Source organism: Streptomyces kaniharaensis, from assembly GCF_009569385.1.
Classification (GTDB): domain Bacteria; phylum Actinomycetota; class Actinomycetes; order Streptomycetales; family Streptomycetaceae; genus Kitasatospora; species Kitasatospora kaniharaensis.
The window spans coordinates 5,864,014-5,978,522 of the sequence record NZ_WBOF01000001.1 but is presented as its reverse complement, the minus strand read 5'-3'; the positions used below and the strand labels follow the sequence as shown (position 1 = coordinate 5,978,522).

At 70.9% G+C, this 114,509-nt stretch carries 94 protein-coding genes, 3 rRNA genes, 5 pseudogenes and 1 riboswitch (2 of these 103 only partly in view); of the genes and pseudogenes, 48 read left to right on the top strand and 54 right to left on the bottom strand.

The annotated features are described in order from the left end of the window. The 5 genes from F7Q99_RS26750 to F7Q99_RS26730 form a co-directional block, all read right to left on the bottom strand. On the bottom strand, window positions 1-765 hold the 5' portion of the coding sequence (locus F7Q99_RS26750; RefSeq protein ID WP_153465460.1) for a carbohydrate ABC transporter permease. Its footprint begins 150 nt before the window's first position; the window shows 765 of its 915 coding nt (coding positions 1-765); the start codon lies at window positions 763-765; its stop codon lies beyond the left edge, outside the window. After that, on the bottom strand, window positions 762-2,075 hold the full coding sequence (locus tag F7Q99_RS26745; protein WP_153465458.1) for a carbohydrate ABC transporter permease: 1,314 nt from the start codon (window positions 2,073-2,075) through the stop codon (window positions 762-764). The genes F7Q99_RS26750 and F7Q99_RS26745 overlap by 4 nt, the downstream gene beginning before the upstream one ends. 6 nt (window positions 2,076-2,081) lie before the next feature. Further along, window positions 2,082-3,407: an ABC transporter substrate-binding protein gene (locus F7Q99_RS26740; protein WP_153465456.1), complete on the bottom strand. Its 1,326-nt coding sequence runs from the start codon at window positions 3,405-3,407 to the stop codon at window positions 2,082-2,084. 63 nt (window positions 3,408-3,470) lie between these two features. Then, a complete protein-coding gene (locus tag F7Q99_RS26735) occupies window positions 3,471-5,171 on the bottom strand; it encodes a glycoside hydrolase family 13 protein (protein ID WP_153465454.1) in 1,701 nt (566 codons plus the stop codon). Window positions 5,172-5,333: 162 nt separating this feature from the next. Then, window positions 5,334-6,638 (bottom strand): ABC transporter substrate-binding protein, encoded by a 1,305-nt coding sequence (locus F7Q99_RS26730; protein ID WP_230210327.1) that lies wholly within the window; start codon window positions 6,636-6,638, stop codon window positions 5,334-5,336. 143 nt (window positions 6,639-6,781) lie between these two features. Between F7Q99_RS26730 and F7Q99_RS26725 the strand changes: the two genes are divergently transcribed. From F7Q99_RS26725 to F7Q99_RS41520, 3 genes are read left to right on the top strand one after another with little or no spacing between them, the layout of a single operon-like run. Next, window positions 6,782-7,285: a PadR family transcriptional regulator gene (locus F7Q99_RS26725; RefSeq protein ID WP_326847139.1), complete on the top strand. Its 504-nt coding sequence runs from the start codon at window positions 6,782-6,784 to the stop codon at window positions 7,283-7,285. Continuing rightward, the gene (locus F7Q99_RS26720) at window positions 7,282-8,049 is read left to right on the top strand and encodes an ABC transporter ATP-binding protein (protein ID WP_153465452.1); all 768 of its coding nucleotides are present in this window, start codon (window positions 7,282-7,284) and stop codon (window positions 8,047-8,049) included. The genes F7Q99_RS26725 and F7Q99_RS26720 overlap by 4 nt, the downstream gene beginning before the upstream one ends. A gap of 4 nt (window positions 8,050-8,053) precedes the next feature. Continuing rightward, on the top strand, window positions 8,054-10,444 hold the full coding sequence (locus tag F7Q99_RS41520; protein WP_153465450.1) for an FtsX-like permease family protein: 2,391 nt from the start codon (window positions 8,054-8,056) through the stop codon (window positions 10,442-10,444). Here the strand turns inward: F7Q99_RS41520 and F7Q99_RS26710 are convergent. Continuing rightward, window positions 10,431-11,144 carry a DUF4232 domain-containing protein gene (locus tag F7Q99_RS26710; RefSeq protein WP_153465448.1) on the bottom strand — a complete coding sequence of 238 codons (714 nt, stop codon included), beginning with the start codon at window positions 11,142-11,144 and terminating at the stop codon, window positions 10,431-10,433. The genes F7Q99_RS41520 and F7Q99_RS26710 overlap by 14 nt on opposite strands. Before the next feature lie 533 nt (window positions 11,145-11,677). Here F7Q99_RS26710 and F7Q99_RS26705 point away from each other — a divergent pair. The 6 genes from F7Q99_RS26705 (at window position 11,678) to F7Q99_RS43295 (ending at window position 20,702) form a co-directional block, all read left to right on the top strand. After that, window positions 11,678-12,940: a phenylacetate--CoA ligase family protein gene (locus F7Q99_RS26705; RefSeq protein ID WP_153465446.1), complete on the top strand. Its 1,263-nt coding sequence runs from the start codon at window positions 11,678-11,680 to the stop codon at window positions 12,938-12,940. Continuing rightward, window positions 12,937-14,232 carry an MFS transporter gene (locus F7Q99_RS26700; RefSeq protein ID WP_326847138.1) on the top strand — a complete coding sequence of 432 codons (1,296 nt, stop codon included), beginning with the start codon at window positions 12,937-12,939 and terminating at the stop codon, window positions 14,230-14,232. The genes F7Q99_RS26705 and F7Q99_RS26700 overlap by 4 nt, the downstream gene beginning before the upstream one ends. Then, window positions 14,229-15,374: a GNAT family N-acetyltransferase gene (locus F7Q99_RS26695; RefSeq protein WP_153465444.1), complete on the top strand. Its 1,146-nt coding sequence runs from the start codon at window positions 14,229-14,231 to the stop codon at window positions 15,372-15,374. Before F7Q99_RS26700 ends, F7Q99_RS26695 begins: the two co-directional genes overlap by 4 nt. Continuing rightward, the gene (locus tag F7Q99_RS26690; RefSeq protein WP_326847137.1) at window positions 15,371-16,537 is read left to right on the top strand and encodes a LuxE/PaaK family acyltransferase; all 1,167 of its coding nucleotides are present in this window, start codon (window positions 15,371-15,373) and stop codon (window positions 16,535-16,537) included. The genes F7Q99_RS26695 and F7Q99_RS26690 overlap by 4 nt, the downstream gene beginning before the upstream one ends. Next, window positions 16,534-19,086: an acyl-CoA reductase gene (locus F7Q99_RS26685; RefSeq protein WP_326847136.1), complete on the top strand. Its 2,553-nt coding sequence runs from the start codon at window positions 16,534-16,536 to the stop codon at window positions 19,084-19,086. The genes F7Q99_RS26690 and F7Q99_RS26685 overlap by 4 nt, the downstream gene beginning before the upstream one ends. 392 nt (window positions 19,087-19,478) lie before the next feature. Next, on the top strand, window positions 19,479-20,702 hold the full coding sequence (locus F7Q99_RS43295) for a globin domain-containing protein (protein WP_326847135.1): 1,224 nt from the start codon (window positions 19,479-19,481) through the stop codon (window positions 20,700-20,702). Between the two features lie 39 nt (window positions 20,703-20,741). Here the strand turns inward: F7Q99_RS43295 and F7Q99_RS43735 are convergent, their stop codons facing one another. From F7Q99_RS43735 to F7Q99_RS26635, 9 genes are all read right to left on the bottom strand, one after another. After that, window positions 20,742-22,565 carry a SpoIIE family protein phosphatase gene (locus F7Q99_RS43735; RefSeq protein WP_153465442.1) on the bottom strand — a complete coding sequence of 608 codons (1,824 nt, stop codon included), beginning with the start codon at window positions 22,563-22,565 and terminating at the stop codon, window positions 20,742-20,744. A 26-nt stretch (window positions 22,566-22,591) separates the two neighbouring features. Continuing rightward, window positions 22,592-24,721, bottom strand: coding sequence for a SpoIIE family protein phosphatase (locus F7Q99_RS26670; protein ID WP_230210326.1), 2,130 nt, complete (start codon window positions 24,719-24,721; stop codon window positions 22,592-22,594). 167 nt (window positions 24,722-24,888) lie between these two features. Further along, a complete protein-coding gene (locus F7Q99_RS26665) occupies window positions 24,889-25,791 on the bottom strand; it encodes a phosphotransferase (RefSeq protein ID WP_326847134.1) in 903 nt (300 codons plus the stop codon). Beyond that, entirely contained in the window at window positions 25,788-26,492 is a 705-nt protein-coding gene (locus F7Q99_RS26660) for an HAD family hydrolase (RefSeq protein WP_153465438.1), read from the bottom strand. Before F7Q99_RS26660 ends, F7Q99_RS26665 begins: the two co-directional genes overlap by 4 nt. A gap of 29 nt (window positions 26,493-26,521) precedes the next feature. Beyond that, window positions 26,522-27,523 carry an MDR/zinc-dependent alcohol dehydrogenase-like family protein gene (locus tag F7Q99_RS26655; protein WP_153465436.1) on the bottom strand — a complete coding sequence of 334 codons (1,002 nt, stop codon included), beginning with the start codon at window positions 27,521-27,523 and terminating at the stop codon, window positions 26,522-26,524. After that, a complete protein-coding gene (locus F7Q99_RS26650; RefSeq protein ID WP_153465434.1) occupies window positions 27,523-28,788 on the bottom strand; it encodes an aspartate aminotransferase family protein in 1,266 nt (421 codons plus the stop codon). Before F7Q99_RS26650 ends, F7Q99_RS26655 begins: the two co-directional genes overlap by 1 nt. Further along, window positions 28,781-30,226 carry a trehalose-6-phosphate synthase gene (locus F7Q99_RS26645; protein WP_153465432.1) on the bottom strand — a complete coding sequence of 482 codons (1,446 nt, stop codon included), beginning with the start codon at window positions 30,224-30,226 and terminating at the stop codon, window positions 28,781-28,783. Before F7Q99_RS26645 ends, F7Q99_RS26650 begins: the two co-directional genes overlap by 8 nt. After that, on the bottom strand, window positions 30,223-31,134 hold the full coding sequence (locus F7Q99_RS26640) for an SDR family oxidoreductase (RefSeq protein WP_153465430.1): 912 nt from the start codon (window positions 31,132-31,134) through the stop codon (window positions 30,223-30,225). The genes F7Q99_RS26645 and F7Q99_RS26640 overlap by 4 nt, the downstream gene beginning before the upstream one ends. Next, window positions 31,131-32,285 (bottom strand): MFS transporter, encoded by a 1,155-nt coding sequence (locus tag F7Q99_RS26635; RefSeq protein WP_153465428.1) that lies wholly within the window; start codon window positions 32,283-32,285, stop codon window positions 31,131-31,133. The genes F7Q99_RS26640 and F7Q99_RS26635 overlap by 4 nt, the downstream gene beginning before the upstream one ends. Window positions 32,286-32,398: 113 nt before the next feature. Here F7Q99_RS26635 and F7Q99_RS26630 point away from each other — a divergent pair, with 113 nt between their 5' ends. Genes F7Q99_RS26630 through F7Q99_RS26620 form a run of 3 tightly spaced genes read left to right on the top strand, consistent with a single transcriptional unit; the run spans window position 32,399 to window position 35,450 of the window. Then, window positions 32,399-33,361 (top strand): BadF/BadG/BcrA/BcrD ATPase family protein, encoded by a 963-nt coding sequence (locus F7Q99_RS26630; RefSeq protein ID WP_153465426.1) that lies wholly within the window; start codon window positions 32,399-32,401, stop codon window positions 33,359-33,361. 17 nt (window positions 33,362-33,378) lie between these two features. After that, window positions 33,379-34,320: a sugar phosphate isomerase/epimerase family protein gene (locus tag F7Q99_RS26625; RefSeq protein WP_326847133.1), complete on the top strand. Its 942-nt coding sequence runs from the start codon at window positions 33,379-33,381 to the stop codon at window positions 34,318-34,320. Between the two features lie 2 nt (window positions 34,321-34,322). After that, window positions 34,323-35,450, top strand: coding sequence for a sugar phosphate nucleotidyltransferase (locus F7Q99_RS26620; protein ID WP_153465422.1), 1,128 nt, complete (start codon window positions 34,323-34,325; stop codon window positions 35,448-35,450). Here F7Q99_RS26620 and F7Q99_RS26615 read toward each other — a convergent pair. Together F7Q99_RS26615 and aroB are read right to left on the bottom strand one after the other, a co-directional pair. Beyond that, a complete protein-coding gene (locus F7Q99_RS26615; protein WP_153465420.1) occupies window positions 35,407-36,312 on the bottom strand; it encodes a carbohydrate kinase family protein in 906 nt (301 codons plus the stop codon). The two genes, F7Q99_RS26620 and F7Q99_RS26615, sit on opposite strands and share 44 nt — an antisense overlap. Beyond that, complete coding sequence (aroB, locus tag F7Q99_RS26610; RefSeq protein WP_230210325.1) at window positions 36,305-37,426, bottom strand: 3-dehydroquinate synthase; 1,122 nt, start codon at window positions 37,424-37,426, stop codon at window positions 36,305-36,307. The genes F7Q99_RS26615 and aroB overlap by 8 nt, the downstream gene beginning before the upstream one ends. A 411-nt stretch (window positions 37,427-37,837) precedes the next feature. On the opposite strand from aroB, the gene F7Q99_RS26605 reads away from it, so the two are divergent. The 5 genes from F7Q99_RS26605 (at window position 37,838) to F7Q99_RS26585 (ending at window position 41,870) form a co-directional block, all read left to right on the top strand. Next, window positions 37,838-38,626, top strand: a complete 789-nt coding sequence (locus tag F7Q99_RS26605; RefSeq protein WP_153465416.1) for an amino acid ABC transporter ATP-binding protein — start codon at window positions 37,838-37,840, stop codon at window positions 38,624-38,626. 30 nt (window positions 38,627-38,656) lie between these two features. Beyond that, window positions 38,657-39,493, top strand: coding sequence for a glutamate ABC transporter substrate-binding protein (locus F7Q99_RS26600; protein ID WP_153465414.1), 837 nt, complete (start codon window positions 38,657-38,659; stop codon window positions 39,491-39,493). Between the two features lie 92 nt (window positions 39,494-39,585). Further along, window positions 39,586-40,251 (top strand): amino acid ABC transporter permease, encoded by a 666-nt coding sequence (locus tag F7Q99_RS26595; protein ID WP_326847263.1) that lies wholly within the window; start codon window positions 39,586-39,588, stop codon window positions 40,249-40,251. After that, complete coding sequence (locus F7Q99_RS26590; protein WP_153465410.1) at window positions 40,248-41,180, top strand: amino acid ABC transporter permease; 933 nt, start codon at window positions 40,248-40,250, stop codon at window positions 41,178-41,180. Before F7Q99_RS26595 ends, F7Q99_RS26590 begins: the two co-directional genes overlap by 4 nt. Before the next feature lie 108 nt (window positions 41,181-41,288). Continuing rightward, on the top strand, window positions 41,289-41,870 hold the full coding sequence (locus F7Q99_RS26585; RefSeq protein WP_153465408.1) for an NADPH-dependent FMN reductase: 582 nt from the start codon (window positions 41,289-41,291) through the stop codon (window positions 41,868-41,870). 101 nt (window positions 41,871-41,971) lie between these two features. On the opposite strand, the gene F7Q99_RS26580 is transcribed toward F7Q99_RS26585, so the two are convergent. Beyond that, window positions 41,972-42,598 carry a hypothetical protein gene (locus tag F7Q99_RS26580; protein ID WP_153465406.1) on the bottom strand — a complete coding sequence of 209 codons (627 nt, stop codon included), beginning with the start codon at window positions 42,596-42,598 and terminating at the stop codon, window positions 41,972-41,974. Between the two features lie 325 nt (window positions 42,599-42,923). On the opposite strand from F7Q99_RS26580, the gene F7Q99_RS26575 reads away from it, so the two are divergent. The 5 genes from F7Q99_RS26575 (at window position 42,924) to F7Q99_RS26555 (ending at window position 51,092) form a co-directional block, all read left to right on the top strand. Next, window positions 42,924-44,801 (top strand): hypothetical protein, encoded by a 1,878-nt coding sequence (locus F7Q99_RS26575; RefSeq protein WP_153465404.1) that lies wholly within the window; start codon window positions 42,924-42,926, stop codon window positions 44,799-44,801. A 56-nt stretch (window positions 44,802-44,857) separates the two neighbouring features. Beyond that, entirely contained in the window at window positions 44,858-45,817 is a 960-nt protein-coding gene (gene pip / locus F7Q99_RS26570; RefSeq protein WP_153465402.1) for a prolyl aminopeptidase, read from the top strand. A 129-nt stretch (window positions 45,818-45,946) separates the two neighbouring features. Next, window positions 45,947-46,130: riboswitch (cobalamin riboswitch) on the top strand. A gap of 151 nt (window positions 46,131-46,281) precedes the next feature. Then, window positions 46,282-48,621 carry a 5-methyltetrahydropteroyltriglutamate--homocysteine S-methyltransferase gene (gene metE, locus F7Q99_RS26565; RefSeq protein ID WP_326847132.1) on the top strand — a complete coding sequence of 780 codons (2,340 nt, stop codon included), beginning with the start codon at window positions 46,282-46,284 and terminating at the stop codon, window positions 48,619-48,621. 390 nt (window positions 48,622-49,011) lie between these two features. After that, window positions 49,012-49,578, top strand: coding sequence for a LemA family protein (locus F7Q99_RS26560; RefSeq protein ID WP_326847131.1), 567 nt, complete (start codon window positions 49,012-49,014; stop codon window positions 49,576-49,578). Further along, window positions 49,575-51,092, top strand: a complete 1,518-nt coding sequence (locus F7Q99_RS26555; protein ID WP_153465401.1) for a DUF2207 family protein — start codon at window positions 49,575-49,577, stop codon at window positions 51,090-51,092. Before F7Q99_RS26560 ends, F7Q99_RS26555 begins: the two co-directional genes overlap by 4 nt. Before the next feature lie 83 nt (window positions 51,093-51,175). Here the strand turns inward: F7Q99_RS26555 and F7Q99_RS42720 are convergent, their stop codons facing one another. The 6 genes from F7Q99_RS42720 to F7Q99_RS26525 form a co-directional block, all read right to left on the bottom strand. Then, window positions 51,176-51,304, bottom strand: coding sequence for a hypothetical protein (locus F7Q99_RS42720; protein ID WP_268267560.1), 129 nt, complete (start codon window positions 51,302-51,304; stop codon window positions 51,176-51,178). 104 nt (window positions 51,305-51,408) lie between these two features. Beyond that, window positions 51,409-51,525 (bottom strand): 5S ribosomal RNA (rrf, locus tag F7Q99_RS26545). 72 nt (window positions 51,526-51,597) lie between these two features. Continuing rightward, a 23S ribosomal RNA gene (locus tag F7Q99_RS26540) occupies window positions 51,598-54,717 on the bottom strand. 277 nt (window positions 54,718-54,994) lie between these two features. After that, window positions 54,995-56,518: ribosomal RNA gene (locus tag F7Q99_RS26535) — 16S ribosomal RNA — on the bottom strand. The 16S, 23S and 5S rRNA genes sit together here, the layout of an rRNA operon. 687 nt (window positions 56,519-57,205) lie before the next feature. Further along, window positions 57,206-57,556: an RICIN domain-containing protein gene (locus F7Q99_RS26530; RefSeq protein ID WP_153465397.1), complete on the bottom strand. Its 351-nt coding sequence runs from the start codon at window positions 57,554-57,556 to the stop codon at window positions 57,206-57,208. Beyond that, the gene (locus F7Q99_RS26525) at window positions 57,553-58,113 is read right to left on the bottom strand and encodes an RNA polymerase sigma factor (RefSeq protein WP_153465395.1); all 561 of its coding nucleotides are present in this window, start codon (window positions 58,111-58,113) and stop codon (window positions 57,553-57,555) included. The genes F7Q99_RS26530 and F7Q99_RS26525 overlap by 4 nt, the downstream gene beginning before the upstream one ends. Before the next feature lie 116 nt (window positions 58,114-58,229). Between F7Q99_RS26525 and F7Q99_RS26520 the strand changes: the two genes are divergently transcribed. Further along, on the top strand, window positions 58,230-59,201 hold the full coding sequence (locus F7Q99_RS26520) for an NAD(P)-dependent alcohol dehydrogenase (RefSeq protein WP_153465394.1): 972 nt from the start codon (window positions 58,230-58,232) through the stop codon (window positions 59,199-59,201). Window positions 59,202-59,292: 91 nt separating this feature from the next. Then, window positions 59,293-59,907: a YdeI/OmpD-associated family protein gene (locus F7Q99_RS26515; protein WP_153465392.1), complete on the top strand. Its 615-nt coding sequence runs from the start codon at window positions 59,293-59,295 to the stop codon at window positions 59,905-59,907. 27 nt (window positions 59,908-59,934) lie between these two features. On the opposite strand, the gene F7Q99_RS26510 is transcribed toward F7Q99_RS26515, so the two are convergent. The 4 genes from F7Q99_RS26510 to F7Q99_RS26495 form a co-directional block, all read right to left on the bottom strand. Beyond that, window positions 59,935-61,059, bottom strand: a complete 1,125-nt coding sequence (locus tag F7Q99_RS26510) for an SPFH domain-containing protein (protein WP_153465390.1) — start codon at window positions 61,057-61,059, stop codon at window positions 59,935-59,937. A gap of 13 nt (window positions 61,060-61,072) precedes the next feature. Then, the gene (locus F7Q99_RS26505; protein WP_153465388.1) at window positions 61,073-61,327 is read right to left on the bottom strand and encodes a hypothetical protein; all 255 of its coding nucleotides are present in this window, start codon (window positions 61,325-61,327) and stop codon (window positions 61,073-61,075) included. A gap of 188 nt (window positions 61,328-61,515) precedes the next feature. Next, on the bottom strand, window positions 61,516-62,505 hold the full coding sequence (locus tag F7Q99_RS26500) for a PI-PLC domain-containing protein (RefSeq protein ID WP_153465386.1): 990 nt from the start codon (window positions 62,503-62,505) through the stop codon (window positions 61,516-61,518). 387 nt (window positions 62,506-62,892) lie between these two features. Continuing rightward, window positions 62,893-64,095, bottom strand: coding sequence for an IS110 family RNA-guided transposase (locus F7Q99_RS26495; RefSeq protein WP_153459813.1), 1,203 nt, complete (start codon window positions 64,093-64,095; stop codon window positions 62,893-62,895). 209 nt (window positions 64,096-64,304) lie between these two features. On the opposite strand from F7Q99_RS26495, the gene F7Q99_RS26490 reads away from it, so the two are divergent. After that, window positions 64,305-66,413 (top strand): flavin monoamine oxidase family protein, encoded by a 2,109-nt coding sequence (locus F7Q99_RS26490; protein WP_153465384.1) that lies wholly within the window; start codon window positions 64,305-64,307, stop codon window positions 66,411-66,413. Continuing rightward, a complete protein-coding gene (locus F7Q99_RS26485; RefSeq protein ID WP_153465383.1) occupies window positions 66,410-68,242 on the top strand; it encodes an alpha-keto acid decarboxylase family protein in 1,833 nt (610 codons plus the stop codon). Before F7Q99_RS26490 ends, F7Q99_RS26485 begins: the two co-directional genes overlap by 4 nt. Window positions 68,243-68,526: 284 nt before the next feature. On the opposite strand, the pseudogene F7Q99_RS26480 reads toward F7Q99_RS26485, so the two are convergent. Together F7Q99_RS26480 and F7Q99_RS42715 are read right to left on the bottom strand one after the other, a co-directional pair. Beyond that, window positions 68,527-68,646: pseudogene (locus F7Q99_RS26480) on the bottom strand (family 1 glycosylhydrolase); the annotation flags it as partial. A 24-nt stretch (window positions 68,647-68,670) separates the two neighbouring features. Next, window positions 68,671-68,805 (bottom strand): hypothetical protein, encoded by a 135-nt coding sequence (locus F7Q99_RS42715; RefSeq protein WP_268267559.1) that lies wholly within the window; start codon window positions 68,803-68,805, stop codon window positions 68,671-68,673. Between the two features lie 138 nt (window positions 68,806-68,943). On the opposite strand from F7Q99_RS42715, the gene F7Q99_RS26475 reads away from it, so the two are divergent. Both F7Q99_RS26475 and F7Q99_RS26470 read left to right on the top strand, forming a co-directional pair. Beyond that, window positions 68,944-69,762 carry a 3'(2'),5'-bisphosphate nucleotidase CysQ gene (locus F7Q99_RS26475; protein ID WP_153465381.1) on the top strand — a complete coding sequence of 273 codons (819 nt, stop codon included), beginning with the start codon at window positions 68,944-68,946 and terminating at the stop codon, window positions 69,760-69,762. A gap of 40 nt (window positions 69,763-69,802) precedes the next feature. Next, window positions 69,803-70,435 carry an NADPH-dependent F420 reductase gene (locus F7Q99_RS26470; RefSeq protein ID WP_230210324.1) on the top strand — a complete coding sequence of 211 codons (633 nt, stop codon included), beginning with the start codon at window positions 69,803-69,805 and terminating at the stop codon, window positions 70,433-70,435. On the opposite strand, the gene F7Q99_RS26465 is transcribed toward F7Q99_RS26470, so the two are convergent. After that, the gene (locus F7Q99_RS26465; RefSeq protein ID WP_153465379.1) at window positions 70,348-71,346 is read right to left on the bottom strand and encodes an NADP-dependent oxidoreductase; all 999 of its coding nucleotides are present in this window, start codon (window positions 71,344-71,346) and stop codon (window positions 70,348-70,350) included. The genes F7Q99_RS26470 and F7Q99_RS26465 overlap by 88 nt on opposite strands. Before the next feature lie 122 nt (window positions 71,347-71,468). Between F7Q99_RS26465 and F7Q99_RS26460 the strand changes: the two genes are divergently transcribed. After that, window positions 71,469-72,344 carry a LysR family transcriptional regulator gene (locus F7Q99_RS26460; RefSeq protein WP_326847130.1) on the top strand — a complete coding sequence of 292 codons (876 nt, stop codon included), beginning with the start codon at window positions 71,469-71,471 and terminating at the stop codon, window positions 72,342-72,344. Between the two features lie 123 nt (window positions 72,345-72,467). On the opposite strand, the gene F7Q99_RS26455 is transcribed toward F7Q99_RS26460, so the two are convergent. After that, the gene (locus F7Q99_RS26455) at window positions 72,468-73,175 is read right to left on the bottom strand and encodes an SDR family oxidoreductase (protein WP_153465376.1); all 708 of its coding nucleotides are present in this window, start codon (window positions 73,173-73,175) and stop codon (window positions 72,468-72,470) included. 100 nt (window positions 73,176-73,275) lie between these two features. Here F7Q99_RS26455 and F7Q99_RS26450 point away from each other — a divergent pair, with 100 nt between their 5' ends. Continuing rightward, window positions 73,276-74,127: a helix-turn-helix transcriptional regulator gene (locus tag F7Q99_RS26450; protein WP_153465374.1), complete on the top strand. Its 852-nt coding sequence runs from the start codon at window positions 73,276-73,278 to the stop codon at window positions 74,125-74,127. Window positions 74,128-74,147: 20 nt separating this feature from the next. Here the strand turns inward: F7Q99_RS26450 and F7Q99_RS41505 are convergent. The 3 genes and pseudogenes from F7Q99_RS41505 to F7Q99_RS26440 form a co-directional block, all read right to left on the bottom strand. Beyond that, a pseudogene (locus F7Q99_RS41505) lies at window positions 74,148-74,348 on the bottom strand (peptide deformylase); the annotation flags it as partial. Window positions 74,349-74,535: 187 nt separating this feature from the next. Beyond that, a complete protein-coding gene (locus F7Q99_RS41500) occupies window positions 74,536-75,033 on the bottom strand; it encodes a hypothetical protein (protein WP_230210323.1) in 498 nt (165 codons plus the stop codon). 187 nt (window positions 75,034-75,220) lie between these two features. Beyond that, window positions 75,221-75,430: a PDDEXK family nuclease gene (locus F7Q99_RS26440; RefSeq protein WP_268267652.1), complete on the bottom strand. Its 210-nt coding sequence runs from the start codon at window positions 75,428-75,430 to the stop codon at window positions 75,221-75,223. Window positions 75,431-75,865: 435 nt separating this feature from the next. Here F7Q99_RS26440 and F7Q99_RS26435 point away from each other — a divergent pair, with 435 nt between their 5' ends. Next, entirely contained in the window at window positions 75,866-76,915 is a 1,050-nt protein-coding gene (locus tag F7Q99_RS26435) for a hypothetical protein (protein WP_153465369.1), read from the top strand. A 9-nt stretch (window positions 76,916-76,924) separates the two neighbouring features. On the opposite strand, the gene F7Q99_RS26430 is transcribed toward F7Q99_RS26435, so the two are convergent. The 4 genes from F7Q99_RS26430 to F7Q99_RS26415 all read right to left on the bottom strand — a co-directional run bounded on the left by F7Q99_RS26430 (window position 76,925) and on the right by F7Q99_RS26415 (window position 80,586). Next, entirely contained in the window at window positions 76,925-77,500 is a 576-nt protein-coding gene (locus F7Q99_RS26430; protein ID WP_153465367.1) for a hypothetical protein, read from the bottom strand. A gap of 257 nt (window positions 77,501-77,757) precedes the next feature. Beyond that, complete coding sequence (locus F7Q99_RS26425) at window positions 77,758-78,540, bottom strand: oxidoreductase (protein ID WP_153465366.1); 783 nt, start codon at window positions 78,538-78,540, stop codon at window positions 77,758-77,760. 84 nt (window positions 78,541-78,624) lie between these two features. After that, the gene (locus tag F7Q99_RS26420; protein WP_153465364.1) at window positions 78,625-79,068 is read right to left on the bottom strand and encodes an SRPBCC family protein; all 444 of its coding nucleotides are present in this window, start codon (window positions 79,066-79,068) and stop codon (window positions 78,625-78,627) included. A 177-nt stretch (window positions 79,069-79,245) separates the two neighbouring features. Further along, window positions 79,246-80,586, bottom strand: coding sequence for a GH1 family beta-glucosidase (locus F7Q99_RS26415; protein ID WP_153465362.1), 1,341 nt, complete (start codon window positions 80,584-80,586; stop codon window positions 79,246-79,248). 546 nt (window positions 80,587-81,132) lie between these two features. Here F7Q99_RS26415 and F7Q99_RS43730 point away from each other — a divergent pair. The 7 genes and pseudogenes from F7Q99_RS43730 to F7Q99_RS26385 all read left to right on the top strand — a co-directional run. Continuing rightward, a pseudogene (locus F7Q99_RS43730) lies at window positions 81,133-81,270 on the top strand (NUDIX domain-containing protein); the annotation flags it as partial. Window positions 81,271-81,326: 56 nt separating this feature from the next. Next, window positions 81,327-81,590, top strand: coding sequence for a P-loop NTPase family protein (locus tag F7Q99_RS41495; RefSeq protein WP_407697878.1), 264 nt, complete (start codon window positions 81,327-81,329; stop codon window positions 81,588-81,590). A gap of 66 nt (window positions 81,591-81,656) precedes the next feature. Continuing rightward, window positions 81,657-82,145, top strand: a complete 489-nt coding sequence (locus F7Q99_RS26405) for an NUDIX domain-containing protein (protein ID WP_153465360.1) — start codon at window positions 81,657-81,659, stop codon at window positions 82,143-82,145. A gap of 158 nt (window positions 82,146-82,303) precedes the next feature. Continuing rightward, complete coding sequence (locus tag F7Q99_RS43290; protein WP_153465358.1) at window positions 82,304-84,298, top strand: ABC transporter ATP-binding protein; 1,995 nt, start codon at window positions 82,304-82,306, stop codon at window positions 84,296-84,298. A 171-nt stretch (window positions 84,299-84,469) separates the two neighbouring features. Further along, the gene (locus tag F7Q99_RS26395; RefSeq protein WP_153465356.1) at window positions 84,470-85,222 is read left to right on the top strand and encodes a DUF72 domain-containing protein; all 753 of its coding nucleotides are present in this window, start codon (window positions 84,470-84,472) and stop codon (window positions 85,220-85,222) included. A gap of 10 nt (window positions 85,223-85,232) precedes the next feature. After that, window positions 85,233-85,517, top strand: coding sequence for an acylphosphatase (locus tag F7Q99_RS26390; protein WP_153465354.1), 285 nt, complete (start codon window positions 85,233-85,235; stop codon window positions 85,515-85,517). A 233-nt stretch (window positions 85,518-85,750) separates the two neighbouring features. Continuing rightward, entirely contained in the window at window positions 85,751-86,506 is a 756-nt protein-coding gene (locus F7Q99_RS26385) for a hypothetical protein (protein WP_153465352.1), read from the top strand. Here F7Q99_RS26385 and F7Q99_RS26380 read toward each other — a convergent pair. Both F7Q99_RS26380 and F7Q99_RS26375 read right to left on the bottom strand, forming a co-directional pair. Further along, the gene (locus tag F7Q99_RS26380; protein ID WP_153465350.1) at window positions 86,487-86,900 is read right to left on the bottom strand and encodes a DUF3052 domain-containing protein; all 414 of its coding nucleotides are present in this window, start codon (window positions 86,898-86,900) and stop codon (window positions 86,487-86,489) included. The genes F7Q99_RS26385 and F7Q99_RS26380 overlap by 20 nt on opposite strands. Window positions 86,901-87,331: 431 nt before the next feature. Next, window positions 87,332-87,919 carry a GNAT family N-acetyltransferase gene (locus F7Q99_RS26375; RefSeq protein ID WP_153465349.1) on the bottom strand — a complete coding sequence of 196 codons (588 nt, stop codon included), beginning with the start codon at window positions 87,917-87,919 and terminating at the stop codon, window positions 87,332-87,334. Between the two features lie 183 nt (window positions 87,920-88,102). Here F7Q99_RS26375 and F7Q99_RS26370 point away from each other — a divergent pair, with 183 nt between their 5' ends. Continuing rightward, complete coding sequence (locus tag F7Q99_RS26370) at window positions 88,103-88,645, top strand: thioredoxin family protein (protein ID WP_153465347.1); 543 nt, start codon at window positions 88,103-88,105, stop codon at window positions 88,643-88,645. A 102-nt stretch (window positions 88,646-88,747) separates the two neighbouring features. On the opposite strand, the gene F7Q99_RS26365 is transcribed toward F7Q99_RS26370, so the two are convergent. The 7 genes from F7Q99_RS26365 to F7Q99_RS26335 are packed head-to-tail and all read right to left on the bottom strand — an operon-like array spanning window position 88,748 to window position 94,267. Further along, entirely contained in the window at window positions 88,748-89,683 is a 936-nt protein-coding gene (locus tag F7Q99_RS26365) for an urease accessory protein UreD (RefSeq protein WP_326847129.1), read from the bottom strand. Further along, window positions 89,680-90,300 carry an urease accessory protein UreG gene (gene ureG / locus F7Q99_RS26360; protein WP_153465345.1) on the bottom strand — a complete coding sequence of 207 codons (621 nt, stop codon included), beginning with the start codon at window positions 90,298-90,300 and terminating at the stop codon, window positions 89,680-89,682. The genes F7Q99_RS26365 and ureG overlap by 4 nt, the downstream gene beginning before the upstream one ends. 54 nt (window positions 90,301-90,354) lie before the next feature. Then, the gene (locus F7Q99_RS26355) at window positions 90,355-91,047 is read right to left on the bottom strand and encodes an urease accessory protein UreF (RefSeq protein ID WP_153465343.1); all 693 of its coding nucleotides are present in this window, start codon (window positions 91,045-91,047) and stop codon (window positions 90,355-90,357) included. Beyond that, the gene (gene ureC / locus F7Q99_RS26350; protein WP_153465341.1) at window positions 91,044-92,768 is read right to left on the bottom strand and encodes an urease subunit alpha; all 1,725 of its coding nucleotides are present in this window, start codon (window positions 92,766-92,768) and stop codon (window positions 91,044-91,046) included. Before ureC ends, F7Q99_RS26355 begins: the two co-directional genes overlap by 4 nt. Beyond that, a complete protein-coding gene (locus tag F7Q99_RS26345; protein ID WP_153465339.1) occupies window positions 92,768-93,202 on the bottom strand; it encodes an urease subunit beta in 435 nt (144 codons plus the stop codon). Before F7Q99_RS26345 ends, ureC begins: the two co-directional genes overlap by 1 nt. A gap of 45 nt (window positions 93,203-93,247) precedes the next feature. Beyond that, window positions 93,248-93,958, bottom strand: a complete 711-nt coding sequence (locus F7Q99_RS26340; RefSeq protein ID WP_153465337.1) for a sirohydrochlorin chelatase — start codon at window positions 93,956-93,958, stop codon at window positions 93,248-93,250. Window positions 93,959-93,961: 3 nt separating this feature from the next. Continuing rightward, on the bottom strand, window positions 93,962-94,267 hold the full coding sequence (locus F7Q99_RS26335) for an urease subunit gamma (RefSeq protein ID WP_153465335.1): 306 nt from the start codon (window positions 94,265-94,267) through the stop codon (window positions 93,962-93,964). 1,133 nt (window positions 94,268-95,400) lie between these two features. Here F7Q99_RS26335 and F7Q99_RS26330 point away from each other — a divergent pair. The 4 genes and pseudogenes from F7Q99_RS26330 (at window position 95,401) to F7Q99_RS26315 (ending at window position 99,304) form a co-directional block, all read left to right on the top strand. Beyond that, window positions 95,401-96,360 carry an ABC transporter ATP-binding protein gene (locus tag F7Q99_RS26330; protein ID WP_153465333.1) on the top strand — a complete coding sequence of 320 codons (960 nt, stop codon included), beginning with the start codon at window positions 95,401-95,403 and terminating at the stop codon, window positions 96,358-96,360. Then, window positions 96,357-97,205, top strand: a complete 849-nt coding sequence (locus tag F7Q99_RS26325) for an ABC transporter permease (protein WP_153465331.1) — start codon at window positions 96,357-96,359, stop codon at window positions 97,203-97,205. The genes F7Q99_RS26330 and F7Q99_RS26325 overlap by 4 nt, the downstream gene beginning before the upstream one ends. Before the next feature lie 103 nt (window positions 97,206-97,308). Then, window positions 97,309-98,630, top strand: a pseudogene (locus F7Q99_RS26320) (sensor histidine kinase). After that, window positions 98,627-99,304 (top strand): response regulator transcription factor, encoded by a 678-nt coding sequence (locus F7Q99_RS26315; protein ID WP_326847128.1) that lies wholly within the window; start codon window positions 98,627-98,629, stop codon window positions 99,302-99,304. The pseudogene F7Q99_RS26320 and the gene F7Q99_RS26315 overlap by 4 nt, the downstream one beginning before the upstream one ends. A 113-nt stretch (window positions 99,305-99,417) precedes the next feature. Here the strand turns inward: F7Q99_RS26315 and F7Q99_RS26310 are convergent. Then, a pseudogene (locus F7Q99_RS26310) lies at window positions 99,418-99,820 on the bottom strand (ergot alkaloid biosynthesis protein); the annotation flags it as partial. 235 nt (window positions 99,821-100,055) lie between these two features. Between F7Q99_RS26310 and F7Q99_RS26305 the strand changes: the two are divergent. Next, entirely contained in the window at window positions 100,056-100,415 is a 360-nt protein-coding gene (locus F7Q99_RS26305; RefSeq protein ID WP_153465327.1) for a nuclear transport factor 2 family protein, read from the top strand. Between the two features lie 13 nt (window positions 100,416-100,428). After that, window positions 100,429-101,514, top strand: a complete 1,086-nt coding sequence (locus tag F7Q99_RS26300; RefSeq protein WP_153465325.1) for a fascin domain-containing protein — start codon at window positions 100,429-100,431, stop codon at window positions 101,512-101,514. A 59-nt stretch (window positions 101,515-101,573) separates the two neighbouring features. Here F7Q99_RS26300 and F7Q99_RS26295 read toward each other — a convergent pair whose 3' ends face one another. Beyond that, window positions 101,574-104,669: an ATP-binding protein gene (locus tag F7Q99_RS26295; RefSeq protein ID WP_195911177.1), complete on the bottom strand. Its 3,096-nt coding sequence runs from the start codon at window positions 104,667-104,669 to the stop codon at window positions 101,574-101,576. Window positions 104,670-105,281: 612 nt separating this feature from the next. On the opposite strand from F7Q99_RS26295, the gene F7Q99_RS26290 reads away from it, so the two are divergent. Beyond that, window positions 105,282-105,758 carry a VOC family protein gene (locus F7Q99_RS26290; protein WP_326847127.1) on the top strand — a complete coding sequence of 159 codons (477 nt, stop codon included), beginning with the start codon at window positions 105,282-105,284 and terminating at the stop codon, window positions 105,756-105,758. A gap of 91 nt (window positions 105,759-105,849) precedes the next feature. Here F7Q99_RS26290 and F7Q99_RS26285 read toward each other — a convergent pair whose 3' ends face one another. The 3 genes from F7Q99_RS26285 to F7Q99_RS26275 form a co-directional block, all read right to left on the bottom strand. After that, window positions 105,850-107,910, bottom strand: coding sequence for a phosphocholine-specific phospholipase C (locus tag F7Q99_RS26285; RefSeq protein WP_153465321.1), 2,061 nt, complete (start codon window positions 107,908-107,910; stop codon window positions 105,850-105,852). A 183-nt stretch (window positions 107,911-108,093) separates the two neighbouring features. Next, window positions 108,094-108,978 (bottom strand): aldo/keto reductase, encoded by an 885-nt coding sequence (locus F7Q99_RS26280; protein ID WP_153465319.1) that lies wholly within the window; start codon window positions 108,976-108,978, stop codon window positions 108,094-108,096. Between the two features lie 16 nt (window positions 108,979-108,994). After that, complete coding sequence (locus F7Q99_RS26275; protein ID WP_153465317.1) at window positions 108,995-109,858, bottom strand: NAD-dependent epimerase/dehydratase family protein; 864 nt, start codon at window positions 109,856-109,858, stop codon at window positions 108,995-108,997. Window positions 109,859-109,903: 45 nt separating this feature from the next. Between F7Q99_RS26275 and F7Q99_RS26270 the strand changes: the two genes are divergently transcribed. Then, on the top strand, window positions 109,904-110,431 hold the full coding sequence (locus F7Q99_RS26270) for an Lrp/AsnC family transcriptional regulator (protein WP_153465316.1): 528 nt from the start codon (window positions 109,904-109,906) through the stop codon (window positions 110,429-110,431). A 27-nt stretch (window positions 110,432-110,458) separates the two neighbouring features. Here the strand turns inward: F7Q99_RS26270 and F7Q99_RS26265 are convergent, their stop codons facing one another. Then, a complete protein-coding gene (locus F7Q99_RS26265; RefSeq protein WP_153465314.1) occupies window positions 110,459-111,844 on the bottom strand; it encodes a flavin monoamine oxidase family protein in 1,386 nt (461 codons plus the stop codon). A gap of 347 nt (window positions 111,845-112,191) precedes the next feature. Between F7Q99_RS26265 and F7Q99_RS26260 the strand changes: the two genes are divergently transcribed. Continuing rightward, a protein-coding gene (locus F7Q99_RS26260; protein WP_153465312.1) for a putative bifunctional diguanylate cyclase/phosphodiesterase crosses the window boundary here: on the top strand, window positions 112,192-114,509 show its 5' portion. It continues 37 nt past the right edge of the window; 2,318 of the gene's 2,355 nt are visible here — the first part of the coding sequence; it begins with the start codon at window positions 112,192-112,194; the stop codon falls past the right edge of the window.

The window sequence follows — 114,509 nt, the reverse complement described above, 5'->3', positions numbered from 1 at the left end:
GGTCAGCGGTTGCGAGTCGTTGCCGGCGAAGATCAGGGCGACCAGCATGTCGTTCCAGACCCAGAGGAACTGGAAGATGCACAGCGAGGCGACGGCCGGCGCGGCGAGCGGCAGGGCGAGGGTGCGGAAGATCCGCCACTCCCCGCAGCCGTCCATCCGCGCCGCCTCCAGGAGTTCGGCCGGGATCTCCAGGAAGTGGTTGCGCATCAGGAACACCGCGAACGGCAGCCCGTAGCCGACGTGAAACAGCACCACGCCGGGGATGGTGCCGAACAGCCCGACGGCGCCTTCGAGTCTGGCGACCGGGATGAGGCCGACCTGGACGGGCACCACCAGCAGCCCGACCACCACGACGAAGACGGCGTCCCGGCCGGGGAAGCGCATCCAGGCGAAGGCGTACCCGGCGGTCGCGGCGAGGGCGACGGTCAGCAGGGTCGCGGGGACGCTGATGAGCACGGTGTTCCACAGCGCCCTGGGAACGTCGCCGCCGTCCAGCAGGGCGGTGTAGTTCTGCAGGGTGAGCTGGGCGGGCCTGGTCAGCGCCGTCCACCAGCCGCCGGTGGCGGCGGCCTGCTTCGGCCGCAGCGAGGAGACCAGCAGGCCGACGGTGGGCGTCAGCCAGGCCACGGCCGCCACGATCAGCACGGCCTGGACCAGACCGCTGCGGGTGAGGGTGGCGAGCCGGGTCGTGAACGGTACTCGGAGCCGGCCGGGCGGAGCCGGCGCCGTGGTCCGCGCGGCCGGGGCCGGTTGCGTCGTGGTCATGATCGGCTCCCTCGGAAGCGTCGGACGTTGAGGAGCATCACCGGGACGACCAGGAGCAGCAGCAGGACGCTGAGCGCGCTGCCGAGGCCCTGGTCGTTGCCGCCGCCGAAGGAGACCAGGTAGAGCCGGAGCGCCAGTACGTCGGCGTCCTGCTGCACCGGCCCGGGCGCGATGATGTAGACGAGGTCGAAGATCTTCATCACGTTGATGACCATGGTGATGAACACGACGCCGAGGACCGGGGCGAGTTGGGGCACGGTGATGCGGCGGAAGATCTGCCATTCGTTCGCGCCGTCGATCCGGGCCGCCTCGATCGTCTCGCGCGGCAGGTTGGCCAGGCCGCCGGCGATGATGACCATCGCGAAGCCGGCCCAGATCCAGGTGTAGGCGCCGATGATCGCCGGGGTGACGAACGCGGGCCCGAGCCAGTCGACGCCGCGGTAGGGGGCGGCGAAGTCGGCTGCCGGCAGGACCACCGAGCTCGTGGCCGACGGAGCCGCGGAGAACCGGAAGGTGCCGTCGTCGCCCGTGGTCGTGGTGGCGATCGTCCGGTCGCCGTCCCGGAGTTGGACCTCGATTCCGGGCAGGCCCTTCTTTCCGGCGTCCAGCTGCCCGGGGTGACCGCCGCCGCCCGGGACGAAGTCCAGGAACACCGTGCCGCTGACCCCGTCACCGCCGGCCGGCTCCTGGGCCGTCCGGGCGGCGGCCGGGATCGCGCCGGGCTGCACGCCGACCAGCGGCAGCAGCACCACGCGCGTGGCGGCAGGCGCCCTGACGTCGCCGCCCTCGGCCTGGTCGAGCCCGACGCCGGGGCGCGGCCGGGCGCCCGGGTAGGACGGCTGGTCGGTGAAGGTGTCGTGGACGGCGACGGCAGCGGCGTTGAGCACACCGCGGTGCGGGTCCGCGTCGTACACCAGGCGGAAGATGATCCCGGCGGCGAGGAAGGAGATCGCCATCGGCATGAAGACGAGCAGCTTGAACGCGGTGGCCCAGCGGATCTTCTCGGTCAGCACCGCGAACACCAGGCCGACCGCGGTCACCAGCGCCGGGGCGACGGCGACCCAGATCGCGTTGTTGCGCACGGCGGTGAGGGTGGCGTGGTCGGTGAAGGCCGCGCCGTAGTTGTCCAGCCCGACGAAGCGGTGGCCGGAGGCGTCGAAGAGGCTGCGCCCCACGGAGAAGCCGATGGGGTAGACGACGAGGGCGCCGAGCAGCAGCAGGGTGGGCAGGACCAGGAGCAGGGCGAGGCCCCGGTGGCGCCGGAGCGCGCCACCGGAGGCCCGGTCCCTGCGGGTTGAGCGCAGAGACATGGTGGATCAGCCCTTGTACGCCTTGGCCGCGTCGGCTTCGAGCTTCGCCGCCGCGCCCTGGACGTCGGAGGGGTTGGCGAGGAAGTCCTGGAGGTCCTTCCACTCGCCCTGGCCCGCCGTGCCGCCGAACGCGGCGGGGGCCTGGTCCGACAGGTCGAAGCGGAAGGCGTCGCCGGCGTCGATCACCGACTTGGCGAACTGCCGGGTGGTGTCGTCCGGGTAGACGGACGGGTCGACCGCCTTGTTCGGCGAGATGAAGCCGCCGGCCTTGGCCCAGACGGCCGCGGCCTCGGGGCCGGCCAGGAACTCGACGAACTTCTGCGCGGCCTCGGGGTGCTTGGAGCCCTTGAGGACGACCGCCGCGTCGCCCGCGCCCATCACCGGGGCCTTGCCGCCATCAACGGCGGGGAAGGGGAACACCTTGGCGTCCGTGCCGACCTGCTTCTTCAGCTCGGAGGCTATGACACCGCCGACGAAGTCGCCCTCGTAGGTCATGGCGGCCTTGGGCTGCGATCCGAAGACCTGCTGGACGGAGGTGGGGAAGTCGGTCTGCAGCGCGCCCTGCCCGCCGCCCAGGACGAGCTGCCGGTCGCCGAAGATCTTGCCGAGGGTGGTCAGGGCCTTGAGGACCGACGGGTCGGTCCACGGGATCTCGTGCCGGGTGAGCTTGTCGTAGAGCTCGGGTCCGGCCTGGGAGAGGTAGACGTTCTCGAACCAGTCGGTGAGGGTCCAGCCGGCCTGGCCGCCGATCGTGAAGGCCGGGGTGCCGGAGTCGGAGAGCGTCCGGCCGGCCTTGAGCAGGTCGTCGAAGGTGGCCGGGGGCTGGACGCCGGCGTTCTGGAAGGCGGTCGGGCTGTACCAGACGGTCGACTTGTCGGCGGCCTTGAAGTAAAGGCCGTACTGCGTGCCTCCGACGGTGCCGAGGCTGGACCAGATGCCGGCGTAGTTCTTCTTCGCCGCGTCGGTGATCGCGGGCGAGAGCGGCGCCAGCCAGCCCTTGTCGGCGAACTGCTTGATCACGCCGGGCTGGGCGACCATGACCACGTCCATCGGGTCGCCGCCCTCGATCTTGCTGCCGACCACGGTGGAGAGGTTGTCACCGGTGGAGGTGTAGGTGACGGTGGCACCGGTCTTCGCGGTGAAGGCGTCCAGCACCTTCTTGAAGTTCTCCTGCTCGGCGCCGCTCCACACGGCGGCGACGGTCAGGCTCTGTCCCTTGAGTTCCTGGGTGGCCGAGTCGGCCGCGCCGCCGCCGCTGCTGCCGCAGGCGGTTGCGGTGGCGGCCAGGACGACGGAGGCGGCCAGGGCGGGAAGGGTGCGGCGGATTCTCATCGTCGAGTCCTCTTTCATGGGGCGGGTGGGGTGCATGAGAGGTGCCTGATAGGTGTCTGATCGTCAGATCAGGTCGATGGAAAGCGAGTTGATCCACCAGGCGGCGGTGGCGGGCGGCAGGACGCCGTCGCCGCACGGACCGCTGGCCAGCAGCGGCGGACCGGCGACCGGGGCCGGCGCGGGGGTGTCACCGAAGTTGACGGCGCACACCAGGCCCTCGCCGCGGACGAACGCGAGGACCCCGGGCGGGGTCTCCAGCCACCGCAGCGTGCCCTCGCCGAGTTGCGGGAGTTCACGGCGCAGCTGCAGGGCGGTGCGGTACAGGTGGAAGACGGACGCGGCGTCGGCGCGCTGCCGCTCGACCGTGTGGGCGGCGAACGAGGCCGGCTGCGGCAGCCACGGGCCGGACTGGCTGTCCGGCGGGCTGAATCCGAACGGGGCCGCGGTGCCCGACCAGGGCAGCGGTATCCGGCAGCCGTCGCGGATCCCGACCCGGCTGCCGGTGCGGCGGAAGATCGGGTCGGTGACCAACTCGTCCGGCAGGTCGAGGACTTCGGGCAGTCCGAGTTCCTCGCCCTGGTAGATGTAGGCGGCTCCGGGCAGGGCCAGCATCAGCAGGGCCGCCGCCGTGGCCCGGGCGGGGCCGCTGGCGGGGTCCGCGCCCGCGAACCGGCTCACGGTGCGGACCTGGTCGTGGTTGTTGAGCACCCAGGTGACCGTCGAGCCGGTGGCGGTGATGTCCCGCACGGCGTCGTCGATGACTCTGTGGAAGTGCGCGAGGTCCCACGGCGCGTGCAGCAGGTGGAAGAAGAAGGCCTGGTGCAGTTCGTCGGGGCGTACGTACAGCGCCTGTTCGGCCGGCGTGGGCACGGAGGCCTCGCCGACGAGCAGCCGCTCGTGACCGTCACGGGCGGTGTACTCCTCGCAGATCGCCCGCCACCGGCGCCAGACCTCGTGCACCTCCGGCTGGTTCCAGGCCAGCGGGTTGACCGAGTCGCGGGTGCGCTCGTCCGCGGCCGGATCGGGCGAGTCCGGCAGCTCGGGGTGCTTGAACAGCCCGGCCGCCACGTCGATCCGGAACCCGTCGACGCCGCGGTCCAGCCAGAACCGCAGCACCTCCTCGAAGTGGGCGGCGACGTCGGGGTGGCGCCAGTTGAAGTCCGGCTGCTCCGGGGTGAACAGGTGGAGGTACCACTGGCCGGGCCGGCCGTCGGCCTCGAGGACCCGGCTCCAGGCCGGGCCGCCGAACATGGCCCGCCAGTTGTTGGGCGGCAGTTCGCCGTCCTCGCCGCGGCCGTCGGCGAAGTGGAACCGCGCCCGCTCGGGGCTGCCCGGGCCGTTGGCCAGCGCCTTGCGGAACCACGGGTGTCGGCTGGAGCAGTGGTTCGGGACGACGTCCAGGACCAGCTTCAGGCCGAGCATCCGGCAGTCCGTCACCAGGCGGTCGAACTCGGCGAGGTCACCGTACTCCGGGTCGACGGCGCAGTGGTCGGCGATGTCGTAGCCGTGGTCGTGCTGGGGCGAGACGTAGAACGGGTTGAGCCAGACGCCGTCCGCGCCCAGCTGCCGCACGTGCGGCAGCTGTTCCCGGACTCCGGCGAGGTCGCCGATGCCGTCGCCGTCGGTGTCGCGGAAGCTGCGCACGTAGATCTGGTAGATCACGGCGTCGCGCCACCAGGCACGGGCGGCGGGGGTGGTGGGGGCGTGCGATCGAGCGCGCGGCAGGGTGACCGCGGCGCCGTCGGGGAGGGTGGAAGTGGGCATCTCGCTACTCCAACGGTTATGCATTCGCGTTAGGTATAGCAGGCAGAGATGCCCCCTGTTAAGACCTTCTTTCGCTGGAGTTTCGCAGAGGCAAGGAGGGGATGCCCGGATCAGGCATAGATACGTGTTAGGTAAGCGCCTGGAAGCCGCGTGAGATTCGGCTCAGCCGACGACGGCGCGCAGGTCGGCGGCCAGGCGGGGCAGCGCCGCCTCCGCGGTCCGGCGGCCCGACACGACCTCGAACGCCGCCTCGCTGAACGCGAGGCTCAGCTGCTGGTACTGCGGAACGCCGGGGCGCGCCCCGGCCGCGAGGATGGCCGTGCGCAGCACGGGAAGGTACGGGAACCGGGCCGTCAGGTCCGGATCCGCGTAGAGGTCCGCCCACACCGGCGGCAGCCCGCCGTCGGTCAGGACGCGGTACTGCGCCCGACGGCTCGTCAGGTAGGCGATCAGCGCCCGTGCGGTGCGCTGCCGCCGGGAGAACCGGCTGACCGCCAGCCCCGACCCGCCCAGCACACCGCTGCCGGGCCCGTGCGGACCGGGCAGCGGCACCACGCCGAACCGCCCCGCGACCGGCGAACCGGCCGCACCGGCCGCGTGGTACACGTACGGCCAGTTCCGCAGGAAGAGCACACCGCCCCGGCCGAACGCCTCGCGGGACTCCTCCTCGCGGTAGCCGAGCACCTCGGGCGCGATCCAGCCGTCGCGCACGCCCTCGGCCAGGAACTCCAGCCCGGCCCGGGCCTGCGGGCTGTCGACCACCACCGATCCGTCGCCGGCCAGCAGGTCCCCGCCGGCCGAGCGGATGGCCTCCAGGGCGTTGACGGCGAGCCCCTCGTACGGGCTGAGCTGGCCCGCGTACCCGGACAGCCCGTGGGCGGGGGCCAGCGTCCTCGCCTGCCGCGCCAGGTCGGCCCACGTGGTGGGCGGCTGCTCGCCGGCCTCGGCCAGCACGTCACTGCGGTAGTACAGCAGGGCGGCGTTGGCGACGAACGGCACCGCGTACAGTCGGCCGTCGTAGCGGCCGGTCCGGACGACCGGCGGCAGGAAGCGGTCCAGCGCGAAGTCCGACTCGTCCAGCGGCACGGTCCAGCGCCTGGCTGCGAACTCTGCCGTCCACACCACGTCGAGGTTGAGGACGTCGAACCGGCTGCCGCCGGCCGACAGCTCCCCGGCGAGCTGCGCGTGCACCTCGTCCGCCGCCTCGGGCAGCTCGACCAGCTCGGCCGGCTGGTCCGGGTGCTCGGCGTTCCAGTCGGCGAGCAGCCCGCGCAGGTAGCGCGTGGTGTCCCGGCCGGTGGCCAGCGTGACCGGCCCGACGCCGTCCGGGTCGCCCGCCGCCCGCGTCCGGCCGGCCAGGCCGTACCAGGCGGACCCGCCCCCGGCCGCGAGCACCGTCCCGCCCACCAGCGCGCGCGTCACGCGCCGACGGCCCATATCGGGCCCGGTGGGCGGCCGGCTGTCCATGGAACTCCTTCGTTCCGTCGGCGCGGGTGGGCGCCGACGCACGTCCCTTTATACGGCCTCCCTGCTCGGGGGTGCCCACCTGCCCGTACTGTGTGACCGAGGTGTAACCAGCCCAAACGCATGAGAGGAAGAGGTGACGCCCGGTGCGCCATCAGCTGCTGGCGCTGCTGGCCCGGCAGCCCGCCTACGGGTACGAGCTCAAGCAGGGCCTTGAGCAGACCTTCGGCGCGGCGTACCCTCAGCCGAACATCGGCCAGATCTACGTGACCCTGAGCCGGCTGGAGAAGTCCGGCCTGATCCGGGGCACCGAGGTGACGCAGGAAGGCAGACCGGACAAGAAGGTCTACGAGATCACCGAGAAGGGCGTCGAGGAACTCGCCGGCTGGTTCGGGGCACCCACCGAGGGGCCCAGGGTCAGGGACGAGTTCTTCATGAAGCTCATCCTCGCCGAAGGCACCGACCTCGCCGACCGGCTGACGCTGATCAACAACCAGCGCCGGCACTGCATCAACATGATGCGGGGACTCAACAAGCTGGCCGCCACCGAGCGCGGCAACCGGACCTCACTGCTGCTGATCGAGGGAGCGGTCCTGCACCTGCAGGCCGACCTCGACTGGCTGGAACGCTGCCAGGAGGAGCTCACATGACCGGCGCGGAGCCGACCTCGCCGCCGCTGCTGGCCGCCGACGCGCTGGTGCGCTCGCACCTGAGCGGCGCGACCCTGATACCCGCCGTCCGCGGCATCAGCCTGCGCGTCGACCATGGCGAGTTCGTCGCCGTCACCGGCCCCTCGGGCGCCGGCAAGTCCACCCTGCTGCACCTCCTCGGCGGTCTGCTCCGGCCCGACGAGGGCGAGCTGTGGCTCGACGGCCGCCGGGTCGACCGGCTCCGGGAGGCCGCGTGGGCCCGGCTGCGCCGCCGCCGCTACGGCATCGTCTTCCAGAGCGGCAACCTGCTCTCCGACTTCTCCGTCGCCGACAACATCGAACTGACCGCGGTCCTCGCGGGCATGTCCGGCCGCACCGCCCGCGAACGCCGCGAGGAACTCCTGGACGACCTCGGCCTCGCGCACAAGGCCGGCGCCGGGCCCGGGGAGCTCTCCGGCGGTGAGCGCCAGCGGGTCGCCCTCGCCCGAGCACTGGTGAACCGGCCGCAGCTGCTCCTCGCCGACGAGCCGACCGGAAACCTCGACAGCCGCAGCACCCGCGACGTCCTCGCCCTGCTCAGCCGCTACCACGAACAGGGCACCACCATCGTGCTGGTCACCCACGACGCCCGGGCGGCGAGCACCGCCGACCGGGTCGTCAGCCTCTTCGACGGCCGGATCGCCGACGACGCCCGGGTGGAGGAGCCCCCGGCCGCGTGGCGCAGTGCCAACGGGGTCCGCGACGTCATCGACTTCGGCGGGTGATCCGGTGCGCGCCTTCCTCCGCTGGGTCCGGGCCGACCTGCGCTCGCACCGCGTCCACGCCCTGCTGATCGTCCTCGCCACCGGCGGCACCGTCGCCGCCCTGCTGCTCGCCGGCACGCTGCTCGGAGCCGCCGCCGACCCGTGGCAGCAGCAGTTCCGGGCCGCCGGTTCACCCGACGTCAGGATCGACCTGCGCCCGTCCGCGGGGAACGCGGGCACCACCGGCAGCGCCGCCGACGAGCCGTCGATCGCCGTCCTCGGCCGGGAACCCGGGGTGCTCGCGGTCTCACCGCCACAGCACACGGCCGAGACCACCCTGGTCGGCCGGCGCGCCGACGGCGCCGCCGCACCCACCGGCGCTGCGGACCGCACCGACCGCACCACGCTCGTGCTGCGCGGCGACACCCCGGGCGCGGCTCGACCGCTGCTGCGGTCCGGCACCTGGCTCGACCCCGCCGACGTCCACGGCATCGTGCTCGAACAGTCGGCGGCCGACGCCGCCTGGGCCCGCCCCGGGGACCGCCTGACCGTCCTCGACGGCCACGGCGCGGCGGTCGAGCTGCGGGTCCTCGGCATCGCGGACAGCCCCGACCAGCTCCCCAGCCAGGCCGCGGGCTACGACCTCGGCTGGACCCTGCCCGCCACGCTCGACCTGGTCCAGCCGGACCAGGCGGCACACGGCCTCACCCTCGGGCTCCGGCTGGCCCGGCCCTCCGACGCCGGGTACACGGCCCAGCGGGTGGTTAGCGTCATGGGAGCCGAGCGGGTGTCCCGGATCACCACGTGGCTGGACGCGCGGGCCGCACGGCAGCAGGACAATCGGCTCGCCGGCCTGCTGCTCGGGCTCAGCGGCCTGGGCGCGCTGCTGTCGGCCGCCCTCGCGGTGGCCGGCGCGGCCGGCGGGCGGATCAGGGCGAGGACCGGTGACATCGCCCTGCTCAAGGCGCTCGGCTTCACCGCCGGCCAGGTCGCCTGGATGTTCATCGCCGAACAGCTGTTGCTGGCCGGCGCCGGGGTCCTGCTCGGCGCCGGCGGCGCCGCGATCGCCGCGCATGCCGTCCCGGCCCTCGGCGGCGGGGCCGACGCGCTCCACCGGCTCGTTCCCGGCGGTACGGCAACCACCGGCGCCGTCACCGCCGCCGCCCTCGTGGCCATCGGGGCCGCCGCCGCACTGCCCGCCCTGCGCGCCGCCCGGGTCGCCCCCGTGCCCCCGACGGACGGCACCCGGCCACCGGCCATGACGGCTCGGCCGGTCCGGCTCGGCGTGCTGCGGCGGCTGCCACCGGCCCTCGTGCTCGGACTCGGCGGCGTCCTGCGCCGGCGCTCGGGCCTGCTCGTGAGCGCCGTCCGGCTGACCGTCCCGGTCGTCGCGGCCACCCTGGCCCTGAGTACCTGGACCACGCTCGACGCCGTCACCCGGCCCGACGGCGGCGTCACGGCCCCGTCCGTCACGGTCCGCCGGACCGCCGCCCAGCCGACTCCCGGCGACGGGCAGCTCACCGGCGCCCTGGCCGCCGACTCCGCCGTGCAGGGTGTCTATCCGGGCACCGAGATCCAGGCCCTCGCGCCGGGACAGTCCGCCACCTTCACCCTGCGCGCCGTGGGGACCACCGACGCGCCGTACCCGTACACCGTCGTCGAGGGCCGGGCGATCCGCGCGACCGACGAGGCCGTCGCCGGTCAGGGCGCCCTCGATCTGCTCGGCGCCCGGGTCGGCCAGTGGATCCGGGTCACCACCGGCGGCACCCCGCGCATCCTGCACATCGTCGGGCGCGACCTCGAACCGGAACACGGCGGGCGCGTCCTGTCCACCGGCTTCGACACCCTCGACCGGCCCGGCGACCCCACGCACCCGGACTTCTGGCGCCTGGTCCTGCGCTCCGGCCACGACCCGGCCGAGGTCCAGCGCGACCTCCCGGCCCGCGCCGGCCTCGCCGGGCAGGTGGAGATCCGCCTCCCGAGCGGACCGGTCACCCGGCCCGGCGCGCTGCGGGCCTGCGTGGTCGGCCTGCTGGTCCTGCTCGCGCTCATCTGCCTGGTCGACCTGCTCACCACGGCCGCCGCCGGCTTCCTCGACCGCCGCCGGGATCTCGGGCTGCTCCGGGCGATCGGCCTGACACCGGCCCAGTCCGCCGTCGTGATGGCCACCCGGGGGACGGCCATCGCCCTGGCCACGGTCGCCGCGGGCTCGGCCCTCGGCATCCCGCTCGTCCGCTGGGTCATCGACCGGCAGGGCGAGCTGGGCGGCATCGGCGCGGGCATCGCCCACGGGCCGTCCGGCTGGACGGTCCTCGCGATGGCCGCCGCCGGCGCCGCCGCGGCGGCCGCGCTCTCGGCGCTTCCGGTGCTGCGGCTCGCCCCGTCGACGGTCGGCACGGGCGTCAGGAAGGACTGACCGCCAGCACTGCGGTGGTGGTCACCTTGTTGTCGCACTCCGCGAAGAGGCCTTCGTCCAGGCCCACTTGGTGCGATCCCGCCTCCGGCAGGCCCAGCACGAGCGAGGGGAAGGCGACGGGCGTGGCTCCGGAGACGCAGTAGCCGTCGGCCTCGCCCTGGACCTGGACGAAGGTGAGCTTTACCCACGCCTTCCCGCCCGGTGCCAGCTTGACCGCTGCTTCGGACCCGGTGTGGGTCACCGTCAGCGGCATGTTGTGGCCCGGGCCGCCGTTGCCCGCTCCGGCCACCGTCGGAAAGCCCTTCAGGGTGCACGCGTGGCCGGAGGTGTTGGCGAACCCGATGATCGCCGCTCCGATCCCCGTGCCATCGGGCCGCTCCTTCGCCTGGTGCGCGTCGGCCTTCAGATCGCCCGCCGCACAAGCCGGCGCCGCACCGGCCGAGGCCCCCGTCGAAGCCCCCTTGGACGGCCCGGTGGACGGCGCGGCGGGCGATCCCTTCGCGGCCGGTGACGACGTGCTCCCCGGGGCGGGTGCGGAGGAGCCGGCGCTCGCACCGGCCGCGGACGTCGGCGCCGCCGTGGCCGCCGTGGCCGCTCCGGTCTCGGCGTCCCCCGGCCCGCACGCGGTGGCCAGCACAGTCGTCGCCGCGGCCGCGACGATCGCGACGGCCGCTCTTCGGATGCTTCTCGTGTACTGCATGGCGCCTCCCGGACGAACGAGCGGAGCCGACCCGGCGTCGGCATCCGCCCGGTTACACAGGCGCCGCTCCCATGCCGGTTCCCCGGCCGTCCAGGCGTGACACAACGGTGACGAAACCCGGAAAACCCCCCGGACGGCGGAGCCGCCATCCCCCCTGAACGGCGGGTGGCAATTCCGGCATCCGGGCGTCAATCCGGCAGCCGCACATGAAATGTCTCGCATTCAACTACAAAGCAGCGGGAATCGCTTCGTCCCGCTGCGGTGCGGCCCCGATCGAACCTTCCGTGAGATGTACCTCACCATTTCGTTCGCCCTCTCCAGGCAAAAACCGTTGACGAGGCCTCAGATAGCTCTCCTGCCGCACTGACGACAGTTCAGGCTGCAATCCGAAGGCACATCAAGGTGCTAGCCTTTCTTCTCGCGAGTGGAAGGCCAAGCACTCCTGACTTCCTATCAGTGTCGACCGAATGACCTGCGCACACCCGAACCCCTGGTGCCGCGCGCTCGGTCCGTTCTCCTCAGAGCAGGAATTGATGCCCGTTCAACCGATAGCGGAACTCGTACGCTTCGCGCGCCGCAATTCACCCTTCTATGCGGAGCTGTACGCCGGTCTACCCGACCGGACAGCGAAGTTGACCGATCTCCCGGTGGTCCCGCAGACCGAGTTCTGGCAGGCGAACACGCCCCGCGGCAACCGGCTGCTGACCGGTCCGCTGGAGGAGGCGGTGGTCTTCAAGAGCGGTGGCACCACCGGCTCGCCCAAGTTCTCCTTCTACAGCCGCGAGGAGTGGAGGGAGTTCACCACCTCGTTCGGCGCCGGCCTGGTCGACGCCGGGCTGCGTCCGGGGCACCGGGTCGCCGACCTCTTCTACGCGGGCGACCTGTACGCCAGCTACACCTTCATCCTCGACGCGCTGCAGCATTCCCCCGTCGCCAACGTCCGCCTGCCGATCGGCGGAGCGGCGCCGCTGGAGTCGACCGCCCAGACCCTGGAGCAGTTCGAGGTCGAGGTGGTGGCCGGCACCCCGACCACGCTGTGCGGGCTGGCCGACCACCTTCTGGCCTCCGGCCGCGAACTCCCGCACGTGGAGCTGCTGTTGTTCGGCGGCGAAGGCCTCTACCAGGACCAGCAGCCGCTGCTCGGCAAGGTGTTCCCCAACGCCCGTATCTCGTCGATCGGTTACGCCGCCGTCGACGCCGGACTGCTCGGCCGGCCGGTCCCCGGACCGGACACCCGGGTGCACCGGACGTTCGCCCCGGAGACCGTGGTGGAGATCCTCGACGACCACACCGGCGAGCCGATCACCCGCGAGGGAGTGCCGGGCCGGGTCGTGGTGACCGACCTGCGGCGACAGCTGATGCCGGTGCTGCGCTACCCCGTCGGCGACCGCGGCGAGTGGACCGACGCCGCCGCCGGGCAGTTCCGCATCCTCGGCCGGGCCCAGGAGGGCGTCCGGGTGGGGCCGGTGTCGCTGTACACCCAGGACGTGCTCGACCTCGTCCGGTCCGCCGATCCGGCCGGCCGGGTCACCGGCGTCCAGCTGGTGGTGCGCCGCTGGGACGCCCGGGACGGTCTCGTGCTGCGCCTGGCCTGCGACGGGAACCCCGCCGGGCTCCCCGAACTGGCCGCCGCCGTCGAGTCCGCGATCCACGCGGCGCGCCCGCTGTACCCGGAGGCGGTCGCCGCCGGCTACGTGCACCCGCTGTCCGTCACCTGGGTCCGCCAGCACGAACTCACTGTCAACGCCCGGACCGGCAAGCTGATCCGCGTCCTCGACGAACGGCCGCACTCGTGACCGCCACCGTGTCCGACCCGGGACCGGCCACCCGCCGCCTGCCGCTCGTCCTGCGCAACCGTCGCTTCGGCGCCGTGTGGGCCGCCCAGGTCCTCACCCAGGCCGCCGGACGGATGTTCCAGGTCGGCGCCGTGTGGTGGCTGGTGGGCTACGCCGCCGGCGCCGACCGCGGCCTCGCCTCCGGCGCGTTCCTCGCCGTCAGCACCCTGCCCGCGGTCGCCCTGGTGCCGCTGGTGGCCGCGCTCATCGCTCGCTGCCCGCACCGCACGGTGCTGGGCGGCTCGGCCGCCGTCGCCGGTCTGGTCGCCCTCGGCACCGCCGGGTGGACGTACGCCGCGACGCCGCCGATGGCCGTCGCGTACGGTGCCGCGCTGCTGCTTGCGGGCTGCCAGGCGGTCTTCGACCCCTGCCTGACCACGTCCGTACCCGAGCTGGTCGAGGACGCCGACATCGAGGCCGCGACCGGCTTCGAGCTCAGCACCCAGTCGCTGGCCGGGCTCGCCGGCGGGCTGCTGGGCCCGCTGGTGGTCGACGCCGCGGGCCTGGCCGGCATCGTCGCCGGGTGCGCCGGCGCCTACCTGCTGGCGGCCGCGCTGATCGGCGCGACCCGGTTCCCCGGCGCCCCGGACTCCCCGGCCACTGACGGCGGCGCACCCGCCGCACGGCGCCCGCTGCGCCGCATCCTGGCCGAACTGCCCTTCGTCCGCCGGGTGTTGCTCTGCTTCACCGCGGCGAACGTGTTCACCACGGCGGTGTTCGTGGTGATGCCGCTGTACACCCGGACGGTGCTGCACGCCGACGGCTCGACCGTCGCCGCCCTGGAGGCTGCCCTCGGCGCCGGCACGCTGGTGGGCTCGTTCACCGGCGGCCGCCTGCCGGGCACGCCCACCGTGGTCGGCGCCGGCTGCCTGGGCCTGATGGCCGCCGCGCTCGCCCTGCCCGGAGTGGCCGCCGCCCAGGCCGCGGCCGTCGCCTCGATGGCGGTCGCCGGCTGGTGCGTGGGAGTGATCGGCGTACGGTTCGTGGCGCTGTTCCAGCGGCTGGTGCCGGCCGAGGACCGGCCCGGCTTCTTCGCCGTGATGCAGGCCCTGCTGGGGGCGACCTTCCCGGTGTCCTCGCTGGTCTTCGGCCTGCTCGGCGACCACCTCTCGCCGCGCACGCTGTGCCTGGTCCAGGCCATCGGCGTGCTGCCGGTCGCCGCGGCGCTGTGGTGGACCGGTCGGCGCGAACCGGCCGTCCCGGAGCCCGAAGCGGCCCCGGAACCCGAAGCGACGATCGAGAGTGCCCGATGACCGTGACGATCGCCCCCGCGACCCCGCAGGACGTCGCGCAGCTGCGGCAGCTCTACTTCGACGTCTACGGCCACGGCTACCCCGTCGCCCTCGGCAGCGACCCCGAGGAGATGCGCCGCCTCATCGCCGACCCGCACACCCACTGGCTCACCGCGCGCGAGGAGGGCGCCGGCCACCTGGCCGGGTCGGTGGCGGTGCAGACCGACCCCGGCAGCCGGATCGGCAAGCTGGTGGGCCTGGCGGTCCACCCCGAGCAACGGGGCGGCGGGCTGGCCGGACGGCTGACCGCCGCGGTCTGCGCGGACGCGTTCGCGACCGGCACCCCGGACTCGATCTACGCGACCGTCCGGGTCGTCACCCCCGGCCCGCAGCAGGTCTTCGCCCGCAACGGCTTCCGGGCCCTCGGCCTGATGCCGAACGCCGTCGAGGTCGCCGGGTGCGAGAGCCTCGCGCTGTTCGCCCGGCACGCCGACGGCGTCCTCGCCCGGCGGGAGAGCGTCGACCAGGTGCCGGGCGCCCTCGTCCCGCTCCTGGAGGCCGCCCGGCGGAGCACCGGCCTCGGCTACGGCGACCCGCAGGTGACGGACGGCCCCACTGTGCCTGCCGGGCGGACCGCACCGGTGACCGCACCGATGGAGCTGATCACCGCGCCCGGCTTCGTCCGCCGCCGCTTCCTGGAGCTCTTCCCCGACCCGGCGGAACGGTTCTTCCCGCTGCACGTCCCGAACGCCGTCCTCACCCCGCCGGACGGCGCGTTCGAGGCGTACGCCGACCTGGACCCGGTCGCCGCGAGCTGCTCGCTGGTGGCGGTGCACCCGTCCCCGGCGGCCGTCACCGGGGCGCTGGAGCCTCTGATGGCCGCCGTCTCCCGGGCAGGCGCCGACTACGTGGAGACGCTGCTGCCGCTGGCCGACACCGCCGGACTGAGCGCCTTCCTGGCCGCCGGGTTCGTCCCGAGCGCCGTCTACCCGGCGATGCGTCGCCTCGGCGACCGCTTCCACGACTACGTGGTGCTCTCCCGCACCAGCCGCCAGATCGACTTCAGGACCACGGCCGTCAGCGGCCCGCTCCAGCCGTACCTGCTGGCCTACCTGACCGCCTGGACCTCGACCTACCTACCACTTCCCGAGGTTGCCCCGTGAACATCCATCTCGCGCCGGTCGAGGTCCCCGACCCCGCCGCGCTCCCGCACGTCCAGCAGCTGTGCGACCTGACCGCCCCGTACGCCGCCGGACCGGAGACCGACGCCCTGTTCGCCGCCGCGATGGCTGAGACCAACGCCTGGCACGCGCAGCGCTCCCCGTTCTACCGCTCCCTGCTGGACGGCCCGGCCGAGACCGCCGCGCCGACCGTCGGCGAGGGCGTCCGCACGCCCCTGGTGCACGCCAACTTCTTCAAGCGGCACGAGGTCCTCTCCATCCCGCGGGACGACGTCTTCCTCCACCTCACCTCCTCCGGCACCACCGGCCAGAAGTCGCAGATGTTCTTCGACACCTGGACGATCCGCTCCGCGCAGCGCATGGTCGCCCGGATCTTCGACCACTACGGCTGGATCACCCCCGAGCAGCCCGTCAACTACCTGCTCTACAGCTACGAGCCCGCCCCTCAGCTGAAGCTCGGCACCTCGTTCACCGACAACTACCTCTGCGACTTCGCCCCGGCCAACCACACCACGCACGCACTGCGGCACACCGGCAGCGGCCACGAGTTCGACGTCCACGGGTGCATCGAGGCGCTCCGGAGGTACGCCGAGGACGGCCTGCCGGTACGGATCCTGGGCTTCCCCGCCTTCCTGCACTTCACCCTGGAGCGGATGCGGGCGCTCGGCCTGCCGCCGCTCCAGCTGCCGGCCGGCTCCCTGGTGCTGCTCGGCGGCGGCTGGAAGGGGCACACGGACCGCCAGATCGGCAAGGACGAGTTCTACGCCGAGGTCACGGAGCAGCTGGGCATCCCCTCCGAGCGGATCCGCGACACCTTCGGGTCGGTCGAGCACTGCGTGCCGTACATCGAGTGCGGGCACCACCGGCTGCACGTTCCGGTCTGGTCGCGGGCGGCCGTACGCGACACCCGCACCCTGCGGCCGCTGCCGTACGGCGAACGCGGCTTCCTCCACCTCGTCTCCCCGTACATCACCTCGGTGCCGGCGCAGAGCGTCGTCATGGGCGACCTCGCCTCGCTGCACCCCGCGCAGGAGTGCCCCTGCCCGCTGCCCACGCCGTGGTTCACGATCCACGGCCGCGCCGGGGTCAGCCGCAACCGCAACTGCGCGGCGGCCGCCGCCGAACTCCTGAAGGGACTGTCGTGACCACCGCATCCGCGACCGCCGTACCCGTGACCGCCGAACCCCACTTCTGGCAGGGCTCGTTCATCGGCGACGAGGAGGCCGCCGGACGGCTCGCCGAACTGCCGGAGCTCGCCGCCCGCACCCTCGCCGAACCCCTGCCCACCGAACTGGTCCTGAGCGCCTGCCAGCAGCTGGCCGACGCCCTCGGCACGCCGGACGGCCCCGTCCGCGCCCGCCTGCTCGGCGTGCTCACCGACGGCACCGACCCGGAGGAGGCGTCGGCGACCCTCTCCGAGATCGCCGAGGCGATCGCCCGCCCCGCGCTGGAGCGCAAGCTCCGGCGCGAACTCGGCGGCCTGCGCCCCGAGCGCCTCACCCGGCCCGACGCCCGCGAGACCACCTTCGAGGCCTGGGCGCCGGTCGGGCTGCTGGTTCACATCGCCCCCGGCAACGCCGCCGCCGTCGCACCGCTGAGCGTCATCGAGGGCCTGCTCACCGGAAATCTCAACGTCCTGAAGACCAGCAGCGGCGACACCCTGCTCGCCCAGCACCTGCTCGCCGAGCTCGCCGCCGCCGACCCGACCGGTGCCCTGGCCCGCCGCATCGTCGTGCTCCGCTTCTCCTCCGCCCGCACCGAGTGGCTGCGGCTGCTGTGCGAGCCCGCCGACGCGGTGGCGGTCTGGGGCGGCGAGGACGCCGTACGCTCGGTCGCCGGGCTGGTCCCGGCCGGCTGCCGGCTGGTCGAGTGGGGGCACCGGATCTCCTTCGCCTACCTGACCCGTGACGCCTGGTCGGACGAGGCCACCCTGGACGCGCTCGCCGCCGACGTCTGCCGCTTCGAGCAGCAGGCCTGCTCAAGCCCCCAGGTGATCTACCTCGACACCGAGGAGGACGGCGACGTCTTCGGCTTCGCCGAGCGCTTCGCGGCCCACCTCGCCGACGCCTCCGCCAAGCTGCCCCGGCCCGAGCTCGAACCGGCCGAGCACGCCGAGATCACCACCACCGAACTGATCGCCCGGCTGGAGGAACACCTCGGTCTCACCCGGGTCGTCGCCGCCGAGGACAGGTCCTGGCGCGTCCTCGCCGACACCCGCCCCGCCCTGGCGGCCTCGCCGCTCAACCGCAGCGTCTGGGTCAAGCCGCTGCCCCGCACCTCCGTCATGACCGTGCTGCGCCCGATGCGCCGCTACCTGCAGACCGCCGCGATCGGCGGCAGCCGCGCCGACGTCGCCCGGCTGTCGCAGGCGATGGTCGCCGCCGGCGTGCTGCGGGTCACCCCGGTCGGGGGGATGCTCGACAGCTACCACGGCGAGCCCCACGACGGCGTCTACGCGCTCCAGCGCTACAGCCGCCGGGTGGCCGTCCGCGCGGGCGAGGCCTTCGCCACCACCGCCTGCCTGGACGACCTGGCGGCCCCCGCCGCCGTCCCCGCAGCGCCGAGCGGCCCGCTGCTGGACAAGGCCGGCGTGCAGGAGCAGCTGCGCACCCTCGCGCCCGAGCACGCCCACCTGTACTTCCGCAGCGGCGGCAGCACCGGGGCCCCGGCCCTGTCGGTGTTCACCAACGCCGACTACGACACCCAGATGCGGGCCGCCGCCGACGGCCTGCTCGCCGCCGGGTTCGACCCGGCCCGGGACCGCGCCGCCAACCTGTTCTTCTGTGGTGGCATGTACGGAAGCTTCATCAGCTTCTTCTCGATCCTGGAGCGCCTCAACGCCACCCAGCTCCCCATCGCCGCCGGCACCGACCACGCCGCAACCGCCGAGGCGCTGGTGACGTACGGCGCGGACACGGTGTTCGGCATGCCGTCCTACCTCTGGCAGCTGTTCCACTCGCAGAGCGCCACGCTGCGCGCCTACGGCCGGATCCGGAAGGTGTTCTACGGCGGCGAGCACTTCACGGCAGAGCAACGCCGGGTGCTCACCGAGGACTTCGGCGTCGAAGTGATCCGTTCGGCGTCCTACGGCAGCACCGACCTCGGGCCGCTCGGCTACCAGTGCGCCCGGGCCGAGGGGTCGGTCCACCACGTCCTGACCGACCTGCACACCCTGGAGATCCTGGACCCGGAGGCCGACCGCCCGGTCCCCGCCGGGCAGCCGGGCCGCCTGGTCTTCACCAGCCGCACCCGGGCCGGACAGCGCCTGGAGCGGTACCAGATCGGCGACCTCGGCCGCGCGGCCGAGGGCGTCTGCCCCTGCGGCAGCCACACCCCGCGGATCGAACTGCTCGGCCGGTACGGGGACGTCGTCCGGGTCGGCACGTACTTCTTCAACGTCCGGCGCTTCATCGCGGTGGCGGAGGAGGAGCTCGGCTACCGGGGCGAACTACAGCTGATCCTGGACGCCGGCGACGGCCGGGAGCAGGCCACCGTCCGGCTGGACGAGCGGTACGCCGCGGACGGGGCGCCCGCCCGCGCCGCCTTCCTGGCCGCCATCCCCGAGCTGCACTCGGCCGTGACCGAGGAACTGCTCTCCTTCTCGGTCGAGACGGCCGGCACCGCCGCCTTCGAGCGGACGCCCACCAGCGGCAAGCTGCGGACGGTGATCGACCGGCGGCAGACCACGCTGTGACACCACGAGGGCCGGGGCACGGGGTGCCCCGGCCCTCGGCGTCACCGCCTGCTGGCCGTCTGTCAGATCGATTCCGCAGCCCTGTCCCGAAAAGGCTGTCAGAAATCCGTGCCGAAATTCCCTGCAGAACGATCAGAAAATCCATCAGTTCTGTCGGGGCCGATCGCGACGGTGATCGAATACCGGCGAAATTACCGACCCGGCCGCCTCGCCCAAGGGTCGCGCGCGGGCGAACGGTATCAGAGACCAGAACTACCAGCCAGTAACGCGCTTCACAAATTGTTCACCGGACTCGACTTGCAAATCCGATTCGCGCTATGTGCAGAATAGGGCGCTTTTCCGCCCGCAGCACACGGTTCTCGGCGCGAAGAACTGGATAGGAGAGTCGTCGCGTGAAGTCTCGCGCCACACACCCGGTCAGCAACCCCTCTGCACCGGAGAACCCGCAGGACCGTCCGCAGCCGACGACCAACGGCACCGGTGCGCTCCTCTCCGAACGCGACATCGCCCTCCTCAGGGCGAGCGTGGCCGCCGTCGAGCCGTATGCCGCGGACCTCCCGGCCCACTTCTACGCGACCCTGTTCCACCGCTACCCCCAGGTCCGCGATCTGTTCCCGCAGCGCATGGAGATCCAGCACGACAAGCTGGTGCGCGCCCTGCTGCTCATCGTCGACCTGGTGGACGATCCGGACACCCTGGTCCGTTTCTGCTCCGAACTCGGCCGCGACCACCGCAAGTTCGGCACGCAGAGCGAACACTACGCCGCGGTCGGCGAGTGCCTGCTCGCCACGCTGGAGCACTTCGCCGGCCCCGCCTGGACCGCCGACGTCGCCGCTGCCTGGACCCGCGCCTACACCGCGGCCGCGCAGGCCATGGACGGCGCGGCCACGGCCGACGCCGCCGAGCGGCCGGCCGTCTGGGACGCCCGCATCGTGCACCACCACAGGTACGGTCCCGACCTCGCGGAGATCACCGTGCGGACCGACCAGCCGTACCCGTTCACCGGCGGGCAGTTCGTCAGCATGGAGACCCCGTGGTGGCCGAAGAGCTGGCGCTACTACTCCCCCGCCAACGCCCCGAGGCCGGACGGGACCATCAGCTTCCACGTCCGCGCCGTTCCCGGCGGCCCGGTCAGCAACACCCTGGTGCACCGCGCGGCGGTCGGCGACGTCCTCCGGCTCGGCCGGCCCCTCGGTGACATGGCCCTCGATCCGGCCTCCACCCGCGACGTCGTGTGCGTCGCAGGCGGTACCGGGATCGCGCCGATCCGCGCGCTGGTCGAGCAGGCCGTCCTGGACGGTACCCAACGGCGGATGGACGTCTTCGTGGGCGCCCGCAGCGCGAACGAGCTGCACGGGCTGGAGGACATCCAGCGGCTCTCGCAGCACCACCACTGGCTCACCGTACGGGCCGCCGTCTGCGACGCGGACACCCCCGGCGCCGCTCCCGGCCTGCCCGAGGCGCTGACGGCCGCCGGCCCCTGGCGGGAACACGAGGCCTACGTCAGCGGCCCCGGGCCGATGATCTACAGCGCCGCCCGGGCCCTGTACCGCGCCGGGATGCCGATCGATCGCATCCACCACGACCCGTTCGTACGCCTCGACTTCGCCCTCTGAGCCTTCCTGAGACTTCGCCCCGTGAGCGGCGTCCGGGAGTCAGAGCGGCTGCTCGGCCCAGATGATCTTGCAGGCGGGGGTGTAGCGGGTACCCCAGCGCTCGGAGAGCTGGGCGACGAGGAACAGTCCGCGTCCGCCCTCGTCCGTGGCCTCGGCGTAGCGCAGGTGCGGGGCGGTGCTGCTGGTGTCCGAGACCTCGCAGATCAGCGTGCGGTCCCGGATGAGACGGACGCTGACCGGTCCACTGCCGTAGCGGATCGCGTTGGTGATCAGCTCGCTGAGGATCAGCTCCGTGGTGAACGCCAGGTCCTCCAGCTGCCACTGCGCCAGCTTCAGGCCGGCCGAGGCCCGGATCCCGGCCACGGCGGCCGGATCCAGCGGGACGTCCCACTGGGCGACCTGCCCGGCCGACAACGCGCGGGTGCGCGCCACGAGCAGGACCGCGTCGTCCGTGGAGCTCACGGGCAGCAACACGTCGAACACCGCGTCGCAGGTCTCCTCGGGCGTGCGGTCGGTGTCGGTCAGGGTGTCGCGCAGGAGTTCCAGCCCGCAGTCGATGTCCCGGCGGCGGTCCTCGACGAGGCCGTTGGTGTACAGGACCAGCCGGCCGCCCTCGGGCACCTGTAGCTGCGTGGTCTCGAACGGCAGGCCGCCCACGCCGAGCGGTGGGCCGGCCGGCAGGTCGAGGAACTCCACCGTGCCGTCCGGCGCCACGAGCGCGGGCGGGAGGTGGCCGGCCCGCGCCAGCTCGCAGCGCCTCGACACCGGATCGTAGATCGCGTACAGGCAGGTGGCTCCGGTGATCCCGGGGTCGCTGCGCCCGGTCGTGTCGTCCTTGTCGATGCGGTTGACCAGCTCGTCGAGGTGGGCCAGGAGATCGTCGGGAGGCAGGTCCAGCATGGAGAAGTTGTGCACCGCCGTCCTGAGACGGCCCATCGTGGCGGCCGCGTGCACGCCGTGCCCGACGATGTCCCCCACGACCAGCGCGACGCGGGTGCCGGACAGCGGGATGACGTCGAACCAGTCCCCGCCGACGCCCGACCGCGCCGGCAGGTAGCGGTAGGCGACGTCCAGGGCGTTCTGCTCGGGCAGCCCGCGGGGCAGCAGGCTCTGCTGCAGGGTCACGGCCATGCTGTGGTCGCCCGTGACGGCCGCGACGATCTGCTCATGGGTGGCGTACTTCGTGTCGAAGAAGCCGCTGTTGCGTCCGAGCCGCAGCACCACCACTCGGTCGGCGACCGCCCGGACGTTCTCCAGGTCGTGGCTGACCACCAGCACGCCGAGCCGCTGGGCCCGCAGGCGCTCGACCAGTTCCAGGACCAACGCGGTCTCCCCGACCCCGAGGGCGGCGGTGGGCTCGTCCAGGACCACGACCCGCGGCTCGCCGATCATCGCGCGCGCGATGGCGATGATCTGTCGCTGGCCGCCGGAGAGCGCGCCGACCGGGACGCGCAGGCTGGGGATCCGGATGGACAGGGCGCTCAGCAGTCTGTGGCAGCGCCGCTCCATCTCGACCTCGTCCAGGATGCCGAACCTGCGCAGCTCACGGCCGAGGAAGAGATTGGCGACCGTGTCGAGGTTGTCGCACAGCGACAGGTCCTGGTGGACGGTGGCGATGCCGAGGTTCTGGGCGTCCACCGGTCTGCGGAGGTCGACGCACCGGCCCTCCCACTCGATCACCCCGCTGTCCGGCGGGGTCACCCCGGAGACGACCTTGACCAGGGTGGACTTGCCTGCACCGTTGTCCCCGACCAGCGCGACGACCTCACCCTCGCCGACGTCGAGTCCGACGTCGCTCAGCGCCTGTACGGCGCCGAACCGCTTGGAGACGCCGCGTACGGCCAGCAGGGGCGTGCGTGCCACGGAAGCGGTCTCCTTCCCGTCACCGTTCACCGGGGTACGGACCGCACCAGCAGCAGCGCGACGTCGTCGGTGCGGTACTCCGCGTGCCCGGCCTGCCCGATGAGCGCGTCGGCCAGCCGGTCGAGCGGTTCGCCGCCGTGACGGGCGAGCGTGGCGGTGAGGTCGGCCAGCGCCTGGTCGAGGTCGGCGCCGGGCGTGTCGACGAGGCCGTCGGTGTACAGGACGAGGGTGCTGCCGATCGGCAGGTCGACGCGGATCTGCGGGTACTCGGCGGCGGGGTCGACGTTCAGGACCATGCCGATGACCGGCTCCACCGCCGCCGCCCGGCCGTCCGGGCCGTACAGCAGCGGCACGGGGTGCCCGGCCGTGGCCAGCCGGGCCTCGCGGCGGGCGAGATCGATGCAGAGGTAGGTGCAGCTGGCCAGCAGGGCCGTGTCCAGGTCGACCAGCAGACGGTTGGTGCGGGCCAGCACGGTGCTCGGATCCGCGTCGGCCGCCGCGAAGGCACGCACGGCGGTGCGGACCTGGCCCATCAGCGCGGCGGCGTTGACGTTGTGGCCCTGGATGTCGCCGATGACGACGGCCACGGTGTCGGGGCCGACGCGGATGAGGTCGTAGAAGTCTCCTCCGACGTCCATGCCCTCGGTGCACGGCAGGTACCGGGCGCTGATCTCCAGGCTCGGGACGACGGGCAGCGCGTGGGGCAGCAGGCTCTCCTGGAGACCGTGGGCGAGGACGAGCTTGGTGTCGTAGAGCCGGGCGCGGTCCAGGGCCTGGGCGATCAGACCGCCGAGCGAGGTGAGGACGGCGCGCTCCTCGACGTCGAAGCGGTGCGGCTCGGCGAACGCGAGTACGCAGGTGCCGATCAGCCGGCGCGAGGTCACCAGCGGCAGGTACGCCCAGGCGGCCATCCCGTCCTGGGTCTCGTGGCGCTCCGGATACAGCCGCTCCAGCTCCGCGCGGGTCTCGAAGAACGCCGGCACGGCATTGGTCGACGCCTGGACGCCGGGCGTGGACTCCGTGAGCGGGGTGCCGTCGAACTGGTCGACCAGGCCGGGCGGATAGCCGCGGTGGCCCGCGATGCGCAGCCGGCCGCCCTCGGCCATCAGGACCGCGACGGCCTGCCCGCCGAAGGCCGGCAGGATCTGCTCGGAGACCATGGTCACCACGTCCTGCACGGTGATGGCCTCGGTCAGCGCGCTGGCGAGGTGGAGGAGGTGGTACAGCGCTCCGGGCCGCGTGTGCACCGCGTGCTCGGCCGGCTTCTCGGTCTGCCCGTCGAGCAGGGCGGCATCGGCGGCGACGATCCGCACGGTGACGCCGGAGGAATCCGGGAAGAGCTGGAACGACAGCCACCGGTCGGGCGGGCACAGGGCGACGAAGGACGTGGTCTGCCCGCTGACCACAGCCGCCCGGTAGTGGTACTCGTACACCGGATCACGCAGCCACGGCAGCGCGGCCCACGGCCGTGAGCCCAGCAGTCGCTCCGCCGGCTCGCCGAGCAGCTCGGCGGCGGTCGGCGTCACTGCGGCCAGCCGGCCGTCCAGGTCGATGCCGCACACGCCCTCCGGCAGTCGTGCCGCCAGCGCGGTGAGGGGGTCGGCGGAACGGTCCTCCGCCACGGCCGGGCGCGGGCCGGCCCGGATCGGACGGCCCGCCCCTGCCGCCTCCGCCAGCACCTCGGCCAGGTCCAGGCCGAACTCCTCGAGCCCCTCGCGTTCACGGGGCGACAGTTCGGTGGGATGCGTGGCGGGCCAGATCAGGAAGACGGTTCCGTACGTCGTCCCCCGCGCGACGAGCGGAACGGCCGCGAGGCAGAACGCGTACGGCATGGCGACCGCGACCCGCGGGTACCGGCGCGCCATCTCCTCCGCGCCGCCCACCCACACGACCCGGCCGCTGCGCGCCGCTTCGACCACCGGGATCGGCGCGGTCAGGCCGATGCGCTGCCACGGCCTGCTGAACTGCCGGGCGGCCCCGAGCGTCATGGCCAGTTCGAGCAGCTCCCGCTCCTCCGACAGCAGGTAGAGGCCGCCGATGTACGCGCCGAGCCGCTCCGGCGCCGACCGCAGGATCTGCGCCGCCGCGTCGAGACCGCGCCCTGCCACCGCCTCGGCGGCCTCGTGTCCGAGCCGCGACGACGCATGCGATGACATGCCCATCACACCAACCTCATTCAAGCCGACAGGTGGAGCCGCAGTCTCCTCTCCATACTGGCCCGGGCGGGCACCATGCGCCCCGTCGCGCTCTCCGCGGCCCGCCGCGAAGACCGTCGAGCCGGGCTCGGCGTGACCCCGATACCCCGCGGCGCGTCCCGCGGAACCTACGGAGTGGGCGGCAGGCGGTGGAGCCGGTAGTCCACCCACCGTCGCCCTGCGGCTGCCAGGGCGCGCAGGCGCGGTGCGGAGCCGAGATGCCGCCGGTGTTCGCGCACGCCCGCGATGACGACGGCGAAGGCGGTGATCGCCTCGGGAGCGGCCTTCTTCCAGGCGGGGACCGCGCCGGCCCACTCCTCCGCCTGCTGCGGGCTGTGTCCTGCGTGGATGAGGCGCAGCACCAGCGACGCCGTGTCCGTCCAGGCGGCGGCGCGGGCGGGCCACGCCCAGTCGACGGCCCGGACCGTCCAGCCGTCGACGAGAAGGTTGCCGGCTGACAGATCCGTGTGGGACAGCGTGTCGCCGTCGACCAGGCCGGGCGCCGTCGTCTCGATCCGTACGAGCTGCTCCAGGCGGGCCACCGCCCAGGCGTCCAGTAGGCCTCGGTCGTGCTCGGCCATCAGGCGCCAGATCCGGCGTTCCGCCAGTCGCACCGCGAACGGCTGCGTGGGCACGGGCGGCGCCGGGGTGAGCCGTTCGGCGAGGGCGGCGAGGGCGGCCGCCAGCAGCGGCAGGTCCGGGGAGCCCGGACGCAGCTCGGCATGGCGCCCGGGAAGGTGCTCGAACCCGAGCAGCAGCCATCCCCCGGTCTCGATCAGCCATTCCAGCCGAGGAGCGGTCCCCCGGAGGAGGGGATTCACCTCGGCCTCCTTCCGGTGCTTCCATGCCTCTGGATTCGCCGTTCGCACCGCCTTGCAGAAGACGTCGCCCTGCTCGGTGCGGAGCGTCGCCGCGAAGTCGGAGATCGTCCCCGCCCTCGGCGGCTCGGCCGTGATCACCGGCCTGCCGATCGCGGCTTCGACGGCCAGTCGCACATCCCTCGGCAGCGCCGTCCAGTCACATCCGGTCACAGCTCACCGGCGTGCTCCAGGTACCCGGGTAGCTCGGCGAAGTGCCCGATCACGCCGATGCTCTCGGGTAGGTCGTCCGGGCGGGGCGACGACGTGACCAGGACGGCGCGCATGCCGAACCGGTACGGCCCGATCGCGTCCTTGGCCGGGACGTCGCCGACGAACAGGATGTTCTCGGGCCGGCAGCCGGCCGCGCTCACCACGGCGTCGTAGAACAGAGGGTTCGGCTTGCGGACTCCGAGGGTGCTGGAGAGGACCAGGGCGTCGAAGCAGTCCGCGATACCGGCGGCCTCGAGGGTGCGGCGGCGCACGATCTCGGGGCGTCGGGTGTCGCAGGCCAGTACACACGCCAGCCCCCGCTCGTGCAGTCGGCGTAGCGCGTCCGCGGCCCTCGGATCCACCTCGGCGTCGGGTACCGCGGTGAACACGGCCTCGGTCGCGGCCGTCGGATCCGGGATCACGGCCCCGCACTCCTGCGCGCTGCGGCGCAGCAGATCGGCGAACGCGCTCTGGGTGAAGTGCGCCCGGTCCTCCTCCCGGATCCGGCGGCCGACCAGCTCGAACGCGCTGGGGAAGGCCTCCGGCACGACGGTCCCGTCGAGGCCGTGCAGGATCCGCGCGACCGTGACACCGTCCGGCTCCGGGCCCGGGCGGGCCAGGGTGTCGCCGAAGTCCAGCGCCAGTGCGCGGATCCTGGCCATGCTCACTGTCCTTCCTGCGCGTCACGCCGCTACGGCACGACGAGGGTCTTTCCGAGGTGGCGGCCGGTGGTCTGCTCCCGGAGGACACGGGGCAGTTCGGGGAGACCGACCTGCCTGGCGATCATCCGCTCGATGCGGTCCGGTGCGATGGCCGGTCCGGCGAGGTCCCCGAGGGCCGCCTCGAAGTCCGCACGCACGGTGCCGTAGCTGCCCGCGATGCGAACTTCCCTCCCCTGCCACCGAGTTGTGACGATGCTCTCGCGGCGGCGCACGGCGTCCAGGTCGCACTCCAGCCCCGGAAGCGCGTCACCGGGCGCCGTACCGCCGTAGAGCAGGAGCAGGCCGCCCGGCGCGGTCATGCGCAGCGCCTCACGCAGGACGTCGGGGTGGACGAAGCTGGTGGCGACGATGGCGACGTCCAGTGCGCCGGTCGGTACGGACGTCATCGGGCCGATCGGGACGTCGACGATCCCTCGTTCCCGCAGGAACGCCCGGCGGTCGGAGGTCCGGTTGGTCAGGACGACGTCGAGACCCATCGTCCGGGCCAGCGCGGCGATGAGCACGCCGGCGACTCCCGCGCCGAGCACGCCGAGTCGCACGCCGGCCAGGTCGCGGTCCGCGTGGCGGGCGGCGCTGGAAAGGCAGTGCCGGGCGCAGGCCAGCGGCTCCGTGAAGACCAGGGTGCGGGCCGGGATGTGACGCTGCACGGCCGGCAGTGCCGTGCTGAGGCGCTCGGCCGGTCCGGCTGCCCACATCGTGGTGGCGAAGCCGGTGCTCCGTTCGATCGCGACGTTCGGGTCGAGGGTGACCCGCTGCCCCGGCGGGAGGGCCGGGACGGTGGACTCCTCGACCACTCCGACGAGTTCATGCCCGAACTGGCTCACTCCGTACCGGCTTCCGGCGACCTCCTTGAGGTCCGACCGGCAGACCCCGGCCAGTTCGATCCGGACGCGAACCGCGTGCTCGCCCGGCGGGCGTTCGGGCGGACCGGGGTCGAGCCGCGGACCGCCCGGTTCCAGCACCACCCTCATCAGAGGGCTTCCAGGGCTTCGCCGAACCGGTCGGCGACCAGGTGCGCCTCGGCGGGTGTCAGGACGAGGGGCGGGCGCACCTCGATGACGTTGCCGAGGCCGTGCTCGGAGACCCGGGTGAGCACGCCCCGCCCCTCCAGCGCACGCTGGTAGGCGTGGGCCTCCTCGACGGCCTTGCCGCCGTCGGGTTTCACCAGTTCCACCCCGAGCATCAGGCCGAGGCCGCGGACGTCGCCGATGACCGGATGGTCCTGCCGCAGCCCGCGCAGGCGGTCGAGCAGGACGGCTCCGCTGGCGCGGACGTTCTCGAGGAAGCCGGGCCGCTGCACGATCTCCAGGGTCTTCACCGCCGCGGCGGCCGACAGGTTGTGTCCGCCGAAGGTGAAGCCGTGCATCGAACGGTCCCAGCCGGCCATGCGCTCCTCGGTCAGGATCGCGGCCAGCGGAAGGCCACTGCCCGTCAGCCCCTTGGCGAGGGTCATGATGTGCGGCTGCACACCGAAGTGGTCGGCGGCGAACATCTCACCGGTGCGGCCGAACCCGGTCTGGATCTCGTCGAAGATCAGGACGATCTCACGGGCGTCGCAGAACGCCTTCAGCTCCTGGAGGTAGCCCGGCGGCGGGACGACGTTGCCACCCGCTCCGCTGACCGGCTCCATGATCACGCACGCCACGCTGCCGGAACTGGCGTAGTCGATGAAGTCCTCGATGCGCTGCACGCACAGCATCCCGCACACGTCCGGGGTCTGCCGGTAGAAGCAGCGGAAGCAGTACGGCCCGGGCACCTGCACCCCGCCGGGGAACCGGTACGGGAAGGGCGCCCGCAGCCTGCTGGTGCCGTTGAGGCTCGCCGCGGCGAGCGTCTGGCCCACGTGACCGCGGAACGGCACGATCACGTCGCGCCGCCCGGTGTGATGCTGGGCGATCTTGATCGCGCCCTCGTTCGCGGTGGAGCCGCCCGAGCTGCGCAGGTTCACCCGGGTCAGGTTGGCGGGGCTGATCCTGACCAGCTCCCGCATCACCCGGTTGGTCGTCTCGGTCTGGAACGAGGATGTGGCGAACAGCAGTTCCTCGGACTGGGCCCGGATCGCGGCCACCACCTCCGGATGGCTGTGGCCCAGCAGCAGGTTGAAGGTGCCCGACACGCAGTCGAAGTACTCCCGGCCCGCACCGTCCCAGCAGCGCACGCCTTCGCCCCGGACCAGCACGGCATCACCGAGCCGGTACTGCGCCACCTGCCGGGGGTCGGCCGCGAGCTCACTCATGACCGCCCCGCCGATCGGCCTGCAGGGCGTCGAGCTGCGAGCGCACCCAGGCCTCCAGCGTCCACGGCTCGGCGGCCGCACGGCGGCGCCCGGCGGCCTCGGCCCGCTGCGCGGCCGGCGCCGTCAGGGCACCCGCGATGGCCTCGGCCTGCTCGGCCAGGTCGAAGGGGTTGACGGTGCGGCAGACGCCTCCGAGCACCTCGGCCGCTCCGCACATCTCGGACAGGACCACGTCGGCGTCGCGCTCGTTGACCAGCGGCGCCTCGAAGGCGCTCAGGTTCTGGCCGTCCACGGTGGAGTTGAACACCAGCAGATCGGCCCGCCGGAAGCTGCCGAGGGTGTGCTCGACGTGGTTGTCGCAGTGCCAGCGCACGGTGTCCGCGCCCAGATCGGCGTTGACCTCGGCGACGGCGCTCCGCACGCGGCGGACGTAGTCGGCGTTGGCCTCGACGTAGAGCCGGTTCGGGTTCATCCGGACGAGCATCCTGGTGCCGCGCAGCCTCGCGTCGGAGCGCACGGCCAGCCGGAACGCCCGCACGGCGCGCTCGGCGTTCTTGATCGGGTCGGTCCGTCCGCTGTGCACGACCAGCGGCCCGTCCCCCGCCCATTCGGCGATGCCGTCCGGCAGTCCGGGGGTGCGACCGGCGATGGTCAGCGGGCTGTAGCCGAGCGGCAGGGTCCGCACCCGGGTGACGGCACCCCGACGGCGGATGAGGCCACGCTCCCGGTCGACCTCGGCATCGGGGATCAGGTCGGCGACGCAGGCGAGGAAGTTGCGGCACCACCGGTCGGCGAAGAACCCGATCGTGGTGGCGGGCAGCATGCCCTCCAGCAGGCCGACGCGCATCGGTTTCGGCAGCATGCGCCAGTAGTCCGGCGTCGGCCACGGGATGTGGACGAACAGCAGGATCGGCGCGTCGGGCCGCTGTTCGCGCAGCTTCTGCGGGACGCCGACGAGCTGGTAGTCGTGGACGAGGTACAGCGGGTCCGGAGCATCGGCCGAGCTCTTCAGCAGCGCCTCCGCGAAGTCGCGGGTGAACTCGTCGAAGCACTCCAGTGCCCGGTACGTCTCGCTGCCGAAGGTGGGCGTCGTCCAGGAGTCCCAGCCGTGGTTGTTGGCCGCCCAGAGCAACTCGGCGGTGACGAAGTTCTGCACCACCTCGAAGGTCTTCCGGTCGTGGCGCAGCAGCTGGACGCGAATCCGTCGACCCGAGCCGAGGCTGAGCGCGAGACCCTCCGGGTTCTCGCGGGCGGCCCGGTGGTCGTCGTCCGTGTCGGCGCTGGCGATCCACGACACGTCGAGCACCCCCGCCTGCTCGGCGACCACGTTTCCCGTGCCGCCCGGCGCGAGCCAGGGGCGCAGCTCGCCGCTGTCGGGGTCGGGTGCGTAGGTCACCGCGGCGCGCTTGCTGGCCAGAAAGATCTGCTGTCCCGTCATCGGCACTCCTTTTCCTGGGCGATGAGCCTGTTGCTGGCTTCGAGCACGTCCACCGGGTCGAGTCCCGCCAGCTCGGGCAGGTGCGGGGCGCGCTCGCTGTGGAGGCAGGCGTTGCGCGGCCGGCACGCGTACACGGTGCTGCGCTGCGGCGCGGTACGGACCAGGGCCGGGTCCGCACCGCAGCACCCGGCGATGTGCCGTGCCCAGGCGAGCCGGCTCACCCTCCGCGGCCCGCCGAGGTGCACGATGCCGGTGTGCGCGGACGCCAGCAGGGTGGTGGTCCACACCGCGACGTCGTCGATCAGCACCGGGCTGTTCCAGTGGTCGTCCGGTACCGCCACGGTTCGGCCCCTGCTCAGCTCCTGCGCACAGGTGGTGAAGAAGTTCGGCCGCAGACCGTCGCGGTCCCAACCGTAGACGAGGCTCACCCGCAGGACGAGGACGTCGCCGGTGGCCAGCAGCGTGTCCTCGGCGGCGAGTTTCGCGCGGCCGTAGACGTTGGCGGGCTCGGCGCGGTCGTACTCGCCGTAGCTGCTCCTGCTGCCGGGGAAGACGTTGTCGGTGGAGATCAGCAGCGCTCTGCGGCTCCCGAGCGCCTCGGCCAGGTAGCGGGCGCCGCCGCGGTGGGCCGCCATCGCCTGCTCGGGGTTGGCCTCGCACCAGGTGATGTCGGACGGACCGTGGGCGACGACGACGGCATCCGGTCCGGTCGCGGCGAGCAGGGCGTGGACGGACCGGCGGTCACCGGCGTCGACGGGGTGCCAGCCGAGGTGCCGGCCGTGCGCGGTGGCGGGTCGGTGGCGCGAGCTGAGGGTGACGGTGTGTCCGAGGGCACTGAGCCGTTCGCCCACCTGGCTGGCGAGGTAGCCCGCGCCGACGACCAGAACGCGAAGCCGATGGTCCGTCATGCATCTCCTCCAGTCGGGCCGTCCGCGAGTCGGCGAAGGAGCTGACCGCCCGCCGCCACGAGCACCCCACAGGCCGCCACCGTGCCGAGCGCCGCGGACAGGCCGACGGCACCGGCGAGGGTGCCGACCAGCGGCGGGCTGACCAGGAAGCCGGCGTAGGAGACGGTCGTCACGGCGGAGATCGTCCGTGCGCGCCGCGCGGGGTCGATGCCGCGGCCGACCGCCGAGAGCAGCGTGGGCACCACGGGTGCCAGTCCGCCCCCGGCGACCGCGTAGCCCACGACGGCCCACGGCACGCTCCAGGCGGCCGCGCCGACGGCGAGACCGGCGCCGCCGAGGACTCCGCCGATCGAGACCAGCGTGCGATCCGGCAGTCTCGCCCCCTGCCACTGCGCGAGCATGCGCCCCGCGGACAGTCCGGCCATGTAGGCCGCCGGTCCGAAGCTCGCGATCAGCGGGCCCGCGCCGAGCTGCTGCACCAGGTGGATCGCACCCCACTGTTCGACGCTGTTCTCCATCAGCAGCGCGATGGCGGCCACCGCCCCGAGCATCAGCAGGAGTCCGGTCATCTGCCGGGGCCGTTCCGTCGCCGCCGACGCCGGTTCCTCCCAGCCCCGCCGGTCGATCGCGAGCACCGCGCTCAGGCCGACCAGCACCGAGATCGCCGTCAGCACCGCCTCCGGGGAGGCGCCGAGGTAGCGCGCCAGGCCGGCAGCGGGCGCGGCGACCACCATCGCCAGCGGAGTCGCGGAGTGCACCAGGTTGAACAGCCGCCGGCCGTCCCTGGCCTCCTGGGCGGCCAGTGTCGCGTTGAGTCCCACCTCGACGCCGCCGCTCGACGCCCCGATCAGCAGCAGGGCACCGATGAAGGCGGCCCGCGAATGGGCGAGTCCCACCAGCAGAACGCCCACGCCGAAGGCCGCCGTGACAACGGGCAGGGTGTACTGCGCCAGCCGGTGGGCCAGCGGCCCGGTGAGCAGCATCGCCGGCACCGCGGCGACGGGGATCGCGAACAGGGACAGGCCGAGCTGCTGGTCGGTCAACGCGAGCTCCGCCTTGATCCCGGGCAGCAGCGCGGCCCAGCCGCCCCAGAACAGACCCCAGCTGACCGCCGGCGCCAGCAGTCCGACCACTCCGCCACTTCGCCGCACCTGCGCTCCGTCCACTCAGAGGGCATCCCGCCACCGTCGACAGGACCAGCCGCGTTGCTCCGGATACCGTGACCCCCAAGGATCGACGGAAAGCGACCACACAGGTGCGAACCGTGAGGAACTGGGTCATCGATGCCGGGGGCAGCCGCACCACGGCACTACTGGACGACGGGACTCGGTGGCGAGAGGGTTCGGTGAACCCCGCCTCGGTCGGGGCCTCGGCTGCCGACCACACCCTGCTCGGACTGCTGCGCGCCATCGCCCGCGGCCTGGGCGGCGGGCCGTCGACCGGCTGGCTGGCGACCGCAGGGGTCGACGCCGACGAACCGCAGCGCGAGCTCGACCGGCTGGGCCGTCTGGCGGAACGGTCCGGCCTCACCGGGACGCTGGTGATCTCACGGGACATCGTGCCGCTGCTCCTCGCTCCCCCACTCGGCGGAAGGGGCGTCGCCGTGGTGAGCGGGACGGGTTCGGGCTTCCTCGCGAGCGACGGGATCCGCCCACCCGCCTCGGTCGGAGGCTGCGAGTACCTGGGCAGCGACGAGGGCAGCGCGTTCGCCCTCGGCCTGGGCGGCCTGCGCGCGGCCGTCCGGGGCGCCGACGGCCGGGGGGCGCCGACGGCGCTCGGCCCGGCGCTCGCCGAGCACACCGGATCCTCGGTGCCCGAGCTGGCCCGCCGGCTCGCCGCCGAGCCCTTCCCCAAGGCCGCGGTGGCCGCGCTGTCCGCCGTCGTCTGCCGCTGCTGGCTGGACGGCGACGCCGTGGCCGCCCGGGTGGTGCGCGCCGCGATCACGGAGCTCGTCGGCGGAGTGCGTGCGGTCCGCGACGCGGCGGGGCTGACGGACGGCTGGTCGGCGGCTCTCGGAGGCGGCGTGTTCCACGGCTGCCCGGCGTTCGCCGAGGCGCTGTGCCACCGGATCGTGAAGGAGCTCGGCGCCGATCGCCCACCCGTGGTCGTCGACGATCCGGCCCACGCGGTGCTCGCCGCCCTGCGCGCGCACGAGCACGACCTGCCCGCTTCCGTCGCCGGGCGCTGGGTGTGGCGCAGACAGCTGGACGGAGGTGAGGCGCGATGATGCCAGGACCGATCGCAGTGGGACTGTGCCTCGCGGCGCTCGCACCCCTCGGCCTGGAGGACGCGCTGCGGGTCGCCGCCCGGAGCGGCGTGGGCGTGGTCGACCTGCCGGCCGACCGTACCTTCCGGCTGGTCGACGGCGACCGCCTGGACGACGCGAGCCACCACCGCGCGTTGCGGTCCACGCTCGGCGCGGCCGGGATCGAGGTGGGTTGCGTCAGCAACAGCCGCGACACGCAGCTCCTGCTCGGACCGCACGGCCCGCACACCGACGCGGTGCTGGCGGGCCCGGCCGAGGCCAAGCGGGCGTACGGACTGCGGGCCGCCCTCGGCACCGTCCGGCTGGCGGCCGGGATCGGCGCCCCGCAGGCCAGGCTGATGCTGGGCGTGCCGGACCTCGGCCGCTGGCTGTCGTGGTGGGGCAGCGACGTGAGCTGGCAGGACAACATCGAGGCCTGGTCGCGGGCGGCGGCGCCGGTGCTCGAACTGGCCGAGCGCCTCGGTGTGCAGGTCCTCGTGGAACCGCACCCGAAGCAGGTGGTCTACGACCCGGCGAGCGCGAGGGCGCTGCTCACCGCCGTCCCCGGGGCACGGCTCTGCCTCGACCCGGCGAACCTCGCCGCGGTGGGCCATGACCCGGTGGCCGCCGTGCGGGGCTGGGACGGCCACGTCGCCGCCGTGCACGCCAAGGACCTCGAACGGTGGCGTGACCCACGGGATCCGCGCGGTGCCGGCTGGACCCGCTACGGTCCGGGGCCGGCGATCCGCTTCCGAGCCCTCGGCTCCGGCGAGCTGCCCTGGCCCTCCGTGGTGGCGGCCCTGCTCGACGAGGGCTACCGCGGGGTCGTCTACGTGGAGCACGAGGACGCGCTCCTTCCGACGGAGCAGGGCATGGCCAACTCGCTGGCGGTGCTGCGAGGGCTGCTGCCGGAGACCGCGGCCCGGGGGAGGACCTGGTGAGCATGGACGGAGTACGCGGCGCCCTCCTGGCGGGCGGGCTGGGCGAACGCATGGGACCGCTGACCGCGAGGACCTGCAAGCCGCTCGTCCCGTACGCGGCGTCCTGCCGGCTGGTCGACTTCAGCCTGGCGAACGCCGTCCGCTCCGGGCTGCCCGAGGTGGTGCTGCTCTCCCTGCACCGCGAGTCCGACCTGGTCCACCACGTGATGACGCACTGGGACTACCACCCGGGCACCAGGCTGCACTTCGGGCCCCATGACGAACTGCTCCGCGGCGACGACGCACCGGGCCCCGGCCGCACCCTTCCGGCCCGCCCGACCGAACGCGGCACCGCGGACGCACTCCTGGCCAACGCGGAGCACCTCTTCGCACCGGGTGCGAGCGATCTGCTCGTCCAACACGCCGACCACGTCTACGTCTTCGACTACCGACCGATGGTGGCCGCGCACCGCGCCTCGGGGGCACACTGCACCATCGGTGTCCAGCGCATCGAGCGCAGGTACGTGAAGCTGTTCGGAATGGTCGAGGTGGACGCCGATCTGCGCGTGCGCGCGCTCGTCGAGAAACCGTCCGACCCGACCTCGGATCTCATCTTCACGGCCTTCTGCCTGATCCGCATCGATGCCCTCCGGGAGGTGCTCGGCGACCTGACGGCCGGTGATGACCCCTGGCAACACGACATCAGCCGCGACGTGCTGCCCCGCATGATCGCGCAGGACCGACCCGTCCGGGCGTTCCCCGTCCCCGGCTACTGGGCGGACATCGGCACCGTAGACCGTTACCACGCCGAACAGTTGAAGCTGCTGCGGCAGCCGCACCCGATCCCGCCCGACGCACTTCCCCGGACCCTGCGCAGTGCCGCGCCGCGCTTCGATCCGGACCGGGGCAGTCTGCTCGGCACGGAACTCCCCGGGAGCACGGTGGTCGAACAGAGCGTGCTGCACCCGGGCTGCCGGATCGAACGCGGGGCGCGCGTGCTCCGCTCGGTGGTGCTTCCCGGCGCAACGGTGGCCCGGGACGTGACCGTACGGGACAGCATCGTGCTGGCCGGCGAACACCTGACGACCGACCGCCACGGGCTGGCCCTCAGCCTGCTCGGTCCAGAGCACGGTTCAGCTCCTCCGACGTGATGAACGAGGTGTGCGTACCGGCCGAACGCACGGCATGTGCCCCGGCCAGCGAGCCCGCCCTGGTACACGTCTCCCAGTCCCGCCCGGACAGCCAGGCGTAGAGGAACCCGGCGACGTAGCTGTCCCCTGCGCCGTTGGTGTCCACGACCTCCGCCGCCGGCACCGCCATCGGACGCACGTGCCGCAACGGCCGGCCGGACAGCTTCAGATAGCTCCCGCGCCCGCCCGCCATGACGACCACGGCCTTCGCCCGGCCCCGGGTCAGGATGGACTCGGACACCTCCTCCATCCGGTCGCCGATGGCACCGGCGGACAGGAACACCAGATCGGCGCCGTAGGCGAAGTCCTCCCGGTACTCGTCCCGGCCGTCCCAGTTGTGCAGATCGGTGGAGGTGGACAGCCCCGCGTCGACCGCGTCCGCCAGCGCGTGCCGCGCCCAGTCGACGAGTGAGACGTGCGCGTGCCGGGTGCGGCCCAGCTCCCCCCGGTAGAGGTCCGGGCTCACCGCCATGTCCGGCGGATGCCGGCCGTCGTAGAGCGAGACCCGCACACCGTGCGGATCCACCAGGTTGACGCTGCGCCGGGTGCCGCTCGGATGGATCCGATGGGCGAAGGACAGTCCGGCCTCCTCGTAGCGGGCCAGCACGAGTCGCCCCTCGGGATCGTCGCCGATCACGTCCGCGAAGTGCGTCCGCAGGCCCAGGGAGTGGCAGCCCAGCGCCACGCCGTTGCCGGTGTGCCCGACGTACTGCCGGATGGGCGGCACCTTGATCGTCTCCCGCGCGGGAAGCGGAAGCTGCGGCACCCGGACGATGGTGTCCACGCCGACTCCGCCCACCACGACGACGTCCCACTCAGTCATCCGGCCCCCCGGACCCGTCGGCCTTGGCGACCAACGCCTTGTGGATCTCCGCATCGGTCACGTCGTCCGCGACCACCGTCTCGCCGAGTTCCACGGGCAGGACGAAGCGGATGTGGCCGTCGCGGATCTTGCGGATCTGGCCCAGCGCGTTCAGCGTCTCGACGGGATCGACCGGTACCGGCAGGTCGGCGAGCACGACGGGCAGACCGACCTCCCGAAGGAGCCCGGTGATCCTCCGCAGCAGCGACGGAGCCAGCAGCCCACGGCTCTCGGCGATCCGCGAGGCACAGGCCATTCCGTACGCGACCGCCTCGCCGTGCAGCACGTGCCCGTAGCCGGCGACGGTTTCCACCGCGTGGCCGACCGTGTGACCGAAGTTCAGCGGTCTCCGCAGATCCTCCTCGTACGGGTCCTTGGCGATCAGCCGGCACTTGATCACACTCGCACCGTGCACCAGCCGCGCCGTCGCCGCCGGATCGGCGGAGAGGAGGTCGGCGTGCCGCTGCTCGATCAGCTCGAACAGCTCGGGCGAGGCGATGATCCCCTTCTTGATCGCCTCGGCGAGCCCCGCCCTCAGATGGCGGCGGTCCAGCGTGCGCAGGTAACCGACGTTCGAGACGACCGCCGAGGGCTGGTAGAACGAACCGATCAGGTTCTTCGCCGAGGCGTGGTCGACGGCGACCTTCCCTCCCATCGCCGCATCCACGTGGGCCAACAGCGTGGTGGGCACGTTGATGTAGGGAACGCCCCGCATGTAGGCGCTCGCCACCCAGCCGACGGTGTCGATCACGACGCCGCCGCCCATGGCGAGCACCACGTCCCGGCGGGCCAGCGCGCTGCCCGCCAGCCAGTCCAACAGCCCGGCCGCCGTTGCCAGGCTCTTGCTGCCCTCCCCGGCGGGGAAGGAGGTCATCGCCACCGTCAGGCCCGCACCGGTCAGCCGGTCGGCGAGCCGCCGGGCGTGCAGCAGCGCCACCGAGTCATCGGTGATCAACGCAACCCGGCGCCCCCCGATCTCCGAGCACAGCCGCTCCACGGCGTCCTGCTCGTCGCGGCACACATGGACGGCGTACTCGTAGCTCCGCCGCGCCGAAGCGACGATCGGACCGGCCAAGTCCCTTGGCAACGCAAGCCGTTCTGAAATCCTGACGCAATCGGCCAAGCTTCACCGCCCTCAGACCTGCCGCATGGCGCACGGACCGGGAGAAACCCGTCCGAAGATAGCGCGAGAGCGGCCGGTTAGTTCGTACATTTCCCAGTTTTCCGACGACTGCGCCCGGACACCATCGCCTCCGCCGGTCCGGGAATCATGGGCGGAACCTCCCCATCGCTTGCCCGGCAGGCCCGGACCGCGGGTACCCGCACCTGCGGTGGGGCACGTCCGGTTGATCGGAGGAGCAACCATTGCTGTGAGGCGTCTACGGCACGCCACGCCGCGATCATCGCGACCGTGTTCCTCCCGCTGTCCCTCGCATCGGCACACGCCCCTGCTCTCGGCGTGCGGCCTCCTGTGGGGGGACGGATCATGAAGCCGACGAACGGAGCAGCCGTGACCAAGGAAGTTCCTACCCCGGACACGGGCGAGTTGGTCGTACTGAGCAAGGTCAACAAGCACTTCGGCGATCTTCACGTCCTCCAGGACATCGACCTGACCATCGCCCGCGGTGAGGTCGTGGTCGTCATCGGGCCGTCCGGCGGCGGGAAGTCCACGCTGTGCCGCGCGATCAACCGCCTGGAGACCATCGATTCCGGGGAGATCGTCATCGACGGCAAACCCCTGCCCGCCGAAGGCCGCGAGCTGGCCGCACTGCGGGCCGACGTGGGCATGGTCTTCCAGTCCTTCAACCTCTTCGCGCACAGGACCGTGGTGCAGAACGTGATGCTGGGCCAGGTCAAGGTGCGTGGGAAGAGCAGGAAGACCGCCGAGGAGCGGGCCCGCCGACTGCTCGACCGGGTGGGTGTCGCCACGCAGGCGGAGAAGTACCCCGCACAGCTCTCCGGGGGCCAGCAGCAGCGCGTCGCGATCGCCAGGGCACTGGCCATGGACCCGAAGATCATGCTCTTCGACGAGCCGACCTCCGCGCTCGACCCCGAGATGATCAACGAGGTGCTGGAGGTGATGCGGCAGCTCGCCCACGACGGAATGACCATGGTCGTCGTGACCCACGAGATGGGATTCGCCCGTTCGGCCGCCAATCGCGTGGTGTTCATGGCGGATGGCCGGATCGTGGAGGAGACAACACCCGATCAGTTCTTCAGCAACCCGCGCACCGAGCGGGCCAAGGATTTCCTTTCGAAGATCCTTCACCACTGACCGGGCCCCTTGAGACTAGGGACGATCACCATGAAGCTTCGTAAGGTCACCGTCGCGGTCGCCGCTGCGCTCGTGCTGTCCGTGACCGCCGCAGGCTGCGGATCCGGCGGCGGTGGCGGTGGCGGTGCCACGACCGGCAAGAAGATCACCGTCGGCATCAAGTTCGACCAGCCGGGCATCGGCCTGAAGACCCCCGACGGCAAGTACACCGGCTTCGACGTCGACGTGGCCACGTACGTCGCCGGGCAGCTCGGCCACAAGCCGGGCGACATCGTGTGGAAGGAGGCGAAGAGCGCCGACCGCGAGACCCTGCTCCAGCACGGCGACGTCGACTTCATCGCCGCCTCGTACTCGATCACCCCCACGCGCGAGCAGAAGGTCGACTTCGCCGGCCCGTACCTCCTGGCACACCAGGACGTACTCATCCGGGCGGACGACGACACGATCAAGACGCCCTCGGACCTCAACAACAAGAAGCTCTGCTCGGTCACCGGCTCCACCTCGGCGCAGAACGTCAAGACGAAGATCGCGCCCAACGCCCAGCTGCAGGAGTACGGCGGCTACTCGGAGTGCCTGACCGGTCTGGAGAACAAGGTCATCGACGCCCTGACCACCGATGACTCGATCCTCGCCGGCTACGCCGCGCAGGACCAGTTCAAGGGCAAGTTCAAACTCGGCGGCTTCAAGCTCAGCAACGAGAACTACGGCATCGGGGTCCAGAAGGGCAGCGCTCTCAAGGACCAGATCAACACCGCCCTGCAGAAGATGGTCGCGGACGGCTCCTGGGACGCGTACGTCAAGAAGAACTTCGGTCCGGCCAACTACCACAACGAGCCCGCACCGCAGATCGGCGTCATCGTCAGCTGATGCGGTCAACCGCGGCGCGCCGCCCCCGAAGCGGCGCGCCGCGCCCTTCGGTCACGCGCAAGGCCGGGAGAGAGATCCGGGAGAGAAACACCGTGTTCGACTTTCTTGATCGCTATGACGTGCTGGGAGCCTTCTGGGTGACGGTGCAGCTCACCTTCTACTCCGCCATCGGCTCCCTGATCTGGGGAACCGTCCTCGCCGCCATGCGCGTCAGTCCGGTGCCGCTGATGCGTGGCTTCGGCACCGCCTACGTCAACGTGGTCCGGAACATCCCCCTCACCGTGATCATCGTCTTCACGTCGCTGGGCCTCTTCCAGACGCTCGGCGTCACTCTCGGCGCCGGCAACTTCAAGACGATCGACTTCCGGCTGGCCGTGCTCGGCCTGATCGCCTACACCTCGGCGTTCGTCTGCGAGGCCATCCGGTCCGGTATCAACACGGTGCCCTTGGGTCAGAGCGAGGCGGCGCGTGCCATCGGTCTGAGATTCCCCCAGGTGCTGATGCTCATCGTCCTTCCGCAGGCCTTCCGTTCCGTGGTGGGTCCGCTCGCGAACGTGCTGATCGCCCTGACCAAGAACACCACCGTGGCGTCGGCGATCGGTGTCGCCGAGGCCGCGGCGCTGATGCGGGAGATGATCGAGAACGAGGCGCAGCTCATCCTCATCTCCGCCGTCTTCGCGTTCGGATTCATCTGCCTCACCCTCCCGACCGGGCTGTTCCTCGGCTGGGTGAGCAGGAAGGTGTCGGTGAAGCGATGAGGTCGTCGTCCGTCCTGTACGACGCCCCGGGGCCCCGTGCCAGACGGCAGAACGTGCTGTTGACGGTGCTGTTCCTGGTCGCTCTCGCCGCCGTGGTCTGGTGGGTGGTCCAGAGCCTCGCCGACAAGAACCAGCTCGAATGGGTCAAGTGGAGGCCCTTCTTCACCGATTCCCGTGCCTGGTCGACGTTCCTCCTGCCCGGCCTCAAGAACACGCTCATCGCCGCCTCGCTCGCGATGGTCATCGCGCTGCCGCTCGGAGCGCTGTTCGGTATCGCCCGGCTCTCCGACCACTGGTGGGTGCGGGGCGCGGCCGGCACCGTCGTGGAGTTCTTCCGCGCCATCCCCGTGCTGATCCTGATGCTCTTCGCGAACGAGGCCTACGCCAAGTACACCAGTGTCAGCTCCGACAGCCGGCCGCTGTACGCCGTGGTCACCGGTCTCGTCCTCTACAACGGCTCGGTGCTCGCGGAGATCGTACGAGCCGGAATCCTGTCGCTCCCCCAGGGCCAGAGCGACGCGGCCAAGGCGATCGGCATGCGGAAGAACCAGGTCATGCGCTACGTGCTGCTGCCGCAGTCGGTCACCGCGATGATGCCGGCGATCGTCAGCCAGCTGGTCGTCATCGTGAAGGACACCGCGCTGGGCGGCGCGCTGCTCGGCTTCTCCGAACTGCTCGCGTCGGTCCGGCCGATGAGCGCGAACTACGGCGCGAACACCATCGCGAGCTTCGCCATCGTCGCGGCGGTCTACGTCGTGCTCAACCTCACTCTCACGTCCTTCGCGAGCTGGTTGGAGGTCAGGCTGCGGCGCGGCAAGAAGTCCACCGGCGCGGTGGTCACCGCGGGCGCCGTCGAGGACCTGGCCACACCGGGCGAGCACGTGGGCCGCGACGATCTCGGCGGAGCAAGCGGCACCGCGGGCACGTGACGCCGGGCGCCGGGGAGACGCGCGTCACATTCGTCCATGTCACAGCCGGCCGCGCTGTCTCGTCTCAAGGGGTGCAACAGAGAAGCCGAACACACAGGAGCATGTGAGATGACCAGGATCGGCATCATCATCGGCAGCACCCGGCCGGGCCGGAACGGTGAGCAGGTGGCCACGTGGGTCCAGGAGCTGGCCGCGCAGCACGCCGGCGACAGGGCCTCGTTCGAGGTGCTCGATCTGAAGGAGTTCGACCTTCCGCTGCTGGACGAGCCCGTCCCCGCGCTCGTCCTGCCCGGCAACCAGCCGCACACCGTCCGGTGGGCGGAGCGGGCCGGTTCCTGCGACGGCTACATCTTCGTCACGCCCGAGTACAACTGCGGCGCCCCGGCGTCCCTGCAGAACGCCATCGACTACCTCTACCAGGAGTGGACGCGCAAGGCGGTCGCGTACGTCGGCTACGGCTCCTTCGGCGCCGTGATGGCGGTGCAGGAGCTGCGGGCGCAGGCAGGGCGACTGCAGATGGCGGACATCGGACCGCAGCTGGCGCTGTCGCTGCGGGAGGACTTCGTGGACCACACCCAGTTCAAGCCGCGGGAGCTGCAGGTCGAGGAGCTGCACAGGCTCGTCGACGAGCTGCTCGCCTGGAGCACCGCGCTGGAGCCACTGCGTGCCGCTGCCCGGTTCGCCGCCTGAGCAGCCGCTGAGACTCGTCGGACGGCGTGCTTCACGCCGTCCGGCCCCTCATCCGCTGGGGACGCCCGAAGTCTCGGACGGCTCGGCGCCCTTCGGGCCCGTCAGGCGATGACGGCCAGTCGGCGGCCCTGCTCCAGGAACGCCATGATGCCGATGACGCCGCCGAGTTCACGGATCGTCCGGGCGGCACCGAACGGCGCGTTCCAGAACTCGCCCTGCCGCGGGGTGTGCGGGCCGACGTACGCGTACGGCTCCGGCTGGAACGCGTCGCCGAGTGAGACGCCGTAGTTCACCTCGTCGGCGGTAACCCCGATGTCGAAGTGCTCGGGCCAGATGACCGGCTCCGCGCCCGGGAACAGCCCGCGCAGCGCGGCGTCGCCCATCGCGAAGCAGTGCGCGAGCCGGCGGGCAGCGGACGGATCCACCTCGACCGCGTCGTCAGCGGCGATGCCCGGCCCGTCCTGGTACAGCCCCTCGGGAGCACCGACCGCGAGCCCGAGGGCCGCGCCGAGCGCGGTGCAGGTGGTCCATTCGAGGGACAGCACCTGCCCGGGTGCCACCAGCTCCGCACCGATCACCCGCAGCTGTGGCTCCACGCTGGTGGCGAAGCCGCCCGCGCAGGCGCGCAGCCGGATCGTGCCGCTGGACCGGTACTGCGGCCCGGCGAGAACCAGCTCGGCCACCGCGTGCAGGGCGCGGCGGGTTCGTACGACGGTCTCGGTGTCCATGAAGGCATGGTCTCCCAGGAGGGAGACCCGCGCGCGGTCTTCGCCGGAACGTGGGGTGTGGCCACCTGCCGCCGGCCCGGACGACAGTGGCCGCCGCCACCGGGCTGCGGCCCTCGCGTGCTCCGGTGTCCTCCCCGATGGAACCGGCCGAGGAGAAGCTCCACCGAGCCCCGCAGATGAGGCTGTCCAAGCTCTGGGCCCGCGCTCTCCGCACCGCTACAGTGTGCCTCCCATCCGCCCGCGCAACTGCCCGGCCGTGGTGGGAGTGGACGGAAGTCCTGGTGACTCGCGATGCGCCCCCCGTGGGGGGAAGGGGTTGACGGCGATGGGTTCCGCGGTCTGGGCGAGAGTGGGCGGCATGGTCGGCGGCAAGACCGTCGCCGTGGTGACGGCCGGCGCACTGGTGACCACCGGTGCGGTGGGCGCCGGCATCTGGTGGGCCGTTCAGGGCCCGCACCTTCAGGTCGTACAACGCAACGCACAGGTGGCGCTGCCGCCGGGCGGCCAGCAGGCGGCGGTGGCGGGCTGCGCCGAGAACGAGACCGCGCTCGGCGGCGGGTACGCGGTCGAGGGCGCCGGGTACGCCAGCATCAGCGAGTTCGTGGGCGGCAGCGCCTGGCTCGCGGCCGCCTACAACCCCGGCGACGCGCCGGCCACGCTGACGGTGTACGCCCTGTGCGTCAACGCGCGCGTGGAGTTGGCGCCCCGCGGCGACTACACCCAGCGGGCCCTCGCCTTCCGGGACCGCCTCGACAAGGTGACCGCCGGTGATGACGGCCAGATCCACGACCTGACCACGGACGGCCCCTGGGCCGGGCTGGCGACCTCCTACCTGGGCACGGACTCCTGCACCCCCGGATACACGATGACCGGCCTCGAGTTCCGGGCCGGCCGCACCGTTCCCGGACACCCCGCCACACCCCTGCCCCTGGACCAGCTCTCCACACTTCCCGACGCCACCGGTCACTCCACCCCGATGCAGTGGATAGCCTCGGTCAACCCCGGGACGGAACTCAGCACCCGACCGTATCCGATGCGCAGCAGCGATCTCGCCGAACGCCGAACCCGGATCGAGGACCCGCAGCCGCCCCAGGCCAACTACGCCGTCGGCGTCCGCGCGATCTGCGCCAAACTCAAGGACGTCTCCGTGGTCACCGCGCAGGCCGCCGTCACCGCCGGCGGCGCGGCGGACCTCGACCTGCACTGCCCCCGGGACACCTTCGCGGTCGGCGGCGGCTTCCGCTTCACCACGGCCGCCGCGAACGGTACCTACCAGCAGCGGTACCTCGGTGACGGCCTGCTGTACGCCTCGGCCGACGGGCCGGCGCCGGGCAGGTCCGGGCACGTCGTCAAGGACTGGCACCTCACCGGACGTAACGGGCAGCAGGCCGGCACCGGGTTCCGCAACTCGGTGTGGATCGAGCACAGCAGCCGCGAAGAACTCACCGGCAACGGCTACTTCGACTCCCACCCACGCGGCGCCGACGACCAGGAACTGCGCGGCACCACGATCCCGGCCGGCCAGCAGATCACCGGCAGCGCGGTCTGCGCCACCATCGACGCCAAACCCACCGAACCCGGCCCGACAGCGCCCCCCGTCTCCCGGCCCGATCTCCCACCCGTGCTGGACCTGCCGCCCTTGACGCCCGCCGGCTCCCCGAGCGCGCCCACGACGTCGGCCCCCGCCGTCACGCCTTCCGCGAGCACACCCGCCACCACTGCTTCCTCCCCCACGGCAAGCACACCCGCCACCACTGCCCCGTCCACCACCGCGAGCACCTCCCGCACTCCGGGGTCCTCCCCACGGCCGAGCAGCACTGCCGCGCCCACACCCACGCCCAGCAGCACGACCGCGCCCACACCCACGCAAGGCAGCAACCCGCCCGCCCAGCCTCAGGCACCGGCCGTCAGCATCGAACAGCCACTCTCGGGCGCGACGCTGCGCCGCGGCTGCGAGGAGACGTTCACTGGCACGGCCCGCACCCAGCCCGGCAACCAGCCGATCACCGATCCGAAGCACACCGTCTGGCAGATCACCGGCCCCAACGGCCCGGTCACCATCGGCACCGGTAGCGCGGGCCGCTTCACCGTGCCACTCCTCGCCGACGGCAACTACGCCCTCAAGTTCACCGCCACCGACCCGGCCAACAACCTCACCGCTCACACCGAGACCACCGTTCGCATCACCGGGTGCCTCCGCTGACGAGGATTTCCCATTCGCGAGCCCCGGTTGCGACAGCAACCGTAGGATCGACGGTCATGGTTGATCTCTACCCTCCGACCAGTCCCTACGACAGTGGAATTCTCGACACCGGAGACGGCAACCGCATCTACTACGAACAGCTCGGCAGCCCCGGAGGCAAGCCCGTCCTGTACGTCCACGGCGGCCCGGGATCGGGCGCTCCGCAGCGGCCGACGAGGGCATGGGACCCCGAGCGCTACCGCGTCATCCGCTTCGACCAGCGCAACTGCGGCCGTAGTACCCCGCACGCCAGTGACCCGGCGGCGGACATGAGTCTGAACACCACGCAGCACCTGATCGACGACATGGAGCGGATACGCCAACACCTCGACATCGAGCGGTGGTTGCTGAACGGAGCTTCCTGGGGCTCGACGCTCATCCTGGCCTATGCGCAACAGCACCCCGCGCGTGTCAGCGAGATCGTCATCCAGGCGGTGACGATGACCCGCCGTACGGAGATCGACTGGCTGTACCGGGGTGCCGGTCGGTTCTACCCCGAAGCCTGGGACCGGTTTCGCGACGGCGTCCCCGAGGGCGAGCGGGACGGCGACCTGCTCGCGGCCTACGCGCGACTGATGGAGAACCCCGACCGGGCGATTCGCGAGAAGGCCGCGGCCTCCTGGCTCGCGTGGGAGGACGCGGTCATCTCCGACGAGCCCAACGGCATCCCCGGCATGTACGGCGATCGCGAGGTCGACGCCCGGATCGCGTTCGTACGGATCTGCGCTCACTTCTTCAGCAACGGCGCATGGCTGGAGGAGGACCAACTGCTGCGCAACGCCCATGAACTGGCCGGGATCCCGGCGGTGCTGGTCCACGGCCGGCATGACATGGGCAGCCCGGTCCAGACGGCGTGGGATCTGGCGAAGGTGTGGCCGGACGCGCGGCTCCACATCTTCGAGGACTCGGGGCACGTCGGCAGCCAAGCGATGCAGGAGACGGTCCGCGCGGCCATCGAGGAGTTCAAAAACCGGTGAGTGATCCTCAGGGCGCGTGACCTGCGCGGCCACCGAACGGGCCGCGGCTTCACCGGCACGCCCAACGCTGAACCCGTCGACCGGAGCGGGCGATTCGGGCTAGGGTGGGCGGTGCAGCTGGTTCGCCCCGTCCGCCAGGCGGGTTGCGTCGCAAGAGGGAATCCGGTGCGAGTCCGGAACTGCCCCGCAGCGGTGAGTGGGAACGAAAGCCGTCAACCAAGCACTGGACGCGAGCAAGCGTCCGGGAAGCGACGGCCGGTAGGAGCCGGTACGGCCACCATGGCCCGGCGTGCCCATGAGTCCGAAGACCTGCCGCTGCCCGTGCGCCGCAGCGGCGCACGGTCTCACCGGGACCTCGCGGGAAGGTCGGCGGCGGCACGGGCACGGCGGACAGCACCGCCCCGGCCCGCTCCTTCGCGCGCCCCTGCCCGCCGGGTCCACGCGAACTCGCGAAGGAGAGTTCCGTGAACCGCCCCACCCCGCACCACCCGACGGCGACCGTCCACGGCTACCCACGCCAGGGCCCGGACCGTGAACTCAAGCGCGCCGTCGAGGACTTCTGGTCCGGCCGCAGGACCGCCGCCGAACTCCTCGACACCGCAGCCGGCCTGCGCCGCAGCGTCTTCCAGCAGCTGGCCGGCGCCGGACTCGGCGAGATCCCGGGCAACCACTTCTCGCTCTACGACCACGTGCTCGACACCGCCTGGATGCTCGGCGCCGTCCCGCCCCGCCACCTGGCCGCCGGCCGGGACCTCCAGCCCGGCACCCCCGCGCACACGCTCGCCGTGTACTTCGCCATGGCTCGCGGCACGGGGCACGTCGAGCCGCTGGAGATGACCAAGTGGTTCGACACCAACTACCACTACCTGGTGCCCGAACTCGGCCCCGGCACCGTCTTCCGCGCCCAACCCGGCAAGCCGCTCACCGAGTTCGCCGAGGCCAAGCTCCTCGGCCTCACCACCCGCCCCGTGCTGCTCGGCCCGATCACCTTCCTCCTCCTCGCCAAGCCCGTCCCCGACGCACCCTCCGACTTCCAGCCCCTCACCCTCCTCGGCCGGTTGCTGCCGGTCTACGCCGAGCTCCTGGGCGACCTGCAGGCCGTCGGCGCCGAGTGGGTCCAGTTCGACGAACCCGCCCTGGTCCGCGACCAGCCGCCGGCCGTGCTGAACGCCACCGCCCGCGCCTACCGGTACCTGGCCTCCGCCGCCCGCCGCCCCAAGCTGCTCGTCGCCTCCTACTTCGACGCCCTCGGCGAAGCGCTGCCCGTCCTCGCCAACTCCCCCGTCGAAGGTCTCGCCCTCGACTTCACCGGCCCCGCCGCCGCCAACCTGCCCGGCCTCGCCGCCCTCGGCGGCATCCAGGACAAGCGGCTCGTCGCCGGCGTGATCGACGGCCGCAACATCTGGGCCGCCGACCTCGACCAGGCCCTCGCCACCCTCGTCACCCTGCTCCCCCTCGCCGACCGGCTCGACGTCGCACCCTCCTGCTCGCTGCTGCACGTCCCGCTCGACGCCGCCCGTGAACGCGAACTCGACCCTCAGGTACTGCGCTGGCTCGCCTTCGCCCGGCAGAAACTCGACGAGACCGTCACCCTCGCCCGCGCACTGACCGAGGGCCGCGACGCCGTCGCCCCGCAACTCGCCGCCAATCGCGCCGCCCGCGCCTCGCGCGCCGCCTCCGCACTCACCCACGACCCGGCCGTCAGCGCCCGCTGCGCCGCCGTCACCCCCACCGACAGCCGCCGCGCCACGCCGTACCCCGAACGCGCCGCCGCCCAGCAGGCCCGTCTCCACCTGCCGCCGCTCCCGACCACCACGATCGGCTCCTTCCCGCAGACCGACGCCCTGCGCGCCGCGCGCGCAGGCCTGCGCACCGGGCGGATCGACGACGCCGCCTACCGGGAGCGCATCGAAGCGGAGATCCGCGAGGTCGTCGCCTTCCAGGAGAAGGCCGGTCTGGACGTCCTCGTCCACGGCGAACCCGAACGGGGCGACATGGTCCAGTACTTCGCCGAGCGGCTCACCGGCTACCTGGCCACCCGGCACGGCTGGGTGCAGTCCTACGGCACCCGCTACGTCCGGCCGCCGATCCTGGCCGGCGACGTCTCCCGACCGGCGCCGATGACCGTGGCTGAGTACCGCTACGCACAGAATCTGACGGACCGTCCGGTCAAGGGAATGCTCACCGGACCGGTCACCATGCTCGCCTGGTCCTTCGTCCGCGACGACCAGCCCCTCGCCGACACCGCCCGCCAGGTGGCCCTCGCCCTCCGCGACGAGGTCCACGACCTGGAGGCCGCCGGCGCCGCTGTCATCCAGGTCGACGAACCCGCCCTGCGCGAAACCCTCCCGCTCCGCCGCGCCGCCCATCCCGACTACCTCGCCTGGGCCACCGAGGCCTTCCGCCTCACCACCAGCGGTGTCCGCGCCGACACCCAGATCCACACCCACATGTGCTACGCCGAGTTCGGCGACATCCTCCCCGCCATCGACGACGTCGACGCCGACGTCATCTCCCTGGAAGCCGCCCGCTCCCGGATGGCCGTCACCACCGAACTCGCCGCGGCCCACTACCCGCGCGCCGTCGGCCCCGGCGTCTACGACATCCACGCACCACGCGTCCCCGCGGTCGCCGAGTTCACCGAGCTGCTGCGCTCGGCCATCGACCGGCTGCCCGCCGAACGGCTCTGGGTCAACCCCGACTGCGGCCTCAAGACCCGCCGATGGGACGAGGTCCGCCCCGCCCTCGAACGCCTGACCGTCGCCGCCCGCGAGATCCGCGCCGTCCTGGAAGGCAACCGATGACCGCTCCAGCCGAACTCACCCGCACACCGGCCGGCGACCCCCGGTGACCGTCGCCGCCGGCGCCGAGTCCGGGGCCGGCGCCCGGACCGGACACCGGGCCGCCATCCGTAACATCCGCTTCCCGTAGGGACGCTGCGATCGCGGCGTCTCCCTTCCAGGCTCGCGCTGCGCTGGACGTCACCTCCAGCGGGGCCCGCGGTCAAGGTCCGCTCCAGGACCGGGCCGCGGGTCCTGCGGCGCCGGCTCAAGTGGTGGCCGAGGAAAGCGGCCGCCGACCTGCCCGGTCGCGGCCGCTCATTTTAATAGCGGCAGTCGACCGGTGAGTACCTCTAGGATCACCACGACCTGCCGGAACGGCCGGATCACGAGGTCATTTTACGGGGGGACATCGTGGGTGTCGTCGTAGCTGGAATCCTTGCCGCACTGGTGGCAGTGCTGGCGTGGTGGGTCGTCAGGACGTACAACCGGCTGGTCCGGCTGCGCAACCAGACTCAGGCGTCCTGGGCGCAGATCGACGTCCAGCTGAAGCGCCGGCATGAGCTGATACCGAACCTGGTCGAGGGTGCGCGCGGGTACGCCGCCCACGAGCGGGCCACGCTCGAAGCCGTCGTCACCGCCCGCGGGGCGGCTACCGGCGCCGGCCTCGGGGTCACTGACAAGGCGGCCGCGGAGGAGGTGCTGACCGCGTCCCTCGGCAAGCTGATCGCCCTGGGCGAGAGTTATCCTCAGCTGAAGGCCGACCGGCATTTCGCCACGCTGCAGGCGGAGTTGGCCACCGCCGAGGACAAGATCGCCTACGCGCGGCAGTTCTACAACAGCGCCGTCCAGACCTACCACACCGCCCTGGAGAGCTTCCCGGGGAACGTCGTCTCCCGGCTCGGCGGCGCGCACGGCCGGCGGGAGTACTTCGAGGCCGGGGCCGCCGCTCAGGACGCGACCCGGGTGAGCTTCGCATGAGCCTCGAAGCCCAGTTCTACTGGGGCGGCGCCGGGCTGATCGTGCTCTGGTTCGCCGCCTTCGGACTCTCCCTCGTGGCCACCCGGAACGGCACCGTGCAGGCCGCCCCTGCCACGCAGGAGTTCGGCCCCGAGCCGGAGCCACCGGCTGTCGTGGCCCTGCTGGCCAACCGGTGGCGCTCCGTGGACCACGCTGCCGCGGCGACCCTGCTGGACCTCGCGGCGAGCGGACTGGTCGAGGTGCGCCAGCCCGCCGACGACCCGGCGAACAGCACGGTGCACGTCACCGGCAAGGACGCCGAGGCCCTGACCCCGTACGAACGACGGGTCCTCACCAGGATCACCGAACAGGCCGGCGAATCCGGTGCCCCGATCGGCGCGATCGCCTTCCGCGCGCAGGAGCGCGCGAGTTCGTGGAACAGCGCGCTTCGCCGGGAGATCATCGCCGAGGCCCGGCTGCGCGGGCTTTCCCGGTCCCGGCTCGCGCCCCTGCTGGCCACTGCACTGTTCGTCGCCGCCTTCGGCCCCGGGGTGCTCTTCGCGCTGGGCGGTCTCACGGGCGGGCACAACATCCGCGGCGCGATCACGGTCGGGGTCCTTCCGGCGATCCCGCTGATGTACCTGCTGGCCAGGGCGATCGGCGAGCGGGCGACGCGGCTCGGACTCGAACGTGAGGCGCACTGGGCCGGGGTCCAGGCGTGGCTCCGGGCGCACGAGGACTTCGCCCAGCTGCCGCCCGCGGCCGTCACCATGTGGGACCGCTACCTCGCGTACGGCGCCGCACTCGGTGTCACCACCCGCACGACACGGCTGCTCGGCTTCGACGCGGGCGACAAGCACCAGGTCTGGTCCTCCTACGGCGGCGCCTGGCGCCCGGTCCGGATCCGTTACCCCCGCCTGCGCCTCGGCTTCGGCGCCACCACCGCACAGCTGCTGCAACTGGCAGGCGCCGCAGCCGTGGTGGCCGTGGGCCTCGCCCTGTTCGCCGCACTGCGCCAGCCCGAATGGGCGGTCACCTCCGGCCCCGACGCAAGCCACTCACTGCGCCGCCCGGGGTTGCTGCTGACCCTCGGCTGGGTGGCCATCGGGCTGCTCGCCATTGCGGCGGCCGGCCGCTTCAGCCGCTGGACGCTCTTCGTGGCGTTCCTCGCGACGATGCCCGGCAACTACGCCAGCGGCCACGGCTGGCTGCTCCACGCCATGGACCGCTCGGGCCCCCTGCCGGGCGAGACGGTCGCGATCGTCTGTTTCAGCGCGATCACCGCCTACTACCTCACCCTCGCCGCCTTGGAGCTACGCGCTCCGCACACCGTCACCGGTGAGGTGCTGCGCATGGAGCCGCGCAAGCGCGACAAGGCGCCGAGGTTCCTGGCGGTGGACACGGGCGACGCGGAGCACACCATCGCGTGGGCCCTGCCGGCCGGGTCACCGGACCTCGCGCCCGGAAGCGTGGTCCGCCTCGCGGTGTCGCCGGCCACCCGGGCGGTCAGGTCGGCGGAACTCGTCACCGCCTGACGGCGAGCTCGGCGGGCGGAGGTCTCCCACCTCCTGCCCGCCGGCTCCCGCACGGCCCGCGGGCCGTCCATCGACGTGAGGCTTCACAGCCTCCGGACGCGCAGCACTCCGGTCAGCATCGGCAGGGTGAACTCGCCGCGGGCGGTCTCCGGCCTACTCGCGAGGAACGCGCGGATCCGGCCGAGCGTGGCGTCCTGTTCCTGTTCCGGCATGACGATCATCATCATGACGCTGCGTGTGCCGAAGCCCGAACTCCCGTGCCCGGAAATGCGAAGAACCCCCATCCGAAATCGGATAGGGGTTCTTCAGAATAATTGTTCGGCGGCGTCCTACTCTCCCACAGGGTCCCCCCTGCAGTACCATCGGCGCTGTAAGGCTTAGCTTCCGGGTTCGGAATGTAACCGGGCGTTTCCCTCACGCTATGACCACCGAAACACTATGAAACTGTCCGACCCGCCGACAGGGCAGTCGTTGTTTCAGAACAACACAGTGGACGCGAGCAACTGAGGACAAGCCCTCGGCCTATTAGTACCGGTCAACTCCACCCCTCACAGGGCTTCCATATCCGGCCTATCAACCCAGTCGTCTACTGGGAGCCTTACCCTCTCAAGGAGGTGGGAGTGCTCATCTCGAAGCAGGCTTCCCGCTTAGATGCTTTCAGCGGTTATCCCTCCCGAACGTAGCCAACCAGCCATGCCCTTGGCAGAACAACTGGCACACCAGAGGTTCGTCCGTCCCGGTCCTCTCGTACTAGGGACAGCCCTTCTCAACACTCCTACGCGCACAGCGGATAGGGACCGAACTGTCTCACGACGTTCTAAACCCAGCTCGCGTACCGCTTTAATGGGCGAACAGCCCAACCCTTGGGACCTACTCCAGCCCCAGGATGCGACGAGCCGACATCGAGGTGCCAAACCATCCCGTCGATATGGACTCTTGGGGAAGATCAGCCTGTTATCCCCGGGGTACCTTTTATCCGTTGAGCGACGGCGCTTCCACAAGCCACCGCCGGATCACTAGTCCCTACTTTCGTACCTGCTCGACCCGTCAGTCTCACAGTCAAGCTCCCTTGTGCACTTACACTCAACACCTGATTGCCAACCAGGCTGAGGGAACCTTTGGGCGCCTCCGTTACCCTTTAGGAGGCAACCGCCCCAGTTAAACTACCCACCAGACACTGTCCCTGATCCGGATCACGGACCCAGGTTAGACATCCAGCACGACCAGAGTGGTATTTCAACGACGACTCCACAACAACTGGCGTTGCCGCTTCACAGTCTCCCACCTATCCTACACAAGCCGAACCGAACACCAATATCAAGCTATAGTAAAGGTCCCGGGGTCTTTCCGTCCTGCTGCGCGAAACGAGCATCTTTACTCGTAATGCAATTTCACCGGGCCTATGGTTGAGACAGTCGAGAAGTCGTTACGCCATTCGTGCAGGTCGGAACTTACCCGACAAGGAATTTCGCTACCTTAGGATGGTTATAGTTACCACCGCCGTTTACTGGCGCTTAAGTTCTCAGCTTCGCCCCACCGAAATGGAGCTAACCGGTCCCCTTAACGTTCCAGCACCGGGCAGGCGTCAGTCCGTATACATCGCCTTACGGCTTCGCACGGACCTGTGTTTTTAGTAAACAGTCGCTTCTCGCTGGTCTCTGCGGCCACCCCCAGCTCAAGCAGCAAGTGCTATCACCAGGAATGGCCCCCCTTCTCCCGAAGTTACGGGGGCATTTTGCCGAGTTCCTTAACCATAGTTCACCCGAACGCCTCGGTATTCTCTACCTGACCACCTGAGTCGGTTTGGGGTACGGGCCGCCATGAAACTCGCTAGAGGCTTTTCTCGACAGCATAGGATCATCCACTTCACCACAATCGGCTCGGCATCAGGTCTCAGGCTACGTGTTGCGCGGATTTGCCTACGCAACGCCCTACACCCTTACCCCGGGACAACCACCGCCCGGGCTGGACTACCTTCCTGCGTCACCCCATCGCTCACCTACTACAGACTTGGATCAGCGGCTCCACCACTCCCCTTCACCCGAAGGATCCAGGACGGCTTCACGGCCTTAGCATCACCTGGTTCAGCGTTGGCGCTTCAAAGCGGGTACGGGAATATCAACCCGTTGTCCATCGACTACGCCTGTCGGCCTCGCCTTAGGTCCCGACTTACCCTGGGCAGATCAGCTTGACCCAGGAACCCTTGGTCAATCGGCGCAAGAGTTTCCCACTCTTGTATCGCTACTCATGCCTGCATTCTCACTCGTATACCGTCCACGACTGGTTTCCACCGCCGCTTCACCCGGCACACGACGCTCCCCTACCCATCACAGCCCCCGTTAGGAGTATTGCTGCAATGACACGACTTCGGTGATGTGCTTGAGCCCCGCTACATTGTCGGCGCGGAATCACTTGACCAGTGAGCTATTACGCACTCTTTCAAGGGTGGCTGCTTCTAAGCCAACCTCCTGGTTGTCTCTGCGACTCCACATCCTTTCCCACTTAGCACACGCTTAGGGACCTTAGTCGGTGTTCTGGGCTGTTTCCCTCTCGACCATGGAGCTTATCCCCCACAGTCTCACTGCCACGCTCTCACTTACCGGCATTCGGAGTTTGGCTAAGGTCAGTAACCCGGTAAGGCCCATCGCCTATCCAGTGCTCTACCTCCGGCAAGAAACACGTGACGCTGCACCTAAATGCATTTCGGGGAGAACCAGCTATCACGGAGTTTGATTGGCCTTTCACCCCTAACCACAGGTCATCCCCCAGGTTTTCAACCCTGGTGGGTTCGGTCCTCCACACGGTCTTACCCGCGCTTCAACCTGCCCATGGCTAGATCACTCCGCTTCGGGTCTTGGGCATGCAACTCAAACGCCCTATTCGGACTCGCTTTCGCTACGGCTACCCCACACGGGTTAACCTCGCTACACACCGCAAACTCGCAGGCTCATTCTTCAAAAGGCACGCAGTCACGGCCCACCAGCAAGCTGGCGAACGACGCTCCCACGGCTTGTAGGCACACGGTTTCAGGTACTATTTCACTCCGCTCCCGCGGTACTTTTCACCATTCCCTCACGGTACTATCCGCTATCGGTCACTAGGGAATATTTAGGCTTAGCGGGTGGTCCCGCCAGATTCACACGGGATTTCTCGGGCCCCGTGCTACTTGGGAGATGAGCAAGCAAGCCGTACAGATTTCGTCTACGGGGGTCTTACCCTCTACGCCGGACCTTTCGCATGTCCTTCGACTACCCATACGGTTTCTGACTCGCCCAGCCGCCGGCAGACGACTGAAGCTCATTCCCACAACCCCGCATTGGCAACCCCTGCCGGGTCTCACACCAAAACGGTTTAGCCTCATCCAGTTTCGCTCGCCACTACTCCCGGAATCACGGTTGTTTTCTCTTCCTGCGGGTACTGAGATGTTTCACTTCCCCGCGTTCCCTCCACACTGCCTATGTGTTCAGCAGCGGGTGACAGCCCATGACGACTGCCGGGTTTCCCCATTCGGACACCCCCGGATCAAAGCTCGGTTGACAGCTCCCCGGGGCCTATCGCGGCCTCCCACGTCCTTCATCGGTTCCTAGTGCCAAGGCATCCACCGTGCGCCCTTAAAAACTTGGCCACAGATGCTCGCGTCCACTGTGCAGTTCTCAAACAACGACCAGTCACCCACCCTCAACAACCCAACCGGGCTGCCTCAAGTGAGGCCGGCAACCACTGAGACAACGTTTCCGTTCCCTCAGGACCCAACAACGTGCCCGACACAGCCGATCCCAGACCGCGTTCCACGCCCGAAGGCAGTACTAACGTCCAATCTCTCACTGTGCCGAATAGTCAACGTTCCACCCATGAGCAACCGTGCAGGACACTCGCCTGCAACCGGCATAAATGCTCCTTAGAAAGGAGGTGATCCAGCCGCACCTTCCGGTACGGCTACCTTGTTACGACTTCGTCCCAATCGCTGGTCCCACCTTCGACGGCTCCTCCCCTTACGGGTTAGGCCACCGGCTTCGGGTGTTACCGACTTTCGTGACGTGACGGGCGGTGTGTACAAGGCCCGGGAACGTATTCACCGCAGCATGCTGATCTGCGATTACTAGCAACTCCAACTTCATGGGGTCGAGTTGCAGACCCCAATCCGAACTGAGGCCGGCTTTTTGGGATTCGCTCCGCCTCACGGCATCGCAGCCCTTTGTACCGACCATTGTAGCACGTGTGCAGCCCAAGACATAAGGGGCATGATGATTTGACGTCGTCCCCACCTTCCTCCGAGTTGACCCCGGCAGTCTCCTGTGAGTCCCCATCACCCCGAAAGGCATGCTGGCAACACAGAACAAGGGTTGCGCTCGTTGCGGGACTTAACCCAACATCTCACGACACGAGCTGACGACAACCATGCACCACCTGTATACCGACCACAAGGGGGACCGTGTCTCCACAGTTTTCCGGCATATGTCAAGCCTTGGTAAGGTTCTTCGCGTTGCGTCGAATTAAGCCACATGCTCCGCTGCTTGTGCGGGCCCCCGTCAATTCCTTTGAGTTTTAGCCTTGCGGCCGTACTCCCCAGGCGGGGAACTTAATGCGTTAGCTGCGGCACCGACGACGTGGAATGTCGCCAACACCTAGTTCCCAACGTTTACGGCGTGGACTACCAGGGTATCTAATCCTGTTCGCTCCCCACGCTTTCGCTCCTCAGCGTCAGTAATGGCCCAGAGATCCGCCTTCGCCACCGGTGTTCCTCCTGATATCTGCGCATTTCACCGCTACACCAGGAATTCCGATCTCCCCTACCACACTCTAGCCTGCCCGTATCGAATGCAGACCCGGGGTTAAGCCCCGGGCTTTCACATCCGACGCGACAGGCCGCCTACGAGCTCTTTACGCCCAATAATTCCGGACAACGCTCGCACCCTACGTATTACCGCGGCTGCTGGCACGTAGTTAGCCGGTGCTTCTTCTGCAGGTACCGTCACTTGCGCTTCTTCCCTGCTGAAAGAGGTTTACAACCCGAAGGCCGTCATCCCTCACGCGGCGTCGCTGCATCAGGCTTTCGCCCATTGTGCAATATTCCCCACTGCTGCCTCCCGTAGGAGTCTGGGCCGTGTCTCAGTCCCAGTGTGGCCGGTCGCCCTCTCAGGCCGGCTACCCGTCGTCGCCTTGGTAGGCCATTACCCCACCAACAAGCTGATAGGCCGCGGGCTCATCCTGCACCGCCGGAGCTTTCCACCAACCCCCATGCGGAGGAAGGTCATATCCGGTATTAGACCCCGTTTCCAGGGCTTGTCCCAGAGTGCAGGGCAGATTGCCCACGTGTTACTCACCCGTTCGCCACTGATCCACCCCGAAGGGCTTCACCGTTCGACTTGCATGTGTTAAGCACGCCGCCAGCGTTCGTCCTGAGCCAGGATCAAACTCTCCGTGAATGTTTACCCACAGCGCTCAATTAAAAGCGCCGGGTCGACACCCGCGTTGAGCGGCACGGCAACCACCGGAATAGGGCGGCCCCGCGCACTGCGTCCTCGCTAGTGTTTATTTCAAAAGGAATCTCCAACCCCGATCAAACGACCGAGGCCGGGGATGTCAACATATCTGGCGTTGACTTTTGGCACGCTGTTGAGTTCTCAAGGAACGGACACTTCCTTCAGGCCGCCTTCCAGCGGACCCTCCGGGCGCTTCGTTCTTCCGTGTTTCCAGCTTATCAGACGTTTTCCGCTCCGTTTTTCCGGAGCTTCGTCATCCAACTCGCCGGTGCCTTCCAGGACTTGACGCCCCGTCCGACGTTTCAAACTCTAGCCGATCCCCGCTCCGAAAAGCGAATCCAGCCACAATCCCCATAAACACGCACGCCGAACACGCACCGAGCCGCAACAAGACGCGACCCAGCCCGAACCGGGAAGTGGTGTTTCGAAGGATTGGCCGCCCCGGGACCGTCCGCGCCGATGCGTGTCCGGTGCTCCCTGCCGAGCGACTGGGAGACAGTACTCCTGCTTCCACGCCCGAAACAAATTGCCCCGTCCGCTCCCGGTCGTACGACAGGATCGGGGCCGGCCGGTCTCCGAGCCCGAGCATCGGCTGTCCGCTCCCAATGGGCGCTGCTGCCAGCGGAACACCTAGCTGTCGTAGTAGTTCTGACTCTTCGTCAGCTGATCGCCGGATCCGGAGTGGTCCGCCTTGGGCCAGTGCTTCAGGCCCAGCACCAGGTTGCTGGCGGTGTTCACCAGCAGGCCGCCGTCGCAGAGCGTCCACACCTGGTCCTTGCTCCCGTTGGCGCAGTCCTCCTGCACGACCGGGGCGCCGTCCGTAGTGCTGCCGCCCGTGCCGAGGCACCGGCCGGTGCCGGCGTTCCTGATCCGCATGTTGCCGCCGGCGGGGAGGAGGATCCAGGTCTGGCCCACGCTCCGGTCGCAGGCTCGTTGGGTGAGGGCGCCGCCCGGGTCGGCCTGGGCACACAGTCCGGTCATGCCGTTGACCAGGGCCCACGATCCCGGCGGCGGGTCCCGGCGGCGGCCGTCGCCGTCCAGGCGAGTCTGGTGGTGCCAGAACGGGTGGCGCCCGGCTTGGCGGCGGTCAGGTGGATGCCGTGCCCGGCGGCGGACGGCCGGAGCGGGTGGGGGCTCCAGAGCAGGATGCCCGCGGGCAGGATCATGCCGAGGCGGCCGTTGAGGTCCCGCAGGTCGCGTTCGGCATGGGCGCAGTCGGCGCAGGCCTGGAGGTGGCGGGCGAGGTCGCGGGCGGCGCGCTTGTCCGGCCCGCGTATCGAGGCCGCGAGCAGGACGCCGAAGTGGCGGCACTCCTCGCTGGTGGTCTGGTCGAGGTGGGCGCGCAGGTAGGCCTCGCGCAGGCCTTCGCGGGCGCGGACGACGAGGGACCCGATGCCGCACGCGGTGATGCCGAGGCGCCGGGCGGTCGCGGCGGCGGGCTCGTGCTCGACCAGCGCGTGCCACAGCACGGCCTGCCATCGTTCGGGCAGCGAGCGGAAGGCGCGCGGGACGAGGGATCCCTCTTCGGCTGCGAGCACGGCGTCCTCGACATCGTGGCCGGCGGGCAGGGAGTCGGCCCAGGCCTCGAAGTCGTCCGACAGCTGGGTGCGGGCGCCGTCGGGGGCCGGAGCTCGCCACCGTACGCTACGGAGTCATGAAAGCCATGGCACAGCGCACCTGGAAGGCCGGGGAGCGGTTGGAGCTCGTGGAGCTGCCCACGCCCGAGCCGCGCAAGGGTGAGGTCCGGGTCGGTGTCCAGGCCATCGGGGTCAACCCGGTCGACTGGAAGATGCGCAGCTACGGTCCGCTGCGGCTGGCCGCCCGTCTGCTGGGGCCGAAACCGCCAGTGGTCGTGGGGGTGGACTTCGCTGGGGTGGTCGACGCCGTCGGCCCGGGGGTCGTGGGCTTCTCACCGGGCGACCGGGTGGTGGGCGGGACCGACTTCTCCCGGGGCCAGCGCGGCTCCTACGCCGACACCGTCGTGGTCCGCGAGGACCAGCTCTGGCCGGTCCCGGACTCGGTCGACATCGCCGTGGCCGCCGCCCTGCCGGTGAGCGGCGTGACCGCCCGGATGGCGGTGGTGGACCTGGGCCGCATCCGCCGGGAGCGACCCGGCGACCGCCGCGTGCTGGTACTGGGTGCCTCCGGTGCGGTGGGCCAACTCGCGCTCCAGATCGCCAAGTTGGAGGGCGCGTTCGTGGCCGGCGTCTGTTCGGCGAAGAACGCGGACCTGGTCGTGGGGTTGGGCGCCGACGCGGTCCTCGACTACGGCCGGGGCGACGCGCTGGTCCAGGCTCGGGCCCACGCTCCCTTCCACCTCGTCATCGACTGCGTCGGCAGCTACTCCGGCGCCGGTTGCCGGGCCCTCCTGTCGTCACGCGGACGACACATCATGGTGGCGGGCGACGACCCCGCCGCCGTCGCGCAGATGCTCGTGGCGCCGTCGCGATCCAGGGGCATCCTGGGCAGGCCCACAGGCCGACGGCTGGAACCGCTGGTGGCAGCGGTGGCCGACCGCAGTCTCCAGGTCGCCATCGCGCGAACCCTGCCGCTCACCGCTGCCGAGGAGGCCCACCGGCTCAGCCGGAGCGGCCGTATGACGGGCAAGTTGATCCTGCTGCCCTGAGGTCCTCGGTGTGCGGGCTCCTTCCCCGATCCGGCCACCCAGCACTCCAGCTCACGGCTCGCCCGGCACCACTCCCCACTAGCCTGGCCGGATGGAGAACACCGAGAAGATCGGCGGGGTCGAGGTCCTGACCTTCGCCGACGAGCAGGCGTTCGCGACCTGGCTGAGCACCCATCACACCAGACACGAGGGCGTGTGGCTGAAGCTTGCCAAGAAGGGCACCGGGATCCCGTCGCTGACGAGCGACCAGGCGGTCGACGTGGGCCTGTGCTACGGCTGGGTCTCCGGTCAGCGGCGCGGACTCGACGAGCGGTACTACCTGCAGAAGTACGTCCCCCGGCGGCGGGGCAGCCTCTGGTCGCAGGTCAACGTCGAGAAGGTGGCGGTCCTCACCGCAGAGGGCCGCATGCGCGAACCGGGCCTCGCCGAGGTCCGCCGCGCGCAGGCCGACGGCCGGTGGGCGCGCGCCTACGAGTCCCAGCGCACCGCCACCGTCCCCGACGACCTCGCCGCCGAGCTCGCGGCCGACCCCGCCGCCGCCCGCGCCTTCCAGGCCCTCGACCGCACCGGCCGCTACCTCACCATCCTCCCCCTCCTCCAGGCCCCCACGCCCCAGGTCCGGCAGACCCGTCTGGAGCGCACGGTGCTCCGCCTCGCCGCAGACGGACGCGACGGGGAGGACACGGCAGGTGGCGCGGCGACGTAGGTCCGATCGTCCGCGACGGCGCTTCCGTCACTCGAGACCGGCCGGCTCACCGTCCTGTTCGGCGCGGCCCTGCGGTGCGCCCAGACCCCGGCGGACCGAGTCGAGGATCGTCAGGCCCTGGCTGACCAAGCCGGCGGCGATCTCACCCAAGCCGTCGGCGCCGTTGAGCACGTTGACATTGGCGCCCGCGAGCCCACCGGCCGCCTCCTTGACGATCTGCGGCAGCTGATCGATCAGCATCCGGTCCAGCGCCACCCGGTCGTGCGAGGCCGCCGCCTCGGCCTGGATCTTCATCCGCTCCGCCTCGGCCAGCGCCAGGACCCTGATCCGCTCGGCCTCCGCCTCGGCCGGCCTCACGACCTCGGCGACCAGCTGCTGCTGGCGCAGCTCGGCCGCGCGCTGGGCCAGGTCGGTCTGCGCCGCCAGCACCTCCTGCTGCGCATGCGCCTGTGCCAGCGGGCCGGCCTGGGCGGCCTGGGCCTGGGCCCGATCCACCTCGGCGGTGTACTGCGCCTTCACGACCGCCGTCTCCCGGGCGTACTCGGCCTGCTTCCGGGCGGACTCCTGCTCCGCCTCCACCGCCGCCTGGGTGGCCTGTGCCTGGGCGATCTGGGCCTGGCGCTGGATGGCGGCCCGGTGCGGGGCCGACATCGCGGCGATGTAGCCGGTGTCACCGTCGTCGATCGACTGGATCTGGAGCGAGTCGACGATCAGGCCGATCTTCGCCATCTCGGCCTTCGAGGTGTCGAGCACCTCGGTTGCGAGCTTCTGCCGCTCGGTGACGATCTCCTCGACCGTCATCGAGCCGATGATGGCGCGCAGGTGCCCGGCGAAGATCCGGCCGGTCAGCACGGACATCTGGTCCTGGTCGGAGAGAAAGCGCTGGGCGGCGTTGACGATGCTCTCGGTGTCGTTGCCGACCTTGAAGGCGATCACCGCCCGCGCGGTCAGCGCGATGCCCTGCTTGGTGACGCAGGTTTCGGCGACCTCCGCCTCGCACATCGCCAGGGTCAGGAAGCGGACCTTGCGGAAGATCTGCAGGACGAACGTCCCGTGCCCGGTCACCACGCGGAACGGCGCGCCCGCAAGGCCTCGTCTTCCACCGGAGATCAGCATCGCCTGGTCGGGGGCGGGAACGCGATAGCCGAACATCCTGGTCGCCTCCTCAGCGAAGTCCGTGGGCACGGTCGGACCCGGGGTTGCCGGTGGGGTCGGTCCATTCGATGACGTCGACCTGGCGAGTACCGCGCGATTCGATCACCAGGACGGGTGTTCCCTTTGGCAGGGGCTCCTCCGACCAGGCGAGGAAAGTCTCCGAACCGCCCCTGATCTTCACCAGGACCTCGCCGGGGCCGGCGGCTCCCCGGGTGCCGATCACCAGCACGCCGGGGCAACCGATCACGGCCTCGTCCGACACCATCGACGGCCGCCCCTTTCACCTGTCCGACGTCGCGCGGACCATCCTGGCAGCAGCAGCCGTCCGCAGCGGACAGGCGCGCGACCGGGTCACTGTGCCGGAGCAGCCCTGATTCCAGGGTGTCACCGACACTCGCGCCGTCGAAGGGTGCGCAGCCGGGGCGTGCGGTGCCCACCGCCCCAGGCGGTCCCCTACTTGAACAGGCGGTCACCGCTCGTGGCCATGCGATGGGTGGCGCTGTGGCGGTTCACCCAGTCACGGACGAGGTTGACGGCGTTGGCGCACTGCCAGCTGTTGTCGTACTCGCGCACTCCGGTGAAGCTGCCGTAGCCCGCGATGATGCCGTCCACGCGCGCATCGCCCAGCAGTTTGTCGACGTACCACGGATCGTTGTAGGTGGTCGTCCAGGACAGCGTTGCCGCGAGCTGTCCGGCGGCACGGTCCCCGGCGCCCTTCTTCAGTTCCGCGCACGTGTTGTAGGTGGCTTCGGTGCAGTTGCCGAACCCGTTGGCGATGTTGCTGTCGCCGTAGTCCATCGCCCGGTGGCCGGGCGGGATCGCGGAACCGGACCGGTTGAAGGCGCTTCGAGCCTGATCGCGCGTCCCGGTCGTCGTCATGCCCTCCAGGCGGCCGAGCTTGCCTTCCAGGCTCTTCCAGCCCCTGCCGCCGACGTCCGGGGTGCTGCCACCGTGGTACTCGTAGAAGCCGTAGAGCACCTGGATCCCGGCAGCCGTCAGCCTCTGCGCCTTGTCGCGCAGTCCGGCGACGCTGCACCCGCGGTTCTGCTGTTCTCCGCAGTAGTTCGGGTCCTTGATGTCCAGCCAGACCAGCGACAGCCGGCGCCCTGCGTTGGCGTTGGAGACGATGCGATCGATCATGCTGTCGAAGCTGGGGCCCAGCCGGGCGTCACCGGCCGAGGAACAGTCGTGATAGGCGCGCCATTCGTTCGGATTCCACCAGGCACAGACGTCTATCTCGATGCCGTTGGCGCCGTGGTCGAGCGCGGCGTCCACGCCGTCCAGGGTGTCGACTCGGTGCGCGATGGCGTAGATCGCGTGACGCTGATCGGCCGCTGCCGCGGGAGTCGCACCGAGCGCGGTGGCACCGATGATGCCGCTTAGTGCCGCCATCAGCGCCGGTAACATCCGCGGGCCGGCACCATGCCTGAGTTGAGTGGTCATGACAGGTACTCCTTCATGTCGGTGTCCTGAAGCGGACGGTCGATCTCACCAACTGCCTGTTGAAATCTGATAAATGGACGGTAAATGGACTCCGGGAAGCTCGTTTGGTGACACTGCGTGAGCCCGCCGGGAGGCCGACCTCCGGTTGACAGGACTCTCGACGACGCAGCTACGTTGGGCATCAGGCTCGTCACATTTTGTGATCATTCCTGCCTGTCACCCCACCGCGAGGAGCCCGAGCGTGACGAGGACCCCACCTGTCCCACCGCTCTGCGCCTTCACCCCCTCGATCACGACGCTGCGCCTCCTCGCCGAGGGCAAGGACCTCCCCAACAAGCCGGTGGGCTCGTGACTGCCGAGCGCCCCCGAGGAGTTTCAATGACCGAGTCAAGCCGCCTGCGCGACCGGCTGTGCGGGGGTGAACTCCCGTCCGTCGCGCAACAGCGCCCACAGGACGTTCACCCGGCGCCGGGCAAGGGCGATGAGAGCCTGGACGTGGCCGCAGCCCTCGGCACGCTTCTTGAGGTAGAAGTCCCGGTTCGGGCCGTCCTTGATCATGCTGGTCTGCGCGGACATGTAAAACACCCTGCGCAGGCGACGGCTGTAACGCTTGGGCCGGTGCAGGTTGCCGGTGCGTCGGCCCGAGTCGCGGGGCACCGGAACCAGGCCGGCCGCGGAGGCCAGCCGGCCGGCATCCGCGTAGGCCGACAGGTCGCCCGCAGCGACGACGAACTCGGCGCCCAGGATCGGGCCGATGCCCGGCATCGACTCGATGATGTGCGCCTGCGGGTGGGCATGGAAGGTCTCCTTGATCTGCTTGTCGAGGCCACCGATCCGCTCGTCCAGCGCGAGGAGTTGGGAGGCCAGGTCTGCGACGATCGAGGCCGCGATGCTCTCACCGGGCAGCACAGTGTGCTGGGCCCCGGCCGCCTCCAGCGCGGTGGCGGCGACCTTGTCGGCCGAGCGGACACCACGCTTGCGCAGCCAAGACTCCAGACGGGCGCGGCCCACCCGGCGTATCCCGGCCGGGGTCTGCCGGTAGGTCAGCAGGGTCAGCGCGCCCTTGCTGCCGGACCAGTCGAAGGCCCGCTCCAGGGCCGGGAAGATCCCGGTCAGCACGTCACGGAGCCGGTTGACCATGCGGACCCGGTCGGCGACCAGGTCAGTGCGGTGCGCGACCAGCAGCGCCAGATCGGCCACCAGCTGGGCGGGGACGTCCACGGCCGCGAAGTCCCTGCGCAGGCGCGAGGTCTCCGCGATCACGAACGCGTCGCGGGCGTCGGTCTTCGCCTCGCCTCGGTAGGCGCCGGACATCCGGTTGACGGTGCGGCCGGGAACGTAGACCGGCTTCTGCCCGTGCGACGCGAGCAGGGCCAGCAGCAGCGCGGACGCGGTGCCGGACAGGTCGATCGCCCAGTCCACCGCACCCGCCATGGCCAGCGCTTCGGCGACCGCTTCCAGGATCGCGGCCTCGTCGTTGTCGATCTTCTTCGACCAGACCTGGAACCCCGACTCGTCGACCGCCGCCGCCCAGTGGTGGCCCTTGCCCGCGTCGATCCCCACCCAGATCCGAGCCCGCCGCTCTGTCATCCCACGCTCCCCACGCCGAAACCAGCACTCTCCTTGACCCGAGGAACACCCCGCCGTCAGCTCCGTAAACAGCGACCAGGACGCAGATCTCAATCAGCGGTCAGGGCGCCCCGGAGAGCCGGACGGCCACTCCTTGGGAGCCACCAGAGGCAAGCCACCATCAGCCACATCCGGCCCTCCCGGGCCGCCTAACAACTTACGGAGACACCATGGAGAACCCCGTCATCGAAGGCACAGCCGGTGACCGCGCCCGCTGGCAGACCTGTCGGCAGCTGGCGCGCGAGCTGCTGCTGGTCGGTCCGGACGACAAGGACCTGAAGCTGCGCTACCTCGACGTCCTGATCAAGGACGGCATCCCGGAGACGGACGAGCCCAAGGACGTGCTGATCATCGGCGCGGGCATCGCGGGCCTCGTCGCCGGGAAGCTGCTCAAGGACGCCGGACACAACGTCACCATCCTGGAGGCCAACGCCAGCCGTGTGGGCGGGCGGATCAAGACCTTCCGTTCCAGCGACGACGCGGCCGACGGACCGTTTCACGACCCGGAGCAGTACGCGGAGGCCGGGGCCATGCGGCTGCCCAGCTTCCACCCGCTCACCCTCGCGCTGGTCGACAGCCTCGGCCTGCGCCGGCAGCTGTTCTTCAACGTCGACGTCGATCCGGACACCGGCAACCAGAACGCGCCCGTCCCACCGGTGGTCTACGAGTCCTTCGAACCCGGCAAGGTCTGGAAGCACGGCACCGACAGCCCGGACTTCCGCGAACCAGTCAAGCGCTTCAACTCCTGGATCCGCACCAACCGGATCCAGGCCCGCCGCAAGGAGTACGCCGCCGACCCGAGCTGCGTCAACGAGGGCTTCCACCTCACCGGCGACGAGGCACGGATCACCGTCGCCGACATGGTCAACCAGGCCCTGGAGCCGATCCGCGACTACTACTCGGTGATCAGGGACGGCAAGCGCGTGAACAAGCCGTTCGCCGAGTGGCTGGACGGCTGGACCCGGGTGATCCGCGACTTCGACGGCTACTCGATGGGTCGCTTCCTGCGCGAGTACGCGGGCTTCAGCGACGAGGCCGTCGAGGCGATCGGCACGATCGAGAACATGACCTCGCGGCTGCACCTGGCCTTCTTCCACACCTTCCTGGGCCGCAGCGACATCAACCCGAACGCCACCTACTGGGAGATCGCGGGCGGCAGCTGGAAGCTGCCCGACGCGCTCGCCCAGGAGCTCCGGAAGGAGCTGCGGATGGGCGAGCGAATGATCCGGATGGAGTACTGGGACCCGCGTCGGGACGGCGGGGGAGCCCGCGACGTCGGCCCGATCGGGGCGCAGGTCGCCGTCCAGACCGTCCCCGAGGACGACCCGAACGCCGAACCCACCGTCTGGAAGGGCGACTTCGCGATCGTCACGGTCCCGTTCTCCGCCCTGCGGTTCGTCCAGGTGACGCCACCGTTCTCCTACAAGAAGCGCCGGGCGATCATCGAGACCCACTACGACCAGGCCACCAAGGTGCTGCTGGAGTTCTCCCGCCGATGGTGGGAGTTCACCGAGGCCGACTGGAAGGTCGAGCTCGACTCCATCGCACCCGGCCTGTACGAGTACTACCAGCGGGCGGGCGAGGACGACGCCGAGGCGGCCGTGGCCGCCGCCCACAACGGCCACCGGCCCCCGCGCAACCTGCCGGAGGTGCTGCTCGGCGCACACGCGAGCGTGGACGAGCGCCGGATCAGCCAGGCCCAGCGGGAGGTGTACCAGCACACCCCGCTGCTCCGGGCGAGCGTGCGCCCTGCCACCCACTGCTTCGGCGGAGGTTCGACCACCGACAACCCGAACCGCTTCATGTACTACCCCTCCCACCCGGTGCCCGGTGCCAACGGCGGCGGGGTGGTACTGGCCAGCTACAGCTGGTCGGACGACGCGGTGCGCTGGGACTCCATGGAGGACGACGAGCGTTACGTCTACGCGCTGCGCAATCTCCAGTCAGTGCACGGCCGGCGGATCGAGGTGTTCTACACCGGCTTCGGGAAGACCCAGAGCTGGCTGCGCGACCCGTACGCCTTCGGCGAGGCGGCGGTGTACACCCCGCACCAGATGACCAGCTTCCACCTCGACGTGGTCAAGCCGGAGGGCCCGGTGCACTTCGCCGGCGAGCACGTCTCGCTGAAGCACGCCTGGATCGAGGGCGCGGTGGAAACCGGCGTCCGGGCGGCCATCGCCGTGCACGAGGCGCCACCGCCGCCGGCCCAGGCGGAACCGGAGATCCGGCCCGAGGTCCAGCTCCGACGGGAAAGCCGACAGGAGGCACTGCGCGGATGAGCGGCAACGACGAATGGACGGTGGCCCGCTACCTGGCCACCAGACTTGAGCAGTTGGGCATCCGGTACCTGTTCGGGGTGCCGGGGGACTTCCTCGGCCCGTTCCTGACGATCATGCAGGCCACCACCGGCGTGCGCTGGATCGGCACCCCGACCGAGATGGGCGGCGGCTACGCCGCGGACGCCTACGCCAGGGTGCGCGCCGCCGACGCCGACCCGGACAAACGCGAACAGGGCGTCGGAGCCGTTGCGGTGACCTACGGGGTGGGCGCGTTCAGCCTGCTCAACACCATCGGCGGCGCGTACGTCGAGGACGTGCCGCTGATCGCGATCAACGCGGCGCCGTCCTACGAGCAGTGGCTCAACCAGCAGGCGGTCGGCCTGCTCACCTCGCACATGAGCCCGCGCCGGGAGAGCAACCTGGACGTCTACCGGCAGGTCACGGTGGACGCACAGGTGCTCTCCAACCCGGGCCTCGCGCCCTCGCAGATCGACAGCGCGATCACCGCCTGCCTGACCGAGCGCAAGCCGGTCTACCTGGAGGTCATGGAGGACCTCTGGCACGCGCCGTGCGAGGCTCCGAAGGGTGAACTCCACGCTCACGAGCGGCCGTTCACCAAGCGGAACGAGGAGATGCTGGCCAAGGCGGTCACGGCGGCGGTGGAGCTGATCGGGAAGTTCGGCACACCGATCGTCTGGGCCGGCGAGGAACTGGTCCGCCAGCGGCTGGAGAACGAGCTGCTGGAGTTCGTCCAGACCACCCGGATGCAGTTCTGCACCACGGTCGGCGCGAAGTCCGTGGTCTCCGAACGGCATCCGCTGTTCGCCGGCGTCTACAACGGCAAGGCGAGCCTGCCGGAGATCCGGAAGACCTTCAAGAACGCCGGGTGCCGGATCGGCCTGGGGACCTGGTCCACGTCCAAGAACCTCGGCGGCGATCAGTCGATCGGCGACGACTGGATCGTGGCGGCTCGCGACGGCGTCAGCGTCGGCGCCAACTACTTCCCCGAGGTCCAACTGGGGCGGTTCATCGCGGCGTTGCGCAACGCGCTGGCGGGACAGACCTTCCCGACCGACCACTTCGCGCTGGCGCACGCGGCGGGCCTGGACGTCCCGGCCAGCACGGCCGACTTCCTGGACTCGCTGAGCACCGACCAGTACCCGCCCGAGCTGACGTACGACAGCTTCTTCCAGCACATCAACTTCTTCCTGGAGCACCAGGCCACCGGCGGGGACCCAGAGGCCCCCTCGCCGTTCACGGTGGTCTCGGACGCGGCATTCGCGCTGCTCGGCTCGATGAACCTGCGGATCACCGAGCGGGCCGGCTTCCTGGCACAGAACAGCTGGCTGTCCATCGGCTACTCCGTCGGCGCGGCCACCGGCGTGGCGCTGGGCCGACAGCAACCGATGAAGCGCCCGCTCGTGTTCGTCGGGGACGGCTCGTTCCAGGAGATCTGCCAGGAGCTGTCCACCCAGGTACGTCACCACCTGCGGCCGGTGGTCTTCGTCCTGGACAACGAGGGCTTCTACGGCATCGAGCAGATGCTGGTCAGCCCCTGCTACTACAAGGAGAAGCCGTCCAACGGGGCCGACTTCTACAACGTGCTGCATCCATGGCGCTACGAGAAGCTGGCCGAGGTCTTCGGCACGGACAAGGACCGGATGCACGGGTACGAGCTCACCACCCACACCGAGCTCCGCTCACTCCTGCTGGACATCGCCGATCCCGGCAACGACCTCAACCACGCGCCGATCCTGGCCCGCGTCCGGCTCAGCCGGCACGACTACCCGAAGGCTCTCCAGTACAAGATCGACGAGAAGTGCACATAGCCGCCCCAAGTCCACCGGCCCCCGTCCCCGACGAGGGCCGGTGCGTACTTGACCGCGAGGGTGGCGGCCCTCGCAACGACCACACCAGCCGGATCCGGGTCAGCCCCCCGGCGCAAACCCAGGTCTTGCCCCTCCGGGGGGCCGGCACGGTGCCGTCCGCGACTCGTCTGTTACCGGCCGCGCGTGTATTACGGACTGTCGCTACAGCGAGCCCTTAACTGTGAGTCACAGCCTTCGGCACGTCGGCTGCCTGGCACGGGAGTTGAGAGAAACAGCCAGCCCGCCTACCTCACGGACCGCTTCCGATGGGCGGCGATCAGGTCCCGGTCCCATGCGTGCGAGGCCCTCGGCGTGCGGCGCTGCGTCCCGAAGTCGACGTGGACGAGACCGAATTTCTGATTGAACCCCTCGGCCCGTCGAACAGGCTGTCATTGCAGCCAGACCCCCAGTCGCCCGGCGATGTTGATCTCAGCCTGCCGTGCGCTGAACGGAACGCGTTGCCCGTGCAGAAGGCCCTCCAGCAGCGCGTCCAGCGCGGCGAGCAGGTTCAAATCCAATTGCATGCGAGTAATCCTAGCCGTGCTTGACATGCACTTGAAGTTAATTACGGGGCTATCTACCGTTGAGGCGAAAGCGCAAGGAGTAACGCGCAGTTCGGCCCTCGACCGGCCTCATCCCCCTCCTCAGACGGGAGTACCACCATGTCCGAAACGCTTCAGACCACTGACGTCGCCGCCTTGGACGCCGACCTGCTCGCCCAGACCGCGAATGCCGTGCGCGAGGCGGGTTCGGCGCTGCGCGAGCGGTACGGCGAGGCGGTCCGCTACCAGAGCCGCGAAGAGCTGATGAGCGCGCTCGCCGTCAACGACGACACGGCCCTCGGCATCCTGCGCCCCCGCCTCACGGGCCTGCGCCCGGACGCCGGGTGGGTGGAGGACGAGCTGGACGGCGGGGCGCTGCCGCCCGGCGAGTGGTGGGTGGTGGATCCGGCCGAAGGCAACGTCAACCATCTGCACGCTCTGCCGGAGTGGGCGGTGACCGCCACCCTCGTGCGCGACAACCAGCCGGTGCTCACCGTGGTCCACCTGCCGTTGACCGGCGAGACCTACACCGCGCTCACCGGCGCGGGCGCCCACGTCGACGGCCGGCCGCTCAACGTCTCCCCCACTGCGGACCTCGGCCTGAGCATCGTGGCCACCAGCCAGGCCCGGCCGGACGAGGACGAGAAGGTCGTGCGACGCGTCGGCTCCTCGATCACCGCGATGCTCTTCGACGCGCTCGTCGTCCGCACCGCCGTGCCCGCGACCCTGCACCTGGTGAACGTGGCCGCCGGCCGGATCGACGCCTTCTGGCAGTTCGCCGGCGCCCGCGCGGACCTGCTCCCCGGAGCACTGCTCGTCACCGAAGCCGGCGGACGGATCTCCGACGCCCAGGGCCGCCCCTGGACCCCCCAGAGCGGAAGCTTCCTGGCCGCCGCGCCCGGTATCCACGCCGAAGCCGTCGCCACCCTCTCCCGCTGACCGCACCACAACCCGCACCCATGGAAGGAACACCATCACCATGACCACGATCGCCGTTCTCGGAAACGGCCGCGTCGGCGGCAACCTGGCCACAGCCCTCACCCGCGCAGGGCACGAGGTGACCGTCGCGGACCGCACGCCGGGCGCCGCCGCCGACGCCGCCCGACGCGCCCGGATCGTCATCAACGCCACCCCGGGCAACGGCTCGCTGGACCGGCTCGCCGTCCTACGGGAGGAACTGCGCGGCAAGATCCTCGTTGACGTCTCCAACGCCACCACCGACGGACCGGACGGACTGCCCGCCGATCTGATCTACCCCGGCTCGAGCCTCGCCGAGCAACTCCAGGAAGCGCTCCCCGAAACCCACGTCGTCAAGACCCTCAACACCATGCTCTTTCCGGTGATGACCGCCCCGGCCACGCTCACCCAGACACCGACCGCGTTCCTATCCGGCGAGGACCCGCAGGCCAAGCACACCGTCCACGATCCAGGTGGTGTCTTCGGTCAGAACCCCTTCCAGCGCGGGCACCTTCAGCTCGTCCAGGGCGTGGGCGTAGTGCGCCACCGCCTGCTGGAGTTCGGCGATCACGAGACCACCGTCAGCACGATCTTGCCTTGGATGTGGCCCTGCGCGGCTCGCGTGTGCGCGCTGCCCGCCTCGGGCAGCGGGTAGGTGCTGTCCACCCCGACCTGCAGCTTGCCCTCGTCGAACAACCGCCCGATCTCGGCGAGCTGGGGGCCGTTGGACCGCACCTGAATGTTCGAGACTGTGATGCCCAGACTCGCCGTCTCTTCCGGATCGTACTGGGCGAAGAACACCGGAAGCATGGTGCCGCCGCGCTTGAGCACAGTCAGGAAGCGTGAGCTGTCCGGGCCACCGACGGCGTCGATCACCAGGTCGACACCGCTGACCACGTCCGCAGCCCGCGTCCTGGTGTAGTCGATGAACTCATCGGCGCCGAGCTTGCGCAGGAACTGCTCGTGCCGCCCGGAGGCCACCGCGATCACGTGTGCCCCCTTCCATTTCGCCAGCTGCACCGCGAAGTGACCCACTCCACCGGCAGCCCCGTTGACCAGTACGGTCATCCCTGGCGTGATCGGCACCGGCTGGTGCACCCGACCGGTGAAAACAGACGGCACGTCGTGGCCGAGATCAACCAGGTACTGCCAGGCCGTAAGCACGGCCATCGGCGCCCCGGCCGCCTGCACGTGGTCGATACCGGCCGGCTTGTGAGCCAGGTCCGAAGCCGGCGCGGCCACGTACTCGGCGTAGGTCCGGCCGTCGAATCCGGGGAACCGCAGCATGCCGAAGACCTCGTCACCGACGGCGAACCCCAACACGTCCGGAGCGACCGCCTGGACCACGCCCGACATGTCCGTTCCGGGGACCAGAGGGAACTCCAGGGCCGGCCTCATCTCGGCCGGCATGACCTTCATCCCCTCACGCAGGTACCAGTCCGGCGGGTTGATGCCCGCCGCGTGCACCCGGACGAGCACTTCGCCCGGGCCGATCTCGGGAACCGGCACCTCGTCATACTGCAAAACTTCCGGCCCGCCCGCTTCATGGAACTGGATCGCCTTCATCGCGTCTGTCGCCTTCCTGGGGAAACGTTGCTCCTTCAGTCAAGGCCCACCGCGGCATCGCCGTCCAAGACCAATCCGGCAACCTGCTCATTCCGAAACGGCATGACGCGTACGCTGCAAGGGTGAACGATCTCGGACAGGACCTGGAACTGCGGTTGGTGCGCTACTTCACCGTGGTCGCGGCGCACCAGCACTTCGGCCGGGCCGCCGCCGACTTGCACGTGGCCCAGCCTGCGCTGAGCCGCCAGATCCAACGGCTCGAAAAGTATCTCGGCACACGACTGCTGGACCGCGTACCCCAGGGCACCCGGCTCACTCCGGCAGGCCGGAGATTCCTCCCCCGGGCCCAAGCCCTGCTGCAGGCCGCCCGCCAGGCCGAAATGGCCGTGCGCGAACAAGCCGAGCTTGAACGAATCACCATCGGCTACGTTGAAGACCTGGTGATCACTGCTGCCGTACGGGAACTGCGCCGCCGTTACCCGGATGCTGAGATCACCACCCGGTACCTGAGTTGCCGCGACGTCGGGGCGCTGTCCGACAAGCGCGTAGACGCCCTGATCGCGCGGGCCCCGCTGCCGCTCGCCGCTGGCGACGTCGTCACCACCCCTTTGTACGAGGAGCCCCGGATGCTCGTGGTCCCACGCGGCCATCCCTTGGCCGACCGCCCGTCGGTGACCTCGGAAGAACTGGCCGACGAGGAGGCCGCGCCATGCTCGTTCGAGACCGCGGACTGGACTTCCTACCGGATCCTCGGGGCCGACGTGCCGCCGATCGAGAGCTATGAGGACAAGCTCGAACTCGTCGCGAGTGGCAGGGCGATCGCCGTGCTACCGGTCGGCGATCGGCGTAGCTCACTGCGCCCCGACCTCGTCACCGTCCCGATCGAGGGCGCTCCTTCCAGCCAGGTCGTCCTGGTCAGCCGCAAGGGCGACCCGAATCCGATGATCAGGAATCTCCGACTGGTGGCCAAGGCCGTCCTGACCGCCCCGGCAGCCTGACCGGGCTCGCCTTCTCCTACAGCGCGAGGGCCAGGAGGTGCGCATCCTGCGCAAGGCTGAGCACATGCTCCTGCAGGGCGAAGACATGATCGTCGGCCGGGGCGGCCGTCGTGAGCGGGTCGGTTACCAGGGCAGCGGGCCCTCGGCGTCGGTGTAGGTGCCGGTGGGACCGTCCGGGGTGAGGCTGGCCATGCGGACGATGATCTCGGCACCCTGTTCGACGGTCTGGATGCCGGTGTTGCCGTTGAGGTCCGTCTTGGTGAAGCCGGGCTCGACGGCGTTGATGCGCATGTTCGGGAACGCCTTGGCGTACTGCACGGTGACCATGTTGACGGCGGCCTTGGAGGCCGGGTAGGCGACGCCGGGGTACACGTAGGTGGGGGTGTCGGCGGTGGTGACGCGGGTGAGCGAGGCCAGGCCGCTGCTGAGGTTGACGATGACGGGGGCGGCGGAGCGCTGCAGCAGCGGGAGGAACGCGTGGGTGACGCGTACCGTGCCGAAGACGTTGGTTTCGAACGTACTCCGCATCAGGTCGGCGGTGACGTCCGCGGCACCGATGATGCCGTTGTCCTCGGCCCGCTCCTCCACGCCGGCATTGTTGACCAGCACGTCAAGGCCGCCGTCGGCTTCGACGGTCTTCGCCGCTGCGGCGACCGAGGCGTCGTCGGTGATGTCGATGACGACCAGCCGCGCGCCCAACTGCTCGGCGGCGCGACGCCCGCGCTCGGGGTCCCGGCTGCCGATGTACACGGTGTGGCCTGCGGCGATGAGTTGACGGGCGGTCTCGAAGCCGAGCCCCTTGTTCGCTCCGGTGATCAGTGTTGTGGTCATGCCTCCACGATGCTGCGCGGCGATGCCGTCAGCCAGGGTCCGGTCTTCCTGGGACTGCCAGTACCAGGCACCCGCGGGTGGGGTGGTGCACAGTGGTGGCATGGCGACCACGGAGTTCGGGCAGACGGTGCGGCGCTGGCGTGACCGGGTCCCGCCGGAGGCGGCCGGCCTGCCGGTGGGCGGCCATCGGCGCGCGGCCGGACTGCGCCGGGAGGAGCTGGCGCTGCTGGCCGGGATCTCGGTCGACTATGTCACCCGCCTCGAACAGGGCCGGGCGACCAACCCGTCGGAGCAGGTCGTCGAGGCGCTGGGGCGGGCGCTGCGACTGAACGCGGAGGAGCGTGAGCATCTCTTCCGGGTCGCCGGGCTGGTAGCGCCGGGAATCGGCACGGTGCCCGGCTACATCACGGCCAGCGTGCAACGGATGCTGGACCGGCTGACCGGCACACCCGTCGCGGTCTCCGACGCGGCGTGGACGCTGCTGCTGGCCAATCCGCTCTACACCGCGCTGATGGGTGAACGGCACGGCAAGGAGCGCAACGGGGCGTGGCGGAACTTCCTCGGCTCGGGCAGCCGGGTCCGCCACACGCCGGAATCCCGGCGGGCGTTGGAGACCGCGGTCGTCTCCGACCTGCGGGCGACGGCGAGCCGCTACCCGTCGGATCTGCGGCTGCGGCGTCTGATCGCTGATCTGCGCGGCAACAGCGAGCGGTTCGCCAAGCTGTGGGACTCCGGCGCGGTGGGCCACCAGGAGGCCTCGCGCAAGACCATCGACCACCCGCAGGTGGGATCGCTGACGCTGGACTGCGACGTGCTCAGCGTCGCGGGCAGCGATCTGCGGATCATGGTCTACACGGCCGAACCCGGCACCGAGGACGCCGAACGGCTGGCGCTGCTGGCGGTGATCGGCACGCAGGCACTGGTGAAAGTCGCCGGCGAGGGCGTCGGGTGAAACCGCCGCAGCGGGTCAGCTCAGCTGTCGAGCTCGGCGGCGCGGCGGGTGCGGCGGGCGAAGACGGCCTCGCGGCGTTCGGCGGTCTGGCGGAGCGTGTCCTTGCGATCGCGTTTGGACAGCCGGTCCATGTAGAGCTGCCCTTCGAGGTGGTCGGTCTCGTGCTGCAGGCAGCGGGCGAAGTAGCCCTTGCCCTCGATGACCAGCGGGTTCCCGTCCTTTGTGATCGCCGGGCGAGCCGATGGCTCATGACCATGCTCATCGACCAGCGGATCATCGCTTCCGAGGTGTCGCTGCGGGCCCTCGTAGTCGCGGGCGAGGCGGACGAGGAGCCGCGAGTGATCGTCAAGCGTTGTGGACGATAAGAGCCGCTGAGGCGGCGGCCCCGGTTGACGGGGGCGTGCTGGGTCAGTCGCAGATCCCGAAGTGCAGGATGGTGGCCCAGTCGCTGGTGACCAACAGCAGGTTGCGCCACCATATGTACCCCGTGTGCGGGCCGTCGACGTCGCCGCAGCTTCGGATGGGCCCCAGATGTGCTTCGATGAGGTCGGCGACGCCATCGGCGAGTTCGCCGGCTCGCCGGATGTCAGCCGGCGAGGCCAGGGTGGGGCCCGAGTGCCTCGCGGCGGGGCTCATGATCCCTTCGGTCACCTGTCGGCGGAAAACGTCCCGCCAGGCTTGCGGTGACTCGAACAGCGCGACCGAGCCTACCTGGTGTCCACTGGCCCCCGCGTCGTACACGGCTTGAGCGAGACCCTTCATCGAGTCATGACCGGGTGTGGTCCCAGCCACTGGGACCACATGGAACAGGTAGATGAACGACACGAAGATGGTTTCGTCGAGCAGCTCCTCGAGCGGTTCAGCTACGGCTGTCACCGCGTCTGGAGCGTCGAGTGGGTTCAGCATGGGAGTCTGGGTCCTCTGTGCGATTCAGCGCTTCGGTCCCAGTGTGTCAGCCGAGCACGTTCATGCCGCGGGGTTTTCGGGGCCTTCGACGAACTGACCGCGGGAACAGCGGAGCAATGGTCAAGAGTCATGGGCGGGGACCTCTGGCGAGGCTGCGGTGATCTCGGCTGCTGCGAGCCGGGCTTCCTCACTTCGGCGCGTGCGAGTGCTCGGGGCACGCATGCCAGAAGCATCCCTGCACGAACACTGCGGTACGCCAGCGCACGAACGTGATGTCCGCCCTCCGGCGCCGCATGGCGGGAAGCGGCAGGTTCACTCGGTAACGGAAGCCCAGTGCCTGCAGTGCCCGCCGGAGAGCGAGCTCCGGTCTCATGTTCACGCTGTGCTGGGCTCGCATCACCCGGCGGGCGTTGGCATCCCTCGGTGGCGGAACCTCCGTCCGGTTGTCCCTCTCTCTCATGTACCGGTTAACTTCGGCCGGGCCCCATGGTCACTCGGCCCCGTCGCCGAGGGTCACGTCCGCCGGGGCCCTGTGCCCGCCGAGCACGGTGCCGTTCCAGACACGACCACCTGGCCGTGAGCCAACTCCCCTGTGCTTGACGATCGTTGGTGTCGCCGCGGAGTGTCGGTCCGCTCCGTACACTGGAGTCACGAGTACGTCGCCGAGTGTTTCCGCCGATTCGAAGGCGAGGCCATGTCCGACTCCTCCCTCCCGCTCCCTCATCCCCGCAGGTCCCCCGGACGTCCGAGGGCCCGGGTCATCGACCGAACCCGTTTCAACCGACCGGAGCTGCTCACCGACCGGCTGCTGATCCAAGTGGACGCTTCCCGGGTGGGGTTCGTACGGGACCAGCTCGACCCCCTCCGCAGCGGGCTCGTGATCAGCGGACCGAAGGCCCTCAGGAAGGCGTCCGAGCTGCGTGACAGGGGCTACACGGGCGTGCTCGTCGCAGACCCGGCGCTCTACGAGGACGGCGTCGCGACGGCACAGGAGCCCTACCTGTCGCGGGCCGGCGAGCTTCCCTCCGCGGATCCCCTCGGCCAGGCGGTCCAGGAGCAGCTCGCCGTCGGTTCGACGGCGGCACTCACGCCGACCGGGTACCTCATGGCCGGAGACACGGCCGCGGTACGAGCTGCTGTGCGCGACGTGGCGGCACGCGAGGACCCCCGGATCGTGCTCGCCCTCCCGATCGACGTCGGCTGGCTGCGCGACGACCTGGTCGGCCGTCTCATCGAAGAACTGGCCGCGGCACCGGGCGCGAAGGCCGTAATGCTCGGGGGCCAGTTGGACCCGCTGGCGAGCTTCCCCGAGGCGCTCACCGGGCTGACGCGGGTACTGGCCGAGGTACCGGGAACCGCGCTCCTGCGGGCCGATCTCGCGGCGTTCGGCGCACTGGCCCGGGGTGCGGTGTTCGCCGCCTACGGGCTGTCCGGGCGCTTCCGGCACGTCGTCCCGCCCGGTGAGCCCGCGAAGAGCTCGGGGTTCGCAGACTCCCCGGCCGTACTGTTCCCCGAGTTGATGGCCCTGTTCCTCGGCAAGACCCTCGCACGCCGCTTCGCCGCGACGCACGCACCCGTGTGCGAGTGCGCCGCCTGCGGGCGTCGGCCGTTGGACAGCTTCCCGGGCAACCGTGACGCCCGGTCGGCAGCGCAGCACAACACGGCCGTACTGCTGTCCTGGCAGCGGACGTTGCAGACCCTGGCGGTCGGACCCGACCGCCAGCGGTGGTGGCAGGAGCGCTGCCGCGCCGCGGTGGACCGGTACCCGCTCATCAACGCCGCCATCCGGCAGCCGAACGGATTCACCGTCCAGCCGCAGCTGCTGAGGTGGTCCCTCCTCGATGCGGTGCCATCGGCGCCGGCAGGCGCGGGAGCCGACTGACGGGGCGGCTCAGACCAGTCGTCCGTACAACTCCTCGACGAAGTGCCAGGCCGCAGCGGTGTGCCGCAGCGGCCGGTACGCCTCGGGTTCCAGGGCGATCCGGATCCCGTCCGGCTCGTCGAGGAGCACGCCGATGCCGTAGAAGGCGGCCTCAGCCACGATCGCGTCCAGCCCTGCGCACGGAACCTCGTCAAGCAGGACGGCTCGGCGGCAGAACGGTGCGAACCGGCCTGCGCGTTCCAATCCCGTCCGCGGATCGGCCGCCCGCACGACCACGAGGTCAACGGCGAGCGGCCGAACCGCCCGGCGCGTCACCAGATCCGTGTCCCACTCGACGGCTCCGCGCGGGAGGTCGCGGACCTCGGTCTGCTCCGGGAGGGAACCCACCGGAACCGGAAGACCGACCGGAAGACCCAGCAGGCACGCCAGCGCGGGGATGCTATCCAGGCGCTCGGCACCGACCTCCTGTCGTCTACGGTGCTCGGGCTCATCGACCCGGTACAGCAGAAAGGCGCGGGTGCCCAGGACCGAGAGCATGGCGCCTTCACTTTCCGAAGGGACCTGCGGCAACGCCGCCTCGCGCACCGAGCGCCACGCCGCGGGTTTCAGCACACTCGCCATGGGCCCCACCCTGCCCTACCGGCCGGCGCGGCGGCCAGACACCCCTCCGTCCGGGCCACGCGCAAGCCCGCCGGTGGATGTCGCCGAGGAGGGCCGGCACCTGGAAGCCTGATCCCGGGCGGTGTGAGGTCCTTCGAACCCGTTGCGTCGCAGGCGAAGGCGAGGCCTGGCACGGATTCCGTGCCGGGTCCCGGGCGCCGTCCGCACGGGCCGGGCGGATTTCAGAGTGTCTGGACGAGGCCGCCATCGATGACGAAGTCGCTCCCGGTGACGTTACCCGCCCGGTCACCGGCCAGCAGCACGACGAGGTCGGCGACCTCCTGCGGGAGGCTGAATCGGCCGGTCGCCGACTGCGCGACGGCGGCTCGAGCGATGTCCTCCGGATCTCCGCCCGCCGCTTTCGCGACCGTCGCGGCGACGCCGTCGTCACCGAGCCACAGCGCTGTGGACACCGGCCCGGGGCTGACCGTGTTCACCCGCACTCCGCGCGGACCGACCTCCTTGGAGAGGGCCTTGCAGAAGTTGGAGAGCGCCGCCTTGGCCGCGCAGTAGTCGATGATCGTCGGGTCGGGCAGGAACGCGTTGACCGAGCTCACGGTCACGATTGAGGCGTTGCCGCGCTCGATCAGATGGGGCAGGGCCGCTCGGGTGGTCCGGACTGCGGCAAGAAAGTTGATCGTCAGTCCCTGGATCCAGTCGTCGTCGGTGACCGACAGGAGGCCGGTCAGCCGGAGGCGTACCGCGCCGACGTTGTTGACCAGGATGTCCAGTCCGCCGAACCGGGACACCGCCTCCTCGACCGCGGCTGCGGGGCCGTCCGCCGTGGTGAGGTCGACGGACACTGGGTGCACCTGCGGGGTGAGTTCGGTCAGCGGACCGGTGATACCGCGCGCCACCGCGACCACGTTCGCGCCTTCGGCGGCGAGCGCCCGCGTCACGGCGAGGCCGATCCCCTTGCTGGCCCCGGTGACGAGGGCGACCCTGCCCGAGAGGTGCAGGTCCATCGGAGACTCCTCGGGTGGTACGACAGCGCGCCCCCGTGGTGCGACGGTGCTGCGCGCGGGGGACCGGCTGCCGCGTACGTGAGGTCAGGACCGCTCGATAGCGGCTTTGATCCGGCGCCCGAAGTCGGGAGCGTCCTTGCGGGCGGCGTGCACGGCCGGGCCGAGCAGGACCTTGCCGAGGCCGTGGCCTTCGAGCACGTTGAAGATCCGGACCCGGGTACGGCCGTCCGGCAGCGGTTCGAGGTCATAACCGCCTTCGGCGGTGATGAGGTTCTTGCTCTGCTCGCTCCACCGAACGGTGCGCGGCGCCTCCACATCGGTGATGCGGAACTCGCGGGAGGTCTTCACCCCGGCATCCTTCACGGTGCTGCGGAAGACCGTTCCGACGGCGGTCGGACCGTCCGGAGTCTTCGCGATCTCCAGAACCCGGGGGCTGAACTCGGGGTCGTGGCGGCCGTCAGCGAGATAGGCGAAGACCTCCTCCACCGGGCGGTCGACCTCGACGCTGGCCTCGAACTGTCCCGACATGTCGGCTCCTCGCGGTGGGCCTGGCAGGCGCTTCACAGCCAGGATTCCAGAGAGTCCCGGCCCACGCCTCCCGGCCGCGGGGGCGCAGCATGAGGCCGGCGGCGCCGATCCACGGTAGCCGCCCAGTAGGGTCCGGGGCTTCTCCGTGTACTGGCTCGCCCGGAAACCACGCACCGCCTACCGCGAACTCCGTACCCGATGAGCGGCGATCAGGTCGCGGTACCAATCGTAGGATGCCTTCGGGGTGCGCTTCTGCGTCTCGAAGTCGACGTGGACCAGGCCGAAGCGCTGGTGGTAGCCCTCCGCCCATTCGAAATTGTCGATCAGCGACCAGGTGTAGTAGCCGCGGACGTCGACGCCTTCGGCCACAGCGGCGGCGAGGGCATCGAGGTGGCCGGCCAGGAAGTCGATGCGGGGCTGGTCGGGGGTGGTGGACTCTTCGACCGAGCAGCCGTTTTCGGTGATGGTGATGGGTGGGAGGGCCTTGCCGTACAACTCCTTCAGGCTGACGAGGAGTTGGCGGAGGGCGTCGGGGACGACGGGCCAGCCGAAGGCGGTGTGGGGGACGTCGGGGATGTCGACGAGGTCGAAGGGGAGCCCGGGATCGGTGGGGGCGGCGACGCGGGTCGGGTTGTAGAAGTTGATGCCGAGGCCGTCGAGGCCGGGGGCGTGGATGAGGTCGGTGTCGCCGGGGTGGATGGCGCCGTAGATGTCGTCCGGGACGCCGAGGGCGGAGAGGTCGGGGTAGCGGCCGAGGAGGACGGGGTCGGTGAACAGGCGATTGTGCAGGGCGTCGTAGGCCCGGGCGGCGGCTGCGTCCTCCGGTGAGGGGGTGGCAGGCCGGACCGGGGTGAGGTTGTTGGAGAGCATCACCTCCAGGCCGCGCTCGTGGAGCACGGAGGCGGCCAGGCCGTGGGCGAGGAGCTGGTGGTGGGCGGCGGGGAGTGCCTCGAACATCAGGGTGCGGCCGGGGGCGTGAGTGCCCAGCGCGTAGCCGAAGACGGTGTGGACGAAGGGCTCGTTGAGGGTGATCCACGCCGGGATGCGGTCGCCGAGGCGGTCGGCCATGACCGCGGCGTACTCGGCGAAGCGGTACGCCGTGTCGCGGTTGAGCCAGCCGCCGTTGTCTTCCAGTGCCTGCGGGAGGTCCCAGTGGAAGAGCGTGGGCAGCGGGGTGATGCCCGCCTCCAGCAGGGCATCGATCAGGCGGTCGTAGAAGGCCAGGCCGGCGGGATTCACGCGCCCGCTCCCTGTCGGCAGCACCCGGGGCCAGGCGATGGAGAAGCGGTAGCCGTCGAGCCCGAGGTCCTTCATCAGCGCGATGTCCTCGGGGTACCGGTGGTAGTGGTCGCAGGCCACCGCACCCGTGTGCCCGTCGCGAACGGCCCCGGGGCGGGCACAGAAGGTGTCCCAGACGGAGGGCCCGCGACCGTCCTCGTCCACCGCCCCCTCGATCTGGTAGGCGGCGGTGGCAACACCCCAGCGGAACCCCGCCGGCAGGTCGAAACGGTCCGGCATGACAGCCTCCTGACGAAAACGTGAGGAGAGCTCATGTTACTGACGTCACGCCGAAACGCCAGAGGAGACCCGTCGTGCCCCCGACTCTCCTCGATCCACACACCCCTCAGCGGCCAGCACGGTAGCCCACCTCAAGCATGTCCAAGCGGCATCAACTCACATCAGGGCGAACAGAAGCACCGGCAGCGCATGCCCGGTGGATTCACCACACCCCGGCGGACACCGAGAGGCTTTGTCGCCTCGAATCGCCCCGGCGGAGGCGTGAACGCCCGCCTCCCGCCGAGCACGGCGCGAGTGTCAGTACCCCGTGGCACACTGCCCTGTTCGGGCCTGCAACCGCCTTACCAGTATGACGAGTTGAGGCCGTTCACCGGATCGTGTGGCTTCTGCCGCGACACACCGACGCGGCCCCGCCGGGCGGCCTACGGTGGGACACCTGCCCACGTACTCACGTACGACCAACGATCACCAGTTTGATCACAGCTTCGCCATGCCCTGAACCGGCCGCCGCGCCGGTTCCCTCCCGCCCCTGGAAGGAGACGTCCCGTGCCGCACCCCCTGGTCGTGGGAGTCCACTTGGTCCTGATCGAGAACGGCCGGGTGTTGCTCGGACAGCGCGCCAACACCACGTTCGCCGCCCAGCACTGGCACGCTCCGGCCGGCCACCTCGAAGAGGGCGAGTCCGTCCTGGCCGGCATGGTCCGCGAGGCCGACGAGGAGCTCGGCATCACATCGACACGGTGGCACGGTACGCGCTGGGCGCCGGCTATCACGTCGTCATCGAAGGCATCCTGTACGCCGATCACTACGGCGAGATGCTCACGCGCCTGGTGGGCGACCATCGCGGTGTCACCCGCTGCTACTACCTCGACATGTACCGCGAGCGCGACCTTCTGCCCGGCGGGATCAAGACCGTCATCGGCAGCAACAGCGCCCTGCGCGACACGGTCGACCGCATCATGCGCGAGACCGCGCTCTCGGAGTTGCCCCCGCGCGACACGTAGAAGCGCAGGTACTCGACCGTCGCCTCCCCTCCATTTACGCCCTCAACCTTCAACCAGGAGCCTCTGATGCACGAGACGAACAGACTGTCGGTCGGCGTCATCGCCCACGACCTGAACACCGACCGGATCGCCACCGTCCACTACGCCCAGCGCAGTTGGACCCCGGGGCCCGCGTGGACGATCCCGGGTGGAAAGGTCGACCCCGGGGAAGAGATCCCCGATGCTGCCGCCCGGGAGCTACGTGAGGAAGCCGGGCTCATCGCCAAGCCGTCCGACCTGCGCTTGGTGCACACCATCCAGGCCAAGGAGGGCTGGGACGGGCTCGGCGGGTTCATGCTGTTCGTCTTCGCCACCAGCGAGTTCACGGGCGAGCTGGCCAACGTCGAGCCGGACAAGCACCTGGAGGTGCGCTGGCACCCCGCCGCCGCTGGCCTGCCCAGCCCGATGTTCCCGACCTCCAAGGCCGCGGTGGAGGCGTACCTGGCCGGCGGGCCCGCGTTCTCCACCCACGGATTCGGCCCCGCCTCCGGACGACGACAGCTCGTCGAGACGTGACCGGCGCCCCCCGGCACCATGCCGGGCGAGTTCGCCCGCCCGGCATGGTGCCGGCCGGCTCGTCCCCGCCCGGTCCGCGCCGGTCGCCCCACGGCTACGCCGGACCCTGACGGCACTGGCGCCCGACCATCGCGTTCCCCCTCTACGAAAGGGCGTATGTGACCAGCGCACCCAAGACCTCGACGGGCCCGGTGCCGGACAGCGAGCAACTCCTGTTCGGCGGGCCGATGCGCTACGACTACGGCTGGGCCAAGCACGAGATGGCCAGTGGCAAGGTGACATTCTCGGCGGTCGCGCGGCAGATGCTGCACTTCCTGCGCCTGGCCGGACGGATGGCCTGGCAGGCCGACCGCGCGGCGCTGCTGACCCTGGTCGGCGCCGAGATCCTTCGCGGCCTGGCCGCCGCCTTCGCACTGATCGCCACCAACCACGCTCTGGCCGCGCTGCTCGCCCCCGGCCATGTCGCCGACGTGCTGCGGGCCGCTCTGCCCGCGATCGTGGCGGTCGGGGTGATCGCGGGCCTGTCCTCGGTGCTGTCCGCAGCCTCCGGCTGGGCCGGCGGGCGACTGGAACCGGCGGTCTTCCGCAGGGCCACCATCGAGTTCCTGACCATCGTCAGCCGCTCCGAACTGGAAGCGATCGAGGACCCGGCGTTTCTCGCCGAGGTGGACAGCGCCCGCTGGGGCGCGATGTCGCTGCAGAGCATCATCGGACAGGCCACCTCCGTCCTCACCGCCGCCTTCGGCCTCGTGTCCGCCGCCGGCGTCCTGTCCGTCCTCCACCCCGCCCTGCTGCCCATGCTGGTGCTGATCACCGCCCCGCGCGGCTGGGGAGCCGTACGCACCGCCCGCCGCCACTACGCCTCGACGCGGGCCTGGCTCCAGCACTCCCGAGCCAGCACGGCCCTCGCGGACATGTTGATCCGCCCATACTCCGCGGCCGAGCTGCGGGTGCACGCCTGCGGGCCGTTCATCCTCCACCACTACGAGCAGATGGCCCGCGCGGCCGAGCAGGAGCAGGCCCGCCTCGCCGGAGCCCGGGCCCGCACCGACCTGCTGTCCGCCGCCCTGGCCGGCGCCGCCACCGTCGGCGCGTTCGCCCTCCTGGGCTCGCTCGTCATGAACGGCGCGATCCCGCTCGCCGCCGCCGGCACCGCCGTGGTCGCCATCCGCACCGGCTCGGCCAGCATCGGCGGCCTCGTCTCCCAGATCAACCGGCTCTACGAGGAAAGCCTGTTCGTCCGCGACCTCGACCAGCTGCGCCGCGAGGGCCACCGCCGGGCCATCCCCACCGGAGGCACACCGCTGCCCGAGCGACCCGAGACGATCACCGTCGAAGACGTGTCCTTCACCTACGACGGCCGCGACACCCCCGCCCTGGACAACGTCACCCTCACGATCCCCCGGGGCAAGGTCATCGCCCTGGTGGGAGCCAACGGTTCGGGCAAGTCCACCCTGGCCAACATCCTGTGCGGGGTCTACCAGCCACACCACGGCCGCGTCCGGTGGGACGGCATCGACACCGCGACCGCCGACCGCGATCAACTCTTCAGCAGCGTCGCCCTGCTCGCCCAGAACTTCCAACGCTGGTCCTTCACCCTGCGCGCCAACCTGCTCCTCGGCCGCCCCGAAGTCCCCTGCGACCAGCAGCAGCTGGAGACCGCCGCCGACTACGCCGACCTCCACCCCGTGATCGAAGAGCTGCCCCGCAGCTGGGACACCCTCATCGCCAAAGGCTTCGAAGGCGGCGTCGGCCTCTCCGGCGGCCAGTGGCAGAAGGTCGCCCTCGCCCGCACCCACCTGCGCCTCACCACCCCCGACGCCCACGGCCGGCTCCCCGCCCTCGTGGTGGTCGACGAGCCGACGTCCGCGATGGACCCGGAAACCGAAGTCGAGGCGTTCGAGCAGATCCGCCAACTCACCACCCTCGGCGTCACCGTCATCCTCATCACCCACCGCCTCGGCGCCACCGCCAAGGCCGACCGCATCTTCGTCCTCGACCACGGCCGCCTCATGGAACAGGGCACCCACACCGAGCTGATGGCCCAGGAACCGGCCACCCGCTACCGCGAGTCCTACCTCCTCCAAGCCGCCCAGTACGACCTCGGCGACCGCCTGCCCCACCAAACCGCCCCGACCACCACCAACGTCTGACCCGTTCATCCCGTAGCCCCGATCCGAGCCGATCCGACCAGCAGGGAGACCGCAGGGAGTGCACCGACCCCGCCCGAGACGCCGCGGCCGTCAGCCCCCGCCGCCTCGTGGAACGACCTACTGAGATCTCCATCGAGGGCCTGGTCCGGCAGATGGGTGTTTGCTGGAGATATGTCGGTGATCGTCGGTACCTCGGGTTGGCAGTACGACGACTGGCGCGGGGTGCTCTATCTGGAAGGGACACCCAAGCGACGCTGGCTGGAGGAGTACGCCGAGCGGTTCGCCACGGTGGAGAGTAATGCCGCCTTCTACCGTTTGCCCTCGCCGGACACCTTCGCCGACTGGCACGCCCGTACCCCAGAGGGTTTCGTGTTCGCGGTGAAGGCCAGCCGCTACCTCACCCACATCAAGCGCCTGCACGAGCCGGCCGAGCCGGTCCAGCGGCTGCTCGCGGCGGCACAGGGGCTCGGGGAGCGGCTCGGCCCGGTACTGCTCCAGCTGCCGCCCACGCTGCGCGCGGATGCCGAACTGCTGGACGGCTGTCTGGCCGCCTTCCCCGCGGGCGTGCGGGTCGCCGTCGAGCCGCGGCACCCGTCCTGGTGGACGCCGGAGATCCGTGCGGTGCTGACCGGCCGGCACGCCGCACTGTGCTGGGCGGACCGGGAGTCACGCCCGGTCACCCCGCTGTGGCGGACCTGCGAATGGGGCTATCTGCGCTGCCACGCCGGGCGGGCCCGGCCCCGGCCCCGGTACGGGCGGCAGGCGCTGGCCGGGTGGGTGGGCCGAATCGCCGACAGCTGGACGGACTCGGCCGAGGTTTACGTGTACTTCAACAACGACCTGGGCGGTGCGGCGGTGGTCGACGCGAGCGCGTTCGCGGCCGCCGCCGCGCGGGCAGGCCGTACCGTGACCCGGACACCGTAGGGGGTGGGCGATGATCCGCAGCCGAGTGATCGTCTCCGGCGAGGTGCAGGGGGTCTTCTACCGCGACACCTGCCGTCACGAAGCAACCGCGCAGGGCGTGCGGGGCTGGGTGCGGAACCTGCCGGACGGCACCGTCGAGGCCGTGTTCGAGGGGAGCTCGGCCGCCGTCCAGCGGCTGGTCGAGTGGACCAGGCAGGGGCCGCCACTGGCCATCGTGGACCGGGTCCTCGTCTGGGAAGAACAGCCCGAGGGCCTGACGGGCTTCGAGATCCGGGCAACGCCCTGGCGCGGCTAAGGCCTGTCTCTTGGTCATCTGCGGGACCAGATGAGGATGGCCGCAGGTGGAGTGCGGCCTGGCTGGAATTGGTGCCCCGGCGGAGCGTAACGTGCAGGATCGTCCCCAACTGAGGCATGCCGGCACGGAATCCGGCCCCGGCGAGCGCTTCAACCGCGTTGCCGGCGCCAGCCGCGACCGGGAATGATGCTCCGCCGTGACGTACTTCATCCTCGGCCTGCTGGGCAAACATCATGGTGACCGCCGCACGCGGCGCGCGGTACACGCCCAAGCAGTTCGAGGAACTGTGGCGCGGGCTGGTCGAGTGCGCGCCGTTCCACTACGAGGGCCACCTTCAGGGTCTGCAGTACTGGTGCGCCAAGTGGTTCGGCTCGGACAAGAAGATGCTGGCCTTCGCCAAGCGGGCGATGAAGAAGGCCCCGGCCGGCAGCCCGCTGCCCGGCCTCCACCTGCACGCGCTGCACGAGCTGGAGCTGCGCGGCGCCCTCGGCACGACGCTGGCCGGCGAACTGGGCAAACAGCCGGTACGGAAGGTCGCGGCCGCTCTGGCGCAGGTCCGCCCGGACGACGAGCGGCTGCCGATGCTGCGGCACCTGCTCGCTCACTACGCGGGCACGGCCGGGTTGTACGGCATCGCGCTGGAGCAGTTCCGGGCGATCGGACCGTGGTGCGGCTGCACGCCGTGGACCGGCGCAGCCGACCCGGCGACCCGTACGTCCTCGACGGTGAACGAGCGGTCGGTGGAGCGGTGGCGCCGGGCAGGGGCGCGGGCACGGCGAAGCCGCGAAGCGCAGCAGCTCCTGGTGGCACCGCCCCTGAACCGGCCTCACCCCGCCCGGGAGCGGGCTGTTGACGTGCGGCGGGGAGTTCGGGCACCGCGGCTGACCTGCGGTCGGGAGTTCACCGACGGGTTGTTGAGTTCACTCCCGGGCGCTGGTGTGACCCCGTCGACTCCTGCGCCGAGTGAGGTCAGTGCCTGCCAGCGGTGAGGCGGGAGCCGTTCCAGTCCTTTGCGACGCTGATGGTCCTTGTCCGGGAGAGGCCCGCAGTCCGGGCGGCGTCCTGAATGTCGCTCGGCTCGACATGGCCATCCCGGCCGGTCTTGGGGGTGAGCAGCCAGATCATGCCGCCCTCCCCCAGCTCGTCGATGGCGTACTCGAGCATGCTGGTGAGGTCGCCGTCCTCGTCGCGGAACCAGATGAGGACGGCGTCGGCCAGGCCGTCGAAGTCCAGGTCGAGGAGGTCCCGGGCGGCGATCGAGTCGACACTGTCGTGAAGGTCCTGGTCGGCGTCGTCCTTGTAGCCGACCTCGCGGACGACCATGCCAAGCTCGAACCCGAGCTGGACAGCGCGGTTGGTGCGCTCTTCCTCCGGTGTCGCCATCGTGGTGTTCCCTCGGTCCGGAGGCGCCGATCGCCCCGTACGCGAATAGCCAACCAGACACGACGGACAGCGGCGGCGGTTCGTCCGGCGGCAGTGGGAGCGCAACCTCCGCATCATCCTCGACGGCCTGTCCACCACCCGACCCGGCTCGCTACCCGACGCTCCTCCGAAGTCCCGGGAATAGCGGTCGTTCGACCTGATCGCACACCCGCTCGTCCGCAGCACCGTCGTCGACGTCGATGACGACCATGGTGGCGGCCAGACGTCAGGGGCGGCCGCAGGTCGACCAGCGGGGCCGCCTTCCCCTCGACGCAGAGGCCTTCGAGCGCTCCGGAGACCAGGAGCTGCTGGCGCGCTCGTTCGCCGACCCGAGTTCTGAACGCGGTCGAGCGCCGACGACGACGCTCGGCCTGTCAGCGTGACCGAGCCGTTCAGAAGAGCCCGGCACCCCATCCGCTTCGCCACTCGTTGGCGAGCATTGCGTAGATGAGGGTGTCCCGCCACGTGCCGTCGGAGCGCCGGGCGTGGCGGCGCAGCGGGCCCTCGCGGACGGCGCCGAGACCCGACAGCGCGAGCTGGGAGCGTACGTCGAGATGGTCTATCTGCCACTGGACCCGGCCGAAGGCCAGGTGCTCGAAGGCGTGGCGGAGCAGCAGGAGATGGGTCTCGGCCGTCACCGCGGTGTCCCAGGTGGAGCGCGCGGCCCAGTGCCAGCCGATGTCCAGGCGCTCGTCGGGGAGCGAGATGTCCGTGTACGCGATCCACCCGGCGGCGCGGTTGGTGCCGGCCGGGATGATCGCGAACAGCACCGCCCCTCCCGCGGCCTGTTGGGCCAGCCGCTGTTCGACCAGCATGTGCATCTCGCCGAGGGTGTGCGGCGTGACCACGGGAAGCCACTGCCAGAGGTCGTCGTCGCGACTGCCGGCGAGGTGCAGGTCTGGTACGTGCGCCGTGGTCAGGGGTTCCAGCCGGGTGTACCGGCCGTGGAGAACGACGGGCGCGGGGGGCCGTGGTGCCATGCCGAGCAGGCTAACCCCAGCCCGGGATTCTTCACAGGGATTGGCCGGGCGCCGGCACAATTCGCCGGGGGCGCCGGTCAGCGCGGCATCGAGCGAGCGGCGGCACTGGTGACCGCCGGCCCCGCAGGGCGACCATGGAGGTGCACGCACCGACCGCACTGGTCAACGGATGGAGTGAGCCGCATGGCTGCCTTCTCCACCATGGTTCCGCTCGGGACGCCCGCGCCCGACTTCTCGCTGCGGACGATCGACGGACGGGCCGTGGCACGGGACGACTTCGCCGAAGCACCGGCCCTGCTGGTGGCCTTCCTGTGCAACCACTGCCCATTTGTCAGGCATGTCGAGCAGGTCTTCGGCCGGCTGGTCGGCGAGTTCCCGGACCTGGCGGTCGTCGGCATCTGCAGCAACAGCCCGGCCATCGCGCCCACCGACGACGCCGACGGGTTGCGCTCCCAGGTGGCGCGCACGGGCTGGACCTTCCCCTACCTCGTCGACGTCGACCAGTCCGTCGGCCGCGCGTACCGTGCCGCCTGCACACCGGACTTCTTCCTGTACGACGCCCGCCGGAAGCTGGCCTACCGGGGCGCGATGGACGAATCCACACCCGGCAACCGGAACCCGGTCACCGGAGGGCTGCTCCGGCACGCCATCGGCCTGGTGCTGGCGGGCAAGCCCGTCCCGGAACCCCACCGGGCGAGCATGGGCTGCTCCATCAAGTGGGTCTGACACGTGGGTCTGACCGCCCCGCCGACCGGCGGGGAGTCGTGGTCTCCGTAGCCGATCGGCGGCGGGATTCCCGCTCGTCGGCGTGCCGGGCGTCGCGCCTTTTCAGCACTTGCGCAACGCCGGGGCCGGTGCGCCGATCAACAGCCGGCGGACGGCGTCCCAGGCGCGGTGGAGCGCCTCGGCGACGGCGGGAGGATCACTGGCGAGCACGCGCAGCCAGGCACCGCAGTCCTCGGGCAGGACGCTCACCCCGTACGGCAGGCCGCCGTCGGCCAACGCCCGGTGCAGGGTGTCGGCGATCTCCGCTGCCGGAGCCAGTGGGCTGACGGCGTAGAACGTGGACATCAGGTCGTGTCCGGCCAGCACGGCCGGGCCGGTGACCCCGCTGCCGCCGGGTTCCAGGCGGACGGTGTCCAGGGCGAACAGCCGGTCGTCGGGCCGGCGCCATTCGAGGTCGGCGGCGAAGACCTGGTAGGCGTTGCGCTCGCCGCGCGCCAGCCGGCCGGCCAGGACGGTCTCCCCGGTGAGCACGGTGGCCGAGGTGGCGGCGGTGATCACGGTGCGCTGGTAGAAGCGCGAATCGCGGTACGGGATGGTCGGTTCGGGCAGGTACTCGACGAAGCTGCCGTCCGCCGCGGTGAGGTGGACCTGCTGGGTGGCGTAGTCGGCGTCCATCCGGTGGACCTTGGTGGCGGCTTGGGTGGTGAGGTGCACGGCACTGTCCGCTCCGCACCGCACGTCCAGCCGGAGCCGGTCGGCCTGCACGATGCCACCACCGGTGGACATCAGGAAGGTGACGGCGAGGTCCGGGCGCGCCGGGTCGAAGTACAGCGGGCGCATGATCTGCAGCGGCGACTTCTGGTACCTGCTGACCAGTTCGGTCCGTCCGCCCACCCGATCGAAGCCCAGTTCCAGCAGGCCGATCTTGCCCGGCCGGCCGACCGGGAGCGCCTCCGGACGCCCGGCGTGGCGGCGTACCTCGTGGGGCACGTGTACGGGCTCGTAGTGGGCCGGGGCCAGCCTGTCGACCGTGGTCACGTCGTGGCTCCGCGGTAGGACTCCAGCAGGTCGGCCACCCGCTCCAGGCCCTCGCCGGTCAGGCTGTTGGTCAGCAGCACGGGACGGCCCTCGCGCACGTGGTCGGCGTCGGTGGTCATCACCGTGAGGTCGGTGCGGACGTACGGGGCGATGTCGATCTTGTTGATCACCAGCACGTCGGAGTCGGTGATGCCGGGGCCGCGCTTGCGGGGCATCTTCTCGCCGTCGGCGGTGTCGAGCACGAAGAAGAACATGTCGACCAGCACCGGGCTGAAGGTCAGCGTGAGATTGTCGCCGCCGGACTCGTACAGCAGCGTGTCGATGTCGGGGAAGCGTTCCAGCAGTTCGGCCCCGGCGGCCAGGTTCATGGTCGGGTCGTCCCGGACCGCGGTGTGTGGACACGCACCGGTCTCCACGCCCACCACGCGCTCGGGATCGAGCACCCCGGCCAGGCTGCGCCGCACGTGCCGGGCGTCCTCCTGGGTGTAGATGTCGTTGGTGATCACCGCCGGCCGGCGGCCCCGGGCGATCAGCACCGGCACCAGGGCCTCGATCAATGCCGTCTTCCCCGAGCCCACCGGCCCCGCGATGCCGACGCGCAGCACGTCGTCCGTCATGTTCGTCCAATCTCTGGTGTGTCGTTTCGCTGGAGTGTCGTCGCAGCGCGAGCGTCAGCTCGCGAACAACCGGGCCTGTGACCTCTCGTGGCGGCCCGCCATCACGTCCGCCAGCGGGACGCAGCCGCCGAGGTCCGCGAGTTCCCGCGTCAACGCGGCGGCGGTCACTTCGGCGATCACCGGGGCGATCTCGCGCAGGATGCACTGGGCTCGGCGGTGGTCGGTCAGCCGCAGTCGCAGGCCCGCGCCGACGAAGCTGACGGCGAAGGCGAACAGGTCGCCCGCGACCGCGTGGTCGGCGGGTACCCGGCCCGCCGCGTACGCGACGCCGGCCGCCACCGGATGGCAGCCCGGGGCCTGCCGCCCGGCGACCAGCTCCGCGTAGGCGTCCAGCGCCTCGCCGCCGAGCGCGAGCCGCGCGGTGTCCAGCAGCTGACGGCCGGTGCGGGTGGCGGCCAGCCGCTGCTCACGGTTGAGCTTGCTCGCGAACAGCCGCCGGTCCACCTCCGCCACGGTCGCCCAGTCCGCGTGCCCGGCCGCCCGGTGGGCCAGGGCCAGCGCGGTGGCGTCCGCGGGGCCGACCGAGTGGCGCAGCAGGTCGACCAGCACGACCGGCATGCTGTCCTGGTCCACCGCCTTGGCCTGTGCGAAGCCCTCCAGCCCGTGCGACAGGGTGTACAGGCCGCTGGGGAAGGCCGAGTCGGTCAGTTGCAGGCAGACGAGCAGCCTGTCGAGGTCCGTGGTCATGCGAGGTAGAAGAGCTGGTTGAGGGGCAGGGACCGCGCCGGCTCGATGGTCGCCGGCTCGCCGTCGAGGGTGACCCGGTAGGTCTCCGGGTCCACCCGGATGTCCGGCAGGGCGTCGTTGCGCACCATGTGCCGCTTGCCGACCGCACGGCATCGCCGCACCGCCAACACCCTGCTCTCCAAACCGAGTTCGGCCGGAACACCGCGCTCCACCGCTGCCTGTGACATGAAGGACACTCGGGTGGCCTGCCGGGCCCGGCCGAACGCACCGAACATCGGCCGGTAGTACATCGGCTGAGTGGTGGGCAGCGAAGCGTTGGGGTCGCCCATCAGCGCCCAGGCGACCATTCCGCCCTTGACCACCAACTTCGGCTTGGCGCCGAAGGAGTTGATCGGCCAGAGCACGATGTCCGCCAGCTTGCCGGGCTCCAGCGAGCCGACGTGGTCGGAGATCCCGGCGGCGATGGCGGGGTTGATGGTGAGCTTGGCCAGATAGCGCAGGACGCGGGCGTTGTCGTTGCGCTCGCTGTCGCCGGCGAGCTTGCCGCGCTGCTCCTTGCAGTGGTGGGCGGTCTGGAAGGCGCGGGTGAAGGACTCCCCGATCCGGCCCATCGCCTGGGAGTCCGAGGAGAAGATCGAGATGACGCCCTCGTCGTGCAGTACGGTCTCGGCCGCCACGGTCTCGGCGCGCACCCGGGATTCGGCGAAGGAGACGTCCTCCGGGATGTGATGGCTGAGGTGGTGGCAGACCATCACCATGTCGAGCAGCTCGTCGATCGAGTTCACCGTGTACGGCAGCGTCGGGTTGGTCGATGACGGAAGCACGTTGGGCTCGCCGGCGATCCGCATGATGTCCGGGGCGTGCCCGCCGCCGGCGCCCTCGGTGTGGAAGGTGTGGATGGTCCGGCCATCGATGGCCGAGAGGGTGTCCTCGAAGAAACCGGACTCGTTGAGCGTGTCGGTGTGAATGGCCACCTGCACGTCGTACTCGTCGGCCACCCGCAGCGCCGTGTCGATCGCGGCCGGCGTGGTGCCCCAGTCCTCGTGCACCTTCAGCCCACAGGCGCCCGCCTCGACCTGCTCGCGCAGCGCCTGCGGCAGCGAGGCGTTCCCCTTGCCGAGCAGACCGGTGTTGACTGGCAGGTCGTCCACCGCCTGGTACATCCGCTGGATGTTCCAGGGGCCCGGGGTGCAGGTGGTGCCGTTGGTGCCGTCCGTCGGGCCGGTGCCGCCGCCGATCAGGGTGGTGATGCCGTTGCTCAGGCCCTCCTGGACCTGCTGCGGGGAGATGAAGTGGATGTGGGTGTCGATGCCGCCGGCGGTCGCCACCAGGTGCTCGCCGGAGATCACCTCGGTGCCCGGGCCGATCACCAGCTTCGGGTGCACACCGCTTTGCAGGCGAGGGTTGCCGGCCTTGCCGACCGCGGTGATGAAACCGTCCTTGACGCCGATGTCGCCCTTGACGACACCGATCACGGCGTCCAGCACCACCACGTTGGTGATCACGAGGTCCAGCGCTCCCTGGGCGGAGGTGGCCGCCGGGTCCTGGGCCATGCCGTCCCGGATGGCCTTGCCGCCGCCGTAGACCGCCTCGTCGCCGTAGTGGCCCTGGTTGTGGTCCTTCTCGACCTCGACGACGAGGTTCGTGTCGGCCAGGTGGAAACGGTCGCCCACGGTGGGGCCGAACAGGTCGGTGTAGCGCTGGCGGGAGATGATCGCCATCAGAACCCGCCCTTCGCGTCTTCGCGTCGGGCCGCGTCCACGGTCGTGTCACGGTCCTCGCTCCGGGCGCCGAGGAAGCCGCGTGCCTCGGCACGGCGCAGCGCCGAGGCACGGGTGTCCGCCGAGCCGAGGCCGCCGTCGACCAGCGCGCTGAAGCCGACCAGCCGGCGGTGGCCGGCGTACGCCACGAGCTCAACCTCGCGGGTGTCCCCTGGTTCGAACCGCACGGCGGTGCCCGCCGGCAGGTCCAGGTGCATGCCGTAGGCCTGGCCGCGGTCGAACGACAGCGCGCGGTTGACCTCGAAGAAGTGGTAGTGCGAGCCGACCTGGACGGCGCGGTCGCCGGTGTTGCGTACCGTCAGCGCGGTTCTCGCCCGGCCGGCGTTGATCTCGATCGGATCGTCGCCGTACAGGTACGCGGCTCTGCCTGCCATGGTGTCTCTCTTCCGGTTGTGTGTCGGCGGTGACGCCGGGTGGGGTCAGTGCGGGTGGGGGTGCGGGTGGGTATGGCCGTTGAGGGCGGCGGCGATGCCGTTCTCACCGTGGCCGAGCAGGCGCAGGGCCGCGGCGGTGCGCGCGTGGAGCACCTCCGTCACGGCACGGGTGCTCAGCACTGGGCCGGCGAACCCCGCCGGGAGCCTGGCGACGCGGTGGGCACCGAGACGGCGACAGCGCTCCAGGCCTTCGGCGACATCCGGATCGCCGCCGTCGAAGGCGACCTCGACCGTGCGGTGGGTGCCGTACTGGCGGACCAGCCGGGCGGTCCGGTAGAGGTCCGCGTCCTCGTCGGGGGTGGCGGCGGGTGCCGTGACCAACAGGGCGTCCGCGTCCTGACAGGTCCGGGCGGCGGCTCGGAGCCAGCCGACCAGGTGCCCGGCGGTGCCGAACGGCTCGGTGAGTACGAGCCGTTCGGACCCCACGGACCGGGTCAGCCAGTGCAACGCGCGCGCCGTGTCCGCCACGAGCGTGCGGTCCCGGCCCAGGGTCATCGGGACCACGCACACCGGATCCGGGCCGAAGGCGAGGGCGTCGGCGACAGCCCGGGTGAGCTCGCGTCCGACCGCAACCGCGCCCGTCACGCACCCGCGCTCGGTGAGATCCGTCAAGTCCCGGGCCCAACGACTCTCGTGGCCGCCGACCAGCACCACGGTGGCGGCGGGACGGCGGAGGGACGGGGAAGTGGGCCGCACGCCTCAGGCACCGATCGGGTCGTGACAGGAGACCAGCTTGGTCCCGTCCGTGAACACCGCCTCGACCTGCAGCAACGGGAGCATCTCGCGTACCCCGGGCATGACCTCGTCTGCGCTGACGACGTTCCTGCCGAGCTCCGTGCAGTCGGCCAGGGAGAGGCCGTCCCGGGCCCCTTCCATGAGCGCTTCACTGATCAGGGCGACGGCCTCGCTGTAGTTGAGCTTCACGCCGCGTTCGCGCCGGCGGCGAGCCAGATCGGCCACCACGTAGACGTACAGCTTGTCGATCTCTCGCGGGGCGAGGTTCATGGGATTCTCCTGGGTGGCTCGCGAGACACGCGGACGCCTGCCGCGCCGGCCGGGAGGACGGCGCCGCGGGACGGACCGACGGAGTCGCCGGCGTCGGCGCTCTCTCAGGGCCTGGTCGAGGCTGTGGACCGCCGGGGTCCTGCTCATGGGAGCACCGGTTTGTTTCCGGGAGTTTTTCGAATCGTCACGATCGACGGACCAGGGGCCAGGTCTGGTGGAACTCACAGGTGGGCAGGGCTGCTCGACCCGTCCGAATGGCGGATCGCACAGTGGCGTGGATCTCCCGACGGTCCCCTACACTCCGGGCATCAGGATGTCGGCACCCACGACCGGGCGGGCTCAACGGCCCCGGACGGGCTGCCGCCCCCACTTCTTCCCCCCTGGCGCTGTAGCCGCAACGAGGGTGTGTCACGCCCGCACGCAACTCGGCACGGCACCGTCCGTGTGTGCGAACCGGAGGTATCGATGTCCTCGCAGAGTGAGTCCGAAAGCGCCGAGCCGGGCCCCGTGCCGCTCGTCCCGGTCGACCGGACGACGGCGCCTGGACCCCGGTCGGCGGTCCACTCTCTCCGGTGTGCCTTTCTCCGCGTCGCACGCTGGGCCACGTTCGTCACGGGCGGTGCCTTCCAGTCCGATCCGCCCTCGACCCACGATCGACGATCGCACGGCGGCCCCGGGGTGAGCCCCGTCGTCTCGCCGGAGGCGGCGCCTCCGGTGGCGGGCTGCTCGCCGTCCTGCGTGCGAGGGGTCCTCTCGTCGTCGCACACGTACTTCTGGGAGGCGCCGTACCCCGGTGTGTCCACAGCACGTGGCACGTGCGGTTGCGATCGCTGATCGCCGGTCGAGGGAGGCCGCCCATGAGCTCGTGGAGGAGACGGTCCTCGAGCACTCGCTCGATCGCCCTGCGCATCCGCACCCGGAACGCACTGACGGCCGAGCCGGCCACGGTGCACCCCTGAGCTCCGACCGGGCGGCGCCGAGATCGACGAGACGCTCACCAGACGACCGTGGTACCGCGGTACTACGGGCTCCTCGATGATCGGCCCGCGGTACCACGGACCGCGCCGCTCCCACGCCTAGCGTGGATGACGAGGGCGGCCGGACGGTCCGGCCCCGGAGCACAGGGGTGAGCGATGATCGAGGCACACCAGCTGACGAAGCGGTACGGCGAGAAGACCGCCGTGGACGGGCTGGACTTCACGGTCAGGCCCGGTACGGTGACGGGCTTCCTCGGGCCCAACGGGGCAGGTAAGTCCACCACCATGCGGATGATCGTCGGGCTCGACGCCCCCACCAGCGGCTCGGTGCGCGTCAACGGCCGCCGCTACGCCGAGCACGCCGCGCCGCTGCAGGAGGTCGGCGCGCTGCTGGAGGCCAGGTCGATCCACCCCGGCCGCTCGGCCTTCAACCACCTGATGGCCCAGGCCCACACCCACGGCATCCCGCGCCGCCGGGTCGAGGAGGTCATCGAGCTGACCGGACTGCAGTCGGTGGCCCGCAAGCGCGCCGGGGCGTTCTCCCTCGGCATGGGCCAGCGCCTCGGCATCGCCTCGGCCCTGCTCGGCGACCCGGCCACCGTGATGCTGGACGAACCCGTCAACGGCCTCGACCCCGAGGGCGTCCTGTGGATCCGCAACCTCCTCACCTCGCTCGCCGCCGAGGGCCGCACCGTCTTCGTCTCCTCCCACCTGATGAGCGAGGTCGCCCTCGTCGCCGACCACCTGATCATCGTCGGCCGCGGCCGGCTGCTCGCCGACACCACCGTGCAGGACCTGGTCCGCGAGGCCGGAGGCGACGCGGTGAAGGTCGCGAGCGCCGACCCGGTCCGCCTGCGCTCGGCTCTCGCCGGGCCGGGCGTGGAGATCACCGGCCGAGCGGGGTCGGAGGAACTCCTCGTGACCGGCCGCACGGCCCGCGAGATCGGCCTCACCGCCGCCGAGCACGGCATCGCCGTCTTCGAGCTCACCCCCCGGACGGTCTCGCTGGAGGAGGCCTTCATGGAGCTGACCAGGGACGCCGTCGAGTACCACGGCACCACCACCGCCAACGCTGCCGCCGACGCCGGCACCGAGAACCCGAGGAGCGCGGCATGAGCACCATCGCAGCGAGCCCGACGCCCACGCCCGCCGACCTCCGGTCCGCCCGCCCCGCCTACAAGGTGACGGCGGCCCGCGTGCTGCGCTCCGAGTGGGCCAAGCTGTGGTCCCTGCGCTCCACCTGGATCACCCTCGGCCTGGCCCTCCTCTTCCTGGTGGCCTTCGGCCTGATCGCCGCGTTCCAGTTCAAGTCGCGGATCACCTCGGGCCGCCCGATGGACCGGGACTTCGCCCAGGCGAGCGCCCTGAGCCTGTCGCTCTTCGGCACCAACTTCGCCCAGCTGGCACTCGGCGTCCTCGGCGTCCTGGTCGCCGCCGGCGAGTACTCGACCGGCATGATCCGCTCCACCCTCGCCGCCGTGCCGCGCCGCCTGCCCGTGCTGTGGTCCAAGGCCGCGGTGTTCGGCCTGATCGCCCTGCTGATCGGCACCGCCGGGGTGTTCGCCACCTTCGTCGCCGACAGCCGCATCCTCTCCAGCACCCGCGCGGCGATGACCCTCTCGGACGCCGGCGTCGTGCGCGGCCTGCTGGGCGCCGGGCTCTACCTCGCCCTCGTCGGCGTGATCGGCGTCGCCCTCGGCGCGCTGCTGCGCTCGGTCGCGGGCGGCATCGCCGTCCTGGTGGCCTCCCTGATGCTGATCCCCGGACTGACCTCGCTCCTGCCGACGTCCTGGCAGAGCCACATCAGCCCTTACCTGCCCAGCCACGCGGGTGAGGCGATGTTCGCTCTCCACCACGACACGACCACCCTCTCGCCGACCGCCGGAATGATCGTCTTCCTCGGGTGGACCGTCCTCGCCCTGACCGGGGCCGCCGTGCGCCTCGTGCGCACCGACGCCTGAGGAACCGCAGGTGCGGCGGCGCGCACCCCCGCCGCCGCGCCCCCTCTCCCCCGACCGGCCCGGTGCCTCCGCACGACCAGGCGACGATGGACAGGTGACAACCTTGAACGACCACCACGCCGCCGCCCCGGGCACCGACCCGCTGTCGGCCCACCCGGTCTTCGCCCGCCTGGCCTGGATCGGCCAGCGCGTCCGGCAGGCGGACCGCAACCACCCCTGGGTCCTGGACACCGCCGTGGTCGCCGTGGTCTTCGTGCTGTTCTGCGTGCCCGACCTCCTCCGGGGCAGCGCCACCGGCCCGTTCCACGGCGACGCAGACGGGCCCCACGCGCACCGGATCGTCTTCACCCACCTGCCCCTGCCGGCGATGCTGGCCTTCCAGGCCGGCCTGGTGCTGCCCCTGCTGTGGCGCCGCCGCCGGCCCGCCGCGGCGTTCGCGGCGATCATGGTCGTGTTCGTGGTCCAGTGGTCGCTCGGCGCGGCGCTGCGCGCGGACGCGGCCCTGCTGGTCGCCCTCTACAGCCTCGCCCTGCACGGCAGCCTGCGGAAGCTGGCCTGGGCCTGCGGCGCCATGGCCGGCGCCGTGGCCCTGGTCGCCGTGCGGCTGTCCGCGGGGGTGGCGTTCGGGGACGCCCTGTTCTTCCTGTTCAGCGCCGCGACCGCCGCGGTCGCCCTCGGCATCGCCGTGCGGATCCGGCGCGCCCAGCTCGCCGGGCTGCGCGAACGCGCGGCACGGCTGGAGATCAGCGCGACCAGCGCAGCCGACTCGCCGCGGCCCACGAGCGCGCCAGGGTGGCCCGCGAGATGCACGACATCATCGGCCACAACCTGTCGGTGATCGTCACGCTGGCCGACGGCGGCGCCTACGCGGCCCAGGCGTCCCCCGACCGGGGCCGCGAGGCGCTGCTGCTGATCGGGGAGACGAGTCGGCAGGCGCTCGGCGAGCTGCGGCGCATGCTCGGGGTCCTGCGCGACCAGGGCGACCAGGCCGCCGAGTTCGCCCCGCAACCGGGCATCGGCGATGTCGACGCCCTGTGCGCGCGCATCCGCGCCGCCGGGCCCCACATTGTCTACACCGCGGCCGGCGACCTCGACCAACCGGACCGCGGCGTCCAGCTCATGGCCTACCGCATCGTCCAGGAGGCGCTCACCAACACGCTCAAGCACGCCGGCCCCGACACACGGGTCCACGTGACCCTGACCGCCGACAACGCCAAGCTGCGGGTACGAGTCCAGGACACCGGCCCCAGCGGTCGTGCCCGGGTGTCCGCGCACGGCGCCGCCGAGGGCCACGGCCTCTCAGGAATGCGCGAACGCGCGGCCCTGTACGGCGGCACGGTCACGGCCGGTCCCGGCCCTGATGCAGGATGGACCGTGGAGGCCGAGCTCGACCTCACCCCCGACCCGACAGGCAGCCCGACGTGACCACCGTCCTCATCGTGGACGACCAGCCACTCCAGCGCTACGGCTTCCGCATGCTGCTGGAGAGCCAGCCCGACACCGAGGTCGTCGGCGAAGCCGCCCACGGCGCCGAGGCCGTCCGCCTCACCGCAGACCTGCGGCCCGACGTCGTCCTCATGGACATCCGCATGCCCGGCATGGACGGCATCGAGGCCACCCGTCAGATCGTCGCCACCGGCGGCCGGTCTCGCATCCTCGTCCTCACCACCTTTGACCTCGACGAGTACGCCCACGCCGCGCTGCGCGCCGGCGCCAGCGGCTTCCTCCTCAAGGACGCCCGTCCCGAGGAGCTCCTCGCCGGGATCCGCGCGGTGGCCGAGGGCGACGCCGTCGTCGCCCCCGCCATCACCCGGCGCCTCCTCGACGCCTACGCCCACCGCCTGCCGGTCCGACCACCCGGCACGACGCCCGCTGCCGACGCACGCCTGGACTCCCTCACCGACCGCGAACGGGAGATCCTCGTCGCCGTCGCCCACGGTTGGACCAACGCCGAGATCGCCCGACGGCTGGTTCTCGCCGAGTCCACGGTCAAGACCCACATGGGCCGGGTGCTCGCCAAGATCGGCGCCCGGGACCGCGTGCAGGCCGTGATCTTCGCCTACGACCGCGGCCTGACCCACCCGAACCCGCCGGCCTGACCGGCGATGTGCGGACGCCACCGCGTTGGCGCGTGGCCGACGGGCCCGCGCCCCGCCCCTACCCGCTGGGACTGGTGACCGGCACCGCTCAACGCACACACCCGGGGTGCGTGTCATCGGCCCCGATTCAGCTCGCGCTCGGCGACCTGCCGGAAGCCGGACGGCGGGCGGCCGGTGAGGCGGCGGACGGTGTCGGTGGTGCGGTCCTCGGCTCCCTCCGCGATGGCGCCATCCATACCGGCCAGCATCGTCGCGAACTCCCTTGGCATCAGGGCTGCCAGACGGTCGCACAGCTCGTCGTACGTGAGGTGGCGGTGGACCACCGGACGGCCGATGACCTCGGTGAGGATCGCGGCGACGTCGTCGTGGCTGAGCGCCTGCGGCCCGGTCAGGACCAGGTCGCCGTTGGGCGCGCGGCCGTCCGGTGAGGGCGTGCACGGCCACGGCGGCGATGTCGTCCGCGTCCACGAAGCCGACCCGCCCGGCTCCGGCCGCAGTCAGGATCGTGCCGCTCTCGGGATCGGGGGCGCCGCCTGCCGCTCCCGGCGGCTCTCCCGAGGGATGCACCCACGAGGCAGGCCACGGCGGTGATGGCGAACACCCATCCCCATTCACGGGTTCTTCCGGCAGATCTTCCGGTAGACCGTCCGGTACTTCTTCCTGGTGCCCCTGTCCGTCTCGATGTTCAGCTGTACGCGGTCAAGCGACACAAGCGACCATCCGCCTCATCGAGCACAGGAAGGTGCCGCCCATGAGCGAACTCAGCTCCCGAACCCCACAGGAGATCTTCCAGAGCCACGGCAAGGCGCTGCTCGCCGAGGACCTCGACGGGATCGTCGCGAACTACGCCCCCGACGCGGCCTTCATCACCCCGACCGGCGTCCGGCACGGGCGCGACGGCGTCCGCGAGGGCTTCGCCCAGCTGTTCGCCGACCTCCCCCACGCCACGTGGGACCTGACGATCCAGACCTTCGAGGGCGACGTCCTCTTCCTGGAGTGGTCCGCCGACTCCGACAGCAACCAGGCGCGGCACGGCGTGGACACGTTCGTCTTCCGCAACGGGCTCATCCAGACCCAGACCGTCCGCTACGCACTGGCGCCGAAGAGCTGAGGACATCAGACCGATGAAGAGTTTCCTGCCCACCGCCCGTTCCGTCGTTCGTCGCCTGCGGACCGCGGCCGTTGCCGCCAGTACGGCCCTGGTCTGCCTCGCCGGCCTGCCCGCGACCCCCGCCTCCGCGGCCACGTGGACGCAGTCGGTGACCGGGCCGATGTACCTCACCAACGGCGGCTGGCCCGACCGTGTCCTGTGCGCCAGTCCGGACAACGACAGTGTCTGGCTGAAGCAGTTCGACGCCTCCAACCAGTACTGCCAGTGGATCCGGATCGGGGACCGCAGCCGGTTCGTGCTCTTCAACCCGCAGAAGCAGAAGGTCGCGACCTACGTGGGCGGCAACGAGGGCGCGGTCGTGATGCAGAACCTCAACTACCCCACGCCCTACCTGCAGCTCTTCTCCTGGGGCGGCGGCGAGGACTGGGGCGCCTACGCCCTGCAGTCCTTCGAGGACAACGGGCAGAACGTCGACGCCAAGGACCCCAGGAGTGACAACCCGCGCACCGATGCGGTGCACACCCGGGGCTGGCGGCACGGCCACCAGCGGGAGCTGACCTGGAACGAGCTCCCGGCCGCCACTCCCAGTCTCGGCCGGGCCATCGGGGCGCTCCAGGCGTACCAGAGCTACCTGAGCCGTGTGCTCGGGAGCGGCGCCCCGGACGAGACCGCCTGTGTGACGGACTCCACCCCCCTGAGGTCGGCCGCCAACGGCAGGTACGTCTCGGCCGAACTCGGGTACGGCGGTGACAACTACGCCGAGCTCCGCGCCCGCGCCGACGTCGTGGCAGGCTTCGAGCAGTTCAACCTGTGCCGCAACAGCCGGAACGGCCTCTACTCGATCCGGTCCTCCGCCAACGGCAGGTACGTCTCGGCCGAACTCGGGTACGGCGGTGACAACTACGCCGAGCTCCGCGCCCGCGCCGACGTCGTGGCAGGCTTCGAGCAGTTCAGCCTCGAGCCCAGCGGCGACGGCTACGCCATCAAGTCGAACGCCAACGGCAAGTACGTCTCGGCCGAACTCGGGTACGGCGGTGACAACTACGCCGAGCTCCGCGCCCGCGCCGGCGCCATCGGCCCCTGGGAGCAGTTCCAGTAACCAGTTCGTCGGCACAGGCTCGGACCTCTCGCACCGGGAGGTCCGAGCCCGTGCCGTACCTACATGGCAGAGACCAGGCGTCCCAGGTCCGCGCGGCTGGTAACCCCCAGGATTCGGCTCACTCGCTCCACCATGCCCGCGACGTCCTGCGGAGTCAGTAGCAGGGCCTGGGCGACCTGACGGTCACTGCGACCGGCGCCGACCAGTTCGAGCAACCGGTACTCGGTCAGCGACAGGCTCGGCGCCACCGCCGGCGCGGCTTGCGGCCGCACCCCCACTGCGGCCAGCGCGCGTCGCACCCGACCGGCCAGCAGAACGCTGCCGCAGGTCTCGGCGAGGTCCAGTGCCTCGGTGAGGACCCGGCGGGCCTGGCCGCTCTCACCGTCCGTACGCGACAGGGCGGCCCCCAGCTCGTACTGGGCCCGGGCCAGCTCCAGGCGGGCCGGGGACGGCTCCAGCACGGCGACGGCCTCGCGCAGCAGGGCCTCGCCTTCAGAGCCGCCCACGACGACACCCAGGCAGCGCGAGGCCACGCCGATCACCCGGCCAGTGCCCCACTGGTGGGCCAACTCCAGTTCCTCCATGGCAAGTTGGATCGCATCTGTCCGCTGTCCGAGCGCCAGGTGCAGCAGCGCCGCCCGCGACCGCCAGGGCGTCATGGCCAGGTTCGAGACCTGCGCCCGCTTCTCCTGCGCGCCGTACTCCAGCAGGAGCGCCAGTGCGGCCGCCGGATTGCCCCGTGCCGCGTGCAAGCGGCCGCGGACCAGGAGCATCGGCCCCTGCCACGTCCACCCCGCCCGATCGGTGTCCGCATCGGGCAGCAGCAGCCCCGCCGCCGAGGCCAGATCGCACCGCTCGATCAGGGACTCGCCGACGTGGGCCATCAGCCCCAGCCGCACCCGGGGCTCCACGCCCTGCGCGGCTGCGATGGCCGGGTGCCCGAAGTCCGGGGTGAGCGGGAGCAGTTGGCCCCGGCGCGTCCGGACCGTCAGCTGCCACACCATCGCCGCCGACGTCATCAGGAGCGAGCCCCAGCGTCCACCCACGTCGGCGATCTGGTCGAACCGCGCCGCCGCGTCGTCGAGACGGTCAGTGGTCACGAACGCCATCCCGGCCAGGCTCACCAGCATCTGCGACTGGTCCATGGCCGCCAGCCCACCACGCAGGGCCCGGTCGAGGAGGTCGTTGGTGACCGAGGCGCTGGCGTCCCCGGTGGCGGCCGAGGCGGACAGTGCGGCCAGGACCGCGCACTCACCCGGCGTGTCACCGGCCAGCTTGTGCTCCCACAGCTGTTTCGCCTGCTGCCGGGCAGTGGGGAGGGTGGACAACTGCTCGTAGCCGATCAGCAGCATCTGGGCCTGGAGATACCACGACACCTCACGGGCGATCCCGCTGCCGTCCTCCGCCTGCCGCAGGTCCTCCACCGCACGGGTGAGGACCTCGACGGCGCAGGCGTGTTCGTGCCTGATGGACAGCGCGTTGGCGAGCAGGTAGGCCGCCTCGGCCCGGGCGTACGGATCCGGCAACGCGGTCGATGCCTGCGTCAGATGATGCCTGGCCGCGTCGACATCGAGCTGCAGCTCGGCCGAGCCCAGCTCCAGCAACAGAGGAGCACTCTGTTCGACGGACATCGGCTCCCGCAGGGCGCGGCGCAGATAGGTCGTGGTGATCTCCGGCGCCCCTCGGCCACGGGTCATCCGGGCCGCTTCCCTCAGGGTCTCGACCCGCCAGGCCTCACCGCTCGGTTCGGCCAGCAGCAGATGGGTGGCCACCAGATCGCCGGCCGCGCCCTCACGCCGCAGCAGTTGGGCCGCCCGCGCGTGCCCGGCGGCCAACTCCACCGGCCCCACGACGGCTTCGGCGATCGCGGCGCGCACCAGGGGGTGGTCGAACCGCGCCACCTCACCAGGTGCCAGCACGCCGATCAGCTGCAACCGGCGGCCGTGCTCCCGGGCCTGCGCCTCGCCCAGCCCCGCCAGGTCGGCCACGAGATGCCAGGCAGCGCCGTCCCCCAGGACCACGAGGGCCCGGGCCAGACGACGGGTCGGCTCCGGCTGGCCCGCCAGCCGCCTGACCACGGTGACCGCCAGGATCCGGCCGCGGCACTCCTCCACCAGATGCACCTGATCGCCCTCGGGCCTGACCCCGTTGTCGGCCAGGGTCCGCAGCAACTCGCGCAGCAGCAACGGGTTGCCCTGCGTCGCCTCGATGCAGGCGGCGACGAACCGTGGTTCGGCGTCCCGCCCCAGGCTCTCCCGCACCAGCCGGGCCACGCTGTCGGCGCTCAGCGCGGGCAGCTCGACGGGCAGGCAGTCCGGCTGTCCGGCGATCTGCTCCAGGAGCGGCTCGACCTGGGTCCCGCTGTCCGGCCGTCCCGCCAGCACCAGTAGCAACGGCAGACCACGCAGACGCCGCGCCAGGTACTCCAGCCAGCGCACGGAAGGACCGTCCGCCCAGTGGACGTCGTCGATCACCAAAGCGACCGGCCCGTCATCCGTGACGTGCACCATCAGCCAGTACAGGCTGTGCAGCACACCCAGTGACGCCTCGGCCGACAACCCGCCACCCTCGCCGGGTCCCTCCACGCGCAGGGCGTGCGAGGCCAGCTCCGCGGGGCCCGACAACAGCCGTTCCCGCCCGGCACCGCCGGCCCGGGCCAGCAGCGGCTCTGCCAACTGCCGCAGTACCGCGAAGGCGAAGTCCTGCTCCAGCTCTCCCCCGGCGGCCCGCACGATCCGGAACCCCCGCGCGTGCTCAGCGGCGGCCCAGGCGTTCAGCAGCGAGGTCTTGCCCATACCCGCACTCGCACGCACCAGCACCACGGCACCGCGGCCGGCCCGGGCCTCACCGGCCGCACGCTCCAGGATCGCCAACTGGCCGCGGCGATCGAGCAGACCGGATCCCGTCGCACCCTCATCGGCGGGAGGACCTCCCCGCCGACCGGAGCGAGCAGCGAGCAGCGCGGCGGCGTCGGCCTCGGCCAGCCCCAGCGCCGACACCAGCATCTCCAACGTGCGACGCTGCGGCCGCTCCCGGCGACCCCGCTCCAGATCCCTGATCGACCTGGCCGCCAACCCGGCAGCCTCGGCAAGCTCCTCCTGCGTCAGTCCCGCAGCGCGGCGCAACTCCCGCAGCTGCTGCCCTAATGTCGTCACCCACCCACCCCCACACCCGAGATGTCCGTCCCGGACGGACGCCGACCAGCGCAACCATCGCCAAGGAACCGTCTCGTCGCGCCGCCCGTAATCGGGGACCCTACCGGAGAGGTCCGAGCCTTTGGGGCTACTTGAAGGGAACGCGTCAAACCGTTGCTTCCGTTGCCGGCCGACGTCACTACCAGTTGTTCTTCAACTGTCTTCACTGACTTGGTTTTTAGGCATTCGTTATGCGCAATCCCTTCACTCCGACCCGTTGAGCCGCGAGGCTTCGGTCTGTTTCCGCCGGGACCGCGCGACCTCGCGACCCGCCGCATGGGGAGGACCCACCATCGTGCCTTCTCCCTCCAGCTCCACCGGTGCCCGGCCCGCTCACCCGAGCGCGCCGGGCACCGGCGTACAGCGGGTGCTTCGACCGACCGGATCAGGAACCAGCCTGGCCAGGGGTGCCCTGCCGCTTGACCCATGCGCACGAAGCAGCCGCTCCTCGGGCCGCGCGGCACGACGGCTCATGCCATTCTGATTCCGCAGTCCGGAATGCGCTCCCTATCCACACCGGTGGCCACAGCGGCCACCGGAAATGATCATCACTGATCGGAAAGGCGGGAGACGGTGAGCGTCAAGCCCATCCCCGACGAGTATCCGCGCGTCACGCCGTACATCTCCGTCGACGGCGCGTCGGCGGCGATCGACTTCTACGTCTCCGTCCTCGGCGCGACGGAGCGCATGAGGGCACCGGCACCCGGCGGCAGGATCGGCCATGCCGAGATCCAGCTCGGCAACTCGGTCGTCATGCTCGCCGACGAGTTCCCGGAGATGGGATTCCGCGGGCCGAAGACCCTGGGCGGCACACCGGTGAACCTCTACGTCTACGTGGAGGACGTGGACGCGGTCTTCGCCAAGGCCCTCGCCCAGGGCGCCAAGGAGCTCGAGGCGGTGAAGAACCAGTTCTACGGCGACCGGTCCGGCATGTTCGAGGACCCGTTCGGCCACCGGTGGAGCGTCGCCACACACGTGGAGGACGTGCCGCCCGACGAGATGCAGAAGCGGATCAGGGAGGCCATGGAATCCATGCCGGGCGGCGGGTGATCGGCCGCGTGCCGGCCGTGAGGGCCGGCACGCGGCTGCCCCGGGCACCGTGGGGTGCCCGGGGCGGCGTGCGTCGGCCGGTGGCGGCGGGTCAGTAGGTGAGGATGCCGGGGTCGGAGACGCCCGGGGCGCCGGTCTCGACGTGGCCGGCGAGGCGGCGGACGAAGTCGGTCGTGGTGCCGGCGGTGACGGTCACGTCGTACCAGTTGCCCCCGGCGCTCAGGTCGACGGTGTAGGCGACGGTCGCGCCCCGGCGGACGGTGACGGTCGTCGGGGTGCCGCCGTAGGCGTTGGTGACGGTGAGGACGACGTCGGCGCCGGCCGGGTTGGTGAACGTCAGGTCAAGGTTGCCGGTGGTCGCGTTGTGGCGCGCGGTGACCTCGGCCGCGGCGGTCGTGCCGGGGCTGCGGAAGCGGCGCAGGAAGCCGTTCGGGCCGTGGACGGTCAGGTCCGTGACGCCCTTCGAGTACTTCGTGTTCCAGGTGTCCGCGATCGACGTGCCCGCCTGCGCGGTGTACGTCCACGGGCCGTCGGTGCGGTTGGCCGAGGTCACCAGGAACTGGGCGCCGGCCTGGGGCCCGCCGCTGAAGGTGAGGGTGAACCTACCCGTGCCGGTGTCGGCCGAACCGTCCACGTACGGTGCGTACTTCAGCGGGCGGGTGGGCTTGGCACCGGGCTCCTGCTTCGGCATGGTGCCGGTGGCGGGCGGGGTCGGAACGTAGTCCGGGTGGCGGTTGTTGTCCGGCGGGAGGTAGGCGGCCGTCGAGGGCAGCGCCGCCGGCGTCGCGTTCGACGTGGTGAAGTCGAAGGCCGAGGTCAGGTCACCGCAGATGGCGCGCCGCCAGGGCGAGATGTTGGGCTCCTGGACGCCGAAGCGGCGCTCCATGAACCGGATGATCGAGGTGTGGTCGAAGGTCTCCGAGCAGCTGTAGCCGCCGGTGCTCCACGGGGAGACGACGAGCATCGGCACCCGCTGGCCGAGGCCGTAGGGCCCGGCGGTGTAGCCGGTGCTGCCGGGGTAGTGGTCCGCGGTGGTCGACACGGTCGACCGGCCCTGCGAGGCGGAGGACGGCGGGAACGGCGGCACGACGTGGTCGAAGAAGCCGTCGTTCTCGTCGTAGGTGATGAACAGCGCGGTGCGGGCCCAGACGTCCGGGTTGGAGGTCAGCGCGTCGAGCACCTGGGAGACGTACCAGGCGCCGTAGTTGGCGGGCCAGTTGGGGTGTTCGGTGAAGGCCTCGGGGGCGGCGATCCAGGAGATCTGCGGCAGCGTGCCGGCCTGGACGTCCCGCCGGAGGACGTCGAACAGGCCCTCGCCCGCCTTGGCGTCGGTGCCGGTGCGGGCCTTGTCGTACAGCGGGTCGCCCGGCTGCGCGTTGCGGTAGTTGTTGAAGTACAGCAGTGAGTTGTCGCCGTAGTTGCCGCGGTACGCGTCGCCGATCCAGCCCCACGAACCGGCCGCGTCCAGGCCGTCGCCGATGTCCTGGTAGACCTTCCACGAGATCCCGGCCTGCTCCAGCCGCTCCGGGTAGGTCGTCCAGCCGTAGCCGGCCTCCTGGTTGCCGAGGACCGGACCGCCACCGGTGCCGTCGTTGCCGGTGCAGCCGGTCCACATGTAGTAGCGGTTCGGGTCGGTGGATCCGATGAAGGAGCAGTGGTAGGCGTCGCAGAGGGTGAACGCGTCGGCGAGCGCGTAGTGGAACGGGATGTCGTCACGGGTCAGGTACGCCATGGTGGTGGCCGTCTTGGCGGGGATCCACTGGTCGTACTTGCCGTTGTTGAAGGCCTTGTGGCCGCCGGCCCAGTCGTGGTTGAGGTCCTGGATGAACTGCAGGCCCAGGTCGCTCACCTGGGGACGGAACGGCAGCACCTCGTTCCTGCCGCCGTCCGTCTGGTGCCATACCGGCTTCCCGCTGGGCAGGGTCACCGGGCGGGGGTCGCCGAAGCCCCGCACGCCCTTCATCGCCCCGAAGTAGTGGTCGAACGAACGGTTCTCCTGCATCAGGACGACGATGTGCTCGACGTCCTGGATGGTTCCGGTGCTGCCCAGCGGGGCGATGGACACGGCCTTGGCGATGCTCTGCGACAGCGCCGCGTACGCGACGGTCGCGCCGGCCAGTTGGAAGAAACGCCGACGGTTCAGTTCTGCCATGGGTGGAATGACCTCTGCGTGTCACGGGGGTGGAGGACGGTGCCCCAAGGACAGCGCGTGCGGGGTACGACCCGACGGACCGCTCATGGCTGCCGGCTGTACGTCAGGCGAACGCATCGAGTTGTACGAACATGTGGTGACGAAGCGGCGTCCGGGACGGGCGTGGTCGTCACGAAGTGGTCGTCACGAACGGGTTCGTGAGTCCAGCAGGGCCAGCTCCTCCGTGCCGAGCACCAGCTGCGCGGCGGCCGCCGAGTCGCGGATCGTCTCCGGCCGGCTGGCACCCGGGATCGGCAGCATCACCGGCGAGCGGGCCAGCAGCCAGGCCAGCGCGACGCGCTGCGGGCTGACCCCGTGCCCGGCCGCGACCTTCGCGAACGCCTCGCTCGCGCCGCCGAGTCCGTCCGCCCGGCCGATGCCGCCGAGCGGGCTCCAGGGCAGGAAGGCCAGGCCGAGTTCGGTGCACAGGTCCAGCACCCGCTGGTGCTGGAGGACCGTCGGCGAGTAGCGGTTCTGCACGGAGACCAGGGCCTCGCCGAGGATCTCCCGGGCCTGCCGGACCTGCTCCACCGAGACGTTGGAGATGCCGGCCGCCCGGATCTTGCCCTCCTCGTACAGCTCGCGGATCGCGCCCAGCGAGTCCTCGTACGGGACGCGCGGATCCGGGTGGTGCTGCTGGTAGAGGCCGATCGCCTCGACGCCGAGGCGGCGCAGCGAGCCCTCGCAGGCCCGCCGGAGGTGCGCCGGGTCGCCGTCGATGGTCCACGAGCCGTCTCCGGGGCGGCCGCGCCCGCCCTTGGTGGCGATCAGCACGCCGTCGGCGCCGGGGCCGTAGGCGGCGAGGGCCCGGGCGATCAGCCGCTCGTTGTGGCCGTACTCGTCGGCGTGCCAGTGGTAGGAGTCGGCGGTGTCGATCAGCGTGACACCGGCGTCCAGGGCGGCGTGCACGGTGGCGATCGCCCGCTGCTCGTCCGGGCGGCCCTCGACCGAGAGCGGCATCGCGCCCAGGCCGATGGCGCTGACGTCGAGGGTTCCGACTCGGCGGGTGGTCGTTCGGCGGGTGGTCATGGTGCGTGGGCTCCTGTCAGCGGGTCGCGGCGACCAGCTCGGGCAGCCAGTCGCGGGTGTGGGAGAAGGTGTAACCGAGCTGCTCGGCACGGGAGTTGTCCATGCCGTAGTAGCGGTCGAAGGAGAACGGCGAGGCCTCCTCGCCGGGCGCGGGCGCCGCCGTCCGGTAGGGGCGTCCGGCCGCGACGAGCTCGCAGATGTCGGTTGCGGTCAACTCGCCGTACGAGCAGGCGTTGACGGCACCGGTGAAGTCCGCCCCGGCCGCCCAGTACAGGACGTCGGCCATCTCGGCCTCGTGGGTGTACGACGAGGGCAGGTTCTCCGGGTGGACGGCGACCGGGAGCCCGGCGTCGATCCGCTCGCGGTAGTACGCGAGGCGGCCGGTGAAGTCGGCGGCGCCCAGCACGTGCCCGGCCCGGACGGTGACGAACGGGAACGCCCCGCTGCGGGTGAACACGGCCTCCGCCTGCCGCTTGCCCTCCCCGTACGACCCGTCCCCGTCCTGCATGCGCCACTGGGCCGGGTCGAACGCGTGCTCGCCGAGCGGCACGCCCGCGGGCCGGGCCTCGCCGGTGTCGTACACCTCGATGGTGGAGGTCATCACGTAACGCCCGACGCGGCCGGCGAACGCCCGGACGGCGCCCTCCGCGTGCGACGCGGTGTAGCAGACCTGGTCGACCACGACGTCGAAGCTCCGGCCGGCCAGCGCGGCGGCCAGCGCCGTCTCGTCCTCCCGGTCGGCCACGAGATGGGTGACGCCGGGCGGAGGAGCCGCCGAGCCCCGGTTCAGCACACTGACGTGAACGCCGGAGTCGCGCAGCAGCGTGACCAACCGCCGTCCGAAGTAACGGTTTCCGCCGATAACGAGAGCTTGTTCCATGCCCTCAAGTGTTACGGTGCGGCGTCACCGGATGAAGGGGAGATCATGGGAGTTCAGGCGCTACGACCGAAAGACCGACGGCAGATCGGCGCCACGGCCGACGATTCCTCAGCACGTCCCGGAGGCGGCCTCGACGCGGTCGATCAGCGCCTGCTGGAGCTGCTCCAGACCGAGGGCCGGATCACGCTCAGCGAACTCGGCCGCCGGGTCAATCTCAGCCCCGCCGCCGTCGGCGAACGCGTCCGCCGCCTCGAAGCCGACGGCACGATCACCGGCTACGCGGCCCGCGTCGCCCCCGACCGCCTCGGCTACGGCATCCAGGCCTTCGTCCGCGTCTCCCCGCACGCCCGCATGACGGTCAAGCACCTGCGCAGCCAGGAGCTGCTCCACCGCCCGGAGATCCTGGAGGTGCACCACGTGATCGGCGAGGACTGCTGGGTCTTCAAGATCGCCGCCCGCGACACGACCCACCTAGAGGAGCTGATCGAACTCATCTCCATCCTCGGCCGCACCACCACGTCTGTGATCCTCTCCTCCCCCGTCGACCAGCGCGTCGTGCTCCCGGCACGATGAGCGGGAGGCGATGGACGGCGTGTCCGGTCAGCGCCGGGCGACCGGGCGGCGGCTGGGGGCGAGGACGGCCAGGACCTCGGTGGCGGCTCGCTCGCCGGAGCGGACCGCGCCTTCCATGAGGCCGTGCATGAGGGTGGCCGACTCGGTTCCGGCCCAGTGGATGCGTCCCACCGGTTCGCGCAGGGCCTCGCCGTAGCCGGTCAGGGCGCCCGGCGGGAAGTGGGCGATCATCCCGCCCAGGGACCAGGGCTGGGCGGACCAGTCGGTCTCCAGGTAGGCCAGGGGCTCGAGTGCCTCGGGGCCGAAGCGTTCGGCCAACGCTTCCAGCCACATCTGCCTGCGCCGCTCGGGGGCCAGGCGGGCCACCTTCAGTGCGGCGGTGCCGAAGGCGTAGCTGCTGAGGACTCCCGGCCGCCCGGAGCGCGGCGTCTGATCTATGGTGACCGCCACGGGCGACTGCGGCGCCAGGGTCTGCCCCGACAGGCCGCGCCCGCGCCAGAACGGCGCCGGGTAGGTCGTGTGAACCCGGATGATCGCTCCGGGGACCAGCCGCTGCCGCAGCTGGGCGTGCGCGACCGGAAGGGGCGGATCGAAGGCGATCCGCCCGGCCAGCACCGGCGGGGTGGCCACGATCACCCGCTGTGCCCGCACGGCGAGTTCGTCGGAGCGGACCTCCACGTCGTACACGTTCTCGGTGATCTGCCGCACCGCGCAGCCCGGACGCACGGCGTCACCGAGGCGCCCGGCCATCCGCCGGGCCAGTTCCGGGGCTCCACCGTCCACCAGGTGTGTCTCGGTCCTGCGGGAGTCGGTGTAGTAGCCGAAGCCACCGCCGCCCCGGGCCAGCACCAGCGATCCCAGCAATGAGACCTCCGCAGGGTCGACGCAGAACAGCACGCCGAAGGCGGAGTGCAGCAGCGTCCGGGCGGTGGCCGAAGGAACGTTGAGCGGTTCGCCGATCCACTGCCCGAGCGTACGGGCGTCCCACGCCCGGGCTCCCCCGGCTCGCCACGGTTCGCCCGGTGGCAGTCGGCGTGCCATCAGGTTGAGGCGCAGCATGGCCAGGCCGAGGGCGGCGAGCGCCACCGGACCCGCGTGGGGCGCGGCCCCCCGGTAGCGGCGGTTCTGGCCGTCCAGGCGCAGGATGTGGTCTCCCTGATCGTACTGGGGGTAGACGTCGAGTCCCATGTCCCGGCAGAGGCGGAACATCCGCTCCTGTCCCCTGCCCAGCCACGTGCCGCCTGCCGAGACCACCGTCCCGTCCGCCATCTCCCGGTTCCAGACCCGTCCGCCCACCCGGTCCCGGGCCTCCAGCACCACGACGTCACAGCCGGCCCGGGTCAGCTGCAGTGCGGCTGCCAGTCCCGCGAAGCCCGCACCGACGACGCACACGTCCGCGTGTAGCCGTTCCATGCTCCACCTCCACTTCCAGGCTCACCCACGGACTCCGGTCGTGCACCCCTGGCAGAACGTTGGCCGGGCAACCATGAAGGCACGGGCCTCTCCCGGAAGCGTGGACACTGAGTGACGACGCCCCAAGGAACGCCGACCTGACCGGTGTTCGGCACTCCCCGTGAACGGACAGGGTGGCGGCGGGAGTTGGGCGTTCCCCGCAGCCCGGTCGACCGGTCTGGGTTTGCGATCTCGTGTCGTTCGCTCTTGGCTGGAGGTAGCTGGTCCGGGGCTCCTCGACGCGCGAGCGGTTCACCCACGGCGCACAGGGTGCTTCCGGACGCCCGACCCGTCGGTGAGGAGGGTGTATGGGCTGGCTTCGCGGCGGGTGGCGCGGCCGCGTCGGCGCATGGTGGGCGTTCCCGGTGGCGGGCACGGCGGTGATCGTGGCGTTCGTGGTCGTGTCGTCCCCCGCCCGTTTCTGGCTACCCTCGGCGCTGGGGGTGGCGACGGCCATCGCGGTCCCGGTGGGAGTGCGCATCAACCGGCCGCCCTCGGCGGCCGCGTGGTACGTGCTGGCGCTGGGCACGGCCCCCTACGCCGCGGCGGACACGATCTGGGGGCTCTACCAGGTGCGGGGAGCGGAGGTGCCGTTCCCGGGACTCGTCGACTGGCTCTACCTGGCCGCCTACCTTCTGTACGCCGTGGGACTGCTGATGTTCGGGGGCAGGCTGACCAGCCGGGCGCACTGGGTGGGCCTGCTGGACGCGGGCATCGTGACGCTCGGATTCGCCACGCTCTCCTGGGTCTTCATCATCGGCCCGTACGTGCGCAGCCACCTGGACCCGCTGTCGCTCGCGGTGTCGGTCGCCTATCCGGTGGCCGACCTGGTCCTCCTGTGCCTGGCGGCTCGCCTGGTGCTGACGGCCGGCTACTCCCGCGGCCCGTCCTTCCCGCTCCTCATCGGCTGGCTGGCCACGATGCTCGCCGCCGACGCGCTCTACTACGGGACGTCCGCGACGACCGGGACGGCGATCGGGGAGAACGTGTCCGAAGTGGGCTGGATGATCTCCTACCTCTTCCTGGGCACGGCGGCCCTTCGGCCCGCTCCGGCCCGCCCGACGGAGCAGACGGCGGGCCGTGAGATCACGCTCTCCCGCCCCCGGCTGGCGGCCCTGCTCGCACTGGCCCTGATGGGGCCCGCGATCGTGGTGCTGGACGTCGGAGGCATCCAGAACGAACCGAGGCACATCGCGGCCGTCGTCGGCATGGTCGCCGCCCTCGCGGTCCTGCTCGTGCTGCGCGTCAGTTACCTCGCCCGGTACGCGCAGGCCAGAGCCGAGGAGGCGAGGCTACGGGCCCGGGCTCTGGAGGAGTCACTGCACGAGCAGGCGGAGCTGCAGCACCGGCTGAGCCATCAGGCGTTCCATGATCCGCTGACCGGACTGGCCAACCGGCTCCTGCTGGGGGACCGGCTGGAACACGCGGTGGACCGGCCTTCGGAGCTGCGCCCCTCCGGGCTGCTCCTCCTGGACCTGGACGGCTTCAAGTACGTCAACGACTCCCTCGGGCACCCGGTGGGAGACGAGCTGCTGATCGCCGTCGCCAATCGGCTGGTGGGCGGGGTGCGCAGGCGCGACCTGGTCGCCAGACTGGGCGGGGACGAGTTCGCCGTGCTCGTGGACGAGCTGAACGAGGACAACCTGAGCGAGTACATGGAGCGGATCCTCGGGCAGTTCCAGACCCCGTTCGTGGTCGCGGACCACCGGCAGATCCACGTGACCGCGAGCCTCGGCGCGCGCCTGATCCGCGAGCCGGGCAAGGCGACGGACGCCCTGCGCGACGCCGACGTCGCACTGTACTTGGCCAAGACCGAGGGCAAGAACCGGATGGTCCTGTTCCAGCCGCACATGCGGGACTCCTCCCAGGACCACGCCCGGATCGCCGAGGCGCTGCGCGGTGCGGCCGACCGTGACGAGCTCATGCTCTACTACCAGCCGGTGGTCGCCCTGGCCACCGGCGAGGTCGGCAGGGTGAAGGCCCTGCTGCGCTGGGCCCCGAAGGGCGGCGGACTCGTCCCGCCCAACGAGTTCATTCCCGTGGCCGAGGAGACGGGAGTGATCGTGCCGGTCGGAGGCTGGGTGCTGCGGCAGGCGTGCCTGCAGGCCCGGCATTGGCACGACGCCCTCCCCGAGCGCCGGGAACTCGCGGTGATCGTCAACGTCTCCGGCCGCCAGCTCTGGGGCCCGGACTTCTCCGACGTCGTGGCCGGCGCCCTCGACGAGAGCGGGCTGGCCGCCGGCTCGCTGATCCTGGAGATCAGCGAGGCCACGCTCACGGGCGACCGGGAGATCGCCCGCTCCCACATCGCGAGGCTGCGCGGCATGGGGGTCCGGATCTCCGTCCAGGACTTCGGCACCCGGTCGTCCCTCGCCTGTCTGCGGGACATCCCGGTCGACGCGATCAAGCTCGACCCCAGCTTCGTCAGCATCGCCGGCGAGGATCGGGACGACATCCTCGTCCGGACGATCGTCCACCTCGGCCGCAGTCTCGGCCTGGACATCGTCGCCGAAGGCGTCGAGACGGCCGCCCAGGCCGATCGCCTTCGCGCGCTCGGCTGCCTGTGGGGCCAGGGCTTCCACTTCGGCCGGCCCATGACGGCGCAGGTGATGGAGTGGCACCTCCA

Coding starts and splice junctions, on each gene's coding strand:
- F7Q99_RS26745 (WP_153465458.1), bottom strand. CDS start 2,075: ATGTCTCTGCGCTCAACCCGCAGGGACCGGGCCTCCGGTGGCGCGCTC.
- F7Q99_RS26740 (WP_153465456.1), bottom strand. CDS start 3,407: ATGAGAATCCGCCGCACCCTTCCCGCCCTGGCCGCCTCCGTCGTCCTG.
- F7Q99_RS26735 (WP_153465454.1), bottom strand. CDS start 5,171: ATGCCCACTTCCACCCTCCCCGACGGCGCCGCGGTCACCCTGCCGCGC.
- F7Q99_RS26730 (WP_230210327.1), bottom strand. CDS start 6,638: ATGGACAGCCGGCCGCCCACCGGGCCCGATATGGGCCGTCGGCGCGTG.
- F7Q99_RS26720 (WP_153465452.1), top strand. CDS start 7,282: ATGACCGGCGCGGAGCCGACCTCGCCGCCGCTGCTGGCCGCCGACGCG.
- F7Q99_RS26710 (WP_153465448.1), bottom strand. CDS start 11,144: ATGCAGTACACGAGAAGCATCCGAAGAGCGGCCGTCGCGATCGTCGCG.
- F7Q99_RS26705 (WP_153465446.1), top strand. CDS start 11,678: ATGCCCGTTCAACCGATAGCGGAACTCGTACGCTTCGCGCGCCGCAAT.
- F7Q99_RS26695 (WP_153465444.1), top strand. CDS start 14,229: ATGACCGTGACGATCGCCCCCGCGACCCCGCAGGACGTCGCGCAGCTG.
- F7Q99_RS26670 (WP_230210326.1), bottom strand. CDS start 24,721: ATGTCATCGCATGCGTCGTCGCGGCTCGGACACGAGGCCGCCGAGGCG.
- F7Q99_RS26660 (WP_153465438.1), bottom strand. CDS start 26,492: ATGGCCAGGATCCGCGCACTGGCGCTGGACTTCGGCGACACCCTGGCC.
- F7Q99_RS26655 (WP_153465436.1), bottom strand. CDS start 27,523: ATGAGGGTGGTGCTGGAACCGGGCGGTCCGCGGCTCGACCCCGGTCCG.
- F7Q99_RS26650 (WP_153465434.1), bottom strand. CDS start 28,788: ATGAGTGAGCTCGCGGCCGACCCCCGGCAGGTGGCGCAGTACCGGCTC.
- F7Q99_RS26645 (WP_153465432.1), bottom strand. CDS start 30,226: ATGACGGGACAGCAGATCTTTCTGGCCAGCAAGCGCGCCGCGGTGACC.
- F7Q99_RS26640 (WP_153465430.1), bottom strand. CDS start 31,134: ATGACGGACCATCGGCTTCGCGTTCTGGTCGTCGGCGCGGGCTACCTC.
- F7Q99_RS26620 (WP_153465422.1), top strand. CDS start 34,323: ATGGACGGAGTACGCGGCGCCCTCCTGGCGGGCGGGCTGGGCGAACGC.
- F7Q99_RS26615 (WP_153465420.1), bottom strand. CDS start 36,312: ATGACTGAGTGGGACGTCGTCGTGGTGGGCGGAGTCGGCGTGGACACC.
- F7Q99_RS26605 (WP_153465416.1), top strand. CDS start 37,838: ATGAAGCCGACGAACGGAGCAGCCGTGACCAAGGAAGTTCCTACCCCG.
- F7Q99_RS26600 (WP_153465414.1), top strand. CDS start 38,657: ATGAAGCTTCGTAAGGTCACCGTCGCGGTCGCCGCTGCGCTCGTGCTG.
- F7Q99_RS26590 (WP_153465410.1), top strand. CDS start 40,248: ATGAGGTCGTCGTCCGTCCTGTACGACGCCCCGGGGCCCCGTGCCAGA.
- F7Q99_RS26585 (WP_153465408.1), top strand. CDS start 41,289: ATGACCAGGATCGGCATCATCATCGGCAGCACCCGGCCGGGCCGGAAC.
- F7Q99_RS26580 (WP_153465406.1), bottom strand. CDS start 42,598: ATGGACACCGAGACCGTCGTACGAACCCGCCGCGCCCTGCACGCGGTG.
- F7Q99_RS26575 (WP_153465404.1), top strand. CDS start 42,924: ATGGGTTCCGCGGTCTGGGCGAGAGTGGGCGGCATGGTCGGCGGCAAG.
- pip (WP_153465402.1), top strand. CDS start 44,858: ATGGTTGATCTCTACCCTCCGACCAGTCCCTACGACAGTGGAATTCTC.
- F7Q99_RS26555 (WP_153465401.1), top strand. CDS start 49,575: ATGAGCCTCGAAGCCCAGTTCTACTGGGGCGGCGCCGGGCTGATCGTG.
- F7Q99_RS42720 (WP_268267560.1), bottom strand. CDS start 51,304: ATGCCGGAACAGGAACAGGACGCCACGCTCGGCCGGATCCGCGCGTTC.
- F7Q99_RS26530 (WP_153465397.1), bottom strand. CDS start 57,556: ATGACCGGACTGTGTGCCCAGGCCGACCCGGGCGGCGCCCTCACCCAA.
- F7Q99_RS26520 (WP_153465394.1), top strand. CDS start 58,230: ATGAAAGCCATGGCACAGCGCACCTGGAAGGCCGGGGAGCGGTTGGAG.
- F7Q99_RS26515 (WP_153465392.1), top strand. CDS start 59,293: ATGGAGAACACCGAGAAGATCGGCGGGGTCGAGGTCCTGACCTTCGCC.
- F7Q99_RS26510 (WP_153465390.1), bottom strand. CDS start 61,059: ATGTTCGGCTATCGCGTTCCCGCCCCCGACCAGGCGATGCTGATCTCC.
- F7Q99_RS26505 (WP_153465388.1), bottom strand. CDS start 61,327: ATGGTGTCGGACGAGGCCGTGATCGGTTGCCCCGGCGTGCTGGTGATC.
- F7Q99_RS26500 (WP_153465386.1), bottom strand. CDS start 62,505: ATGACCACTCAACTCAGGCATGGTGCCGGCCCGCGGATGTTACCGGCG.
- F7Q99_RS26495 (WP_153459813.1), bottom strand. CDS start 64,095: ATGACAGAGCGGCGGGCTCGGATCTGGGTGGGGATCGACGCGGGCAAG.
- F7Q99_RS26490 (WP_153465384.1), top strand. CDS start 64,305: ATGGAGAACCCCGTCATCGAAGGCACAGCCGGTGACCGCGCCCGCTGG.
- F7Q99_RS26485 (WP_153465383.1), top strand. CDS start 66,410: ATGAGCGGCAACGACGAATGGACGGTGGCCCGCTACCTGGCCACCAGA.
- F7Q99_RS42715 (WP_268267559.1), bottom strand. CDS start 68,805: ATGCAATTGGATTTGAACCTGCTCGCCGCGCTGGACGCGCTGCTGGAG.
- F7Q99_RS26475 (WP_153465381.1), top strand. CDS start 68,944: ATGTCCGAAACGCTTCAGACCACTGACGTCGCCGCCTTGGACGCCGAC.
- F7Q99_RS26470 (WP_230210324.1), top strand. CDS start 69,803: ATGACCACGATCGCCGTTCTCGGAAACGGCCGCGTCGGCGGCAACCTG.
- F7Q99_RS26465 (WP_153465379.1), bottom strand. CDS start 71,346: ATGAAGGCGATCCAGTTCCATGAAGCGGGCGGGCCGGAAGTTTTGCAG.
- F7Q99_RS26455 (WP_153465376.1), bottom strand. CDS start 73,175: ATGACCACAACACTGATCACCGGAGCGAACAAGGGGCTCGGCTTCGAG.
- F7Q99_RS26450 (WP_153465374.1), top strand. CDS start 73,276: ATGGCGACCACGGAGTTCGGGCAGACGGTGCGGCGCTGGCGTGACCGG.
- F7Q99_RS41500 (WP_230210323.1), bottom strand. CDS start 75,033: ATGCTGAACCCACTCGACGCTCCAGACGCGGTGACAGCCGTAGCTGAA.
- F7Q99_RS26440 (WP_268267652.1), bottom strand. CDS start 75,430: ATGCGAGCCCAGCACAGCGTGAACATGAGACCGGAGCTCGCTCTCCGG.
- F7Q99_RS26425 (WP_153465366.1), bottom strand. CDS start 78,540: ATGGACCTGCACCTCTCGGGCAGGGTCGCCCTCGTCACCGGGGCCAGC.
- F7Q99_RS26420 (WP_153465364.1), bottom strand. CDS start 79,068: ATGTCGGGACAGTTCGAGGCCAGCGTCGAGGTCGACCGCCCGGTGGAG.
- F7Q99_RS26415 (WP_153465362.1), bottom strand. CDS start 80,586: ATGCCGGACCGTTTCGACCTGCCGGCGGGGTTCCGCTGGGGTGTTGCC.
- F7Q99_RS26405 (WP_153465360.1), top strand. CDS start 81,657: ATGCACGAGACGAACAGACTGTCGGTCGGCGTCATCGCCCACGACCTG.
- F7Q99_RS26395 (WP_153465356.1), top strand. CDS start 84,470: ATGTCGGTGATCGTCGGTACCTCGGGTTGGCAGTACGACGACTGGCGC.
- F7Q99_RS26390 (WP_153465354.1), top strand. CDS start 85,233: ATGATCCGCAGCCGAGTGATCGTCTCCGGCGAGGTGCAGGGGGTCTTC.
- F7Q99_RS26385 (WP_153465352.1), top strand. CDS start 85,751: ATGGTGACCGCCGCACGCGGCGCGCGGTACACGCCCAAGCAGTTCGAG.
- F7Q99_RS26380 (WP_153465350.1), bottom strand. CDS start 86,900: ATGGCGACACCGGAGGAAGAGCGCACCAACCGCGCTGTCCAGCTCGGG.
- F7Q99_RS26375 (WP_153465349.1), bottom strand. CDS start 87,919: ATGGCACCACGGCCCCCCGCGCCCGTCGTTCTCCACGGCCGGTACACC.
- F7Q99_RS26370 (WP_153465347.1), top strand. CDS start 88,103: ATGGCTGCCTTCTCCACCATGGTTCCGCTCGGGACGCCCGCGCCCGAC.
- ureG (WP_153465345.1), bottom strand. CDS start 90,300: ATGACGGACGACGTGCTGCGCGTCGGCATCGCGGGGCCGGTGGGCTCG.
- F7Q99_RS26355 (WP_153465343.1), bottom strand. CDS start 91,047: ATGACCACGGACCTCGACAGGCTGCTCGTCTGCCTGCAACTGACCGAC.
- ureC (WP_153465341.1), bottom strand. CDS start 92,768: ATGGCGATCATCTCCCGCCAGCGCTACACCGACCTGTTCGGCCCCACC.
- F7Q99_RS26345 (WP_153465339.1), bottom strand. CDS start 93,202: ATGGCAGGCAGAGCCGCGTACCTGTACGGCGACGATCCGATCGAGATC.
- F7Q99_RS26335 (WP_153465335.1), bottom strand. CDS start 94,267: ATGAACCTCGCCCCGCGAGAGATCGACAAGCTGTACGTCTACGTGGTG.
- F7Q99_RS26330 (WP_153465333.1), top strand. CDS start 95,401: ATGATCGAGGCACACCAGCTGACGAAGCGGTACGGCGAGAAGACCGCC.
- F7Q99_RS26325 (WP_153465331.1), top strand. CDS start 96,357: ATGAGCACCATCGCAGCGAGCCCGACGCCCACGCCCGCCGACCTCCGG.
- F7Q99_RS26305 (WP_153465327.1), top strand. CDS start 100,056: ATGAGCGAACTCAGCTCCCGAACCCCACAGGAGATCTTCCAGAGCCAC.
- F7Q99_RS26300 (WP_153465325.1), top strand. CDS start 100,429: ATGAAGAGTTTCCTGCCCACCGCCCGTTCCGTCGTTCGTCGCCTGCGG.
- F7Q99_RS26285 (WP_153465321.1), bottom strand. CDS start 107,910: ATGGCAGAACTGAACCGTCGGCGTTTCTTCCAACTGGCCGGCGCGACC.
- F7Q99_RS26280 (WP_153465319.1), bottom strand. CDS start 108,978: ATGACCACCCGCCGAACGACCACCCGCCGAGTCGGAACCCTCGACGTC.
- F7Q99_RS26275 (WP_153465317.1), bottom strand. CDS start 109,858: ATGGAACAAGCTCTCGTTATCGGCGGAAACCGTTACTTCGGACGGCGG.
- F7Q99_RS26270 (WP_153465316.1), top strand. CDS start 109,904: ATGGGAGTTCAGGCGCTACGACCGAAAGACCGACGGCAGATCGGCGCC.
- F7Q99_RS26265 (WP_153465314.1), bottom strand. CDS start 111,844: ATGGAACGGCTACACGCGGACGTGTGCGTCGTCGGTGCGGGCTTCGCG.